The sequence below is a fragment of the Pseudomonas sp. JL23 genome, assembly GCF_056933585.1.
The window spans coordinates 450728-565552 of record NZ_CM167795.1 but is presented as its reverse complement, the minus strand read 5'-3'; the positions used below and the strand labels follow the sequence as shown (position 1 = coordinate 565552).

At 59.6% G+C, this 114825-nt stretch carries 101 protein-coding genes, 3 tRNA genes, 3 rRNA genes and 1 pseudogene (2 of these 108 only partly in view); 49 read left to right on the top strand and 59 right to left on the bottom strand.

From position 1 onward, the window contains the following. The 8 genes from AC1Z24_RS02685 to tyrS all read right to left on the bottom strand — a co-directional run. Positions 1 to 270: the beginning of a pantothenate kinase gene (locus tag AC1Z24_RS02685; RefSeq protein ID WP_483744454.1), read on the bottom strand. The gene continues 474 nt to the left of window position 1, outside the view; only the first 270 of its 744 coding nucleotides appear in the window; the start codon lies at positions 268 to 270; its stop codon lies off the left edge, out of view. Beyond that, positions 260 to 1219: a bifunctional biotin--[acetyl-CoA-carboxylase] ligase/biotin operon repressor BirA gene (gene birA / locus AC1Z24_RS02680; RefSeq protein WP_483744453.1), complete on the bottom strand. Its 960-nt coding sequence runs from the start codon at positions 1217 to 1219 to the stop codon at positions 260 to 262. The genes AC1Z24_RS02685 and birA overlap by 11 nt, the downstream gene beginning before the upstream one ends. 130 nt (positions 1220 to 1349) lie before the next feature. Then, positions 1350 to 1465, bottom strand: a 5S ribosomal RNA gene (gene rrf / locus AC1Z24_RS02675). 144 nt (positions 1466 to 1609) lie between these two features. After that, a 23S ribosomal RNA gene (locus AC1Z24_RS02670) occupies positions 1610 to 4503 on the bottom strand. A gap of 245 nt (positions 4504 to 4748) precedes the next feature. Continuing rightward, positions 4749 to 4824 (bottom strand) — tRNA-Ala (locus AC1Z24_RS02665). A gap of 122 nt (positions 4825 to 4946) precedes the next feature. Next, positions 4947 to 5023 (bottom strand) — tRNA-Ile (locus tag AC1Z24_RS02660). 96 nt (positions 5024 to 5119) lie between these two features. After that, positions 5120 to 6656, bottom strand: a 16S ribosomal RNA gene (locus AC1Z24_RS02655). Together the 16S, 23S and 5S rRNA genes with 2 tRNA genes alongside form the textbook arrangement of a ribosomal RNA operon. Positions 6657 to 7260: 604 nt before the next feature. Continuing rightward, the gene (tyrS, locus tag AC1Z24_RS02650; protein ID WP_483744452.1) at positions 7261 to 8460 is read right to left on the bottom strand and encodes a tyrosine--tRNA ligase; all 1200 of its coding nucleotides are present in this window, start codon (positions 8458 to 8460) and stop codon (positions 7261 to 7263) included. Positions 8461 to 8672: 212 nt separating this feature from the next. Here tyrS and AC1Z24_RS02645 point away from each other — a divergent pair, with 212 nt between their 5' ends. Continuing rightward, on the top strand, positions 8673 to 10127 hold the full coding sequence (locus AC1Z24_RS02645) for a peptidoglycan DD-metalloendopeptidase family protein (protein ID WP_483744451.1): 1455 nt from the start codon (positions 8673 to 8675) through the stop codon (positions 10125 to 10127). Between the two features lie 26 nt (positions 10128 to 10153). After that, on the top strand, positions 10154 to 11230 hold the full coding sequence (locus AC1Z24_RS02640) for an anhydro-N-acetylmuramic acid kinase (protein ID WP_483746507.1): 1077 nt from the start codon (positions 10154 to 10156) through the stop codon (positions 11228 to 11230). Positions 11231 to 11293: 63 nt separating this feature from the next. Here AC1Z24_RS02640 and erpA read toward each other — a convergent pair whose 3' ends face one another. Then, positions 11294 to 11644 (bottom strand): iron-sulfur cluster insertion protein ErpA, encoded by a 351-nt coding sequence (erpA, locus tag AC1Z24_RS02635; RefSeq protein ID WP_259108494.1) that lies wholly within the window; start codon positions 11642 to 11644, stop codon positions 11294 to 11296. Between the two features lie 198 nt (positions 11645 to 11842). Beyond that, on the bottom strand, positions 11843 to 12877 hold the full coding sequence (gene argC, locus AC1Z24_RS02630; RefSeq protein WP_259108492.1) for an N-acetyl-gamma-glutamyl-phosphate reductase: 1035 nt from the start codon (positions 12875 to 12877) through the stop codon (positions 11843 to 11845). Between the two features lie 133 nt (positions 12878 to 13010). On the opposite strand from argC, the gene hemJ reads away from it, so the two are divergent. From hemJ to coq7, 5 genes are all read left to right on the top strand, one after another. Further along, the gene (gene hemJ / locus AC1Z24_RS02625) at positions 13011 to 13436 is read left to right on the top strand and encodes a protoporphyrinogen oxidase HemJ (protein WP_483744450.1); all 426 of its coding nucleotides are present in this window, start codon (positions 13011 to 13013) and stop codon (positions 13434 to 13436) included. Between the two features lie 192 nt (positions 13437 to 13628). Further along, positions 13629 to 14561 (top strand): DUF805 domain-containing protein, encoded by a 933-nt coding sequence (locus AC1Z24_RS02620; protein ID WP_483744449.1) that lies wholly within the window; start codon positions 13629 to 13631, stop codon positions 14559 to 14561. Between the two features lie 53 nt (positions 14562 to 14614). Next, a complete protein-coding gene (locus AC1Z24_RS02615) occupies positions 14615 to 15403 on the top strand; it encodes an SDR family NAD(P)-dependent oxidoreductase (RefSeq protein ID WP_483744448.1) in 789 nt (262 codons plus the stop codon). Between the two features lie 63 nt (positions 15404 to 15466). Next, entirely contained in the window at positions 15467 to 15805 is a 339-nt protein-coding gene (locus AC1Z24_RS02610) for a histidine triad nucleotide-binding protein (protein ID WP_259108485.1), read from the top strand. A 116-nt stretch (positions 15806 to 15921) separates the two neighbouring features. Beyond that, the gene (gene coq7 / locus AC1Z24_RS02605; RefSeq protein ID WP_483744447.1) at positions 15922 to 16569 is read left to right on the top strand and encodes a 2-polyprenyl-3-methyl-6-methoxy-1,4-benzoquinone monooxygenase; all 648 of its coding nucleotides are present in this window, start codon (positions 15922 to 15924) and stop codon (positions 16567 to 16569) included. Between the two features lie 81 nt (positions 16570 to 16650). On the opposite strand, the gene speD is transcribed toward coq7, so the two are convergent. Together speD and AC1Z24_RS02595 are read right to left on the bottom strand one after the other, a co-directional pair. After that, the gene (speD, locus tag AC1Z24_RS02600) at positions 16651 to 17445 is read right to left on the bottom strand and encodes an adenosylmethionine decarboxylase (protein ID WP_413309226.1); all 795 of its coding nucleotides are present in this window, start codon (positions 17443 to 17445) and stop codon (positions 16651 to 16653) included. 251 nt (positions 17446 to 17696) lie between these two features. Beyond that, complete coding sequence (locus AC1Z24_RS02595; protein WP_483744446.1) at positions 17697 to 18119, bottom strand: OsmC family protein; 423 nt, start codon at positions 18117 to 18119, stop codon at positions 17697 to 17699. Between the two features lie 206 nt (positions 18120 to 18325). Here AC1Z24_RS02595 and crp point away from each other — a divergent pair, with 206 nt between their 5' ends. After that, positions 18326 to 18970 (top strand): cAMP-activated global transcriptional regulator CRP, encoded by a 645-nt coding sequence (crp, locus tag AC1Z24_RS02590; RefSeq protein WP_483744445.1) that lies wholly within the window; start codon positions 18326 to 18328, stop codon positions 18968 to 18970. 3 nt (positions 18971 to 18973) lie between these two features. On the opposite strand, the gene AC1Z24_RS02585 is transcribed toward crp, so the two are convergent. From AC1Z24_RS02585 to AC1Z24_RS02570, 4 genes are read right to left on the bottom strand one after another with little or no spacing between them, the layout of a single operon-like run. Then, a complete protein-coding gene (locus tag AC1Z24_RS02585; RefSeq protein WP_483744444.1) occupies positions 18974 to 19669 on the bottom strand; it encodes a lipoate--protein ligase family protein in 696 nt (231 codons plus the stop codon). Positions 19670 to 19685: 16 nt separating this feature from the next. Further along, positions 19686 to 20507 carry an indole-3-glycerol phosphate synthase TrpC gene (gene trpC, locus AC1Z24_RS02580; protein WP_483744443.1) on the bottom strand — a complete coding sequence of 274 codons (822 nt, stop codon included), beginning with the start codon at positions 20505 to 20507 and terminating at the stop codon, positions 19686 to 19688. Next, positions 20504 to 21553 (bottom strand): anthranilate phosphoribosyltransferase, encoded by a 1050-nt coding sequence (trpD, locus tag AC1Z24_RS02575; RefSeq protein WP_259108516.1) that lies wholly within the window; start codon positions 21551 to 21553, stop codon positions 20504 to 20506. The genes trpC and trpD overlap by 4 nt, the downstream gene beginning before the upstream one ends. Positions 21554 to 21571: 18 nt before the next feature. Next, positions 21572 to 22171, bottom strand: a complete 600-nt coding sequence (locus AC1Z24_RS02570) for an aminodeoxychorismate/anthranilate synthase component II (RefSeq protein ID WP_259108473.1) — start codon at positions 22169 to 22171, stop codon at positions 21572 to 21574. Between the two features lie 479 nt (positions 22172 to 22650). On the opposite strand from AC1Z24_RS02570, the gene estP reads away from it, so the two are divergent. Beyond that, entirely contained in the window at positions 22651 to 24585 is a 1935-nt protein-coding gene (gene estP / locus AC1Z24_RS02565) for an esterase EstP (RefSeq protein ID WP_483744442.1), read from the top strand. A gap of 139 nt (positions 24586 to 24724) precedes the next feature. Here estP and trpE read toward each other — a convergent pair whose 3' ends face one another. The 12 genes from trpE to AC1Z24_RS02505 all read right to left on the bottom strand — a co-directional run bounded on the left by trpE (position 24725) and on the right by AC1Z24_RS02505 (position 39573). After that, positions 24725 to 26206 (bottom strand): anthranilate synthase component I, encoded by a 1482-nt coding sequence (trpE, locus tag AC1Z24_RS02560; RefSeq protein WP_483744441.1) that lies wholly within the window; start codon positions 26204 to 26206, stop codon positions 24725 to 24727. Between the two features lie 70 nt (positions 26207 to 26276). After that, the gene (locus AC1Z24_RS02555; protein WP_483744440.1) at positions 26277 to 27107 is read right to left on the bottom strand and encodes a phosphoglycolate phosphatase; all 831 of its coding nucleotides are present in this window, start codon (positions 27105 to 27107) and stop codon (positions 26277 to 26279) included. After that, entirely contained in the window at positions 27104 to 27778 is a 675-nt protein-coding gene (gene rpe, locus AC1Z24_RS02550) for a ribulose-phosphate 3-epimerase (protein ID WP_483744439.1), read from the bottom strand. Before rpe ends, AC1Z24_RS02555 begins: the two co-directional genes overlap by 4 nt. Before the next feature lie 204 nt (positions 27779 to 27982). Next, a complete protein-coding gene (locus tag AC1Z24_RS02545; protein ID WP_483744438.1) occupies positions 27983 to 29410 on the bottom strand; it encodes a hypothetical protein in 1428 nt (475 codons plus the stop codon). Positions 29411 to 29489: 79 nt separating this feature from the next. Then, positions 29490 to 30638, bottom strand: coding sequence for an iron-containing alcohol dehydrogenase (locus AC1Z24_RS02540; RefSeq protein WP_483744437.1), 1149 nt, complete (start codon positions 30636 to 30638; stop codon positions 29490 to 29492). Between the two features lie 162 nt (positions 30639 to 30800). Continuing rightward, positions 30801 to 32174 (bottom strand): sigma-54 interaction domain-containing protein, encoded by a 1374-nt coding sequence (locus AC1Z24_RS02535; RefSeq protein WP_483744436.1) that lies wholly within the window; start codon positions 32172 to 32174, stop codon positions 30801 to 30803. Positions 32175 to 32313: 139 nt separating this feature from the next. Then, the gene (locus tag AC1Z24_RS02530; protein ID WP_259108459.1) at positions 32314 to 33138 is read right to left on the bottom strand and encodes an ABC transporter permease; all 825 of its coding nucleotides are present in this window, start codon (positions 33136 to 33138) and stop codon (positions 32314 to 32316) included. A gap of 11 nt (positions 33139 to 33149) precedes the next feature. Continuing rightward, the gene (locus AC1Z24_RS02525; RefSeq protein ID WP_483744435.1) at positions 33150 to 34397 is read right to left on the bottom strand and encodes an ABC transporter permease; all 1248 of its coding nucleotides are present in this window, start codon (positions 34395 to 34397) and stop codon (positions 33150 to 33152) included. A gap of 91 nt (positions 34398 to 34488) precedes the next feature. Continuing rightward, a complete protein-coding gene (locus AC1Z24_RS02520) occupies positions 34489 to 35523 on the bottom strand; it encodes an ABC transporter substrate-binding protein (protein WP_483744434.1) in 1035 nt (344 codons plus the stop codon). Positions 35524 to 35587: 64 nt separating this feature from the next. Next, positions 35588 to 36712: an ABC transporter ATP-binding protein gene (locus tag AC1Z24_RS02515; protein ID WP_259108453.1), complete on the bottom strand. Its 1125-nt coding sequence runs from the start codon at positions 36710 to 36712 to the stop codon at positions 35588 to 35590. Positions 36713 to 36973: 261 nt separating this feature from the next. Further along, positions 36974 to 37606, bottom strand: a complete 633-nt coding sequence (locus tag AC1Z24_RS02510; RefSeq protein WP_259108514.1) for a response regulator — start codon at positions 37604 to 37606, stop codon at positions 36974 to 36976. Further along, positions 37600 to 39573 (bottom strand): sensor histidine kinase, encoded by a 1974-nt coding sequence (locus AC1Z24_RS02505; RefSeq protein ID WP_483746506.1) that lies wholly within the window; start codon positions 39571 to 39573, stop codon positions 37600 to 37602. Before AC1Z24_RS02505 ends, AC1Z24_RS02510 begins: the two co-directional genes overlap by 7 nt. 161 nt (positions 39574 to 39734) lie before the next feature. On the opposite strand from AC1Z24_RS02505, the gene AC1Z24_RS02500 reads away from it, so the two are divergent. Continuing rightward, positions 39735 to 40757 carry an alpha/beta hydrolase family protein gene (locus tag AC1Z24_RS02500; protein ID WP_483744433.1) on the top strand — a complete coding sequence of 341 codons (1023 nt, stop codon included), beginning with the start codon at positions 39735 to 39737 and terminating at the stop codon, positions 40755 to 40757. Positions 40758 to 40896: 139 nt separating this feature from the next. On the opposite strand, the gene AC1Z24_RS02495 is transcribed toward AC1Z24_RS02500, so the two are convergent. The 3 genes from AC1Z24_RS02495 to AC1Z24_RS02485 all read right to left on the bottom strand — a co-directional run bounded on the left by AC1Z24_RS02495 (position 40897) and on the right by AC1Z24_RS02485 (position 43430). Next, a complete protein-coding gene (locus tag AC1Z24_RS02495; RefSeq protein ID WP_259108447.1) occupies positions 40897 to 41664 on the bottom strand; it encodes a DnaJ domain-containing protein in 768 nt (255 codons plus the stop codon). Further along, complete coding sequence (gene murU, locus AC1Z24_RS02490) at positions 41665 to 42336, bottom strand: N-acetylmuramate alpha-1-phosphate uridylyltransferase MurU (RefSeq protein WP_483744432.1); 672 nt, start codon at positions 42334 to 42336, stop codon at positions 41665 to 41667. An 83-nt stretch (positions 42337 to 42419) separates the two neighbouring features. Further along, entirely contained in the window at positions 42420 to 43430 is a 1011-nt protein-coding gene (locus tag AC1Z24_RS02485) for an aminoglycoside phosphotransferase family protein (protein WP_259108443.1), read from the bottom strand. A 128-nt stretch (positions 43431 to 43558) separates the two neighbouring features. On the opposite strand from AC1Z24_RS02485, the gene AC1Z24_RS02480 reads away from it, so the two are divergent. From AC1Z24_RS02480 to AC1Z24_RS02430, 11 genes are all read left to right on the top strand, one after another. Next, entirely contained in the window at positions 43559 to 46330 is a 2772-nt protein-coding gene (locus tag AC1Z24_RS02480) for an LPS-assembly protein LptD (protein ID WP_483744431.1), read from the top strand. Next, complete coding sequence (locus AC1Z24_RS02475; protein WP_483744430.1) at positions 46311 to 47633, top strand: peptidylprolyl isomerase; 1323 nt, start codon at positions 46311 to 46313, stop codon at positions 47631 to 47633. The genes AC1Z24_RS02480 and AC1Z24_RS02475 overlap by 20 nt, the downstream gene beginning before the upstream one ends. Further along, positions 47630 to 48619 (top strand): 4-hydroxythreonine-4-phosphate dehydrogenase PdxA, encoded by a 990-nt coding sequence (gene pdxA / locus AC1Z24_RS02470; protein WP_483744429.1) that lies wholly within the window; start codon positions 47630 to 47632, stop codon positions 48617 to 48619. Before AC1Z24_RS02475 ends, pdxA (AC1Z24_RS02470) begins: the two co-directional genes overlap by 4 nt. Beyond that, the gene (gene rsmA / locus AC1Z24_RS02465; RefSeq protein ID WP_259108435.1) at positions 48616 to 49422 is read left to right on the top strand and encodes a 16S rRNA (adenine(1518)-N(6)/adenine(1519)-N(6))-dimethyltransferase RsmA; all 807 of its coding nucleotides are present in this window, start codon (positions 48616 to 48618) and stop codon (positions 49420 to 49422) included. The genes pdxA (AC1Z24_RS02470) and rsmA overlap by 4 nt, the downstream gene beginning before the upstream one ends. A 108-nt stretch (positions 49423 to 49530) precedes the next feature. Then, the gene (gene apaG / locus AC1Z24_RS02460; protein ID WP_259108433.1) at positions 49531 to 49911 is read left to right on the top strand and encodes a Co2+/Mg2+ efflux protein ApaG; all 381 of its coding nucleotides are present in this window, start codon (positions 49531 to 49533) and stop codon (positions 49909 to 49911) included. Further along, positions 49911 to 50831, top strand: coding sequence for a symmetrical bis(5'-nucleosyl)-tetraphosphatase (locus AC1Z24_RS02455; protein ID WP_483744428.1), 921 nt, complete (start codon positions 49911 to 49913; stop codon positions 50829 to 50831). The genes apaG and AC1Z24_RS02455 overlap by 1 nt, the downstream gene beginning before the upstream one ends. Next, on the top strand, positions 50828 to 51148 hold the full coding sequence (gene glpE / locus AC1Z24_RS02450) for a thiosulfate sulfurtransferase GlpE (protein ID WP_259108430.1): 321 nt from the start codon (positions 50828 to 50830) through the stop codon (positions 51146 to 51148). The genes AC1Z24_RS02455 and glpE overlap by 4 nt, the downstream gene beginning before the upstream one ends. A gap of 288 nt (positions 51149 to 51436) precedes the next feature. After that, positions 51437 to 53359: a PrkA family serine protein kinase gene (locus AC1Z24_RS02445; protein ID WP_259108428.1), complete on the top strand. Its 1923-nt coding sequence runs from the start codon at positions 51437 to 51439 to the stop codon at positions 53357 to 53359. Between the two features lie 122 nt (positions 53360 to 53481). Then, a complete protein-coding gene (locus tag AC1Z24_RS02440) occupies positions 53482 to 54753 on the top strand; it encodes a YeaH/YhbH family protein (protein WP_483744427.1) in 1272 nt (423 codons plus the stop codon). Further along, a complete protein-coding gene (locus AC1Z24_RS02435) occupies positions 54750 to 56312 on the top strand; it encodes a SpoVR family protein (protein WP_483744426.1) in 1563 nt (520 codons plus the stop codon). Before AC1Z24_RS02440 ends, AC1Z24_RS02435 begins: the two co-directional genes overlap by 4 nt. Before the next feature lie 99 nt (positions 56313 to 56411). Further along, entirely contained in the window at positions 56412 to 57641 is a 1230-nt protein-coding gene (locus tag AC1Z24_RS02430; RefSeq protein WP_483744425.1) for a multifunctional CCA addition/repair protein, read from the top strand. Between the two features lie 71 nt (positions 57642 to 57712). On the opposite strand, the gene folK is transcribed toward AC1Z24_RS02430, so the two are convergent. Further along, a complete protein-coding gene (gene folK, locus AC1Z24_RS02425) occupies positions 57713 to 58237 on the bottom strand; it encodes a 2-amino-4-hydroxy-6-hydroxymethyldihydropteridine diphosphokinase (protein ID WP_483744424.1) in 525 nt (174 codons plus the stop codon). Further along, positions 58228 to 58581: a dihydroneopterin aldolase gene (folB, locus tag AC1Z24_RS02420; RefSeq protein WP_483744423.1), complete on the bottom strand. Its 354-nt coding sequence runs from the start codon at positions 58579 to 58581 to the stop codon at positions 58228 to 58230. The genes folK and folB overlap by 10 nt, the downstream gene beginning before the upstream one ends. 74 nt (positions 58582 to 58655) lie before the next feature. Between folB and plsY the strand changes: the two genes are divergently transcribed. Then, positions 58656 to 59225 (top strand): glycerol-3-phosphate 1-O-acyltransferase PlsY, encoded by a 570-nt coding sequence (gene plsY / locus AC1Z24_RS02415; RefSeq protein ID WP_483744422.1) that lies wholly within the window; start codon positions 58656 to 58658, stop codon positions 59223 to 59225. Positions 59226 to 59239: 14 nt separating this feature from the next. Here plsY and tsaD read toward each other — a convergent pair whose 3' ends face one another. Beyond that, the gene (gene tsaD, locus AC1Z24_RS02410) at positions 59240 to 60265 is read right to left on the bottom strand and encodes a tRNA (adenosine(37)-N6)-threonylcarbamoyltransferase complex transferase subunit TsaD (protein WP_259108412.1); all 1026 of its coding nucleotides are present in this window, start codon (positions 60263 to 60265) and stop codon (positions 59240 to 59242) included. A gap of 197 nt (positions 60266 to 60462) precedes the next feature. Here tsaD and rpsU point away from each other — a divergent pair, with 197 nt between their 5' ends. The 5 genes and pseudogenes from rpsU (at position 60463) to AC1Z24_RS02385 (ending at position 68047) form a co-directional block, all read left to right on the top strand. Continuing rightward, positions 60463 to 60678 carry a 30S ribosomal protein S21 gene (gene rpsU, locus AC1Z24_RS02405; RefSeq protein WP_002551877.1) on the top strand — a complete coding sequence of 72 codons (216 nt, stop codon included), beginning with the start codon at positions 60463 to 60465 and terminating at the stop codon, positions 60676 to 60678. Positions 60679 to 61131: 453 nt separating this feature from the next. Next, complete coding sequence (gene dnaG / locus AC1Z24_RS02400) at positions 61132 to 63096, top strand: DNA primase (protein WP_483744421.1); 1965 nt, start codon at positions 61132 to 61134, stop codon at positions 63094 to 63096. Between the two features lie 67 nt (positions 63097 to 63163). Then, a complete protein-coding gene (gene rpoD / locus AC1Z24_RS02395) occupies positions 63164 to 65011 on the top strand; it encodes an RNA polymerase sigma factor RpoD (RefSeq protein WP_483744420.1) in 1848 nt (615 codons plus the stop codon). Positions 65012 to 65462: 451 nt separating this feature from the next. Next, positions 65463 to 67955: pseudogene (locus AC1Z24_RS02390) on the top strand (sensor domain-containing protein); the annotation flags it as partial. Positions 67956 to 67970: 15 nt separating this feature from the next. Then, a tRNA-Ile gene (locus tag AC1Z24_RS02385) sits at positions 67971 to 68047 on the top strand. 385 nt (positions 68048 to 68432) lie between these two features. Here the strand turns inward: AC1Z24_RS02385 and AC1Z24_RS02380 are convergent. Beyond that, positions 68433 to 68633: a DUF2442 domain-containing protein gene (locus tag AC1Z24_RS02380; RefSeq protein ID WP_483746505.1), complete on the bottom strand. Its 201-nt coding sequence runs from the start codon at positions 68631 to 68633 to the stop codon at positions 68433 to 68435. A 221-nt stretch (positions 68634 to 68854) separates the two neighbouring features. Between AC1Z24_RS02380 and AC1Z24_RS02375 the strand changes: the two genes are divergently transcribed. Next, positions 68855 to 69484, top strand: a complete 630-nt coding sequence (locus AC1Z24_RS02375) for a nucleotidyltransferase domain-containing protein (protein WP_483744419.1) — start codon at positions 68855 to 68857, stop codon at positions 69482 to 69484. Beyond that, positions 69447 to 69875 carry a hypothetical protein gene (locus tag AC1Z24_RS02370; protein WP_483744418.1) on the top strand — a complete coding sequence of 143 codons (429 nt, stop codon included), beginning with the start codon at positions 69447 to 69449 and terminating at the stop codon, positions 69873 to 69875. Before AC1Z24_RS02375 ends, AC1Z24_RS02370 begins: the two co-directional genes overlap by 38 nt. Before the next feature lie 99 nt (positions 69876 to 69974). Here the strand turns inward: AC1Z24_RS02370 and AC1Z24_RS02365 are convergent, their stop codons facing one another. From AC1Z24_RS02365 to AC1Z24_RS02350, 4 genes are all read right to left on the bottom strand, one after another. Then, complete coding sequence (locus AC1Z24_RS02365) at positions 69975 to 70700, bottom strand: CatB-related O-acetyltransferase (RefSeq protein ID WP_483744417.1); 726 nt, start codon at positions 70698 to 70700, stop codon at positions 69975 to 69977. A gap of 118 nt (positions 70701 to 70818) precedes the next feature. Beyond that, positions 70819 to 71766, bottom strand: coding sequence for a DMT family transporter (locus AC1Z24_RS02360; RefSeq protein WP_483744416.1), 948 nt, complete (start codon positions 71764 to 71766; stop codon positions 70819 to 70821). 79 nt (positions 71767 to 71845) lie between these two features. Next, on the bottom strand, positions 71846 to 72574 hold the full coding sequence (locus AC1Z24_RS02355; RefSeq protein WP_483744415.1) for an AraC family transcriptional regulator: 729 nt from the start codon (positions 72572 to 72574) through the stop codon (positions 71846 to 71848). 10 nt (positions 72575 to 72584) lie between these two features. Beyond that, positions 72585 to 72791, bottom strand: a complete 207-nt coding sequence (locus AC1Z24_RS02350) for a DMT family transporter (RefSeq protein WP_483744414.1) — start codon at positions 72789 to 72791, stop codon at positions 72585 to 72587. 252 nt (positions 72792 to 73043) lie between these two features. On the opposite strand from AC1Z24_RS02350, the gene AC1Z24_RS02345 reads away from it, so the two are divergent. Further along, positions 73044 to 73814 (top strand): nuclease-related domain-containing protein, encoded by a 771-nt coding sequence (locus AC1Z24_RS02345; protein ID WP_483744413.1) that lies wholly within the window; start codon positions 73044 to 73046, stop codon positions 73812 to 73814. A 238-nt stretch (positions 73815 to 74052) separates the two neighbouring features. On the opposite strand, the gene AC1Z24_RS02340 is transcribed toward AC1Z24_RS02345, so the two are convergent. From AC1Z24_RS02340 to AC1Z24_RS02310, 7 genes are all read right to left on the bottom strand, one after another. Further along, positions 74053 to 75210 (bottom strand): glutathionylspermidine synthase family protein, encoded by a 1158-nt coding sequence (locus AC1Z24_RS02340; protein WP_483744412.1) that lies wholly within the window; start codon positions 75208 to 75210, stop codon positions 74053 to 74055. 14 nt (positions 75211 to 75224) lie between these two features. Beyond that, positions 75225 to 75947, bottom strand: a complete 723-nt coding sequence (locus AC1Z24_RS02335) for a DUF1190 domain-containing protein (RefSeq protein WP_259108340.1) — start codon at positions 75945 to 75947, stop codon at positions 75225 to 75227. Positions 75948 to 75973: 26 nt separating this feature from the next. After that, positions 75974 to 76399: a DUF350 domain-containing protein gene (locus tag AC1Z24_RS02330; RefSeq protein WP_483744411.1), complete on the bottom strand. Its 426-nt coding sequence runs from the start codon at positions 76397 to 76399 to the stop codon at positions 75974 to 75976. Between the two features lie 160 nt (positions 76400 to 76559). Then, positions 76560 to 77225 carry a YjfK family protein gene (locus AC1Z24_RS02325; protein WP_259108336.1) on the bottom strand — a complete coding sequence of 222 codons (666 nt, stop codon included), beginning with the start codon at positions 77223 to 77225 and terminating at the stop codon, positions 76560 to 76562. Between the two features lie 10 nt (positions 77226 to 77235). Beyond that, positions 77236 to 77796 carry a rhomboid family intramembrane serine protease gene (locus tag AC1Z24_RS02320; RefSeq protein WP_483744410.1) on the bottom strand — a complete coding sequence of 187 codons (561 nt, stop codon included), beginning with the start codon at positions 77794 to 77796 and terminating at the stop codon, positions 77236 to 77238. Between the two features lie 72 nt (positions 77797 to 77868). Continuing rightward, positions 77869 to 78573 carry a PspA/IM30 family protein gene (locus AC1Z24_RS02315; RefSeq protein ID WP_259108331.1) on the bottom strand — a complete coding sequence of 235 codons (705 nt, stop codon included), beginning with the start codon at positions 78571 to 78573 and terminating at the stop codon, positions 77869 to 77871. A gap of 13 nt (positions 78574 to 78586) precedes the next feature. Beyond that, on the bottom strand, positions 78587 to 79207 hold the full coding sequence (locus AC1Z24_RS02310; RefSeq protein ID WP_483744409.1) for a YjfI family protein: 621 nt from the start codon (positions 79205 to 79207) through the stop codon (positions 78587 to 78589). 179 nt (positions 79208 to 79386) lie between these two features. Here AC1Z24_RS02310 and AC1Z24_RS02305 point away from each other — a divergent pair, with 179 nt between their 5' ends. Then, positions 79387 to 80451, top strand: a complete 1065-nt coding sequence (locus AC1Z24_RS02305) for an FUSC family protein (RefSeq protein ID WP_483744408.1) — start codon at positions 79387 to 79389, stop codon at positions 80449 to 80451. A gap of 253 nt (positions 80452 to 80704) precedes the next feature. Then, positions 80705 to 81754, top strand: coding sequence for a methyl-accepting chemotaxis protein (locus AC1Z24_RS02300; RefSeq protein ID WP_483744407.1), 1050 nt, complete (start codon positions 80705 to 80707; stop codon positions 81752 to 81754). A gap of 122 nt (positions 81755 to 81876) precedes the next feature. On the opposite strand, the gene AC1Z24_RS02295 is transcribed toward AC1Z24_RS02300, so the two are convergent. The 5 genes from AC1Z24_RS02295 to AC1Z24_RS02275 all read right to left on the bottom strand — a co-directional run bounded on the left by AC1Z24_RS02295 (position 81877) and on the right by AC1Z24_RS02275 (position 86835). Further along, a complete protein-coding gene (locus tag AC1Z24_RS02295; RefSeq protein WP_483744406.1) occupies positions 81877 to 82656 on the bottom strand; it encodes a DeoR/GlpR family DNA-binding transcription regulator in 780 nt (259 codons plus the stop codon). Between the two features lie 40 nt (positions 82657 to 82696). Then, on the bottom strand, positions 82697 to 83698 hold the full coding sequence (gene pdxA / locus AC1Z24_RS02290; protein WP_483744405.1) for a 4-hydroxythreonine-4-phosphate dehydrogenase PdxA: 1002 nt from the start codon (positions 83696 to 83698) through the stop codon (positions 82697 to 82699). A 31-nt stretch (positions 83699 to 83729) separates the two neighbouring features. Next, the gene (locus tag AC1Z24_RS02285) at positions 83730 to 84974 is read right to left on the bottom strand and encodes a four-carbon acid sugar kinase family protein (RefSeq protein ID WP_483744404.1); all 1245 of its coding nucleotides are present in this window, start codon (positions 84972 to 84974) and stop codon (positions 83730 to 83732) included. Then, positions 84971 to 85978 (bottom strand): 2-keto-3-deoxygluconate permease, encoded by a 1008-nt coding sequence (locus tag AC1Z24_RS02280; protein ID WP_483744403.1) that lies wholly within the window; start codon positions 85976 to 85978, stop codon positions 84971 to 84973. Before AC1Z24_RS02280 ends, AC1Z24_RS02285 begins: the two co-directional genes overlap by 4 nt. Before the next feature lie 266 nt (positions 85979 to 86244). Next, on the bottom strand, positions 86245 to 86835 hold the full coding sequence (locus AC1Z24_RS02275; protein ID WP_259108508.1) for a helix-turn-helix domain-containing protein: 591 nt from the start codon (positions 86833 to 86835) through the stop codon (positions 86245 to 86247). A 402-nt stretch (positions 86836 to 87237) separates the two neighbouring features. On the opposite strand from AC1Z24_RS02275, the gene AC1Z24_RS02270 reads away from it, so the two are divergent. The 12 genes from AC1Z24_RS02270 (at position 87238) to AC1Z24_RS02215 (ending at position 100082) form a co-directional block, all read left to right on the top strand. Next, positions 87238 to 88281 (top strand): ABC transporter substrate-binding protein, encoded by a 1044-nt coding sequence (locus tag AC1Z24_RS02270; RefSeq protein WP_483744402.1) that lies wholly within the window; start codon positions 87238 to 87240, stop codon positions 88279 to 88281. A gap of 24 nt (positions 88282 to 88305) precedes the next feature. Beyond that, positions 88306 to 89073 carry a class II aldolase/adducin family protein gene (locus AC1Z24_RS02265; RefSeq protein WP_259108311.1) on the top strand — a complete coding sequence of 256 codons (768 nt, stop codon included), beginning with the start codon at positions 88306 to 88308 and terminating at the stop codon, positions 89071 to 89073. A gap of 144 nt (positions 89074 to 89217) precedes the next feature. Then, positions 89218 to 89676 (top strand): Lrp/AsnC family transcriptional regulator, encoded by a 459-nt coding sequence (locus AC1Z24_RS02260; RefSeq protein WP_259108294.1) that lies wholly within the window; start codon positions 89218 to 89220, stop codon positions 89674 to 89676. 264 nt (positions 89677 to 89940) lie between these two features. Beyond that, entirely contained in the window at positions 89941 to 91620 is a 1680-nt protein-coding gene (locus tag AC1Z24_RS02255; protein ID WP_483744401.1) for a flavin monoamine oxidase family protein, read from the top strand. 14 nt (positions 91621 to 91634) lie between these two features. Beyond that, entirely contained in the window at positions 91635 to 92432 is a 798-nt protein-coding gene (locus tag AC1Z24_RS02250) for a carbon-nitrogen hydrolase family protein (protein ID WP_483744400.1), read from the top strand. 52 nt (positions 92433 to 92484) lie between these two features. Beyond that, entirely contained in the window at positions 92485 to 94782 is a 2298-nt protein-coding gene (gene pqqF, locus AC1Z24_RS02245) for a pyrroloquinoline quinone biosynthesis protein PqqF (RefSeq protein WP_483746504.1), read from the top strand. A 42-nt stretch (positions 94783 to 94824) separates the two neighbouring features. After that, positions 94825 to 94896 (top strand): pyrroloquinoline quinone precursor peptide PqqA, encoded by a 72-nt coding sequence (pqqA, locus tag AC1Z24_RS02240; RefSeq protein WP_124086857.1) that lies wholly within the window; start codon positions 94825 to 94827, stop codon positions 94894 to 94896. Between the two features lie 149 nt (positions 94897 to 95045). Next, the gene (gene pqqB / locus AC1Z24_RS02235) at positions 95046 to 95957 is read left to right on the top strand and encodes a pyrroloquinoline quinone biosynthesis protein PqqB (RefSeq protein ID WP_483744399.1); all 912 of its coding nucleotides are present in this window, start codon (positions 95046 to 95048) and stop codon (positions 95955 to 95957) included. Between the two features lie 143 nt (positions 95958 to 96100). Then, positions 96101 to 96856 carry a pyrroloquinoline-quinone synthase PqqC gene (pqqC, locus tag AC1Z24_RS02230; protein ID WP_483744398.1) on the top strand — a complete coding sequence of 252 codons (756 nt, stop codon included), beginning with the start codon at positions 96101 to 96103 and terminating at the stop codon, positions 96854 to 96856. Further along, a complete protein-coding gene (pqqD, locus tag AC1Z24_RS02225; protein ID WP_483744397.1) occupies positions 96853 to 97128 on the top strand; it encodes a pyrroloquinoline quinone biosynthesis peptide chaperone PqqD in 276 nt (91 codons plus the stop codon). Before pqqC ends, pqqD begins: the two co-directional genes overlap by 4 nt. After that, the gene (gene pqqE, locus AC1Z24_RS02220) at positions 97100 to 98260 is read left to right on the top strand and encodes a pyrroloquinoline quinone biosynthesis protein PqqE (protein WP_483744396.1); all 1161 of its coding nucleotides are present in this window, start codon (positions 97100 to 97102) and stop codon (positions 98258 to 98260) included. Before pqqD ends, pqqE begins: the two co-directional genes overlap by 29 nt. Next, positions 98226 to 100082, top strand: a complete 1857-nt coding sequence (locus tag AC1Z24_RS02215) for a S9 family peptidase (protein WP_483744395.1) — start codon at positions 98226 to 98228, stop codon at positions 100080 to 100082. Before pqqE ends, AC1Z24_RS02215 begins: the two co-directional genes overlap by 35 nt. A 168-nt stretch (positions 100083 to 100250) precedes the next feature. Here AC1Z24_RS02215 and AC1Z24_RS02210 read toward each other — a convergent pair whose 3' ends face one another. The 3 genes from AC1Z24_RS02210 to AC1Z24_RS02200 form a co-directional block, all read right to left on the bottom strand. Beyond that, complete coding sequence (locus AC1Z24_RS02210; protein WP_081564967.1) at positions 100251 to 100412, bottom strand: YqaE/Pmp3 family membrane protein; 162 nt, start codon at positions 100410 to 100412, stop codon at positions 100251 to 100253. Between the two features lie 211 nt (positions 100413 to 100623). After that, complete coding sequence (locus tag AC1Z24_RS02205; protein ID WP_483744394.1) at positions 100624 to 101886, bottom strand: aspartate aminotransferase family protein; 1263 nt, start codon at positions 101884 to 101886, stop codon at positions 100624 to 100626. Continuing rightward, the gene (locus tag AC1Z24_RS02200) at positions 101883 to 102581 is read right to left on the bottom strand and encodes an MOSC domain-containing protein (RefSeq protein WP_483744393.1); all 699 of its coding nucleotides are present in this window, start codon (positions 102579 to 102581) and stop codon (positions 101883 to 101885) included. Before AC1Z24_RS02200 ends, AC1Z24_RS02205 begins: the two co-directional genes overlap by 4 nt. A gap of 101 nt (positions 102582 to 102682) precedes the next feature. Between AC1Z24_RS02200 and AC1Z24_RS02195 the strand changes: the two genes are divergently transcribed. Next, positions 102683 to 103591, top strand: a complete 909-nt coding sequence (locus tag AC1Z24_RS02195) for a LysR family transcriptional regulator (protein WP_483744392.1) — start codon at positions 102683 to 102685, stop codon at positions 103589 to 103591. A 395-nt stretch (positions 103592 to 103986) separates the two neighbouring features. On the opposite strand, the gene AC1Z24_RS02190 is transcribed toward AC1Z24_RS02195, so the two are convergent. The 5 genes from AC1Z24_RS02190 to epsC all read right to left on the bottom strand — a co-directional run bounded on the left by AC1Z24_RS02190 (position 103987) and on the right by epsC (position 111331). Continuing rightward, positions 103987 to 105765 carry an acyl-CoA dehydrogenase C-terminal domain-containing protein gene (locus tag AC1Z24_RS02190; protein ID WP_483744391.1) on the bottom strand — a complete coding sequence of 593 codons (1779 nt, stop codon included), beginning with the start codon at positions 105763 to 105765 and terminating at the stop codon, positions 103987 to 103989. A gap of 276 nt (positions 105766 to 106041) precedes the next feature. After that, complete coding sequence (locus tag AC1Z24_RS02185) at positions 106042 to 107340, bottom strand: GGDEF domain-containing protein (RefSeq protein WP_259108241.1); 1299 nt, start codon at positions 107338 to 107340, stop codon at positions 106042 to 106044. A 336-nt stretch (positions 107341 to 107676) separates the two neighbouring features. Then, the gene (locus tag AC1Z24_RS02180) at positions 107677 to 109482 is read right to left on the bottom strand and encodes a phenylacyl-CoA dehydrogenase (RefSeq protein WP_259108240.1); all 1806 of its coding nucleotides are present in this window, start codon (positions 109480 to 109482) and stop codon (positions 107677 to 107679) included. Positions 109483 to 109850: 368 nt separating this feature from the next. After that, positions 109851 to 110147: a pyrroloquinoline quinone biosynthesis protein PqqE gene (locus AC1Z24_RS02175; protein WP_413308814.1), complete on the bottom strand. Its 297-nt coding sequence runs from the start codon at positions 110145 to 110147 to the stop codon at positions 109851 to 109853. Positions 110148 to 110359: 212 nt separating this feature from the next. Beyond that, positions 110360 to 111331, bottom strand: a complete 972-nt coding sequence (gene epsC, locus AC1Z24_RS02170; protein ID WP_483744390.1) for a serine O-acetyltransferase EpsC — start codon at positions 111329 to 111331, stop codon at positions 110360 to 110362. A 196-nt stretch (positions 111332 to 111527) separates the two neighbouring features. On the opposite strand from epsC, the gene AC1Z24_RS02165 reads away from it, so the two are divergent. From AC1Z24_RS02165 to tcyN, 4 genes are all read left to right on the top strand, one after another. Then, the gene (locus AC1Z24_RS02165) at positions 111528 to 112526 is read left to right on the top strand and encodes a D-cysteine desulfhydrase (protein WP_483744389.1); all 999 of its coding nucleotides are present in this window, start codon (positions 111528 to 111530) and stop codon (positions 112524 to 112526) included. A gap of 168 nt (positions 112527 to 112694) precedes the next feature. After that, positions 112695 to 113492 carry a cystine ABC transporter substrate-binding protein gene (tcyJ, locus tag AC1Z24_RS02160; RefSeq protein ID WP_483744388.1) on the top strand — a complete coding sequence of 266 codons (798 nt, stop codon included), beginning with the start codon at positions 112695 to 112697 and terminating at the stop codon, positions 113490 to 113492. After that, positions 113489 to 114157 carry a cystine ABC transporter permease gene (gene tcyL, locus AC1Z24_RS02155; RefSeq protein WP_483744387.1) on the top strand — a complete coding sequence of 223 codons (669 nt, stop codon included), beginning with the start codon at positions 113489 to 113491 and terminating at the stop codon, positions 114155 to 114157. Before tcyJ ends, tcyL begins: the two co-directional genes overlap by 4 nt. 2 nt (positions 114158 to 114159) lie before the next feature. Then, a protein-coding gene (gene tcyN, locus AC1Z24_RS02150; RefSeq protein ID WP_483744386.1) for an L-cystine ABC transporter ATP-binding protein TcyN crosses the window boundary here: on the top strand, positions 114160 to 114825 show its 5' portion. It continues 78 nt past the right edge of the window; 666 of the gene's 744 nt are visible here — the first part of the coding sequence; it begins with the start codon at positions 114160 to 114162; its stop codon lies off the right edge, out of view.

The following is a 114825-nucleotide window of genomic DNA, read 5'->3' as shown; positions in this document are numbered from 1 at the left end:
GCCGTTCTCTACGCCTGCCAGGACCTGCATCGGCAGAGCGCAGACCACATCAATGGTAAACGCCTCCTTCAACACCTGGATCAGCCGCTCGGTTTCTTCGTGGGTGCGGACGCTGACCAGCCGGCATCGACTCAGATTGAGCCGAGACAACCCACCCAGGTGAGCAAGCAGTGCCGTATCAGACTCTGCAACCCCGCCTGCCAGCACCGCAGCACCCTCGATAACACGCCACTTGATGAAGCTATTGCCGCAATCGAGTTCAAGAATCATCACGCAGCCTCAGACCGAGCTCACCACCACTGAATCGCTCTTCCACGCCCGCCACCTCAAGGCGCAACGCACCCACTGCATCGATACCCAAGACTCTCCCCTCAATTACCCCGGATCCCGCATGCAGGCTCACGGCACGCCCCTGCCACAAGTGGTTCTGCTCCCACTCGGACTGAATGGCAGCGAACCCCTGCTCTCTATGCAGCGCAAGGTATCTCTCCAGCTTCTGGCTGAGGCTGACAACCAGGTCATTGCGCTCAATCAGACTACCCACCTCAAGGCTAGCGGAAGTCCAGGCCTGATCGACCTCTACAGTCGCCTGCATATTCACATTGATACCGACACCAATGACCAAATGGCAGACATCAGCGGGATCCCCCATCAACTCCAATAGGATGCCAGCAATCTTGCGTCCTTCTACCAACACATCATTGGGCCACTTCAGCCCGGCCCCGGAGACACCCGCATCGCGCAATGCGTGCATGACCGCGAGCCCTACAACCAGGCTCAGCCCCTCCAACTGCTGCATACCACCCTCGATACGCAACACAAGGCTGTAATACAGATTCTCTGCGAACGGACTGACCCAGGTGCGACCCCGCCGCCCGCGCCCTGCGGTCTGCCGCTCGGCGAGTACCAACGCAGGCATGGCATTACCCTGACCGATAAGGCGCGCAGCCTCGGCGTTGGTAGAGTCAACACTATCCAGAACGCGAACGGACCAACCCAGAACATCAAGGCGCTGCGCCAGACGCTCAGCATCAAGCAAAGAGACCGGGCGGGCGAGTTTGTAACCTCGGCCACGCACCTTGTGGATCTCGATGCCCAGTTCGCCCTCGAGTAGTTGCAGCTGCTTCCAGACGGCACTGCGACTGACACCCAGAACCCGTCCCAGGACCTCCCCGGAATGGAATCCGCCATCAGCGAGAAGCCTGAGCAATCTCAGCATTTAGTTATCGCCTGACAATGAGGCACGCATAATAGCCATGCCTACCAGCGGTGCATAGAAACGAAAATGTCTTTTTCCCGCGCAAAAACAAAACCCCATTTGCTTTCGCAAATGGGGTTTCGGAATTTAATCTTGACGATGACCTACTCTCACATGGGGAAACCCCACACTACCATCGGCGATGCATCGTTTCACTGCTGAGTTCGGGATGGGATCAGGTGGTTCCAACGCTCTATGGTCGTCAAGAAATTCGGGTACTGACTCGTGACCAGATGGCCTCGCTTCAGCAAATCGGGTATGTGATATCGGTGTTTTGTGAGTCGCAAACTTTCGGTTTGTGCGTCTTCATACACCGCAACTCGCTTCTTAAGCAAATTGCTTGGGTGTTATATGGTCAAGCCTCACGGGCAATTAGTATTGGTTAGCTCAACGCCTCACAGCGCTTACACACCCAACCTATCAACGTCGTAGTCTTCGACGGCCCTTCAGGGAACTCAAGGTTCCAGTGAGATCTCATCTTGAGGCAAGTTTCCCGCTTAGATGCTTTCAGCGGTTATCTTTTCCGAACATAGCTACCCGGCAATGCCACTGGCGTGACAACCGGAACACCAGAGGTTCGTCCACTCCGGTCCTCTCGTACTAGGAGCAGCCCCTCTCAAATCTCAAACGTCCACGGCAGATAGGGACCGAACTGTCTCACGACGTTCTAAACCCAGCTCGCGTACCACTTTAAATGGCGAACAGCCATACCCTTGGGACCGGCTTCAGCCCCAGGATGTGATGAGCCGACATCGAGGTGCCAAACACCGCCGTCGATATGAACTCTTGGGCGGTATCAGCCTGTTATCCCCGGAGTACCTTTTATCCGTTGAGCGATGGCCCTTCCATACAGAACCACCGGATCACTAAGACCTACTTTCGTACCTGCTCGACGTGTCTGTCTCGCAGTCAAGCGCGCTTTTGCCTTTATACTCTACGACCGATTTCCGACCGGTCTGAGCGCACCTTCGTACTCCTCCGTTACTCTTTAGGAGGAGACCGCCCCAGTCAAACTACCCACCATACACTGTCCTCGATCCGGATAACGGACCTGAGTTAGAACCTCAAAGTTGCCAGGGTGGTATTTCAAGGTTGGCTCCACGCGAACTGGCGTCCACGCTTCAAAGCCTCCCACCTATCCTACACAAGCAAATTCAAAGTCCAGTGCAAAGCTATAGTAAAGGTTCACGGGGTCTTTCCGTCTAGCCGCGGATACACTGCATCTTCACAGCGATTTCAATTTCACTGAGTCTCGGGTGGAGACAGCGCCGCCATCGTTACGCCATTCGTGCAGGTCGGAACTTACCCGACAAGGAATTTCGCTACCTTAGGACCGTTATAGTTACGGCCGCCGTTTACCGGGGCTTCGATCAAGAGCTTCGCGTTAGCTAACCCCATCAATTAACCTTCCGGCACCGGGCAGGCGTCACACCCTATACGTCCACTTTCGTGTTTGCAGAGTGCTGTGTTTTTAATAAACAGTCGCAGCGGCCTGGTATCTTCGACCGGCATGAGCTTACGGAGCAAGTCCTTCACCCTCACCGGCGCACCTTCTCCCGAAGTTACGGTGCCATTTTGCCTAGTTCCTTCACCCGAGTTCTCTCAAGCGCCTTGGTATTCTCTACCCAACCACCTGTGTCGGTTTGGGGTACGGTTCCTGGTTACCTGAAGCTTAGAAGCTTTTCTTGGAAGCATGGCATCAACCACTTCGTCATCTAAAAGATGACTCGTCATCAGCTCTCGGCCTTAGAATCCCGGATTTACCTAAGATTCCAGCCTACCACCTTAAACTTGGACAACCAACGCCAAGCTGGCCTAGCCTTCTCCGTCCCTCCATCGCAATAACCAGAAGTACAGGAATATTAACCTGTTTTCCATCGACTACGCTTTTCAGCCTCGCCTTAGGGACCGACTAACCCTGCGTCGATTAACGTTGCGCAGGAAACCTTGGTCTTTCGGCGTGGGTGTTTTTCACACCCATTGTCGTTACTCATGTCAGCATTCGCACTTCTGATACCTCCAGCAAGCTTCTCAACTCACCTTCACAGGCTTACAGAACGCTCCTCTACCGCATCATCAAAAGATGATACCCGTAGCTTCGGTGCATGGTTTGAGCCCCGTTACATCTTCCGCGCAGGCCGACTCGACTAGTGAGCTATTACGCTTTCTTTAAAGGGTGGCTGCTTCTAAGCCAACCTCCTAGCTGTCTAAGCCTTCCCACATCGTTTCCCACTTAACCATGACTTTGGGACCTTAGCTGACGGTCTGGGTTGTTTCCCTTTTCACGACGGACGTTAGCACCCGCCGTGTGTCTCCCATGCTCGGCACTTGTAGGTATTCGGAGTTTGCATCGGTTTGGTAAGTCGGGATGACCCCCTAGCCGAAACAGTGCTCTACCCCCTACAGTGATACATGAGGCGCTACCTAAATAGCTTTCGAGGAGAACCAGCTATCTCCGAGCTTGATTAGCCTTTCACTCCGATCCACAGGTCATCCGCTAACTTTTCAACGGTAGTCGGTTCGGTCCTCCAGTTAGTGTTACCCAACCTTCAACCTGCCCATGGATAGATCGCCCGGTTTCGGGTCTATTCCCAGCGACTAAACGCGCTATTAACACTCGCTTTCGCTACGCCTCCCCTATTCGGTTAAGCTCGCCACTGAAAATAAGTCGCTGACCCATTATACAAAAGGTACGCAGTCACCCAACAAAGTGGGCTCCCACTGCTTGTACGCATACGGTTTCAGGATCTATTTCACTCCCCTCTCCGGGGTTCTTTTCGCCTTTCCCTCACGGTACTAGTTCACTATCGGTCAGTCAGTAGTATTTAGCCTTGGAGGATGGTCCCCCCATATTCAGACAAAGTTTCTCGTGCTCCGTCCTACTCGATTTCATGACTAAGAGATTTTCGCGTACAGGGCTATCACCCACTATGGCCGCACTTTCCAGAGCGTTCCGCTAATCTCAAAGCCACTTAAGGGCTGGTCCCCGTTCGCTCGCCACTACTAAGGGAATCTCGGTTGATTTCTTTTCCTCAGGGTACTTAGATGTTTCAGTTCCCCTGGTTCGCTCCATACACCTATGTATTCAGTGTAAGGTAACCATCTTATGATGGCTGGGTTCCCCCATTCAGACATCTCCGGATCAAAGTCTGTTTGCCGACTCCCCGAAGCTTTTCGCAGGCTACCACGTCTTTCATCGCCTCTGACTGCCAAGGCATCCACCGTATGCGCTTCTTCACTTGACCATATAACCCCAAGCAATCTGGTTATACTATGAAGACGACATTCGCCGAAAATTTGCTTCTCTTTCGAGAACTCACAAATTTTACCTTAGCCTGAACAACACCAGTGAAAGTGTTCTCCAGTCTATCTTTCTATCACATACCCAAATTTTTAAAGAACGAACTGGTCAAAGACCAGAAATCAACATTCACCATCGAACCGATGGAATGCTCATTTCTAAGCTTTAGCGAGATGTAGAAGCAGTAAATGGTGGAGCCAAACGGGATCGAACCGTTGACCTCCTGCGTGCAAGGCAGGCGCTCTCCCAGCTGAGCTATGGCCCCGTATTGCTACAGGCTTTTCCACAAAATGGGTGGGTCTGGGCAGATTCGAACTGCAAAATCTGACCTCACCGCTCTTTACCTTGGAGGCGGGGTGCGCTCTTGCCAAGTACCTCACCAGTATTTGGTGGGTCTGGGCAGATTCGAACTGCCGACCTCACCCTTATCAGGGGTGCGCTCTAACCAACTGAGCTACAGACCCGAATTCGGGCGTGCAAAGCATTAAGCTGCTTCTATCGTCTTCTTCAATGAATCAAGCAATTCGTGTGGGAACTTGCGAAGAAGCTGAGTCTTCGATTAAGGAGGTGATCCAGCCGCAGGTTCCCCTACGGCTACCTTGTTACGACTTCACCCCAGTCATGAATCACACCGTGGTAACCGTCCTCCCGAAGGTTAGACTAGCTACTTCTGGTGCAACCCACTCCCATGGTGTGACGGGCGGTGTGTACAAGGCCCGGGAACGTATTCACCGCGACATTCTGATTCGCGATTACTAGCGATTCCGACTTCACGCAGTCGAGTTGCAGACTGCGATCCGGACTACGATCGGTTTTGTGGGATTAGCTCCACCTCGCGGCTTGGCAACCCTCTGTACCGACCATTGTAGCACGTGTGTAGCCCAGGCCGTAAGGGCCATGATGACTTGACGTCATCCCCACCTTCCTCCGGTTTGTCACCGGCAGTCTCCTTAGAGTGCCCACCTTAACGTGCTGGTAACTAAGGACAAGGGTTGCGCTCGTTACGGGACTTAACCCAACATCTCACGACACGAGCTGACGACAGCCATGCAGCACCTGTCTCAATGTTCCCGAAGGCACCAATCCATCTCTGGAAAGTTCATTGGATGTCAAGGCCTGGTAAGGTTCTTCGCGTTGCTTCGAATTAAACCACATGCTCCACCGCTTGTGCGGGCCCCCGTCAATTCATTTGAGTTTTAACCTTGCGGCCGTACTCCCCAGGCGGTCAACTTAATGCGTTAGCTGCGCCACTAAAATCTCAAGGATTCCAACGGCTAGTTGACATCGTTTACGGCGTGGACTACCAGGGTATCTAATCCTGTTTGCTCCCCACGCTTTCGCACCTCAGTGTCAGTATGAGCCCAGGTGGTCGCCTTCGCCACTGGTGTTCCTTCCTATATCTACGCATTTCACCGCTACACAGGAAATTCCACCACCCTCTGCCCTACTCTAGCTTGCCAGTTTTGGATGCAGTTCCCAGGTTGAGCCCGGGGATTTCACATTCAACTTAACAAACCACCTACGCGCGCTTTACGCCCAGTAATTCCGATTAACGCTTGCACCCTCTGTATTACCGCGGCTGCTGGCACAGAGTTAGCCGGTGCTTATTCTGTCGGTAACGTCAAAACACTAACGTATTAGGTTAATGCCCTTCCTCCCAACTTAAAGTGCTTTACAATCCGAAGACCTTCTTCACACACGCGGCATGGCTGGATCAGGCTTTCGCCCATTGTCCAATATTCCCCACTGCTGCCTCCCGTAGGAGTCTGGACCGTGTCTCAGTTCCAGTGTGACTGATCATCCTCTCAGACCAGTTACGGATCGTCGCCTTGGTGAGCCATTACCTCACCAACTAGCTAATCCGACCTAGGCTCATCTATTAGCGCAAGGCCCGAAGGTCCCCTGCTTTCTCCCGTAGGACGTATGCGGTATTAGCGTTCCTTTCGAAACGTTGTCCCCCACTAATAGGCAGATTCCTAGGCATTACTCACCCGTCCGCCGCTGAATCAGGGAGCAAGCTCCCTTCATCCGCTCGACTTGCATGTGTTAGGCCTGCCGCCAGCGTTCAATCTGAGCCATGATCAAACTCTTCAGTTCAATACTGCAATTAGGTTTTGAGAAAACCTTATAAACTTGGCTCAGCAATCGTTGGTTAAACCATGATATCTCGTGGAGTAACTGGCGATGCTGATAATCAGTTGACTTCAGTCTTACAGCGCAAGCACCCACACGAATTGCTTGATTCAGTTGTTAAAGAGCGGTTGGCTGATTCTTTCGTCTCAACCGAGGCGCGCATTCTACAGCGTCCTTTGCATCTGTCAAGCGGTTATTTTAAGAAGCTTTCAAAGTTTCCTTATCAACTTCAACCACTTGCGCTTCGTTTGACTTGGCGTCTCACGTTAGCGGGAGGCGAATTCTACAGCGTTACAATCTGCTGTCAACCACCTTCTTCACCGCTTCCGAATTCACCTTGAAAACCGAAACCCTTCCTCGCTGCTTACTCCGGTTAACTGCTTGATTATCAAGAAATTTTCCGTTTCGTCTGCGCCGGAAGTGGGGCGAATTATAGATAGATTCTGAGGGGCGTCAATACATATTTCAAAAAAGTTACGAGCTTCGAGCTGTGAGCCACGAGCTGAGCCGGGGACGACCACTATCTGCTTCTAGCTCGTAGCTCGCGGCTCGCAATCCCAAACCCGTACTATTCAGTCTTTAGAGTAATCCGCCCAAAAGCCTTCTTGCCCGCCTGACATACATGAGTCGCGCCGATCTTGAAGATAAAGCCACGATCAACCACTTCACCATCTATACGCACGCCACCAGAACCCAGCAGATCGCGAGCGACCGCAGAGTTCTTCACCAGGCCTGCCTTATTAAGGACAGCAGCGATCGGCATGTCTTCGGCGGCAGAGATACTGATCTCTGGCAGATCGTCCGGCAGCTCGCCCTCCTTCATACGGTTACCCGCAGAACGGTGAGCGTTCGCCGCAGCCTCTTCACCATGGAAGCGCGCCACAATCTCTTCAGCCAGCTTGATCTTGATATCACGCGGGTTGGCACCCGCTTCGCAGTCAGCCTTGAATGCATTGATCTCATCCATGCTGCGGAAACTCAGCAGCTCGAAGTAACGCCACATCAGCGCATCCGGGATGGAAACCAGCTTGCTATACATAATGCCCGGCGCCTCCTGGATACCGACGTAGTTACCCAGGGATTTGGACATCTTCTTCACCCCGTCCAGGCCTTCGAGCAACGGCATGGTGAGGATGCATTGTGCCTCCTGCCCATAAGAGCGCTGCAATTCACGCCCCATCAGCAGGTTGAATTTCTGATCGGTGCCGCCCAGTTCGACATCCGCACGTAGCGCGACAGAGTCATAACCCTGGACCAGCGGGTACATGAACTCATGGATGGCTATCGGCTGGTTGGCTTTGTAGCGCTTGTCGAAGTCATCGCGCTCGAGCATCCGCGCAACGGTGTACTGCGAGGACAGGCGAATGAAGTCAGCCGGAGCCATCAAATCCATCCAGGTGGAGTTGAAGGCGACTTCGGTCTTGGCCGGATCAAGAATCTTGAAGACCTGGGACTTGTACGTTTCAGCGTAATCCAGGACCTGCTCACGAGTGAGCGGCGGGCGCGTGGCGCTCTTGCCGCTCGGATCACCGATCATGCCGGTGAAGTCGCCGATCAGGAAAATGACGTGATGGCCCAGTTCCTGGAACTGACGCAGCTTATTAATAAGGACGGTATGACCCAGGTGCAGGTCGGGAGCCGTCGGGTCGAACCCGGCCTTGATGCGCAGTGGTTGGCCACGCTTGAGCTTCGTGACCAGCTCGGCCTCGACCAGGAGTTCATCCGCACCGCGCTTGATCAGCGCCAGCTGTTCTTCAACCGACTTCATATCAGCCCCGTAAATGGCTCGTTTCAAAGGGCTCCAACCATACAAGATCAGGGCCCGATTACAAAGTTCTGCCCAGCGCTCATCGGCGAATCCGGACGGGATACGCGCTTAGGGTTGCCTCAGGCAGGATTTGGTTATATTTTATACAGTTATTTCATCTTCATCATGTCATTCATCTTTTCCAATTCATCTTTTTCAAAGTCAAATCACCTATGACAGACACATCGACTAAAGCGCCCCCGCTTTATCCGAAGAGCCATCTGCTCGCTGCAAGCGGAATCGCCGCCTTGCTGAGCCTGGCGCTTCTGGTCTTCCCGTCCAGCGAAGTGGAAGCCAAGAAAACTCATTTGAGCCTTGATATGGAGGCGCCTAGCCCCTCCGAACAACTGACACAGGAACAAGACGCTCCTGACGCGGTAGAAGCCACACAAGAAGCAACACCTTCTCCCTTTGCGCAGATCGATAACAGCGCCGACGAGCCGGAAGACACCGCTACCGTCGAGCCGGAGAGCAAAGACGCCAAGGTCGCCAAGGCCGAGCCCGCCGCCGCGCCGGTCAAGGACGCCAACCACCGTGAAGTCGTCGTCAGCAAGGGCGATACCCTGTCCACCCTGTTCGCCAAAGTCGGCTTGCCTGCCGCGACCGTGCACGAGGTACTGGCCAGCGACAAACAGGCCAAACAGTTCTCCCAGCTCAAGAATGGCCAGATCCTGCAATTCGAACTATCCCCTGATGGTCAGCTAAAACAGCTGCACAGCAAGCTCAGCGAACTTGAAAGCATCAGCCTGACCAAGACCGCCAAGGGTTATGCCTTTAATCAGGAAATCAGCAAGCCCAACGTACGCACTGCCTATGTCCACGGTGTGATCAGCAACTCACTGTCATTCTCGGCGCAGAAGGCCGGCCTGTCCCATAGCATGACCATGGATATGGCGAAGATTTTCGGCTACGACATCGACTTCGCCCAGGACATCCACAAGGGTGACGAATTCGACGTGATCTACGAGCAGAAGGTCGTCAACGGCAAGACAGTCGGCACCGGCAACATTCTCTCCGCCCGCTTTACCAACCGCGGCAAGTCCTACACCGCAGTTCGCTATACCAACAAGCAGGGCACGACCAATTACTACACCGCCGATGGCAACAGCATGCGCAAGGCTTTCATCCGTACGCCGGTTGACTATGCCCGCATCAGTTCACTGTTTTCCATGGGCCGCAAGCACCCGATCCTGAACAAGATCCGCGCCCATAAAGGCGTCGACTACGCGGCACCTCGCGGCACGCCGATCAAGGCCACCGGTGATGGCAAAGTCTTGTTGGCTGGCCGCCGTGGCGGCTACGGCAATACCGTGATCATCCAGCACGGTGAGACCTATCGCACGCTATACGGTCATATGCAGGGCTTCGCCAAAGGTATTCAGACTGGCAGCAATGTCAGACAAGGCCAGGTCATCGGCTATATTGGAACAACCGGCCTGTCGACTGGCCCGCACTTACACTATGAATTCCAGGTCAATGGTGTGCACGTCGACCCTCTGGGTCAGAAATTGCCAATGGCGGATCCGATCGCCAAGTCCGAAAAACAGCGGTTCATGCAGCAAAGCCAACCCCTGATGGCGCGCATGGACCAGGAAAAGGCCACCATGCTGGCCTCGAGCAAACGATAAGAATGGCCAATCTCTATATCGGTGTGATGTCCGGAACCAGCCTCGACGGCTTCGATATCGTGTTACTGGAGCAGGATGAGCGGCCACGCTTGCTGGCCACCCACTACATCCCCATGCCCGACGACCTGCGCGCCGAGCTGCTGGGGCTGTGCTCCAGCGGTGTGGACGAAATTGCCCGGGCCGGTATCGCCGAGCAGAAGTGGGTGCACTTTGCCGCACAGGGCGTGAATGCCCTGCTGGAAAAGCAAGGCATTCTCGCCGCAGAGATCCGCGCCATCGGCAGCCATGGCCAGACCATCCGCCATGAGCCAGCCCGTGGCTTTACCGTACAGATCGGCAACCCGGCGCTGCTCGCCGAGCTGACCGGCATTACCGTGGTCAGCGATTTCCGTCGCCGCGACATCGCCGCCGGCGGCCAGGGCGCACCGTTGGTGCCGGCCTTCCACGAAGCGCTGTTCGATGACAACAAAGACCATCGTGCGGTACTCAACATCGGTGGCTTCAGTAACCTGAGCCTGATCGAGATCGATAAACCGGTCTCCGGCTTTGACTGCGGCCCCGGCAACGTTTTGCTGGATGCCTGGATTCAGGCGCAGCGCGGTGAAAGCTACGACCGTGACGGCGCCTGGGGCGCCAGCGGCAAGGCGGATCCGGCACTGCTCAAGGCATTGCTTAGCGATCAGTTCTTCCAGACCAAGGGGCCGAAGAGTACTGGCCGTGAGGTGTTCAACCTCGGCTGGCTGCATCATCACCTGTTCCAGCTGCCGACCCTGGCAGCGGAAGATGTTCAGGCAACCCTGCTGGAACTGAGCGCATTGAGCATCACCGAGTCCCTGCAATCGGCGCAGACGCATACCAAAGAGTTGCTGGTCTGCGGCGGTGGCGCCCATAACAAGGCGCTGATGGATCGTCTGGCAGCCTTGTTGCCACAGACGAAAGTCAGCAGCACGGCAGCCTTCGGTGTCGATCCGGACTGGGTCGAAGCCATGGCCTTTGCCTGGCTGGCCCATTGCTGCCTGGAAGGCGTGCCCGCCAACCGTCCTACAGTGACAGGCGCCAAAGGCCTGCGCGTTCTGGGCGGAATCTACCCCGCCGGGGCCTGATTCGCGCAGAAAGCAAAACGCCGCGTTCGATACGCGGCGTTTTTGTTTGCAGCAACAGCAGGATCAGATCGAGAACGACGAGCCGCAACCGCAGGTGGTGGTAGCGTTAGGGTTCTTGATCACAAAACGCGAACCTTCCAGACCTTCCTGATAATCCACCTCGGCGCCAGCCAGGTACTGGAAGCTCATCGGGTCGACTACCAGGCTCACGCCTTCGCGCTCGACGATGGTGTCGTCGTCAGCGATGTCTTCATCGAAAGTGAAGCCGTACTGAAAGCCCGAGCAGCCGCCACCGGTCACGAAGACGCGCAGCTTCAGACGATCATTGCCCTCTTCATCGACCAGGCTCTTCACCTTGTGCGCTGCACCCTCGGTGAATTGCAAAGCGATAGGAGTGAAGGATTCGACGCTCATGTTAACTGTCTCCCGGCACCAGGCCGTCATAATGCGTAATGACGGGCATTATCCGCTTCTCCTAGAAAATTGGTCAACTATTACAGAAGGCAGCTACGAGCTTTGAGCCATGAGCTTCGAGCAGAACTGCAAGTGACTCGCATTCCACCACTCGTAGCTCATAGCTCGTAGCTCATAGCTCGTAGCTCGTAGCTGCGCTTAGGGCAACATCCCCGCATGACCAAGGCCGAGCTTCTCGTCCAGGCCGAACAGGATATTCATGTTCTGCACTGCCTGACCCGACGCGCCCTTGACCAGGTTGTCGATCACCGACAGCACCACCACCAGATCGCCGCCCTGCGGACGATGCACGGCAATGCGGCAGACGTTGGCACCACGCACACTACGGGTTTCCGGATGGCTGCCGGCCGGCATCACATCGACGAACGGCTCGTTGGCATAACGTTTTTCGAACAACGCCTGCAGGTCTACCGAGGTGTCGACGACAGTGGCGTAAAGCGTGGCATGAATACCACGGATCATCGGCACCAGATGAGGCACGAAGGTCAGGCCGACATCACCACCGGCGGCGCGACGCAGGCCCTGGCTGATTTCTGGTAGATGACGATGGCCCTTTACGGCATAGGCCTTGAAGCTTTCGCTGGTCTCGGAATACAGCGAACCAACGCTGGCACCACGGCCAGCGCCGCTGATGCCGGACTTGCAGTCAGCGATCAGGCGCGAAGTATCGGCCAGGCCTGCTTCGATCAGGGGCAGGAAACCCAACTGAGTTGCCGTCGGATAGCAGCCCGGCACCGCGATCAGACGCGCTTGCTTGATCTGCTCACGATTGACTTCCGGCAGGCCATAGACCGCTTCTTTCAGCAACTCCGGCGCACCGTGGGGCTGGTTGTACCACTTGGCCCATTCAACCGGGTCCTGCAGGCGGAAGTCGGCGGACAAGTCGATGACCTTGGTGCCCGCCTCGATCAGCTCCCCTGCCAAGGCGTGCGCTACGCCGTGGGGCGTGGCGAAGAAGACAACATCACAGGCGCCCAGGGTCTTGACGTCCGGCACGCTGAACGCCAGGCCTTCGTAGTGGCCTCGCAGGTTCGGATACATGTCGGCCACGGCCAGACCGGCCTCAGAGCGCGAAGTGATGACCACCACCTCAGCTTGCGGATGCTGTGCCAACAGACGCAGCAGCTCAACCCCGGTGTAACCCGTGCCGCCGACGATACCGACCTTGACCATGACCTGCCCTCAACGAACCTACTGGAAAGGCGTCGATGATATGAGCCTGAGCCCTTTGCGACAACCTGCAACGTGCGTCCGGCCGCTCAAGCCTCTACTATTTGGCCTCCGTGAACCTGTGGGAAAACTAGAAATGCTCTATTTGTGGGTCAAAGCGCTGCACATCGTCTCGATGGTCTGTTGGTTTGCCGGTCTGTTCTACCTGCCGCGCCTTTTCGTTTACCACTCGATGAGCGAAGACGCCGTCAGCCGTGAGCGCTTCGTCGTAATGGAGCGCAAGCTGTACCGCGCCATCATGGGCCCGGCGATGATCGCCACGCTTATTTTTGGTATCTGGATGCTCACCCTCGCACCGGGCTTTCTGAAGCAGGGCTGGTTGCATGCCAAGCTTACCCTGGTGTTCCTGCTGATCGGCTATCACCACGTCTGCGGCGCCCAGGTCAAACGCTTCGCCCGCGGCGAAAACGGTCGCAGCCATGTGTTCTATCGCTGGTTCAATGAGATTCCTGTGGTGATTCTGCTGGCCGTGGTGATTTTGGTGGTCGTCAAACCGTTCTAACTGTTTGCGCAGGGGAACTCCTGGCATTCCCCATCCCCAAAGAGAGGCTGTCGGCCATGCTGCCCCGAATAACGTGCGCGCGCCCATGGTTTTGCGCGCGCCTGCTGGCCTGAAGGCATGCCGCGCGGTACAAAGAACGACTTGCTGCCAAAGCCTGTGCAGTCGACGTTATCACCAGACAAGGAAGCCTCTATGGCCGACACCCATTACAAGATCGTGTTCGAAGGACAGGTACGCCCCGGCGTCGGCCTGGAGACGGCCAAGCTGAATCTGGCGCAGTTGTTCAAGAGCGAGACCGCCGCCGTTGAAAAGCTGTTCAGTGGCAATCCCATGTCGCTCAAGCGCGGCTTGACCCAGGCTGACGCCCAGCACTATCTCAAAGCTCTGAATGACGCCGGTGTCGAAGCCCGCATCGAAGCGGACCCGGCCATCAGCCTGAGCCTTGAAGAAGTCGAGGCGCCGAACGCAAGTGCCCGCCCGATCGAGCCGACTGCGACGGCGTCGCCCTACGCGCCACCCCGCGCGCCAGTGGGCAGCGCCGTGCAGGAATACGCGGAACTCAAGGTCATGAGCGTCCACGGGCGTATCGGCCGGGTGCGTTATCTGGCCTGGACGCTGGTCCTGACCGTGGTTGCGATAGTGGCCGCCCTTTGCTGCGCTCTGCTGGCCAGCGTCAATCTTATTCTCGGTGGCTTGCTCGGTGCCGTGGTGGCTGCGGCCTTCATTTGCGTCAGCATTCAGATCGGCGTGCAACGGGCTCACGACCTTGGCTGGTCGGGCTGGTTGTTGCTGTTGAACCTGGTACCGTTCGTCGGCAGTGTTTTCCCGATTCTTCTGGTGGTGATGCCCGGCAATGCCGCAGCCAACCAATATGGCCCGCCGCCGCCAGCCAACAGCCAGGCGGTCAAGGTACTGGCCTGGATGTGGGTGGTGTTCCTGGTAGTGGTCATTGCCGCAGGCGTGGCCGGTGGCCTGACGGCGTTCCAGCAGGAACTCGACAGCAGCGCGACCGAGTATGAGCAAAACCTGCCCAGTGACGACGATGAGGACAGCAACGGTAACGTCAAGGACTCCGCCGCCCCGGCCACCTTCTTCAAGGGCAATGAAAACAGCGACAAAAAGTGACGTAAGCGCTCTGGCACAGGTCTCATCGCCGGACCTCATCAATGGAGAACTGCATGACCCGCTACGCCCTGATCACTGGCGCTTCCAGCGGCATCGGCCTGGCCATGGCCGAGGCCCTGGCACGACGCGGGCATAACCTGCTGCTGGTTGCCCGGCAACGCGATCTGCTGGAAACCATCGCCATTGAGATGACCCAGCGCTTCGGCGTCGAAGTGCTGTTCCGCGCCTGCGATTTGGGCGAGCCGTTGCGCCTGTCCGGCTTTCTGCTGGAACTGGAAGACGGCGAGCACCCCATCGACCTGCTGGTCAACTGCGCTGGCATCGGCAGCAGCGGACCGTTCCTGGCCCAGGACTGGGGGGTGGAGCAGGACCTGATCGACCTGAATATCCTCGCCCTGACCCGCCTGTGCCATACCGTTGGCAACCTGATGGCGGTGCAAGGCGGCGGACAGATCCTCAACGTGGCGTCCGTCGCTGGCTTTGCGCCGGGGCCATGGATGAGCGCTTATTACGCCAGCAAGGCTTATGTCCTGCACTTCTCTGAAGGCTTGCGCGAGGAAGTGCGCAAGACCGGCGTGAAAGTCTCGGTGCTCTGCCCCGGCCCGACCCGTACCGAGTTCTACCGGACCGCCGCCATGGACACCGACAAGCTGAACGCCAAGACGAAAATGATGAGCGCCGAAGAAGTCGCGCTCTATACCGTTCGCGCCCTGGCGAAGAATCGCGCAGTGATCATTCCCGGCTGGCGCAACCGCCTGATGACCCTGGCACCGCGATTCGCCCCACGCTGGCTGACCCGACGGATTACCGGCGCGATCAATAAGTCCTACCTCGCACGCTGACGCATGCCCGGTCGAGCGCTACACTCGGCACACCCGACATCCACCCACAAGGAGCCCACGGCTGTGGATACTTTGTTCACCAAGATCATCAACCGGGAGATTCCGGCGAAGATCATCTATGAAGATGATCAGGTGCTGGCCTTTCACGACATCGCCCCCCAGGCGCCCGTGCATTTTCTGGTCATCCCGAAAAAGCCGATCCGCACCCTCAACGACCTCACCGAAGAGGACAAGGGCCTGGCCGGTCATATCCTGTTCACCGCGCAACGTCTGGCCCTGGAGCTGGGTTGCGAGGAAGGCTTCCGCGTAGTCATGAACTGCAATGAGATGGGCGGGCAGACCGTTTATCACATTCATATGCATGTACTCGGAAAGCGCCAGATGACTTGGCCTCCGGGCTGATCAACACCCTCCTTTGGGAGCTGGCTTGCCGGCTCCCACACCCAAGCTGACCCAGCTCAAGCCCGCCCGGCCTGATTGAGGTAAACTGCCCACCGTGGATTTATCCGGAGGTGCCCATGGCTACCGAACGTCACTACTCCCCCCTTGACCGTATTCTGTTGCAAGCCGATGCCGCGATGCGCACGTTGCTGCCGCTGAGCGCACATCCTCATCGCCCTTCCCCGGCCATTGTCCAGCCTGAAGCCAAGATGGATGAGGTGGACACCAAGCATGTCGCCGGACTGATGCGCATCAACCATACCGGCGAAGTCTGTGCCCAGGCCCTGTATCAAGGCCAGGCCCTGACTGCCAAGCTGCCCAGGGTCCGCGCGGCCATGGAGCATGCGGCGGAAGAAGAAATCGATCACTTGGTCTGGTGTGAACAGCGCATTCACCAGTTGGGCAGTCACACCAGCGTGCTCAATCCGCTGTTCTACGGCTTGTCCTTCGGCATTGGCGCCGTTGCAGGATTGATCAGCGACAAGGTCAGCCTCGGCTTCGTTGCGGCGACCGAAGATCAGGTCTGCAAACACCTGAACGATCACTTGGAACAACTGCCGCCGGAAGACGAAAAGTCCCGGGCGATTCTCGAGCAGATGCGCGTCGACGAAGAACATCATTCTGAAAGCGCACTGGAAGCCGGCGGTTATCGCTTCCCGGCACCGGTGAAATTCGGCATGAGTCTGCTGGCCAAGGTCATGACCAAGAGCACGTATCGCATCTGATCCGTGATCCCGCATAACCTCCGGGATCAACACCAGCAAAAAAGGCGCCTCAACGGGCGCCTTTCTTGTTTGCGGAATCAATCAGACCGGCATGTTGCGGCCGTAGAAGATTTCCAGCATTTCGTGTTTCACACGCTCGGTGACCTGCTCGCGTTGTTCCGGCGAGAGGTTGCTGGTGGCGTCGCCGAACAGGTAGTTATCCAGTTCGAAGTTCTTCAGCAGCATCTTGGTGTGGAACAGGTTCTCCTGGTACACGTTCACGTCGGTCATCTGATAGCCGTCGCGGGTGTCGCTGGAGAGGTAGTTCTGGATCGAGTTGATCTCGTGGTCGATGAAGTGCTTCTTGCCTTCGACGTCACGGGTAAAACCGCGTACACGATAGTCGACGGTGACGATATCCGATTCGAACTTGTGGATCAGATAGTTCAGCGCCTTGAGCGGTGAAATCACGCCGCACGTCGACACATCGATGTCCACGCGAAACGTCGCGATGCCATCGACCGGATGGATTTCCGGATAGGTGTGGACCGTGATGTGGCTCTTGTCCAGGTGCGCAAGAATGGTTTCCGGCAACGGGCCTGGCGACTCTTCGATCTGGCTGTCGGTAGGCGTCACCGGCTGCTCGGAGATCAGGATCGTCACGCTGGCGCCCTGCGGGTCGTAATCCTGGCGAGCGATGTTGAGGATGTTGGCGCCAATGATATCGACCACATCAGTGAGAATCCGCGTCAGGCGTTCGGCGTCGTACACACTGTTGATGTACTCGACGTAGGCCTGCTGGTCCTGCGGGGTTTCCGCATAGCAGATGTCATAGATGTTGAAGCTCAAGGTCTTTGTCAGGTTATTGAACCCGTGGAGCTTGAGTTTGCTTTTCACCGTTAAAACTCTCTATAAATGTGCGGCCCGGCCGCGTGATCAAGCATGCCCGTCAGATGAGCCAGGCTCATTTGCGTAGGACGGTTAACACCTCTTCGCGTTGGCGATTTTGGTTGTCTGTCGGGCACAGCCGCTGAAGACCTGCGGCCTGTGCCCTGAAAAAGGGGCGCATTATGCAGACGTCAGCAGCGGTCTGCCAGAGTCTGCACCTCTTTTATGATAGTTGGGTGTCGCTGATCAGCGGATACCGCTCAACCCAGCTCGATGATTTCGTAGTCGTGGGTGATTTTGACCCCGGCATTGCCCAGCATGATCGACGCCGAGCAGTACTTTTCCGCCGACAGTTCGATGGCACGCTTGACCTGGGTCTCTTTCAGGCCACGGCCCTTGACCACGAAATGCAGGTGAATGGCGGTGAAGACCTTGGGATCTTCCGTAGCACGCTCGGCTTCCAGGAACGCTTCGCAGCTTTCGACCGGCTGACGGGCTTTCTTCAGGATGCTGACCACGTCGAAGTTGCTGCAGCCGCCCAGGCCGATCAGGACCATTTCCATCGGCCGTACGCCCAGGTTACGGCCACCGCTTTCCGGCGGACCATCCATGACCACTACATGACCACTGCCGGATTCGCCGAGGAACATGGCTTCACCAGCCCATTGAATGCGTGCCTTCATCGCCAGGACTCTACTGAAAAAAGGGTCGCCAGCTTAACACAAGCCCATGGGCGCACTGAAAATGTGGCCAAATGCCATACATAATGATATGTACGTAGGAAATTTCGGAAATGATACAAATGCGCCTCTGATAAGCTGCGGCAACGGTTTGTCCGGCCGATAACTAAAATAACGCCGTGAGGCGAAGCACTTTTCGGGATGCAGGCATGGTTGCGATTACCGCTACACACAAGATCAAGAACCTCGACAAACTTCTCTCCCACGCCCAACGTCGTCGCTGCGCCGCTAAAAGCAACATCATCTGCGCTGGGGAGCGCTCTGATTCGCTGTACTTCATCGTCAAGGGGTCGGTCACTATCCTGATCGAGGACGACGAAGGTCGGGAGATGATAGTTGCCTACCTTAATAGCGGGGATTTCTTCGGCGAGCTGGGGTTATTCGAACAACCCGGGCTGGAAACCCAGCGCAGTGCGTGGGTGCGGGCCAAGACCGAATGCGAAGTGGCGGAGATCAGCTACGTCAAATTCCGTGAGCTTTCGCAGCAGGAGCCGGACATTCTGTACGCTCTGGGCAGCCAGATGGCCGAACGTCTGCGCGCCACAACGCGCAAGGTCGGCGACCTCGCCTTCCTGGATGTCACCGGTCGTGTTGCTGCTACCTTGCTCGATCTGTGCAAACAGCCCGATGCCATGACCCACCCCGACGGTATGCAGATCAAGATCACCCGTCAGGAAATCGGGCGCATCGTGGGTTGTTCGCGGGAAATGGTCGGTCGCGTGCTCAAGGCGCTGGAAGAACAGAAACTGGTCCACGTCAAAGGCAAGACCATGGTGGTCTTCGGCACACGCTGAATCCTAAAGAGTGTCGAGCAACCGACGATACGCCTCGGCCAGCAGATCCAGCACCTGCGCGCCAGGGAAGGCTTCATGCAACGCGATATGGCTGTCTGCAAACACGCGCTGATTCTGTTCGCAGATTTCGTTGAAACGGTTGACTGACGCGACCATCTCCTGCCGCTCGTCGTCCAGCAGCAGCGCGCCGTGCACCAGCACTACAGGACGCAGCCCGCCCTGACTCTGACGCCAGCGTTGCGCCGTGCCGACCATCTTGCGGCCGTCGAGATTGACGTTGAAACGCCCATCACAGAACGCCCCTTCGACCTCCCCCAGCGACGCCGCGCCGCCCAATCCGGTCAACACATCGAGAATCGGCTGACACAAGCGACGATAGGCCAATTCGATACGATCGCGATCAGCATCGCTGCGCGGTTGCGCGTAGACCAGGGCGACATTGACCGTGGCCGAGGATTGCGGCACCGGTTCGCCGCCGCTTTCACGCAGCAGAATCGGCCAGCCGCTGTCGGCCAGGGTCTCGCTGGCCTCATCGAAACCCGGCAGCCGGCTCATGCGCCGGGGCATGACCAAGGCGCGATCATTGGGTCGCCACATTAGCAACCCGGAATCGACCTCGCCCGAACACACCGAGGCCAAAAGATCCTGCTCGGCCTTGAGGCCTTTCTCGACGCAAATATCGACAACCTGCAAAGCCATGCGGACCTCTCTGACATCAACCCCGGCTGACGACTTTCTCCGGGAAAAACAGCCTTTCCAACTCTACACCCGGATGCTCGGCACGCATGAACGCTTCGCCGACCAGGAAGGAATAGACGTCGTGGATTTCCATCAGCTCGACATCAGCACGGTTGAGAATGCCGCTTTCGGTGACTACCAGACGATCGCGCGGAATACGTGGCAGCAGGTCCAAGGTGGTTTCCAGGCTGACTTCAAAGGTGTGCAGGTTACGGTTATTGATGCCTACCAGCGGTGTATCCAGAGTTTTCAGCGCGCGCTCCAGCTCATCGCCATCATGCACTTCGACCAGTACATCCAGGTCGACGCTCTTGGCGGTCGCCGCCAGCTCGGCCATCTTGACGTCATCCAGGGCCGAGACGATCAGCAGGATACAGTCGGCACCCAGCGCGCGCGCTTCGACGATCTGGTACGGATCGATCATGAAGTCCTTGCGGATCACCGGCAGCGAACAGGCTGCGCGGGCTTCTTGCAGATAGGCGTCGGCACCCTGGAAGAAATCGATGTCGGTGAGTACCGACAGGCAAGTTGCGCCGCCTTTTTCGTAGCTCTTGGCGATCTCGCTCGGGAAGAACTTCTCGCGAATCACACCTTTGCTCGGTGAGGCTTTCTTGATCTCGGCGATCACCGCTGGCTGCTTGCGCTTGGACTGCTCGATCAGCGCCCTGGCAAAGCCACGCGGCTCATCGGCCTTGGCGACCAGGGCTTCGAGTTCGGACAGGCTGACACGAGCACGGCATGCCGCCACTTCTTCAGCCTTGCGGGAGAGAATCTTTTCCAGAACCGTTGGCACGCTCATCCTTCATTCTCCTGCTTGAATACCGCAGTAAAGGCACCCAGCTCTTCCAGTTTTTCCCGGGCAAGACCTGTGTGCAGTGCATCGTGGGCCAATTCAACGCCTTCTTTGAGCGTAGTGGCATGATCGGCGGCGTAAAGCGCAGCCCCCGCGTTCAAGACGATCATTTCAGCGGCCTTCTGGCCATTTTCGGTCTTTCGCCGGCCCAGAGCATCGCGAATCAGCTCAAGGGACTGTGCGGGGCTGTCGACCACCAGGCCGAACAGGCTCTGGCTCTTCATACCCAAATCTTCCGGCTGCACCCAGTACTCAGTTATTTCACCGTTTTTCAGCTCGGCGACAAACGTCGGCGCCGCCAGGCTGAATTCGTCGAGGCCATCCTGGGAGTGCACCACCAGTACATGCTTGCTGCCCAGGCGCATCAGCACCTCGGCCAGCGGGCGGCACAACGCCTGGCTAAACACGCCGACCACCTGATGGCGCACGCCAGCGGGGTTGGTCAGCGGACCGAGCATGTTGAACAGCGTACGCAGACCCAGGTCGCGACGCGGGCCGGCGGCATATTTCATCGCGCCATGATGGGACTGGGCGAACATAAAGCCGATGCCGACGTTGTCGATGCAACGGGCAACCTGTACCGGCGTCAGGTTCAGATAAACACCGGCCGCCTCCAGCAAATCAGCACTGCCGCTTTTGCCGGACACCGCACGGTTGCCATGCTTGGCCACGGTGCAACCGGCCGCAGCGATAACGAAGGCCGAGGCCGTGGAAACGTTGAAGATATTCGCGCCATCGCCACCGGTGCCGACGATATCCACTACACCATCAAGCGTCTTGAGCTCGACCTTGCTCGCCAGCTCGCGCATCACCGACACCGCGCCGACGATCTCGTCGATGCTTTCGCTCTTCATGCGCATGGCCATCATAAAAGCACCGATCTGCGCCTCCGTGCACTGGCCGGTCATGATCTCGCGCATGACATCGCGCATCTCGTCGGTGCTCAGATCCAGCTGAGTGACAACACGGGCCAGGGCCGCCTTGATATTCATAGTCATAAAAAGCAGTCCTTAACCCTGACGAGTGCCGCCGGTTTGCTTGAGGAAGTTGGCGAACAGCTCATGGCCCTGCTCGGTGAGGATCGACTCAGGGTGGAACTGGATTCCCTCGACGTTCAGGGTCTTGTGACGCAGCCCCATGATCTCGTCCTGGGCGCCATCTTCCAGAGCGGTCCAGGCAGTGACTTCCAGGCAGTCGGGCAAGGTATCGAGCTTGACCACCAGCGAGTGATAGCGGGTTACAGTCAGCGGGTGATTGAGCCCCTCGAACACGCCCTTGTCTTCGTGGATGACCGGGCTGGTCTTGCCATGCATGACTTTACGCGCCCGCACCACATCACCGCCAAAGGCCTGACCAATGGACTGATGGCCCAGGCACACGCCGAGAATCGGCAGTTTGCCAGCGAAGTGCTTGATCACCTCCAGCGAGACACCGGCTTCGTTCGGCGTGCACGGGCCGGGCGATACAACGATGCGCTCGGGGTTCAAGGCTTCGATTTGTGCGACCGTCAGCTCGTCGTTGCGGATCACTTTAACGTCGGCACCCAACTCGCCCAGATACTGGACGACGTTGTAAGTGAAGGAGTCGTAGTTATCTATCATCAGCAGCATGCTGTGCTTAACCTCTTGAATTTTCTGACTTAATAGCGCCACCCGAGGATTCGCCCGCAGCAACACGCACTGGGGCGGGCGATCCCGCGCAGGGATCAGGCAAATCGGTCGAAGGCATGTCGATACAGGTCCGGCGAAGCCGGCAGGGAAGATAGTCAGGCGCGCCAACGCCAACGGGCGTGAGCCTTGATAACGCGCATCAAGAGTTTGCTGACATTCAACACGGGAGAGGTCTCGTTCATACGTTCCGGCACAGTAGCGTACGCCGCCATATGGCGCAATATCGCCGTACCTGTTGGGCATGACGAGGGGCAATTGTGAGCAAGATTGTGCCTGTTGTAACGCATCAGATACGGAAAAAATCAGGGTATCGGCCAAAATCCGGACGTTGCTGACGCCATGTGCTGTATGAGCTGGACGCTGGGCCATTGTTGGCTACTTTTCGTAAGGCATAAAAACAACGAGACAGGATGTTCTCAATGACCAAATCCCTGATATCCCTGCCCCTGGTTGCCTGCGCACTGAGCCTGGCCTGTTCTTCGGCACTCGCCGCATCCTCGCCCTACTCGACCATGATCGTATTTGGCGACAGCCTGGCCGACGCCGGGCAGTTCCCTGATGTCGGTGGCCCGCAAGGCGCTACCCTGCGCTTCACCAACCGCACCGGCCCGACTTATCAAAACGGCAGTGGCGAGTTCTTCAGCCTTAACTCATCGACCCTGCTGGGCAGCCACCTGGGCGTTGCCGCTGGCGATCTGGGTGCGTCCACTTCGCCGGTCAATGCGGCGCTGGGCCGGGCGGACGGCAATAACTGGGCGGTGGGCGGCTATCGCACTGACCAGATCTACGATTCGATCACCTCGCAGTCCCGGGTCAGCGATAACAGCAGCGGCACCGATGTCGTGCTCAGAAACCGTACCGGCTATCTGCCGGCCAATAATTTCCACGCAGATCCCAATGCCCTGTATTACCTGACCGGTGGCGGCAACGACTTCCTGCAAGGCCGGGTGACCAGTCTCGGTCAGGCAGTGGGAGCAGCAGATCAACTAGCCGCCAGTGCCCAGGTTCTGCAACAGGCGGGGGCGCGTTACATCATGGTCTGGCTGCTGCCGGATATTGGCCAGACGCCAGCAGTCTCCGGAACACCACTGCAACTGCCTTCGACCCTGCTCAGCGGCGTGTTCAATCAGGAACTGGTCAGACAGCTAGGGCAGATCGACGCCAACATCATTCCTCTGAACGTGCCGCTGCTGCTCAAGGAAACCCTGGCCGACCCGGCGCGCTTCGGTCTGGCCGCCAATCAGAATCTGGTCGGTACTTGCTTCAGCGGCAACAGCTGCGTGCAAAACAGCCAGTACGGCATCAACAGCACTACGCCCGATCCGAGCAAGTTGCTGTTCAACGACGGCGTACACCCTACGGTCACCGGGCAAAAACTGATCGCTGACTACGCTTACTCCATCCTCGCCGCGCCATGGGAAACCACCCTGCTGCCGGAGATGGCCAATGCTTCCCTGCGCGCGCAGCAGGACGAACTGCGCACACAGTGGCTGGCCGACTGGGGCAACTGGCAGGCGGTGGGCCAGTGGCAGGCGATTGTCTCGGCCAGCGGCCAGAAGCTGGATATCGACGCCCAGAGCAATTCCGCCAGCGCCGACGGCCATGGCTACAACCTGACCGCAGGTGGCAGCTATCGCCTGGCTGAAGACTGGCGAGCAGGCATGGTCGCCGGTGCCTATCGGCAAAATCTGGAAGCCGGCGAGCGGGACTCGGACTACAAGCTCAATAGCTATATCGCCACGGCGTTCCTGCAATTCCAGGCCAATCATTGGTGGGCCGATCTATCGGCGTCCGGCGGGCGGCTTGATTACGCCAACGCCAAGCGCAAGTTCGCCCTGGGCATCAGCGAAGGTGCAGAAAAGGGTGACACCGATGGCAGCCTGTGGGCCTTGAGCAGCCGTCTCGGTTTCGATATCGCCGGGGCCAGCAGCCCGTGGCATCTGTCGCCGTTCATCAGCGCCGACTATGCCCATATCGATGTCGATGGTTATTCGGAGAAAGGTTCGCGCTCGACAGCCTTGAGCTTCGATGACCAGACCCGCAAGTCGCGACGCCTGGGCGCGGGGCTGCAAGGCAAGTTCCAACTGACGCCAGCGACCTCAGTGTTTGGCGAGATCGCCCATGAGCGTGAATTCGAGAATGATCAACAGGACGTGACCATCGCCCTCAAGAGCCTGCCGTTCAACGACTTCACCCTCACCGGCTACACCCCGCAACGTAGCCTGAACCGCGCCAGCCTGGGCGTGGCGCAGAAGCTCGGTCGGGATGTGACGGTGCGGGGTGGGTATAACTGGCGCAAGAACGATGACATCACCCAGCAAGGCGTGAACGTGGCGGTGAGTCTGGATTTCTGAGCCGACGATCAATGTGGGACCGGCTTCAGCCGGGAAGGCGTCATTTCTGATCAAGGAAATGTGTCGGCTGTAGCGGCCTCTTCCCGGCTGAAGCCGGTCCCACAGATATCATTCCACATCGTGAATCAAGACTGCCGGATCAATCCTCGGCAGTCTGCTCAGCCAACGCCACGGCCTTGAACATCGCTCGGCGTTTGTTCAGGGTTTCTTCCCATTCCAGTACCGGCACAGAGTCGGCGACGATGCCGCCACCGGCCTGCACATGCAACTCGCCGTTCTTGATCACCGCCGTGCGGATGGCGATGGCGGTGTCCATGTTGCCGTTCCACGCCAGGTAACCCACGGCGCCGCCATAGACGCCACGCTTGACCGGCTCCAGCTCGTCGATGATTTCCATCGCACGGATCTTCGGCGCACCGGACAAGGTGCCCGCCGGCAGGATCGCACGCAGTGCGTCCATCGCCGTCAGCCCGCTTTTCAGCTGGCCGGTGACGTTGGAGACGATATGCATGACGTTGGAATAACGCTCGATGACCATCTTCTCGGTCAACTTGACCGAACCGATTTCCGAGACGCGCCCGGTGTCGTTACGGCCCAGGTCGATAAGCATCAGGTGCTCGGCGATTTCTTTGTCATCGGACAGCAGATCGACTTCCAGCGCATGATCGGCTTCCTCGGTTGCGCCACGCGGGCGGGTACCGGCGATCGGACGCACGGTGATCAGATTGTCTTCAACCCGTACCAGCACTTCCGGCGAACTGCCGACGACATGGAAGTCGCCAAAGTTGAAGAAGTACATGTACGGCGTCGGATTGAAGCAGCGCAGCGCCCGGTACAGATCGATGGGCGCGGCCTTGAAGTCGATGGACATGCGTTGCGACGGCACCACCTGCATGACGTCACCGGCCAGGATGTACTCCTTGATGGTGTCGACCGCGCGCTCGTAGTCACCCTGAGTGAAGCTGGAACGGAACACCGGGTCGGCCGCCTGCGGGCGACTCAGGTCCAGGCCGCGACGCGGGGTGATCGGCTGGCGCAGCTTTTCCATCAGCTCTTCGAGACGGGCCAGGCCGCCTTCGTAGGCATCCGGCTGGGCAGGATCGACCAGTACGATGGCGTGCATCTTGCCCGCCAGGTTGTCAAATACGACGACAGCATCGGACACCATCAGCAGGATATCCGGCACGCCCAGCGGATCCGGATTGCGGTTCTTGCCCAGGCGCTTCTCGACGTAACGCACGCAGTCATAACCGAAATAACCCACAAGGCCACCGTTGAAGCGCGGCAGGCCAGCGATGGTCGGCACCTTATAGCGAGCCTTGAAGGTTTCGACGAAGGCCAGCGGGTCATCCGACTCCAGGCTTTCGATCTCGACGCCATCGTGGGTCACACTGATCTTGTCCTCGTGGGCACGCAAAACGGTGCGGCACGGCAGGCCGATCATCGAGTAACGGCCCCACTTCTCGCCGCCTTGCACCGACTCCAGCAGATAGGAGTTCGGCTCGTCGGCGAGCTTGAGATAGATGGACAGAGGGGTGTCGAAGTCGGCCAGGGTTTCCAGGGCCAACGGGATGCGGTTGTAGCCTTCAGCGGCCAGACGCAGGAATTCTTCGCGGTTCATGAACAGCCTCGTGGTGTGAGGTTAAACAGTCAGTCAGGCAAACGGAGCCGGTCATCCGGCCAGATACAAGTCAGGCGCGCCAACGCCAACGGGCCAGGGCCTTGATGACTTTCATCCAGAGTTTGTGAGTGACAACCACGATGGATTCTCTACAGGAGGGGGCTTGAACAGGAGGCAACGTTATCTCAGCGCCTTCTTCTAAGCAACCGGCAGAGCTACCGGGAATCAGCTTGCGCAGATCGTCGATGACTAGCGCCGGGGACTCCTCGGATATCGGACGACCATGGTTGTAGCCATAGCTCATGCCGACGCAGGCAACGCCCGCGGCCTTGGCCGCCAGCACGTCACTGCGCGAGTCGCCGACGAACAGCGATTGCGAAGCCGGGATATTGGCCATTTTCATGACGAAAAACAGTGCCGCCGGGTCGGGCTTCTTCTGCGGCATGGTGTCGCCGCCGATGATCCAGCGGAAGAAGCGCCCCAGTTTCATCTCATCCAGCAGCGGCGCGACGAAGCGCTCCGGCTTGTTGGTGATCAGGGCCATTTCCACGCCCATTTTCTGCAACCACTTGAGGGTCTCGCGCACGCCGGGATAGACCACAGTGAACTCATGCTTCTCGGCATAGGCCTCCATGAACAGCTCCAGGCCCTGCTCGGCCAGAGCGTCATCGACGCCGCTGTGCTCGATATCATTGGCCAGCGCCCGGCGTACCAGGATTGGCGCACCGTTACCGACCCAGTGCCGCACCGCCTCAAGCCCGACAACCGGACGGCCAAGCGCCAGGAGCATCTTGTCCACCGCCACGGCCAGGTCCGGCACCGAGTCGACCAGGGTGCCGTCCAGATCGAACATGATCAGCTTCGGCAGGCGGCCGGGGAACAGCGTTTCGAAGCCGCTCATGCGCGGGCTGACGCCAGTTCGCTACGCATTTTGTCGATGACTGCCTTGTAATCGGGGGCATTGAAGATGGCCGACCCGGCGACGAAGGTGTCGGCACCGGCAGCAGCGATCTCGCGGATATTGTTGACGTTGACGCCGCCGTCGATCTCCAGGCGGATTTCACGCCCCGAAGCATCGATCAAAGCACGAGCTTCGCGCAACTTGTTCAGAGTGCCGGGAATGAATTTCTGCCCGCCAAAGCCCGGGTTGACGCTCATGAGCAGGATCATGTCGACCTTGTCCATGACGTATTCCAGCAGGTTCAGGGGCGTAGCCGGGTTGAACACCAGGCCGGCCTTGCAGCCGCCTTCCTTGATCAACTGCAGCGAGCGGTCAATGTGCTGAGTGGCTTCAGGGTGGAAGGTAATGTAAGTCGCACCGGCTTCGATGAAGTCGCCGATGATGCGATCCACCGGGCTGACCATCAAATGCACATCGATGGGCGCCGTGATGCCGTATTTGCGCAATGCCGAGCAGACCATCGGACCGATGGTCAGGTTAGGCACGTAGTGATTGTCCATGACATCGAAGTGAACGACGTCGGCGCCCGCAGCGAGAACATTATCGACTTCCTGGCCCAGGCGGGCGAAGTCAGCGGAAAGAATCGACGGAGCAATGTGGAAGGGCTGCATGACGCACCTTTTAAGCTGGAATCACGGTGGCGCGCATTGTACCTCATGACAGCTCTCTCACAGCAAACCCCCATCCTCGGCAGCTCCGCCCTGTGGGACCGGCTTTAGCCGGGAAAGCGCAAGGACAGACGATAGATAGGTATCGGTTCAATGGCCTCTTCCCGGCTGAAGCCGGTCCCACCTGACCGCGCTTGAAACCCTCGCTTACTCGATGGCGGTCTCGGCGACTGCCCGCCCCCCAGGCTTGACCACCTCAGGCTCCGGCTGCGGCACCGGCAAATCCTTGGCAAAGGTGCCGTCATTCTCGCCCTTGAAGAAGTTCTTGCCGTAGATCAGCAGGCACAACACCACGCCAATGGCGAACGCCCAACTGGCGCCCTTGATTGCCAATACCGCGCCGATCACCCCGGCGATACCCAGGTCGCGCTGGCTGCGGGCTTCGAGGATGCCCAGACGCACGCTGACATAACCCTGAATCAACAGGGTCAAGGCCAGGGCTACACCCAGAATGGGTTGTACCAGGGTCACCACCGGCAACAGCAGCAGGCCGGTATTGGTGCCCCAACGGAACGAGCCGACGCCGCCGATAATCGACTTCATCGCCTGCGGCCCACCTTTGAAGCGTTCGATGACCACTACTAGCATGGCCGCCCATTTCGGTCCGCACATGGCCACATCCGGGCCGAAGATGCTCATGAAGGCGTTGCGCGCGCCGAAGATCAGGTGGGCGCGGTCCGGGTTATAGTCGACGTTCTCGTCGGTGCGGATGTGTTCGGCTTCATCGAGCAGCGACTTGGCGCTGAGCACGTCACCGAAAACGATGATGTACACCGCCAGCATGGTCGGCAGCGCCGAAATGAACATCGACAGCGGCGGCATGCCCAAACCGAACACCGTGTAGTTGCTCCACAGCCCGGCGAAGTCAGGCTTGCTGATGCCCCACTGGATGGTCGGCCATGACGCTTCACCGAACAGCGGCGCAACCACCACCGCCAGCAGAATGATAGGCAGGATGCCGAGCTTGGCGAAGTTCCACCAGAAGCGATTGCGCTGCTTGAGCGCGTTGAAGTGCTGGGAAAAGATCAGATAAAAGGCAATGCCCACGGTGATGGCGATGGTCCACGGCAGCACGTTGAACTTGCCGCCGACCTGGAACACTGCGCTCACCGCACTCAGTCCGGCGCCGACGATAATCCCTGACTTGATCGCCGAGGGCACGTACTCCACCACCTTTTTCGCCATCCCCGTGGCACCGAGGGCGATGGAAAACACCCCGAGCATCAGCTGGAAGGCAATCAAGGCATGCACGCGCTCCGGGCCGATGGGGAACTGGGCGCAGTAGGCCATCAGCAGCGGCACCGCCGGGGTGATCCAGCCTGGCACCGTAGGGTCGCCGAGCAAGTGGTGGGTCAGGTACAGCAAGCCATTGAGCATGACCACGGCCAGGGCCACTTCGAAGGGCATGCCGAGCAGCTCGGTCATCAGTGGGATGGCGGCCAGATCGACAGCGCACATCAGCAGGCCTTGCAGGTAGTCCGGCAATTCGAACGTGTAGTGGATCAACGGAAGGCGGACCTTGAACGGCCCCAACGGAATGTACGGGCTCTCGCGACCCACGGAATCTTTGGACATGAACAGTACCTGTTTATTGGTTTTATAAGGCAATGCGCCCGACACCAGAGTGTCGGGCGGCGATGTGACGTGGTGGGTCTCAGTAAGCGGCGCGGTAGATCTTCTCGATATCAGCCGCAGTCAGCTTGCGCGGGTTATTGCGCATCAGCCGGTCGATCTTGCTGGCCTCCTCTGCCATGGCCGGAATCGCGTCTTCCGGCACATTGAAGCTGCGCATGCCCCGTGGGATGTCCACAGCGACGCAGAGATCGGTCATGGCCTGGACCGCCAGTTCAGCAGCCTCCTGATCACTCAGGTGGGCAACCCGCACCCCCATGGCTTCGGCGATATCACGAAAGCGCTCGACGCAAGCCATCTTGTTCCACGCCATGACGTAAGGCAGCAGCAAGGCGTTGCTGACCCCGTGGGCAATGTTGAAGCGCCCGCCCAACGGGTAAGCCAGGGCATGCACGGCGCCGACCCCGGCATTGCCAAAGGCCATGCCGGCCATCAGGCTGGCGGTGGCCATGTCTTCGCGGGCCTGCAGGTTGGCCGGGTTGGCATAGGCCTTGGGCAGCGCCTTGGCGATCAGCTTGATCGCGCCCAGGGCCAGGGAGTCGGTGATGGGCGAAGCATTGACCGACAGGTAGGACTCGATGGCGTGTACCAAGGCATCGACACCACTGGCGGCCGTCACGCCGCGCGGACAGGTCAGGGTCATGGTCGGGCTGACCAGGGCGACGTCGGGCAGCAGGTAATCGCTGACGATGCCCTTTTTCAGCTGCGCCTGTTTGTCGGAGAAGATCGCCACGTTGGTCACTTCCGAGCCGGTACCGGCCGTGGTCGGAATGGCAATCAGCGGCGGCCCCTTGCGTTTGACCTGATCGACACCGAACAACTCGGCCAGCGGCCCTTCGTGCCCGGCAAACGCAGCGACGCCCTTGGCAATGTCGATGGCGCTGCCGCCACCGACGCCAATCAGGCCGTCATGCCCGCCTTCGCGGTAGGCGCGGGTGCAATCTTCGACAATGGAGATCTCAGGCTCGGGTTTGACCTGATCGAAAATCTTGTACGGGCGACCACCCAGTTGCGCAAGGGCAATGTCAACGGTGCCGGAAGTGACCAGAATGGCGTCGGTCACAATCAACGGATTGGAGATATTCAGGCGGGTCAGTTCGGCGGCCAGTTGCTCGATGGCGGCGGGGCCGGTCAGCAACTTGTTGGCAATCTTGAAGGCGCAAATGCTCATCGGCTCGTCCTTTATTAGTTGTTATGACGTCGAGCATGAATAGCCAAAGCCGTGCCAACACGCGCAAAGCCCCGTGGCACAAGGGCTGGCGTGATTCAGCAGGGTAATTGAAGGGTTGCAGCGAACAGTTTTCTAATCGCTGGAGCGGCTTTGATTGAAATCCTAATCAGAGCGTTCCCAGCGCTTCATCTTCTGCACCACCGTCGCCTGGCTCACACCCAGGGCCTTGGCCGCCTGGCGGGTGGTCTTGTGCAGTTGCAGGGCAGCGCGAATCGCCGTGCGCTCGGCGTTCTCCAGCACCTTGCGCAACGGCAGGCGGCTATCATCGGTGTGCTGCGGGTCGAGGTTGAGGATTTCTTCCGGCAGATCCAGAGCCTCAATGACCTCGGTACGACTGGTCACCACCAGGCGCTCGACGATATTGATCAGCTCGCGGATATTGCCCGGCCAAGAGTAATCGCAGAGCAGGTCCAAGGCTTCGAGACTCAATTGGACCTGGCGCTGATAGCGTTCATTGCAGCTGGCCAGGTAGTAATGCAGCAGCGGCGGGATTTCTTCGCTGCGCTCGCGCAGGGCGGCGATGCTGATCGGCACGACGTTGAGGCGGTAATACAGGTCGGCACGAAAACGCCCTTCGGCCACCAGTTGCTTGAGGTCGTGATGGGTAGCGCTGATGATGCGCACATCGACCTCCTTCAACTCCAGGCCACCCACCGGGATAAAGCGATTCTCTTCGATGACCTTGAGCAGCTTGACCTGCACTGGCAACGGCAAGTCGCCAATCTCATCGAGGAACAGAGTGCCGTGGTTGGCCAGTTCCAGCAGGCCGCGCTTGCCCTTGGGACCCGCCCCGGTAAAGGCGCCGGGGGCATAGCCGAATAGCTCGGCCTCGATCAGGTTCTCCGGCAACGCCCCGCAGTTCAGGGCCAGGAATGGCTCCTTGGCGCGGCCACTGGCATTGTGGATGAACTGCGCCACCAGGGTCTTGCCGACGCCGGTCTCGCCTTGCAGCAAGACTTTTACATCGGTGGCAGCCACTTGTCGGGCCAGGGCGAATACCCGTCCGGAGACTTCCTGATCGGCCATCAACGGGGAATGCAGAAGGTTGTCACGCTGCCCTGCATGCAGGCGCGCCGTGCTGCTGCGCAGTTGCTTGAGCTGTTGCAGCTCATCGCGTTCGTGCTTCATGCGCAGCAGTTCGGTCATGTCGCGTACGGTGCTGACCACATAGCGAATGCTGCGATCGGCGGCAAGAATTGGCGTGGCGCTGACCAACAGCTTCTTGCCCTGGCTGAGGCTTTGCATCACCGAAATCGGCTTGCCTTCCTGCAACACCCGCAGCGACGCTGACTGGGAAATCACCCCGTCCTTGACCAGCTCCTGCATGGGCCGGCCAATGAGGTCGGCACTGTCCAGACCGGTGAGCCGCTCGTAGGCACGGTTGACCTTCAGCGTCTTGCCATCGCCATCGGTGATGTAGACACCGTCATGCAAGGCATTGAGCAGTTCTTCGAAACTGGGGTCGTTGAGGTTCACCGAGGGCTCCGGGCGGGTGGGGAGCGGTGAATTCTATCTCGTAGGAGCGAGGCTTGCCCGCGAAGAGGCCGGTATGTCCGAAACATCTTCACGGTTCAAGCCTGCCAGTTCGCGGGCAAGCCTCGCTCCAACAGGCTATTTATTCGGCAGCAGTACGCATTTTCTCACTGCGCCCACGCAACCATTCCAGCACCAGCAACAGGACGATGGAGAAAGCAATCAACAGGGTCGCCGCAGCGGCGATGGTCGGGCTGAGGTTTTCGCGGATGCCGCTGAACATCTGCCGAGGCAAAGTGGCCTGCTCGGGCCCGGCGAGGAACAGGGTCACCACCACTTCATCGAATGAAGTCGCGAAGGCGAACAGCGCACCGGAAATCACCCCCGGAGCAATCAGCGGCAGGGTCACCCGACGGAACGCCGTCACCGGCGAAGCGCCCAGACTGGCCGCAGCCCGGACCAGGTTGTAGTTGAAGCCCTGCAAAGTGGCCGACACGGTGATGATCACGAACGGCACACCCAGCACCGCATGCACCAGAATCAGCGACGTGTAGCTGTTACCCAGGCCCAGCGGGGCGAAGAACAGGTAGCTGGCAACACCGATGATCACCACTGGCACGACCATTGGCGAAATCACAAGGGCCATCACCAGGGACTTGCCGCGAAAGTTGCCGCGGGTCAGGCCGATGGCCGCCAGGGTACCGAAGACCATGGCCAGGATGGTCGCGGCCGGGGCTACGATCATGCTGTTCTTCAGGGCGCGCATCCACTCGTTGGAGCCGAAGAAGTCCTGATACCAGTGCAGGGAAAACCCTTGCAGCGGGTAAACCAGGAAGCTGCCGGAGTTGAACGACAATGGCACGATAACCAGCACCGGCAGTACCAGGAACAACAGCACCAGGCCACACAGGATACGCAGGGCGTAATACCAGACGCGCTCTACGGGTGACGTGTAAGGACTCAGCATGGTGACTCTCCTCAGCTCAAACGCAGGCGGCTGGCGCCGACCAACCAGCTATAGATCAGATAAAGCACGATGGTTGCCAGCAACAGCAGGCCGCCCAGCGCAGTAGCCATACCCCAGTTGATACTGGTGTTGGTGTAGAACGCGACGAAGTAGCTGACCATCTGATCGTTCGGGCTGCCCAATAGCGCAGGGGTGATGTAGTAACCAATGGCCAGGATGAACACCAACAGGCAACCGGCACCGACACCGGCATAGGTCTGCGGGAAGTACACGCGCCAGAAGCTGCGAAACGGCGGGCAACCCAGCGAGATCGCAGCACGCATGTAAGTCGGGGAAATGCTCTTCATCACGCTGTAGATCGGCAGGATCATGAACGGCAGCATGATGTGGACCATGGAGATGTACACGCCGACCCGGTTGAACACCAGCTCCAGCGGCTTATCGATGATGCCCATGGCCATCAGCGCACTGTTGATCAGACCACTGGATTGCAGCAGCACGATCCACGCGGCGACGCGCACCAGAATCGAGGTCCAGAACGGTAACAACACCAGGATCATCAGCAGGTTGCTCTGCCGTGCCGGCAGGTTGGCCAGCAGGTAGGCCAGCGGATAGGCCAACAGCAGGCAGATCACGGTGATCACCAGGCCCATCCAGAAGGTACGGGCGAAGATGTCCAGATAGATCGACTGGTCAGGGGTCGCGGCGGCCACTTCGCCCAGATCATCGATCCGGTGGTCAACGGCAGCCAGCAGGTAATACGGGGTGAGGCTACTGGTGTTGCGGCGAATCGCCTGCCAGTACGCCGGGTCGCCCCAACGCTCGTCGAGGGCTTCCAGGGCTTCCTTGTAGGACGCTGGCTCTTCCTTGAACGGCAGTGCACGGGCAGTTTTGGTCAACAGACTGCGATAGCCTGCCAACTCGATATTCAGACGCTTGGACGTTTCGCCCAGGGTCGAGTTTTTGCGGGCTTCGCCCAGGTCCACGCTCAACGCTTTATAGACCGACTCGGACGGCAAGCCTTTGCCATCCCATTTTTTCACTTCGACAACGGTGTTCGGCAAGCCATTGACGACTTCCGGGTTGCCCACGCTCTTGAAGAGCAACGCTGCAATCGGTACCAGGAACACCAGCAGCAGGAAGATGACCAGGGGCGCAATCAGGGCCTGGGCCTTCCAGCGGTTGACCCGTTCGGCACGAGCCAGGCGTTGCTTCAAGGTGGGGCTGGCGCCTTCTGTCAGGGGCACGGCGGTGGCCATAGCGAACTCCGAAATCTTTGAACAAGGGATGTGCGCCCTCCTGCGCCAGACGGCTACAGGAGGGAGCGCACCCAGGATCTAACTCAACTGCTTACTTGGCAGCCCAGGCATTGAAGCGCTGCTCAAGGGACTCGCCGTTATCGGTCCAGAAGGCAACGTCAAGCTGCACCTGGTTGGCGATGTTTTCTGCCTTGGTCGGCATGTTCGCCTGGTTTTCTGCGGTCAACAGGCTGACAGCCTTGGTGTTGGCAGGGCCGTAGGCGATGTTTTCCGAGTAGGTCTTCTGCTGGTTGGCGCCGAGGGTGAATGCGAGGAATTTCTTCGCTTCAGCCGCGTTTTTCGAACCCTTTGGAATGGCCCAGGAATCGAAGTCGTAAACGCCACCGTTCCACACCACTTTCAGGTTGCTTTCCTTGGCCACGGCCGCGATACGACCGTTGTAGGCCGAGCTCATCACGACGTCACCGGATTGCAGGTACTGCGGCGGCTGAGCGCCAGCTTCCCACCACTGGATGTTCGGCTTGAGCTCATCCAGTTTCTTGAACGCGCGGTCCTGGCCGTCTTTGCTGGCCAGTACTTTGTAGACGTCTTTCGGCGCAACGCCGTCGGCCATCAGCGCGAATTCCAGGGTGTACTTGGCGCCTTTGCGCAGGCCACGCTTGCCCGGGAATTCCTTGACGTTCCAGAAGTCAGCCCAGCTGGTCGGCGCGGTTTTCAGTTTGTCTGCGTTGTAAGCCAAAACGGTCGACCAGACGAAGAAGCCAACGCCGCAGGTCTGGATGGCACCCGGTACGTAGTCTTCTTTCTTGCCGAGGATCGCCGGGTCGATCTCTTCGAACATGTCTTCGCTGCAACCGCGAGCCAGTTCAGGGGATTCGACTTCTACCAGGTCCCAGGAGACGCTTTTGGTGTCGACCATGGTTTTGACCTTGGCCATTTCACCGTTGTATTCGCCAGCGATGATCTTGCCGTTGCCAGCCTTTTCCCACGGGGCGTAGAACGCTTTTTCCTGAGCAGTCTTGTTCGCACCGCCGAAGGAAATAACCGTCAGATCGGCGGCTGCCATGGCTTGCGCCGCGCACATCATGCCCAGCGTCATTGCGGTGAGTTTCATGGTTCTTAGCATTTGTACTTCACTCCACGAGCAGTTGGTTTCGCGATGGGGAGAGGGCGATCTGTTCGCCTCTTGGTTATTGCACTTCTTGCAAGGGATCGAGCGCGCGAACGTGCTCGACCTGCCAGCCAATCGGTACGACATCGCCAACGCTCAGGGCCGAATCCAGCTCGGCGATGGGTTGCTTGACGAAGAAATCGGTTTTGCCCGCCACTTCCAGGCGCACACGGACGTGGTCGCCCAGGTAGATGAATTCAGCGACACGGCCGGAAAAGCGGTTCACGCAGCTTTCGCTCTTGCCATTGATGCAGATGCGCTCCGGACGAATCGACAGGGTCACCGGATCACCCGCGCGGCCCACGTTGACCGCCAGGGCCTCGACCTTCTCGCCACGGCCCAGTTCGATCACGCAGCGATCGCCGTTCTGGCTGACCAGACGGCCGTTGAGACGGTTGTTTTCGCCGATGAAGTTGGCCACGAAGGTGTTGCAGGGCTCTTCGTACAAGGTACGCGGCGGTGCAATCTGCTGGATTTCGCCCTGATGGAACACGGCTACGCGGTCGGACATGGTCAGGGCTTCGCCCTGGTCGTGAGTCACGTAGACCACAGTCACACCCAAGCGCTGGTGCAGGTGCTTGATTTCCATCTGCATGTGTTCGCGCAGTTGCTTGTCCAGTGCGCCGAGGGGTTCGTCCATCAGCACCAGTTGTGGCTCGAACACCAGGGCACGGGCCAGGGCCACACGCTGCTGCTGACCACCGGACAACTGGGCCGGGTAGCGATGGGCGAAGCTGCCCAGTTGCACCATGTCCAGGGCGCGCTTGACCTTCTCGCCGACGTCGGTCTTGTTCAGGCCGCGTACCGACAGCGGGAACGCCAGGTTCTCGGCCACGGTCATGTGCGGGAACAGTGCGTAGTTCTGGAACACCATGCCGATGTCGCGCTTGTGCGGCGGCACGTTGTTGATGGAGCGGCCTTCGAGCAGGATCTCACCGGCGGTCGGTGTCTCGAAGCCGGCCAGCATCATCAGGCTGGTGGTCTTGCCCGAGCCCGATGGCCCGAGCAGGGTGAGGAATTCGCCTTTGCGAATATCCACATTGAGGTCTTTGACGATGAGGGCTTCGCCGTCGTAGCTCTTCTGCACACCACGAAAGCTGACCAGAACATCTTTCGCCCCAGCGCTTGTATCGACGTCGCTCATTACCCACACCTTTGTTTTGTCTGCGTGGATCTAGCCTAGTTTAGGCTGCAGGCCACGCAAATCGGGGGGCAGGAGAGATTCGCCTAGGCACTCTGGAAGGTTGCTTGTAGGGATTGCCCTACACGGATGGCGGGGATAGGTATGTCGGTTTTTAGATTGTTTTTGTCTGTGCTGGCGTCTTCGCGGACAAGCCTCGCTCACACAGGGTTACAGGTCGGCTGTGGGAGCGAGGCTTGCCCGCGAAAGCATGTCGCGTTTGGATCACAACAGTTTGTGTTCAACCGCGTACTTGACCAGATCGGCCAGGGAATTGAGGTTCATCTTCTGCATCAACCGCGCCTTGTGGGTGCTGATGGTCTTGCTGCTCAGGGCTAGCTGCTGAGCAATATCGTTGACGTTGGCGCCCTGGGCCAGGCGCTCGAATACCGAAAACTCACGCTCGGACAACAGCGAATGCAGTGGGCGGTTATCGGTCAGGCCGACCTCGAAAACCATGCGATCGGCCAGGTCCGGGTCGATATAACGCCCACCGCCGGCCACCCGGCGAATAGCTGTAAGCAGCAAAGCCGGGTCGCTGTCCTTGGTGGCATAACCTGCCGCGCCGACCTTCAACGCCCGCGCGGCCATCTGCGCTTCGTCGTGCATGGACAACACCAGGATCGCCGGCGGATTGGTCATCGCGCGGATCCGCGGGATCGCTTCCAGGCCATTGACCCCCGGCATGGAAATGTCCAACAGCACCACCTCGCAAGCGATGTGGCGCAAGGTATCGAGCAGTTGTTCGCCATTGCTGGCCTCACCGACCACCAGCATGTCCTTGGCCAGGCCGATCAACTGCTTGATCCCCTCGCGCACGATGGTGTGGTCTTCGGCTACCAATACGCGAATCACGATTGCGACTCCTCAGTGACTGGGTCCAATGGAATAAAAGCGCGCAAGGTTGTGCCCTCACCCGACTCACTGTCCAGCTCCAATCGTCCGCCAAGCATCAAAACTCGCTCGCGCATGCCGACCAGGCCGAAGGAAACCGGGCGCCCCGGCTCAGGTACGAAGCCGCGGCCGTCGTCGGAAATGGTCATGCACATCAGCCCGCTTTCGCTGTCCAGGGTCAGGCTGACTTCCACGGTATGGGCCTGGGCATGGCGCATGACATTGGTCAGCGCCTCCTGAAGGATACGAAACATGCCAATGGCCCTGGCATCGCTGAGGGTCGGCAGGTTGTCCGGCACCTGTACCAGGCAAGGAATCTGCGTGCGCGACTCGAAGCGCCGGGCCTGCCATTCGATGGCCGAGGCGATGCCCGCGTCGAGGATCGGCGGACGCAGGGCCGTGGCAACGTCGCGTACCAACTGGAACAACTGGGCGATCAAGCGCTTCATGCTGTTGAGACGATCACGCAGGCCAGGATCGAGGTCGGCATAGGCCAGCTCGCACATCGAAGTTTCCAGCTTGAGTACGGTGAGCATCTGCCCCAACTCGTCGTGAACTTCCCGAGCGATGCGGGCCTTCTCTTCCTCGCGCACGCTTTCCAGATGCGCCGAGAGCTCACGCAACTGTTCATGGGCGCGGCGCCGGTCGCTGACGTCGCTGAGGAAAACCACCAGATACTCCGCATCGCGAAAGCGCAGGAAGCTCAATGACACGTCGGCGGGCAGGATGCTGCCATCGGCGCAGGTCAGGTTGGTCTCGAAACTCAAGGGTGCGTCTTCGCTGGAGCGGGCGCTGTTCCACAGGTTGAGCCAGCGATCCATATGCAGGCCCGGTTCGAAATCGATCAACGGCCGATCCACTGCGCCACCAGCGTCGTAGCGCAGCATCGATTCCGCCGCCCGGTTGGCATAGCGCACGTGACTGTCCCAGTTGACCCAGAGAATCCCCAAGGTGCTCTGATCGATGGAAAACTGCGCCAGGCGCAGGGCTTCCTCGCCACGTTGACGGCGGGCGATGTCATGGCGGGCGCTGAGCAAGGCCTGCTCCAGCTCCTGTTGCTGGCGACGCTGCCAGATGACGATGGTGAAGCAGGCCAGCAACAAGACCAGCAGCAGGAAGCTGATGTTCTGCCAAAACCCCGGCGACGTATTGGCCTGGGGATACTTGAGCGGGAACCAGCGGTTGTGCAACTGATCCAGGTCCCGGGCCGGAATGGCGCGCAGGGCGACGGCAACAATCTCGGCCAGTTGCGGCCAGTCCTTGCGCGTCGCAACGCGCAGCAGCTGCGGATAGCCGATGTCCCCCACCACCGCCAGGTCGCTGAACTCCGGCTCACGGGACAGCCGGCTGAGCTGCGCCTCATCGACCACGGCATAACGCGCTTGCTGGGTGAGTAACAACTGCAAGGCCTGACGCTCCTGGGGTACGCCCTGCAGATTCAGATGCGAGTAGGTAGTGCGCAAATAGTCGGCGGTCGCACTGGGCATGCGCACGGCTACGCGGGACTGATCACCGAGCTTTTCCAGGTCCACGGTGCCGGCACCGTCACGTTCGCCGACGACCAGTTGCGAAATCCGCAGATAAGGGTCAGAAAATATCCAACGGCGCAGCCCGGCCGGGGTCTGGGTCAGGCCGGGGGCAATATCGATGGCGCCTTCGGCCAGGGCTTTCTCCAGGGCAGCCTGATCCGGGAAGTTGCGCCAGAGCAGTTCCGTGCGCAGGCTTTTTTCCAGCCAGTTCATCACATCGACGTTAGCCCCAGACAACTGCTGCAAACGTCGGTCGAACTGTGCATAAGGCGCCTGCATCACCAGGCCGACGCGCAACTGACTGCGCTGATTGAGCCATTCGCGCTGCTCCTGGCTCAGTTGGATACCGACCTCGCTTTCGTCCGGCGCAGCCTGCGCGCGGCTCATCGACAGCACTGCCATCAAGAGCAGCGCCAGGCCGCCGATAAATCCATTGCGCAATGAACAACTGGTCAATGTGTCACTCCCTCGTGCCCCTCTGGCTGCGTCATGCATGTCTGCGCCTGACAAATGCCGATCAACCCATTAGGCTGCCGGGATCGTTTCTGGCTTTGGAATATCCGATGTCTTACACCTATCGCGCAATGTTTCCCGCGCTGTGCCTGGCACTGATACTACCTTGTGCCCTGCCCGCTCAGGCAGCGGACCCCGCTCCGGCCAAGCCTGCCGAGACCAAGGAGCCGCCACCGCCCGAGTACGCGCCACTGTTGCAGCGTACCCAGGAAGACGCCATTGCCCTTGAGCGCAGCCTGCCCCAGGCCGACCTGCAAAAGCTGCAGGCAGGCGACGATAATTTTCTCGCCTTGTGGAAGCCGGCCAATACGGACGATCCGAAAGGCACGGTGGTCATCGTCCCTGGTGCCGACGAATCCGCCGACTGGCCGGAAGCGGTCGGCCCGCTGCGGCGCAAGCTCCCTGATGCCGGCTGGGCCAGCCTGAGCATTACCCTGCCTGACGCCCTCAGCGACGGCAGCGACCCTCGTGAAGAGGACGCAGCCACTGGCGATGCAAGCGCAGGCGACAAGGACAAAAAAGAAGCGGCTAAAAAAGAGCCGGCCAAAGACGCACCCAAGGATGCCGCAGCCACCGAGGCCAACGCCGCAGCAGCAGCGGAAAAAGAAGCCGCTGCCACTGCCGCAAAAGCTGCTGCTGCACAAGAGCGCGAAAAGGCCGCGGCCGATCGCATCTTTGCCCGCATCGACAGCGCCATCGCCTTTGCTCAACAGAACAAGGCGCGCACTATCGTCCTGCTCGGCCACGGCAACGGCGCCTACTGGGCTGCCCGCTATACCAGCGAGAAGTCTTCGCCGCTGGTCCAGCACTTCGTCATGGTCTCGGCCAGAGAACCCGTCGACGCCAAGCCATTGCTCGCCGCCCTGGTACCGACCCTGAAAGTGAAAACCTCGGACTTCGTCTTCAAGGGTTGGCCGAATGAGCAACGCGCAGCCCAGGACCGCCTGCAAGCGAGCAAACGGGTCAAGGGCTCCGCGTTCACTCAGATCCAGCTGACCGCAATCCCCGGCAACAAGGCTGCCGAGCAGGAACAGATGTTCCGTCGGGTCAGGGGGTGGCTGGAGGCGAAGTAGCCAGTGTTGCTCTGCGGGACCCGCTTGTGGGACCGGCTTTAGCCGGGAAAGGGCCGTTAGATCCGCTGAATACCCTTAGGCGAATCAAACGCCTTCCCGGCTAAAGCCGGTCCCACGGTAGTGTCTACGCGACAGCCTCTCAACGAAATCCGCGCCGCTCTTTCACCAGCTTGTAGGCGTGATGCAGTTCACTGGTGATTTCCGTAGCGTCGCGCACCTGCAGTTCATTGGCACCGGCCCCGGCGACCTTGTCCGGGTGGTAACGGCTGAGCAGACGGCGATAGGCGTGCTTGATCTGCGCCGGCTCAGTCTCCGTCGTCACGCCGAGCAGAATCAGAGCGTGCTGATACTCCTCGGCCCGGGTCGGTAGCGCACGCTTCTGCGGGTCGGAATCGGAGGACAACGCTTCGACTTTCGCCGCCGTCCAGCCCAGCCATTTGCCCCACAGAATGATCAGGTCACGCTCGACACGCGTCGGTCGCCCCTCGGCCCAGGCCATGCGCCAACAGGCACGCAGCAGGCCCTCGGCAGCATGGGGCTGGGTATTGAGACGCCGCAGATAGCCACGCAGCTTGTCGCGCCCGTCCTTGCCGCGATTGAACGCGGCAATTGCCCGGCGCTGGGCAGGCTCGCTAAGGTCCAGGCGGCGCATTTCCACGCGCGCAAGCAGAATATGGCTGTCGCGCACCCGGCCATTACTCTTGGCCAGGCGCCCGAGCAGAATGAACACCAGCTCATCGTCCCGCGGCACCGGGCGGCCGCCCAGACGTGCGCGCAGATGCGCCCAGCTGTGCAGTTCAAGGCGACGATCCAGCGCCTGCCCCAACAAGGCACCGAGCAGGGCACCGGGGATACTGGCAATGACAAAGCCGGTTCCTGCGCCGATCAACGTGGTTGGCCACAGCATCTAGTGAGTCACCGCGAGCAGTTGCTCGACTTCAGCCAGACGCTCGTGGGTGCCGACATCGACCCAGCGGCCACGGAAGTGCTCGCCAGTGACCTGGCCCTCGGCCATGGCCGCACGCAACAGCGGCGCCAGCTTGAAGGCGCCGTCCTGGCACCCGGCGAACAGGCGCGGGTGCAGAATCGCGATACCGCTGTAGGTCAGCTTCGGTGCGTCGGGAAAATCGTCACGGACATGCCCGTCGACCAGAGTAAAGTCGCCGCCCGGATGGTGTGCAGGGTTATCGATCAACACCAGATGCGCCAAGCCTTCGAGAGGGCGACGCAGAGCGGTCATGGCGTAATCGGTCCAGATATCGCCATTGATCACGGCAAAAGGCTCATCGCCGAGCAATGGCAGGGCGCGGAAAATTCCGCCACCGGTTTCCAGCGGCTCGCCTTCGGGGGAATAACGAATATGCAGGCCGAAGCGCTGCCCATCGCCCAGGTGATCCTCGACCTGCTGCCCCAGCCAGGCGTGATTGATCACTACGTCGGCGAAGCCCGCCGCACGCAGAGCCAGCAGATGGTATTCGATCAGCGGTACACCGCCCGCACGCACCAACGGTTTGGGCGTGTGCAAGGTCAAGGGGCGCATGCGCTCACCCTTACCGGCAGCGAGAATCATCGCTTTCATGCATCCCTCTTCAAAACAATCGACCCTTTATTAGAATGATCACCTTCATACAGCCCTGTACGAGGCGTGACAACCCGCGCTTCTCAGGCTTGTGGCAGGCCGCTCAACAACTGCCGCAAATCGTCCAGCTCAGGCCGCCGCGCCAATACCGCGTCTATATAGGCAAAGAAACGCGGTACGTCGCTCAAGTAGCGCGGCTTGCCGTCACGATGGCAGATACGCGCAAAAATCCCGATCACTTTCAAATGGCGCTGCACACCCATCAGGTCGCTGTCGCGCATGAACGCTTCAATGCTGTCCTGAACCGGAATGCCCAACGCCCGGGCCTTGCCCCAATACTCTCCCAGCCAGCCCTGGACGCGCTCTTCGGGCCAGCTCAGGAAGGCATCCTTGAACAGGCACGTCACGTCATAGGTCACCGGGCCGTACACTGCATCCTGAAAATCCAGCACGCCGGGATTCGGCGCGCTGACCATCAGGTTGCGCGGCATATAGTCGCGGTGCACCAGCACCTTGGGTTGCGCCAGGGCACTGTCGATCAGCAAATCACTGGCCCGCTGCCAGAGCGCCAACTGCGCCGGATCCAGTTCGACACCCAGATGACGACGCACATACCACTCGGGAAACAGCTCCAGTTCGCGCCGCAGCAAGGCTACGTCGTAGCTGGGCAGCGGTGCATCCATCGGCAACTGCTGGAAAGCCAGCAACGCTTCAATGGCATCGGCAAACAGGCCATCAGCGCTGTCGGCATCGATCACATCCAGGTAGGTTTTTGCCCCCAGATCGCTGAGCAACAAAAACCCTCGCGTCAGGTCTTCGGCATAAATTTTCGGAACATTAATGCCCGAGCGACTTAATAAATGTGCGATATCGACGAAGGGTTTGCAGTTTTCCTGGGGGGGCGGGGCATCCATGACAATAAAAGTGCGGCCTTCGCCCTGCCAGCGGAAATACCGACGGAAACTCGCGTCACTACTGGCGGCAGTCAACGTGGCCGGGGGTATCGCGCCCCAACCCTCGGCTAAAAAAAGTGCTTGCAATTGCTCATCGAGCCAAACTTTGAGGTGTTGCAGGCGTACATCTTGATCAGGCATTACAAGGGTCTCCGACGGCGCTAGCCGTCAAGCGGGTCATGCTTTATTATCGGGGCCTTTTTCAGCCCATCGAAAGGCGTGCGGCCCCCCCGCGGGCAGATGGCACGCAGGAAGCCCGGACTAATAAGATGGCATTGAAATCCCCCGCGTTTCGTAAAAAATTTCCGTTGCTAGTGACCGGCAGTCTGCTGGTAATGCAACCCCTGGCTGCACCATTCGTGGTTGCCGCCGAACAGTATGACTGTTCGGTCTCTGCTTCGGGAGCGTGGAATTGCGCCCCGAAAAGCCCCACGGCTGTGCTGCCCCCACGTCCCGTGCACAGCGCGACCGCCGTCAGTTCCAATGGAACCGTGACGGAGACCGGCGTTGGCGGTGAGACGGTGGCCACGACCAAACTGGTCACCGAAGCCAAGGGCAAGGGCCTGCGTTCGCGCAGCGCCGACTACAGCCACCTGGACTGGGTCCCACGCGAGAAGCTCACCGCTGCGCAATTGGCCGAGACCGCGCCTTATTGCTCCGGTGCCTACATCGAGCCGATCCGTCCGGGCATGAACGACTCGACGCCCAAAGGCGAGTCGCCGACCTTCCTCGGCGCCAAGGCTTCGCGTTACGAGCAGGAATCCCAGACTGCGACCCTGGCCGGTGACGTCGTCATGCGCCAGGGCAGCATGCAGATCCAGGCTGAAGAAGCCAGCCTGCACCAGGCCGAAAACCGTGGCGAGCTCAATGGCGATGTCCGTCTGCGCGACAACGGTGCTCTGATCGTCGGCGACCACGCCGAGATCCAGCTCGACACCGGTGAAGCCAAGGTCGATAACGCCGAATACGTGCTGCACAAGTCCAACGTGCGCGGTAACGCCCTGTACGCCAAGCGTGCGGAGAACGCGATCATCCGGCTCAAGGACGGCACGTACACCACGTGCGAACCGAACAGCAACGCCTGGACGCTCAAGGGTAATAACATCACCCTGAACCCGGCCACCGGCTTCGGTACCGCGACCAACGTGACCCTGCGCGTCAAGGACATCCCGGTTCTGTACACGCCGTACTTCTACTTCCCGATCGACGACCGTCGTCAATCTGGCTTCCTGCCGCCGACCATCGGCACCGGCAGCAAGACCGGCCTGATGCTGGTCACCCCGTACTACTTCAACCTGGCACCGAACTACGATGCCACGTTGTATCCACGCTTCATGGCCAAGCGCGGCGAATTGCTCGAAGGCGAATTCCGCTACCTGACCAAGACCAGCGAAGGCCAGTTCGGCGGCGCGTACCTGAACGACAAGGACGACGACCGCAAGCTGCAGACGGACTACGACAAGACCCGCTGGATGATCAACTGGCAGCACAAGGGCGGTCTCGACTCGCGCTGGCTGACCCAGGTCAACTACACCGACATCAGCGATCCGTACTACTTCCAGGACCTGCAGACCGACCAGATCGGCGTGTCGAAAACCGACTACGTCAATCAGCAGGGCTCGCTGACTTATCGTGGCGACAATATCTGGGGCCAGATCAACGCCCAGGCTTACAAGCTGGCTACCGTGGCCAACATCACGCCCTACAACCGTCTGCCGCAACTGAGCCTCAACGGCACGCTGCCCTACTCGCCGGAAGGCCTGAAGTTTGCCTGGCAGGCAGAGTTGGTACGCTTCGAGCGCGACCTCAAGACCGGCAACTACGTCAACGAAGATGGCTTTGCCGCCCCTCGCCTGGACAACAACGTCGTGGGCCTGGCCCGCGCCAACGGTAACCGCCTGAACCTGCAGCCATCGGTGAGCCTGCCGCTGGACTGGACCTTCGGTTACCTGAAACCCACGCTCAAGTACGCCTACACTCAGTACGACTTGGACCTCGACGGCCGTGGCAAGACCACCTTGCAGACCGACGAAAAATACAACAGCACCCAGAGCCGCAGCGTACCTATCGCCAGCGTCGACAGCGGCCTGTACTTCGACCGCAACACCAACTGGTTCGGGACCAACTATCGCCAGACCCTGGAACCCCGCGCTTACTACCTCTATGTACCTGAGGTCGATCAGACGGACATTCCGGTCTTCGATACCGCCGAAACCACGTTCAACTATGCCTCGCTGTTCCGTGACAACCGCTTCGTCGGCTCCGACCGTATTGGCGACGAGAACAAGCTGTCCCTGGGCGTGACCAACCGCTGGATAGAAGACAACGGCTTCGAGCGTCAGCGTTTCAGCATCGGTCAGGCGTTGTACTTCAAGGATCGCAAGGTGCAATTGCCGGGCGTAGAGTTCAAGGACCGCAAAGACGCACAATCCGACGTTTCGCCTTACGCTCTGGAATACGAATATCGCTTCGACCGCGACTGGCGTGTCAGCTCGGACTTCAACTGGGATCCGGACAGCCGCAGCACCCGCTCCGGCAGCGCAATGTTCCATTACCAGCCTGAAAGCAATCCGGGCAAGATCGTCAACTTCGGCTACCGCTACCGCAATGACCTGGTCCGTTACGACCAGACCACCGGCAAGTGGACTGTGGGCGGTGGTGACTATGGCACCCCAGGTACTCCGGGCTACGTGAAGGACTACTACAAGATCCAGCAGCACGACTTCTCGGTCATCTGGCCAATCGTGCCGCAATGGAGCGCTATCAGCCGCTGGGAATACGACTACAACCGCAACCGTACTCTGGAAGCCTTTGGTGGCTTCGAATACGACAACTGCTGCTGGAAAATGCGTCTGATCAGCCGTTACTGGGTCGACTATGACGAATTCAGCCAGGAAGCCCCCCAGAACGAAAAAGGCGACCGCGGCATATTCCTCCAAATTGTGTTGAAGGGACTTGGTGGCGTTACCGGCGCCAAAGTAGAGAGCTTCCTCGACAAAGGCATCCAAGGTTATCGTGAACGTGAAGACCAAGCTTTCTGATTCTCTGCGCCCGCTGTTGCTGGGCGCGCTACTCCTGGGTTCCGCAGTTCACGCTGCGGTACAGCCGCTCGACAGCGTCGTGGCCATCGTCGATAACGACGTGATCATGAAAAGCCAGCTCGACCAGCGTACCCGCGAAGTCAAACAGAACCTCGCCAAACGAGGCGGCGCCATGCCACCTCCGGGCGTTCTGGAACCCCAGGTGCTCGATCGCCTGATTCTGGAAAACCTGCAGTTGCAGGTCGGTGAACGTTCAGGCATTCGCATCAGCGACGAAGAACTGAACGCGGCCATCGCCACCATTGCTCAGCGCAACAACATGACAGTGGAGCAGTTCCGCAAGGCCATCGCTCAGGACGGCGGTTCGTTCAACGACGCCCGCGATCAGGTCCGCCGGGAAATGATCATCAGCCGCGTACGTCAGCGCCGGGTAGCCGACCGTATCCAGGTCTCGGATCAGGAAGTGAAGAACTTCCTCGCCTCCGACCAGGGCAAGGCTCAGCTGTCGCAGGAATTCCACCTGGCCACGATCATGATCGGCACCCCGGAAAGCGCCAATGCGGCGACAATCCAGGCTGCCGCCGCCAAGGCCAAGGGCATCTACGACAAGCTCAAGGCCGGCGCTGACTTCGGTCAGATGGCCGTTGCCAACTCGTCCAGCGAAAACGCTCTGGATGGCGGTGATATCGGCTGGCGCAAATCCGCCCAGTTGCCACCTCCGTTCGGCGACATGCTCGGTTCCATGCCGATTGGTGACGTGACCCCGCCAGCGCGTACGCCGGCCGGTTTCATCATCATCAAACTGCTGGAAAAACGCGGCGGCGCAGGCCAGGCCCAAATGCGCGATGAAGTCCATGTGCGCCACATCCTGATCAAGCCAAGCGAAATCCGCAGCGAAGAAGAAACCAAGCGCCTGGCGCAGAAGATCTACGACCGCATTGAAGGCGGCGAAGACTTCGGCGAACTGGCGAAGAGCTTCTCGGAAGATCCGGGTTCGGCGCTTAACGGCGGCGACATGAACTGGGTCGATCCGACCAACCTGGTTCCCGAGTTCCGCGAAGTCATGAACGCGACGCCACAAGGTCAGCTGTCCAAGCCGTTCCAGACCCAATATGGCTGGCACGTTCTGGAAGTCCTGGGCCGTCGCTCCACCGACGCCACCAACCAGGCTCGCGACCAACAAGCGATGAACGTGCTACGCACCCGCAAATATGACGAAGAGCTGGAAAGCTGGCTGCGTCAGATTCGCGACGAAGCCTATGTGGAAATCAAACTGCCTGGCGCTGACAAGGCCCCACAGTGAAACAAAAACGCTTCGCCCTGACACCCGGTGAGCCCGCAGGCATAGGTCCCGACCTGTGCCTGCTGATCGCCGCCGAGCCGCAACCGTATCCCCTGATTGCCATTACCAGTCGTGACCTGCTCGCCGAGCGGGCCACGCAACTGGGTGTGGTCGTCAATCTGCTGAGCGTCAGCCCTGACGCCTGGCCCGAGCAGCCAGCCCCGGCTGGCAGCCTGTATGTCTGGGATACACCGCTGCGCGCCCCGGTGGTAGCCGGGCAACTGGACAAGGCCAATGGCGCATTCGTCCTGGAGACCCTGACCCGCGCGGGCCAAGGCTGCATGGACGGCGCATTCACCGGGATGATCACCGCTCCGGTGCACAAGGGCGTGATCAACGATGGCGGCATTGCGTTCTCCGGCCATACCGAATTTCTCGCCGAACTGACCCAGACCGAACAAGTGGTGATGATGCTCGCCACCGGCGACCTGCGCGTCGCTCTGGTGACTACTCACCTGCCCCTGCGCGACGTCGCCGATGCCATCACCCCACAGGTGCTGGAGCGGGTCACGCGCATCCTTCATGCAGATCTGGTCAACAAGTTCGGCATCTCCCGGCCGCGCATCCTGGTCTGTGGGCTCAACCCCCATGCAGGTGAAGGCGGACACCTGGGCCGCGAAGAAATCGACATTATCGAACCTGCCCTGGAGCGCCTGCGCAGCGAGGGCATGAACCTGCGTGGCCCGCTGCCTGCAGACACTCTCTTTACCCCCAAATATCTGGAGCACTGCGACGCAGTGCTGGCGATGTACCACGACCAGGGCCTGCCCGTACTCAAGTACAAAGGCTTTGGCGCCGCAGTCAACGTGACCCTGGGCCTGCCGATCATCCGAACCTCCGTCGACCATGGCACCGCCCTGGACCTGGCGGGCAGTGGCAAGATCGACACCGGCAGCCTGCACGTCGCCTTGCAAACCGCCTACCAGATGGCCGAGACCCATTCATGAACGAGCAATACCAACACAAGGCGCGCAAGCGTTTTGGCCAGAACTTCCTGCATGACGCCGGCGTGATCGACAAGATCCTGCGCTCCATCCGCGCCAAGCCTGACGACCGCCTGCTGGAAATCGGCCCCGGCCAAGGCGCACTGACTGCGGGCCTGCTCAACAGCGGCGCGCGTCTGGACGTGATCGAGCTGGACAAAGACCTGGTGCCGATCCTCAACCACCAGTTCGGCGGCAAGCCCAATTTTTCCCTGCATCAGGGTGACGCGCTCAAGTTCGATTTCAACAGCCTCGACGCCGCTCCCGGCAGCCTGCGCGTGGTCGGCAACCTGCCGTACAACATCTCGACGCCGCTGATTTTCCACCTGCTGGCCAACGCCGCGCTGATCCACGACATGCACTTCATGCTGCAGAAAGAAGTGGTCGAGCGTCTCGCCGCAGGTCCCGGTGGTGGTGACTGGGGTCGTCTGTCAATCATGGTGCAGTACCATTGCCGCGTGGAACATCTGTTCAACGTCGGTCCGGGGGCGTTCAACCCGCCGCCGAAAGTCGATTCGGCCATCGTGCGCCTGGTGCCCCATGCCACACTACCGCATCCGGCCAAGGACCATCGCGTCCTTGAACGCGTCGTACGTGAGGCGTTCAACCAGCGCCGCAAAACCCTGCGCAATACCCTGAAACTGTTGCTCAGCGCCGATGAAATCACCGCCGCTGGTGTCGACGGTGGCCTGCGCCCTGAACAGCTGGACCTCGCTGCCTTTGTCCGCCTGGCAGACAAACTGAGCGAAAAACCGATCCCGGCTTAAGCTGTAGAGGGACATGTAGCGGGTAAATGTTTTTCTCCGATACATGTCCTAGACTGATTGCACCGGGATCTCCGGCTTTATTTCGCATTAGTTTCCAAGGCCCTCTGCATGTCCGATTCCCGTTACCAGGTCGACGTCAGCGTCGTCACCCGCTTCCTCGCCGAACAGTCGCAGCCCGAGCAGAACCGCTTCGCCTTCGCCTACACCGTCACTGTGCACAACAGTGGCGAGGTGCCCGCCAAGCTACTGTCGCGGCACTGGGTCATCACCAACGGTGACGGCCAGGTCGAAGAAGTCCGCGGTGAAGGCGTCGTTGGCCAGCAGCCGCTCATCGGCGTTGGCAAGAGCCATACCTATAGCAGCGGCACGGTAATGACCACCAAGGTCGGCAATATGCAGGGCAGTTACCAGATGCTCGCCGACGATGGCAAACGCTTCGATGCCGTGATTGCTCCCTTCCGCCTCGCCGTACCGGGATCGCTGCACTGATGGCAGTGTATGCAGTCGGCGACCTGCAGGGCTGCCTGGAACCGTTGCAATGCCTGCTTGAGCATGTCCATTTCGAGCCCGGCAAAGACCAGCTCTGGCTGGTCGGCGATCTGGTCAACCGGGGGCCGCAGTCTCTGGAAACCCTGCGCTTTCTCTACAACATGCGCCAATCCCTGGTCTGTGTGCTGGGCAATCATGACCTGCACCTGCTCGCCTCGGCGCGCAAGATCGAGCGCCTGAAACGTAACGACACCCTGCGCGAGATTCTTGAAGCACCGGATGCCGGCCAGTTGCTGGTCTGGCTGCGCCAACAGAAACTCATGCATTACGATGCAGAGCGCAATATCGCCATGGTCCATGCCGGGATCCCGCCGCAATGGACACTGAAAAAAGCGCTTAAGCTGGCAGGGGAAGTCGAGACGGCGCTACATGACGATCTGCTGTACGAACCCTTCCTTGAAGGCATGTACGGCAACGAACCGGCCAAGTGGGACAACGACCTGCATGGTGTAACCCGTTTGCGGGTCATCACCAACTACTTCACCCGAATGCGTTTCTGCACCCCGGAAGGCAAGCTCGACCTCAAAGGCAAGGAAGGCGCAGACACCGCCATGCCGGGCTACGCCCCGTGGTTCAGCCACAAGGAACGCAAGACTCGCGACCAGAAGATAATCTTCGGCCATTGGGCAGCGCTTGAAGGTCGTTGTGATGAGCCCGGCGTGTTCGCTCTGGATACCGGCTGCGTCTGGGGCGGGGCCATGACCCTGCTCAATGTCGATACCCTGGAACGCTATCACTGCGACTGCGACGCCAAAGGCCTGGCCAACGCCACGCCGATGAAAGAGCCCACTTCCCCCATCCCTGCGGCCAGGCCCTGGCGCCAGGCCTCACCCTCACACCCAAGGAGCCAGTGTCCATGACCGACTTCAAACGTATCCCCCCGGAAAAAGCCCACGAGCTGCGCGCAAGCGGCGCGGTCTTCGTCGATGTGCGCGACGCGCAGACTTTTGCCGGCAATCACATTCCTGACTCACACCATCTGGATAATCATTCGATCGCCGACTTCATCCGCGAAGCCGATCTGGACAAACCCTTGGTCGTCGTCTGCTATCACGGCAACTCCAGCCAGCAAGCGGCGGCCTACCTGGTGGGCCAGGGCTTCTCCGAGGTCTACAGCGTCGACGGCGGATTCGAGCTATGGAAGGCCACCTTCCCGGCTGAAACGGCACAAGGCTAATCTGAAAAAAAATTTATGCCTCTCGAACCCGTGTTCTACGCGGGTTCGCGCCCGAACTGACCAGCGGTCGGCCTGACTTATCGCTCATCCCTTCTTTATCTTCGCGATTCCGAACTATCCTTAGCCTCAGGCCATCCGTAATCAGGGGAGAGCCGGTACACCGGCGCGTGGGTCATCGGTAGTTACTTTTATGGTGTTCTGGGGGGTAAACGGCATCTGGATACTCAGCTGCTGCCAGCATCGACTGACGATCCGCCGCCGGCTCCACGTATCGAGCGAGGTGACGTCATGAGTATTTTTAGCCACTTCCAACAACGCTTTGAATCGACACGCCAGGAAGAGCTCTCGCTACAGGAGTACTTAGAGCTCTGCAAACAGGATCGCAGCGCATACGCCTCTGCGGCAGAACGTCTTCTGCTGGCCATTGGCGAGCCTGAGTTGCTCGACACGTCGACCAACTCGCGTCTTTCTCGAATCTTCTCCAACAAGGTCATCCGGCGCTATCCGGCCTTTGCCGACTTCCATGGCATGGAAGAATGCATCGACCAGATCGTCTCGTATTTCCGCCATGCCGCCCAAGGCCTGGAAGAAAAGAAACAGATCCTTTACCTGCTTGGCCCGGTCGGCGGTGGTAAGTCGTCTCTGGCTGAAAAACTCAAACAACTGATTGAAAAAGTGCCCTTCTACGCCATCAAGGGCTCGCCGGTATTCGAATCGCCACTGGGGCTGTTCAATGCCACCGAAGACGGCGCGATCCTCGAAGAAGACTTCGGCATTCCGCGCCGCTACCTGAGCACTATCATGTCGCCCTGGGCGACCAAACGCCTGGCTGAGTTCGGGGGCGACATCAGCCAGTTCAAGGTAGTCAAACTCTATCCATCGATCCTCAACCAGATCGCTGTGGCCAAGACTGAACCGGGCGATGAGAACAACCAGGACATTTCAGCTCTCGTCGGTAAGGTCGATATCCGCAAACTTGAAGAATTCCCACAGAACGATGCCGACGCCTACAGCTATTCAGGCGCATTGTGCCGGGCCAACCAGGGCCTGATGGAATTCGTCGAGATGTTCAAGGCACCAATCAAGGTGCTGCACCCACTGCTTACCGCCACCCAGGAAGGTAACTACAACAGTACCGAAGGCCTGGGCGCGATCCCGTTCACCGGCATCCTGCTGGCCCACTCCAACGAATCGGAATGGCACAGTTTCCGTAACAACAAGAACAACGAGGCTTTCATCGACCGGATCTACATCGTCAAGGTGCCGTACTGCCTGCGCGTTAGCGACGAGATCAAGATCTACGACAAGCTTCTGTTCAACAGCTCCCTGTCCAAAGCGCATTGCGCGCCGGACACCCTGAAAATGCTGGCGCAGTTCACCACGCTGTCGCGCCTCAAGGAGCCGGATAACTCCAACATCTACTCGAAGATGCGCGTGTACGACGGCGAAAACCTCAAGGACACCGATCCAAAGGCCAAGTCGATTCAGGAATACCGTGACAGCGCCGGCGTCGATGAAGGCATGAACGGTCTTTCCACTCGCTTCGCGTTCAAGATCCTGTCCAAGGTCTTCAACTTCGACCCCCATGAAATCGCCGCCAACCCGGTGCACCTGCTGTACGTGCTGGAGCAGCAGATCGAGCAGGAGCAATTCCAGGCCGAAACCCGCGAGCGCTATCTGCGCTTCATCAAGGAATACCTGGCACCGCGCTATATCGAGTTCATCGGCAAGGAAATCCAGACCGCATACCTGGAGTCCTACAGCGAATACGGCCAGAACATCTTCGATCGCTACGTGCTGTACGCAGACTTCTGGATTCAGGATCAGGAATACCGCGATCCGGAAACCGGCGAGATCCTCAATCGTGTCGCGCTGAACGAAGAACTGGAGAAAATCGAAAAACCGGCCGGCATCAGCAATCCGAAGGATTTCCGCAACGAAATCGTCAACTTCGTACTGCGCGCCCGCGCCAACAACAACGGCAAGAACCCAACCTGGCTCAGTTACGAGAAGCTGCGGGTGGTGATCGAGAAGAAAATGTTCTCCAACACCGAGGACTTGTTGCCGGTCATCAGCTTCAACGCCAAGGCCAGCAAAGAGGACCAACAGAAACACAACGACTTTGTTACCAGGATGGTCGAACGAGGCTATACCGACAAACAGGTACGGCTTCTGTCCGAATGGTACCTACGGGTCCGTAAGTCGCAGTGAAGCAGTTGCAAGCTTCTGGCTACAAGCTGCAAGGGAAAAGCGATTGAGTCCCCTACCGAGGAGTTGGTCGTGCTCTCTCTTGCAGCTTGAAGCTTACGACTTGAAGCTCCCCGGAGGGGCCTATGAGCTATGTGATCGACCGACGCCTCAATGGCAAGAACAAGAGCACGGTAAACCGTCAGCGCTTCCTGCGACGTTATCGTGACCACATCAAGAAAGCAGTCGAAGAAGCCGTCAGCCGCCGCTCCATCACCGATATGGAGCATGGCGAGCAGATCAGCATTCCCGGTCGCGATATCGACGAACCGGTGCTTCACCATGGCCGTGGCGGCAAGCAGACTGTCGTCCACCCTGGTAACAAGGAATTCACCACTGGCGAACACATCGCCCGTCCGCAAGGGGGCGGTGGCGGCAAGGGCGCGGGCAAGGCGAGCAACTCCGGCGAAGGCATGGATGAGTTCGTTTTCCAGATCACCCAGGAAGAATTCCTCGAATTCATGTTCGAGGACCTGGAACTGCCCAACCTGGTTAAACGCAACCTGGTCGGCACCGAGACCTTCAAGACCGTCCGTGCCGGTATCAGCAACGAAGGCAATCCGGCGCGGATCAATATCATCCGCACCCTGCGCTCGGCCCATGCCCGACGCATCGCCCTGTCCGGCAGCAGCCGCGGCAAGCTAAAGGAAGCGGTGAGCGAACTGGATCGCCTGAAACGTGAAGAACCGGACAACTTCGGCGATATTCAGGAGCTTGAGAGCGAAATCGAACGTTTGAAGGCGCGTATACGTCGCGTCCCGTACCTCGATACTTTCGACCTCAAGTACAACCTGTTGGTCAAGCAACCCAACCCCAGCTCCAAGGCGGTAATGTTCTGCCTGATGGACGTCTCCGGCTCCATGACCCAAGCGACCAAGGACATCGCCAAGCGTTTCTTCATCTTGCTGTACCTGTTTCTCAAACGAAACTACGACAAGATCGAAGTGGTGTTCATCCGCCATCACACCAGCGCCCGGGAAGTCGACGAAGAAGAATTCTTCTATTCACGGGAAACCGGCGGCACTATCGTTTCCAGCGCATTGAAGCTGATGCAGGAAATCATGGCTGAACGCTATCCGGCCAGCGACTGGAACATCTACGCCGCCCAGGCCTCCGACGGCGACAACTGGAACGATGATTCACCGATCTGTCGCGACATCCTGACCAAACAGATCATGCCCTTCGTGCAGTACTACACCTACGTGGAAATCACGCCGCGCGAACATCAGGCGTTGTGGTTCGAATACGAGCGTATCGGCGAAGCCTTTGCCGACACCTTCGCCCAGCAACAGCTGGTCTCTGCCGGTGATATCTATCCGGTATTCCGTGAACTCTTCCAGCGCAGGTTAGTGACATGACCGCTAGAGAGCAGAAGCGCCAACCCCTCTCCACGGGTTCCGAGTGGACATTCGAACTGATCCAGGCTTACGACCGCGAAATCAGCCGTATCGCCGAGCGTTATGCCCTGGATACCTATCCCAACCAGATTGAAGTCATTACAGCCGAGCAGATGATGGATGCGTACGCCTCGGTGGGCATGCCTCTTGGCTATCACCACTGGTCCTACGGCAAACACTTTCTCAGCACGGAAAAATCCTACTCACGAGGCCAGATGGGGCTGGCCTACGAGATCGTTATCAACTCCGATCCCTGCATCGCCTATCTGATGGAAGAAAACACCATCTGCATGCAGGCCCTGGTGGTGGCCCATGCCTGCTACGGGCATAACAGCTTCTTCAAGGGCAACTACCTGTTCCGCACCTGGACCGACGCCAGCTCGATCATCGATTACCTGGTATTCGCCAAGCAGTACATCATGCAGTGCGAGGAACGCCATGGCATCGACGCGGTGGAAGACCTGCTCGACTCCTGCCACGCGCTGATGAACTACGGCGTCGACCGCTACAAACGGCCTTATCCGATTTCCGCCGAAGAAGAACGGCGCCGACAGAAGGACCGTGAAGAGCACCTGCAGAAACAGATCAACGACCTGTGGCGCACCATCCCGAAAAGCGCCGACAAGAACAACAAAGAGGACAACGCCCGATTCCCGGCCGAACCCCAGGAGAACATTCTCTACTTCATCGAGAAACACGCGCCGTTGCTGGAGCCCTGGCAGCGCGAAGTGGTACGCATCGTGCGCAAGATCGCGCAGTACTTCTACCCGCAGCGCCAGACCCAGGTGATGAACGAAGGCTGGGCGACATTCTGGCACTACACCCTGATGAACGACCTGTACGACGAAGGCCTGGTCACCGACGGCTTCATGATGGAGTTCCTCACCTCTCACACCAGCGTGATCTACCAGCCAGGCTTCGACAGCCCCTACTACAGCGGCATCAACCCTTACACCCTCGGGTTTGCCATGTATCAGGACATCCGTCGCATCTGTGAAAAACCCACCGAAGAAGACTACCGCTGGTTCCCGGACATCGCCGGTGGCGACTGGCTGGCCACCATCAAATTCGCCATGAGCAGCTTCAAGGACGAAAGCTTCATCCTGCAGTACCTGTCGCCCAAGGTCATTCGTGACCTCAAGCTGTTCAGTATCATGGACGACGACCAGAAGGACGACCTGATCGTGCCGGCCATTCATGACGAGCCGGGTTATCGCACCATTCGCGAAACCCTTGCCGCGCAATACAACCTGGGCAACCGCGAACCCAACGTGCAGATCTACAGCATCGACCGCCGCGGCGACCGCTCGCTGACCCTGCGCCACCAACAACACGACCGCAAACCCCTGGGCGACTCCACGGACGAAGTGCTCAAACACCTGCACCGTCTATGGGGTTTCGACATTCATCTGGAGACCTTGCAAGGCGATCAGGTGATGAAAACCCACCATGTCCCACCGAGAAGCGAGCACCCTGATAGTGAATATCCCCGGCTTGATTTGGCGGTCGTTCACCTCTAGCGTCCGGTCTCAATGACCCGATCGATATCGGGTCATCAACCGCTTTTAACCTCCCTGAAGGCGACAAGGTTTATCCTGTCGTCCTCACGGAGGTTTTTTATGCAGATTTATAAAGTTGGCGGTGCCGTACGCGATCGCCTGCTGGGTAAACCCGTCACCGATATCGACTGGGTTGTTGTGGGCGCTACCACCGATGAAATGCTGGTCAAGGGCTACCGCCCGGTGGGCACGGATTTTCCGGTTTTCCTCCACCCGCTGACGGGTGAGGAGCACGCCCTGGCTCGTACCGAACGCAAGAGCGGCAAGGGTTACGGCGGCTTCGTTTTCCACGCCAGCCCCGAAGTCACTCTTGAGCAGGACCTGATCCGCCGCGATCTGACTATCAATGCCATGGCCGAAGATAAAGACGGCAATTTGACCGACCCCTATCATGGCCAACTGGATCTCGAAGCACGAATTTTACGCCACGTTTCCCCGGCGTTCGCCGAAGATCCCCTGCGAGTACTGCGTGTCGCCCGCTTCGCCGCGCGCTATGCCGCCGACGGTTTTCGCATCGCCCCTGAGACCCTTGAACTGATGCGTCAGCTCAGTGAATCAGGCGAACTTCACGCCCTGACACCCGAACGCTGCTGGAAGGAAATTTCCCGGGCGCTGATGGAAGACCATCCACAGGTGTTCATCGAGGTGCTGCGCGATTGCGGCGCCCTCAAGGAATTGCTCCCTGAAGTCGACGCCCTGTTCGGTGTGCCGCAACCCGCCGCTCACCACCCGGAAATCGATACCGGCATCCATGTGCTCAGCGTGCTGGCGCAATCGGCGCGCTTCAAACAACCCTTGAGCGTGCGCTGGGCCTGCCTGGTGCACGACCTGGGCAAGGGCCTGACGCCGGAAGCCGAATGGCCGCGCCACATCGCCCATGAGCACACGGGCCTGCGCCTGGTAAAAGCTGTCAATGAGCGTTTCAAGGTGCCACGGGACTGCCAGGAACTGGCGCTATTGGTCTGCCAGTACCACACCCACGGCCATCGCGCCCTGGAGCTCAAACCCTCAACCCTGCTGGAGCTGCTGCAAAGTTTCGACGTCTACCGCCGACCGCAGCGCTTCGAAGAGTTCATCATCGCCTGCGAGATGGATGCCCGTGGTCGCGACGGTTTCGAAGAGCGCAGTTATCCACAGGCCGAATACCTGCGCAGTGCCGCACTGGCGGCACGGGCGGTCTCGGTGCAACCACTACTGGAGAAGGGCTTGAAAGGGCAGGAACTGGGCGAGGCGCTTAAAGTAGAGCGGCTGGATGCACTGAAGGTTTACAAGGCCGAGCACAACACCTGAAACCTGTGGGACCGGCTTTAGCCGGGAAGACTTCACCTCCCGGCTAAAGCCGGTCCCACATTGGATCTGTATCAGTCCTGCAACATTGCCTTCGGCGTCAGGGCAGCACCACGCCACTCAAACGCAACCGGCCACAACTGCTGGTCGATCTGCGCCTCACTCCACAGGGTGGAAAACGCGATATTCACCCCCGGATGCAATCTGTCCGGGGCAATCAGCGCCAGGGGCTGCAAGACAAAGGCGTTCTTGAGAATTTCCGCGCGAGGCAAGATCAGGCCGTCGAAGTTACCCACCTGCTCGCCATACAGCAGCACGTCGATATCCAGGGGCAGGCCCTTGCGATCCGGCGCGTAGCGGCCGTTATCGGCTTCGATGAACTTGAGCCGACGATCCAGTTCCATCAACGGCAGGTCGGTCAGGCCGGTAACCACCAGATTGAAGAACGGGCCGCTCTTGATCCCCACCGGGTGACTTTCAAAGACCGGCGAACAGGCCATCAGGCTGACAAAACCATCCAGCGCCTCAAGCCCTGCAATCAGGTGCTTTTCGCGATCGATGTTACTGCCCAGTCCAAGGTAAATCCGGGTTAGCGACATCCGCGCTCGATCTCCACGCCCACGCCCCTGGCCGCTGGTACAGCGCCGGGCTTGGTCAGTTTGAGGTGCACCCAGGGAATCTGGAATTCGCTCATCAGCACTTCGACAAGTCGCTCGGCGAAGGTTTCGACCAACTCAAAGGTCGCGGCCTCGGCAAATGCCTGGATACGCGCAGACACACTGGCGTAGTCCAGAGCCTTGCTCAGGTCATCGCCGGCTGCCGCCGGGCGGTTGTCCCAGGCAAAGCTCAGGTCCAGGCGCAGGCACTGGCGAATGCTGCGCTCCCAGTCATAGGCGCCGATCACTGTATCGACTTCCAGACCGTCGATGAAAACTCTGTCCAAGCCCAACTCTCCGCTGCACGACAAGGGCGCGATGCGCCGTTAGAATCAGGGCACCTTCGCCCGGAATGGTTAGCATGTTTTGGTCACTGGCGATCTTCGCCTACCTGCTTGGCTCACTGTCCTTCGCCATTGTGCTCAGTCGCCTCAATGGTCGCCCAGACCCGCGTGCCAGTGGCTCCGGCAATGCCGGCGCGACCAATATGTTGCGTCTGGCCGGCAAGAAACTCGCCGTCCTGACCCTGCTCGGCGACCTGGGCAAAGGCCTGCTGCCGGTCCTGATCGCCCGTTTCGCAGGGCTGGATGCCGAACACCAGGCCTGGATCGGCCTGTGCGCCGTACTGGGCCATCTGTTTCCGTTGTACTTTCGCTTCCGCGGCGGCAAAGGTGTCGCCACCGCCGCCGGAGTGCTGCTGGCGCTGTATCTGCCCGCCGCACTACTGGCTATCTGCGCCTGGCTGCTGGTCTTCTACCTGACCCGCACCAGCTCACTCGCCTCCCTGATCGCCACTCCTCTGACCTTGCCACTGCTGGCCTGGAAAGCGCCACTGACCCTGCTGCCGGTCAGCTTTCTGGTGCTGTTGATCGTCTGGCGTCATCGCAGCAATCTACGTGACCTGCTCGCGGGGCGCGAACGCCACTTCTGAATCTGATGCGGTGACTATAGGCCCTGCAACTGTTCCATAGGCCAGCGCGCCTGCACGGTAATGCTCAGATCCTGCTTCTGCCCGGCCAGCAAACGCTGGCAACCGGCGAAGGCGATCATCGCACCGTTATCGGTACAGAACTCGGGACGGGCGTAGTACACATTGCCCTTGAGCTCGCCGAGCATGGTTTCCAGCGACTGGCGCAACGACTTGTTGGCACTCACGCCACCGGCAATGACCAGGCGTTTGAGGCCGGTCTGCTTCAGGGCGCGCTTGCACTTGATGGTCAGAGTCTCCACCACCGCCTGCTGGAAGGCCAGCGAGATGTCGCAACGGGTTTGCTCGCTGTCGTCCCCGGCGCTCTGACACTGCTGCCAGGTGTTCAGGGCCGAGGTCTTCAGGCCGCTGAAGCTGAAGGCCAGACCGGGCCGATCAGTCATCGGTCGCGGAAAGGTAAAGCGCCCGGCAACGCCGAGGGCAGCCTTGGCGGCGATCTCCGGGCCGCCCGGGTATTGCATGCCCATCATCTTGGCCGTCTTGTCGAACGCTTCGCCTGCGGCATCGTCCAGGGTCTCGCCCAACAACTCATAAAGACCGATGCCATCGACCCGAACCAGCTGCGTATGGCCACCAGAAACCAACAAAGCGACGAACGGGAACTCTGGCGGCTGTTCTTCCAGCATCGGTGCCAGTAAATGTCCTTCCATATGGTGCACGCCGAGGGCCGGTACATCCCAGGCAAAGGCCAGCGCCTGGGCGCAGGAAGCCCCGACCAGCAAGGCCCCAACCAGGCCGGGACCGGCCGTATAGGCAATGGCGTCAATGTCTGCGCTGACACAGCCGGACTCGTCGAGCACCTGGCGAATCAATGGCAGCATGCGCTTGACGTGATCGCGCGATGCCAGCTCAGGCACCACGCCACCGAATACCCGGTGCAGGTCGATCTGACTGAACAATGCGTCCGCCAACAGCCCGCGCTCACTGTCGTAGAGCGCGACGCCGGTTTCGTCGCAAGAGGTTTCCAATCCCAGTACTAGCATGGGTCTACGCCTTTTAGAGGCCCAATTCGAAGGCGCGCATGATAGTCGCCGCCCAAGGCCCCGACCAGCGGTTTTCGATCAGAGGCTTTGCATTCCTCGCAGCAAGGGGTTAACATCCGCAACCCTTAAAAACCGACGTACTTAGTGCAGTCTTTGCACGAGGCGTTGACCCCGGTAATGAATGAAGGTAGCTCTGGATGCCAGCCGTCAAAGTAAAAGAGAACGAACCCTTCGACGTAGCTCTGCGTCGTTTCAAGCGCTCCTGCGAAAAAGCCGGTGTTCTGGCTGAAGTTCGTAGCCGCGAATTCTACGAGAAGCCGACTTCCGAGCGTAAGCGTAAAGCAGCAGCCGCTGTTAAGCGTCACGCCAAGAAAGTTCAGCGCGAACAGCGCCGCGCCGTTCGTCTGTATTAATTTACAGCGCTCGCCGCAAGCTTCTGCCTCGCCCGGCCCTTAAAAAGCCGGGCTAGCTGTAGTTGCAGTACCGCATTACGCTTCATTGACAACATTTGCCAGAACCGCTTCTGCGATCAAGGCAAGTCACGTCCAGCCTGAACCCAGGCCACGTTGATCGCGTCTACACTGACGAACGTATCAAGGTGCATGGCGAGTATGCCTTGATGATCTTCGCAAGAAGCTCAGCCAAGGCGACGCCCCCTCATGACAGCTCAGTGAATACCGAAGCCAACGGCCGACGTCGCATTCGCGATATATAGCTGCGCCCGAATACCAAGCTCTGACTATCGAACACTCTTCGATATCCGTAGATTGTCGGCAGCACAGCTTGCGCACATTGATGTACAGGCACGCCTGAGACTTTCCGGCGCATGCCGCAAAAGCCGCACACCGCTTGATGATGAGAACGCAATGGCCGGGCTGATTCCCCAGAGCTTTATTGACGACCTGCTGAACCGCACCGACATCGTCGATGTTGTCAGCTCACGCGTGCAATTAAAGAAGACCGGGAAAAACTTCAGCGCCTGCTGCCCGTTCCACAAAGAAAAGACCCCGTCTTTCAGCGTCAGCCCGGACAAACAGTTCTATTACTGCTTTGGTTGCGGCGCAGGGGGCAACGCCCTTGGCTTCATCATGGACCACGACAACCTGGATTTCCCTCAGGCCGTCGAGGAACTGGCCAAGGCCGCTGGCATGGAAGTGCCGCGCGAACAGAGTGTCAAAGGGCAAAAGCCGCGCCAGCCGACCGATTCACCGCTCTACCCGCTACTGAACGCCGCTGCCGAGTATTACCGCCAAGCCTTGAAGAGCCATCCTACGCGCAAATCAGCCGTGGACTACCTCAAAGGGCGCGGCCTGTCCGGGGAAATCGCCCGTGACTTCGGCCTGGGGTTCGCCCCGCCCGGCTGGGACAATCTGTACAAGCACTTGAGCAGCGACACGCTTCAGCAAAAGGCCATGATCGACGCCGGCCTGCTGATCGAGAACGCCGAGACCGGCAAGCGCTACGACCGCTTCCGCGACCGCGTGATGTTTCCGATCCGCGACAGCCGCGGCCGTGTGATCGCCTTTGGCGGCAGGGTTCTGGGCGACGACAAACCCAAGTACCTGAACTCCCCGGAAACCCCGGTGTTTCACAAGGGCCAGGAGCTGTACGGGCTGTTCGAGGCACGCAAATACAATCGTAACCTCGATGAGATCATCGTCGTCGAAGGTTACATGGACGTCATCGCTCTGGCCCAGCAAGGCCTGCGCAACGCCGTCGCGACCCTGGGTACTGCGACCAGCGAAGAGCACCTCAAGCGCCTGTTTCGCGTGGTGCCCAACGTGCTGTTCTGCTTCGATGGCGACCAGGCAGGCCGCAAGGCCGCGTGGCGCGCACTCGAAGCGAGCCTGTCGAATATGCAGGACGGTCGGCGTGCGCGCTTTCTGTTCCTGCCCGAAGGCGAGGACCCGGACACCCTGGTCCGCAGCGAAGGCACCGACGCCTTTCGCGCCCGGATCAACCAGCACGCACAACCGCTGGCCGATTACTTTTTCGAACAGCTGACCAAGGAAGCCGACCCGCGCTCTCTGGAAGGCAAGGCCCATATGGCCACCCTGGCAGCGCCGCTGATCGACAAGGTCCCCGGCGCCAACCTGCGTATCCTGATGCGTCAGCGCCTGAGCGAAATCACCGGCCTGACCGGCGAAGCGATGAGCCAGCTGGTGCAAAGCGCACCGGCGCCCGCCGCGCCGAGCTACGACCCCGGCTTCGATTACGGATCGATGCCCGACTACGGCGGCTATCAACCTGACGACAGGTACGAAGCGCCCGCACAGACAGAATGGACCCCGCCAAAAAGCGGTGGCCAGAAGAAATGGGATAATAAAAAACCCTGGGACGGCAAGAAGGGCGGCAAGCGGCCCGACTTCGAATCTCGCGCACCACGCCCACCGGCGACGGTCGAACCGACCATCCTCGGCGCGCTGCGCACGTTACTGCACCACCCGGAGCTTTCGGGGAAGGTGGCCAATGCCAGTCAGTTTGCCGATGACGACAACCTGTACTCGCAATTACTGGTCGCCCTGCTCGAAGCCCTGCAAAAAAATCCAAGGCTACGCTCGCTGCAACTGATTGCCCGCTGGCACGGAACCGACCAGGGGCGATTATTGCGACAACTGGCAGAGAAGGAATGGCTGATCGAGGCCGACAACCTTGAACAACAGTTTTTCGACACTATAACTAGCTTGTCCGCTCGCCAACGCGAGCGAAGCCTGGATCAACTGATCCGCAAGGAACGACAGTCAGGTTTGACCGCTGAAGAGAAAATTCAGCTGCTTAACCTGTTAAATCGCAATGTTCCTGCACAAACCCCGACCTCAACTGGCGCGTGAGGTCCTAGCTCGGGTATAATCCTCGGCTTGTTTTTTGCCCGCCAAGACCTTCAGTGGATAGGGTGTTATGTCCGGAAAAGCGCAACAGCAGTCTCGCCTCAAAGAGTTGATCAGCCGTGGTCGTGAGCAGGGTTACCTGACTTACGCGGAGGTCAACGACCACCTGCCGGAGGATATTTCAGATCCGGAACAGGTGGAAGACATCATCCGCATGATCAATGACATGGGGATCAACGTATTCGAGAGTGCCCCGGATGCGGATGCCCTTTTGTTGGCCGAAGCCGATACCGATGAAGCAGCCGCGGAAGAAGCGGCAGCAGCATTGGCGGCAGTGGAAACCGACATCGGTCGTACTACCGACCCGGTGCGCATGTATATGCGCGAAATGGGTACGGTCGAACTTCTGACCCGCGAAGGCGAAATCGAAATCGCCAAGCGTATCGAGGAAGGTATCCGTGAAGTGATGAGCGCTATTGCGCACTTCCCTGGCACGGTCGACCACATCCTCTCCGAATACACTCGCGTCACCACCGAAGGTGGCCGCCTGTCCGACGTCCTGAGCGGTTATATCGACCCGGACGACGGCATTGCGCCACCGGCTGAAGTGCCGCCGCCCATCGACCAGAAAGCCGTCAAGGCTGAAGGTGCCGAGGACGACGACGAAGAAGCCGAAAGCACTGACGACGAGGAAGAGGCCGAAAGCGGTCCCGATCCGGTCATTGCAGCCCAGCGTTTCGGCGCGGTTTCCGATCAAATGGAAATCACCCGCAAGGCGCTGAAAAAGCACGGTCGTGACGACAAGACTGCCATTGCCGAGATGCTGGCACTGGCCGAACTGTTCATGCCGATCAAACTGGTTCCTAAACAGTTTGAAGGTCTGGTCGAGCGTGTTCGCAGCGCCCTGGAACGCTTGCGGGCCCAGGAACGCGCCATTATGCAACTGTGTGTCCGTGACGCACGGATGCCGCGTGCCGACTTCCTGCGCCAGTTCCCCGGCCACGAAGTGGACGAGAGCTGGACCGACGCACTGGCCAAGGGCAAGGCGAAATACGCCGAAGCCATCGGCCGCCTGCAGGGCGACATTCAACGTTGCCAGCAGAAGCTGACCGCACTTGAAAGCGAAACCGGCCTGACCATTGCCGAGATCAAGGACATCAACCGTCGCATGTCGATCGGTGAGGCCAAGGCCCGCCGCGCGAAGAAAGAGATGGTTGAAGCGAACTTGCGTCTGGTGATCTCCATCGCCAAGAAGTACACCAACCGTGGGCTGCAATTCCTCGATCTGATCCAGGAAGGCAACATCGGCTTGATGAAGGCTGTGGACAAGTTCGAATATCGTCGTGGCTACAAGTTCTCGACCTATGCAACCTGGTGGATCCGTCAGGCGATCACTCGCTCGATCGCCGACCAGGCCCGCACCATCCGTATTCCGGTGCACATGATCGAGACGATCAACAAGCTCAACCGCATTTCCCGGCAGATGTTGCAGGAAATGGGTCGCGAACCGACTCCGGAAGAGCTGGGCGAACGCATGGAAATGCCTGAGGACAAAATCCGCAAGGTACTGAAGATCGCCAAAGAGCCGATCTCCATGGAAACCCCGATCGGTGACGACGAAGATTCGCACCTGGGTGACTTCATCGAAGACTCGACCATGCAGTCGCCAATCGATGTGGCTACCGTGGAAAGCTTGAAAGAAGCGACTCGCGAAGTGCTGTCGGGCCTTACCGCCCGCGAAGCCAAAGTCCTGCGCATGCGTTTCGGTATCGATATGAATACCGACCACACGCTGGAAGAAGTCGGCAAGCAGTTCGACGTGACCCGCGAGCGGATTCGTCAGATCGAAGCCAAAGCGTTGCGCAAGCTGCGCCACCCGACGCGAAGCGAGCACCTGCGCTCGTTCCTCGACGAGTAAGCAGCAACACGCAACATCAAGACCCCCGGCCCTTGCCGGGGGTTTTGCATTCTGGCGCAGAAGTTTTTCTCAACGGGACTCGCACTTCGCCATCACAGCTACACTCGTTTCATTCTTAGGCCAACAAAAAGAGGCTGACATGTTGCGACTGCTGGCCCTATCCATGGCTTGCCTGCTGAGCATTACTGCACACGCTGCGACACCCGACGATCAAGGCAAAGAAGCGACTGGATTCGACTCGGCAAAAGAGCAACCACTCGACCGCTCGTCCATGTCCGATTCAGGCCAGTCCTCACGCTGGCAGGGCCTATTGCCCTACAGCCTGTCGACATTTGTCGTACTGATGGCGACAGCCCTGATGATCCGTTCCAACAGGCGACTCAACGCGGAAATTGCCGAGCGCCAGGCATTGGAGCAGAAGTTGCGCAGCAGCGAGCATGAGCGCCATGACCTGATAACCGATATCAACAGAACCCTTAAGGCCGACCAGGCCAGGCGTCTGTCCGAAGCCAAGTTCGCTTCGGTGTTTACCGAGTGCCCGGACATCATGGTCATTGCCGACCGCACCACTGGGCGCCTGCTGGAGGTCAACACGGCCTTTGTCGAGCAGACAGGCTTCAGTGCCGAAGAAGCCATTGGCAAGACACCCACCGAGCTGAATCTGTGGGGCATCCCTGACCTGGGCCCTGGCATGCTGGAACGCTTGCAGCAAAACAGCCTGCATAATCTGGAGCTGCCATTTCGGCGCAAGGATGGCAGCACCTATTCCGGCCTGCTCTCGGCCGAAATCTTTGAGCTGGAATCGAACCCGGCGATTCTCGTCGCGGTGCGCGATATCACCTACCTCAAGGAAGCCCGACAGCAACTGCAAGTATCGGAAGAAAAATTCGCCAAAGCCTTCCACGCCTCCCCTGATGGCATGCTAATCAGCCGCCAGAGCGACGGCCTGCTGATCGAAATCAATGAAGGTTTCAGCCACCTCACCGGCTACAGCAGCGTCAACTCACTCAACCATTCAACACTGGACCTGGGCATTTGGGCCAACCTCAGCGAGCGCGAACATCTGATCGACCAGTTGCAGCACGATGGTTTCGTACGCGATTTTCGTAGCCACATCCGCCACAAGGACGGTCAGATCCGCCTATGCGAGCTGTCCAGCCGGCCGATTCTGATCGCCGGCGAAGACTGCATGCTGACCATCGCCCGGGACATCACCGAGCGCCAGCAAATGCAGGAAAAGATCCAACTGGCCGCCACCGTGTTCGAAAGCACCGCCGAAGGTGTACTGATCACCGACACCAGCCAACGCATCAACGCCGTGAACCGTGCCTTCAGCGAGATCACCGGTTACAGCGAGCAGGAGGCCCTTGGCCAGACCCCGCGCCTGCTGGCATCAGGCCAACACGACAGCGCCTTCTACGCGTCCCTGTGGTATCAGCTGACCGCCGAAGGGCACTGGCAGGGCGAGATCAGCAATCGACGCAAGAACGGCGAGGTTTATCCGTGCTGGCTGACCATCAGCGCCGTACGCAACAAGGAGCGTTTCATCACCCACTTCGTCGCGGTGTTCGCAGACATCTCCAGCCTCAAGCATGCCCAGGCCCGCCTCGACTATCAGGCCCACCACGACCCTCTGACCGGCTTGCCCAACCGCACGCTGTTCGAGAACCGCCTGCAGGCCACACTTATCCACAGCCAGGAGTCTGGCGGCCTGGGCGCGGTGCTGTTTCTAGACCTCGATCGCTTCAAGCACATCAACGACAGCCTCGGCCACCCGGTAGGCGACTTGCTGCTCAAAGGCATCGCCGTACGCCTCAAGGAAAACCTGCGTGACATCGACACCGTCGCCCGTTTGGGCGGTGACGAATTCATCATCCTGCTGCCCGGTTTGCAGCATCCAGGTGATGTCGAAGTAATTGCCAACAAGATCCTGGCCTCCTTCTCGGCCCCCTTCCAGGCCGGCGAGCACGAATTTTTCATCAGCTCCAGCATCGGCAGTGCCCTGTTCCCCACCGATGGCGAAGACGTCGCCACCGTGATCAAGAACGCCGACGCCGCCATGTACCGCTCAAAAGCCAAGGGCCGCAATCGCGTCGAAGGCTACACCCGCGACCTGACCGCTCAGGCCAGCGAACGCGTCGCCCTGGAACACGAACTGCGCCGGGCCATCGAACGCGATGAACTGAGCCTCTACTACCAGCCCAAAATCAGCCTGCACACCCAACAACTGGTGGGCGCCGAGGCCCTGATCCGCTGGAATCACCCGACTTTCGGCGAAGTACCACCAGAGCACTTCATCGCCCTGGCCGAAGAAAACGGCATGATCCTGCAAATCGGCGACTGGGTTCTCGAGCAGGCCTGTCAGCAGATGCGCCAGTGGAACACCCTATACCAAGCGTTCGGCCCCCTGTCCGTCAACCTGGCCGGCGCCCAGATGCGCCAACCCAACCTGCTCACTCGCATCAAGCAACTGCTCAACGACAACGACCTGCGACCGGACTGCCTGCAACTGGAAATTACCGAAAACTTCATCATGAGCCAGACCGAAGAAGCACTCAGCGTGCTGCACAAACTGAAAAGCCTCGGCGTACAACTGGCCATCGACGACTTCGGCACCGGCTACTCATCCCTGAGCTACCTCAAGCGCCTGCCGCTGGACATCCTCAAGATCGACCAGTCCTTCGTCCGCGGCCTGCCCGACGACGGCCACGACGCCGCCATCGTGCGCGCGATCATTGCACTGGGCCGCAGCATGCAACTGACCGTCATCGCCGAAGGCGTGGAAAACCTCGAACAGCAACAATTCCTCGCCGACGAAGGCTGCGAACAGATCCAGGGCTTCATCGTCAGCCTGCCCCTACCCGCCGAAGAGTTTTGCACAACGTTTCTTCGTATGAGTCTTTCGGACTTTTCGGATAGCACAGCCGAGAAACCGCCGTTATAATCCGCGACCTACTGAGGGCCTATAGCTCAGTCGGTTAGAGCAGAGGACTCATAATCCTTTGGTCCACGGTTCGAGTCCGTGTGGGCCCACCAACTTGAAAGCCGCGCATTGCGCGGCTTTCGTCGTTTTGGGGATTCTGAAAAGCTCGTTTCAAAAATGGCGAAAAGGGCAAAACGTCCACAAAACGTCCACATCCACGCGGAACCAGCCCATGCCCCCAGTGGGAAAGCATCACCTTTACATCTTTTAACAAAAATCCGGGACAGGACCGGGTCAGAGGGATGTAATGGGTAGCGCGCAGGAAGTCTTAGCTGACGAGGTTCTCGATCTTCACCAAGATGGATCAACGGCGAGGATCAAATGCATACCGCACACGAAACGGCTACGGCATGTTGTACGCGCAGCTCAAGGAGGTGCCCGTGACGCGAACCTTTGGTGTCGCCGCTATGCGGCAAACACAGCTTTCTGAAATCCTCCCTAAGAACTCCAAGCCAAAGCATCAAAATAAAGCGTATCGGCGCCGATTTGGATATCCAAATCCGGCCATTCGACAGTCCACCCCTCGTGCCCCAGCGTCACTTCAGAAAACGCATCGGCATCTTTCAGTGGCGCAAGACCGGATAGAATCTGCACATCCCCACTCATATCCACAATAAGATGTCGTCCATCTATAAACATGAGACTCAAGGTTAGTCGGGTCCTGCCTGCACAGCTTGCAAGCGCGGGCGTTTTGTTGATTTCATCGCACTCCTCGCATCGTCCAACCAAGGCTTTCTATCCTGAGCTCGGCTTATCACTCAATACATTGATGCCTTTTGCGTGAAACAGATCAATCATAAACCTTGAAGGTTCCCAGAAAGGGACCTATCGTTCCTTTTTTAGGACCTTTCGATTTCCCTATGCCCACCATTTCAATCAGCAACGCCCTGTTTTCGGCGACCCAACAGAGAGTCTTTGGCTTGCTGTACGGTAAACCGGATCAGAGTTTTTACGCCAATGAGATCGCCCGCTGGGCCCAGGTAGGCAAGGGCAGCCTGATGCGTGAGCTGGAACGTCTCCATAACGCAGGCATTCTGACGATGCGTCGGCAGGGCAATCAAACGCACTATCAGGCCAATCCGGAATGTCCGATCTATGCAGAGCTGCTGGGCATAGTGCGCAAGACCTTCGGTATTGCCGAGCAGATCCGCGCCGCTATAGCCCCACAAGCTGAGCATATTGCCTGGGCCTTCATCTACGGCTCCATCGCCAAGGGCAACGAGCATGCGGGGAGCGATATTGACCTGATGCTGATCGGCGAAAACCTGAGCTATGGCGACCTGATGGAATGCCTGCTACCAGTGGAAGAGCAGCTTGGTCGTACCATCAATCCCACGCTTTATACCCCGGCAGACTGGCATGCAAAAAAAGCAGCGGGTAATAGCTTTGTAGTGCGGGTGTCACAGCAAGACAAAATAAAATTGCTGGGTCAAAACCCGGAACAAACTTCTGATGAACATCAACGAAAACCTGGAAAATCTGGTACGTAGTGGCGCCCTCAAAGCCGAACCCTTGGATCACAAAGAGTGCGTTGGGCTGCTTAATTCGGCGATTGACCGCTTGAACGATGCTAGGATTTCCGCCCTGTCGTTCTCCAGTCGTTTCGATCTGGCTTATAACGCGGCACATGCCTTGGCTTTGGCTGCCTTGCGCACGAAAGGCTATCGCTCTGATCGCCGATACCTCGTGTTTCAGTGCCTGACGCATACCGTTGGGCTCAACAAAGTCCAGATGCGTCTTTTTGCCCACTGCCATGAGCGGCGCAACCTTGCAGAGTACGAAGGCTATCTAGATGTGGATGAAGCTTTACTAGCGGAGCTCGTATCTGCAGCCGACGCCCTACTGCCTCTGGTCCAACAAGCAATCAGCGCGTTTGAATAAGTTAGATGTCGGACCTTCACGCCCAAGGTTGTCCAGGTAGCCGAATCACAAGCGCCTACTGCAAGCCAATAGGCCGATTATGGAAGCGTGGTGATCTCCCTAGACATGACGCTCATTCTCATGATGGTCGTCGGCATTCCACACAGTGCCATTCTGTCGGGTCAGCCGGATCATCGGGTAGTTTGCAGACGATGGGCAAACAGCCTCTATGACGTCGAGAGATGCCAAAGGATCGTTCAGAGGCAGCCTGTGCAAATCCTCAATCGAGCGCTCCCACCATTTCGAAGCCAACAACCGTATGCAAATCTCCTGCGAAAAACGATATTTCACAACCTTGGCCGGTACGCCGCAAACCACAGCGTAAGGTGGCACATCTTTGGTCACCATGGCCCCAGTGCCAATAATCGCGCCAGTGCCGACCGTGACGCCCTCCATGATTGTCGCGCTATGCCCAATCCATACATCATGTCCGATGACCGTATGGGTCGTCGGGGCGTGATACGCCAGCGGGGAGTGGGTGTATTGAAACGGGTGGGTACTCAACCATGTGCTGGGGTGGGTGTGTTTCTCCTGGCCGATGAATACGTTGCTGCCAATGCAGCAGAAACGGCCGATCGAGGATACCAGTGAAAGATAACTGCCGCTGCGGATGTAACTGTGGGCGCCGATATAGATGCGCTTGGCTGAGATCCCAACATCGCCGAGCCTGACACCTTCTTCGATCAGCAGCTCAGTGCCGTCGTGAATGGATCGCAAACCATTGGCCACCTTGCAGCCATGGCGCTTGATCCAGCGTTTCCAGTAGAGATTTTTGAGGTAGAACACCCGACTGGTTCCTTGTTTTGAGACTTGGGGAGGCGTTCCGTTTTAGCAGGATGGGTGCATCTGAATCTGTCAGGCAATTCTTAAAATTGATGGGCAAAGGTCCTGACTAGCCCCCCCATCAAACCACCACCCGCCCCGCCCTCCCCCGATAACACCCCAGACACCACACCACCCCGCTCACCAACAACCCCATCGCAACCACTTCCAGCAGGCTGGGCAAGCGCTGTTCCCAGAGAAACCCGAACAGCAATCCGGCCAATGTTTCGATTACCAACACCTGGCTGCCGAGGGCCAAGGGCAGCAGGCGGCTGGCCTGGTTCCAGCAGGCGCCGCCGACTAAGGATGAGAGCAGCGCGACGCCGCCCGCCACCATCAGGAAGTTGATCCACTCGGCAGTGCCGTAGGTCGAGCCTTCCAGCGCAAAAACCGGGATCGCCAAAAGCAGCGCCAGCGCGCCGGTCGTGATGCCGGTTAGCAGGGACCATTCGTGGGCCGAGACCTTGGCGATCGCTTTAAGGCGGCGGGCGTTGCTGACGGCGTACCAGCTCCAGCTGATCATCGCGCCGGTTGCGCAGAGGAGACCCAGAACATTGCCTACGCGCATCTCGGTATTTTCACCGCGCTGAAGTGCACTCAGGCTGATCAGTACTACGCCGGTGATCGCACAGCACAGGGAGGGTATGAGGCGCGTCAGGGCTACCGCGTTGGCGTCGTTGCGGCCAGCCAGGGTAATGACCACGGGGATCAGGCCGACGATCAGGGAGGTGGTGGCGATGCCGACGCGTTGTACCGCGCTGCCGACAAGGGAGTAATAGAGCAGGTTGCCGATCAGGCTGAGCCAGAACAGTGATTTCCAGTCCGCGCGGGTGAGCCGGGAACAGACATCGCGCCAGCGCGGCATCAGCAGCGCTACAGAAAACACGCCATAACAAAGAAAGCGCAGCACCGCGAATTGCAGGCCACTCAAGCCTGGAGTGAGCGCCGGGCCGAGGAAAATCACGCCCCAGCACAACCCTGCGCCGATGCCGTAGCTCAGGCCTTTGGCCAATGATCGATCGATAAACATGGTGTCCGCACCCAAGACTGCAAAGTGCGAAGTCTGCTCAAGGATTGCGGTGAGGTATTGTCGATAACTCTGGGATTTTTTACCGAGGCTGTTGGCCCAGGCGGCGATAGACCGCCGGGGTGGTGCCGCACAGGCGTTGCATGGCCCGGGTCAGGGCAGCCTGATCGGAGAAACCGCAGCGCAGGGCGATATCGGCGATTGGTAGTGCGCTGTCACATAGCCAGCGTTGCGCTTCCTGCATACGCAGCTCGGCCAGCCAGGCCTGGGGCGTCTGCTCGAATAACTGGCGAAAGCGTTGGTGCAGTTGGCTCATGCTCATAGCGGCGACCTTCGCCATGGCTTCGTTGCTCCAACTGGCGCCGGGATAGGCGCGCATGCGCGTGAGCAGACGATCCATTGCGCCCGAGTAGACCAACGGTCGTGTACTCAGGGAAGCAAGCAGCAACGGCGCCAGTTGCGCGGCGTTGACGGCAAGTTGGTCGTTGCCAGTCAGTTCGGCAAACTCGATCAGGCGACGGGTCGCGGGTGGAATCGGCACGTAGATGCGCCGGGACAGCTGCGCCAGCTGCATATTTTCCAGGGCTGTTACCGGGCAGTCGAGGATCAGGAAACGGCTGTCACGCTGAGTCATCTGCGAATGGGTGGAACCGGGCGAAACCAGCGCGGCAAGGGAGTGATCAACATAGCCGCTGCGGCCATCCACGTCGATTTCCATACGGCCATGGATAGGCAACACCAACTGCGCGAAGTCATGTTGGTGGTCAGGGTTTTCCGTCTGGTAGGTACGAATTTCCAGAGCGAAGTCCACGCCCTGCCTCCTAAGCCTTTTCCACAGAAATCAGTTTAAGCCCGACGATCCCGGCCAGGATCAGCATAAAGCACAATACCCGCATCACGCTGCGGTCTTCACCAAGAAAAGCCATACCGTAGATCGCGGTGCCCAATGCACCGATACCGACCCAGACCGCGTAGGCCGTGCCGACCGGAATGCTCCTGGCCGCCAGGGACAGCAGGTACATGCTCATGCAGATGAACAGCCCGCAAAACAGACTGGGCCAGAGCCGCGTAATCTGCTGTTTGATGAGGGGATTATGCCTTGTTGCCGAGCCGGACGACCTTATACGGAGGGATTGCGTGCAATGAGCCGAATAATTTGCCTATTCGGCTCACGAAATGAGCCGAATAAACTCCTGATTCACCTCAAAGATCGAGAAAGATCCTACGCGCGGGCGCTTTCGGTAATATCCACTTATCCAAGAATGCCCAATGGTTGAGAAATGGACTTCATCCCCTTCATCCCCCACTTCCTGCCAACCCTGACCTGGCTCATTCCCCTGATAGTGCTGCTCGTCCTGCTCAACTCTCCCTGGGCCAAGGGACATATCGGTGAGTGGCAGGTGCGTTTGTTCGCGGGCTGGCGGCTGGATAAAAGCACTTATCGCAGCGTGCACAATGTCACCTTGGACACGCCAGATGGCACCACGCAGATCGACCATGTATTTGTCTCGACCTTCGGCATCTTCGTACTTGAAACCAAGAATATGCGCGGCTGGATTTTCGGCACGCCGGATCAGGCCCAGTGGACGCAGAAGCTTTATCGCCGCACGTTCAAATTTCAGAATCCATTGCGACAGAACTACAAACATCTCAAGGCGCTTGAGGCAACGCTGGGTGTTGCGTCCGAGCGGCTGCATTCGGTTATCAGCTTTGTCGGTGGCAGCCGCTTCAAGACTCAAATGCCGGTTAACGTCACCGAGGGCATGGGTTTTATCCGTTATATCCGCTCATTCCGGCAGCCGGTGTTCAGTGAGACAGAGGTCGAGGCTTTGCTGAAAATCCTGCATGACGGGCGGCGTGCGCCGAGCCGGGCGACTCATCGCGAGCATCTGCACAACCTCAAACAGCGCCATGACCCGAACGCCCGGCGGCAATGTCCGAAATGCGGCAGTGCATTGATTATTCGCACTCGTAAGACGGGTGAGAAAGTTGGGCAGCCGTTCTGGGGATGTTCGGCTTATCCCAAGTGCAGGATTACCCAGTCGCTTTGAATCGTGGAGTCAAAGTGAAGCACTGCAGAACTCTTCGACACCCCGCTGCCGCTCAGCAAAAACAGACCAAATGTAGGGCAGGCAAAATCAATAAATATCTATCATCTGCAATACCGACTTCCCGGCTGAATCCGGTGCCACCACAAATCACCTCGATGCCGCTGGTCAGGCGGTTTTTTTACTCCGTGCACGCTCCGGCCTCTTCGCGAGCATGCTCGACGCCTACAGGTATAAGCAATCAATCCAGCACAACGTGAGGCAGAAACCGACTGCTGTCCTTGGTGATCAGGCTGTCGTCCTCACGAATGCCGATCCCTGAAGCGGTGTCGCCGATCACCCACGAACCGATCAGCGTATAGCTGTCGCCAAAGCGCGGCAGTGGCGCGAATTGTTGAAGGATGTAGGGCGCATCGTTGTAGGGGCCGTCTTCAAAGATGACTTGATCGCCAGGGGTGCGGATTTCGATATTGGCGCCTTCGCGGGAGAAGTACGGCTTGCGTACCCAGCCCTTTGCCACTGGCGCGCGCGGGTCTTTATCGACGAAGGACGGCAGCAGATTGGGGTGGCCTTCGTTGAGCTCCCAGAGCAAGGGCAGGATGCCTTTGTTGGATATGATCGACTTCCATGCCGGCTCAATGAATTGCGTGTCGCAGCCGGGGATAGCCTGGCCGTTGGGTTCATGGAACACATGCTCCCAAGCGTGCAGTTTGAAGATGCGCTCGATCCATTGCCCATCCAGATCGACGAAGCGCCCTTCGGGGGTCAGGCCGATATCCTCGATATCGATATGCCGCGTTTCGATGCCGATATGTTCGGCCATCTTGCGCATGAAGTCGGTGGTGCCGCGATCCTCGATGGAGCCGGACATCGCCGAAAAATAAAATCGCCCGCCCGGTGGAATGGCGGCAAAGGCGCGCACCAGGTCCTCGGCCAGAGAGTTGAATTGCGAGGCCTGGGCAGGCAACACGCCCCGGGCGATCTGCTCCTCCAGCCAGATCAACTGAAAGGCCGCCGCCTCGTACAGGGAGGTCGGCGTGTCCATATTGGCTTCGAGCAGCTTGGCGGGATTGACGCCGTCGTAGCTGAAATCGAAGCGCCCATAGAGATGAGGATGCCCCTCCTTCCATGAGGTGCGCACCAGGTCGAAGAACGCTGGCGGGATGGCCAGGCGGGTCAGCAGTTCTTCACTGTCCACTACCCGCTCGACAACGTCCAGGCACATGGCATGCAGTTCCTGAGTCGGCGCTTCGATATCCTTGGTGATCTGTTCTTCCGTGAACTGGTAATAGGCGCGCTCATCCCAATAGCGCTCGCCGCCGATGGTGTGAAAGTCGAAGCCCTCACGCTCGGCGGTCTGCTGCCAGTCGGAGCGCTCCGCGATCTCGATACGTTTCATCCATGTCGCTCCTGTCAGCCGCCCGAGCTGAAACCACCACTGCTCTTGCCACCCCAACCACTGCGTGCAGTGGCCTGGCTGCCGAAGCCGCCGCGGGAAACCGAGGACGAGACCGAGCCGCTGCCCAGATTGCGCGCCAGGGTGTCGGAGCTGTAGCTGCCGGTGGAACTGGAGCGAGCCTGAGTGGAGCGGCCGAAACTCTTGCCGTCCTCGATCTGCTTCGACAGAGTCGAGCTTTGATAGGCGCCACGGGAGTCGCGGGTCTGGTAGATCGGCTGCGAGTAGTAATTGTTGCTGCCATTGTTGCTGCTGAGCAGATTGCCGATCAGCAGGCCGGTGAGGAAACCGTTGCCCCCGCCGGAGCCGCCATTATTGTTGGCCTGGGTCTGAGCTGCGGCGACCTGGTCTTTCGGCAGCCGACCGGAAACCCCCAGCTCGAAACCGGCGAGCTTGGGCGTGAACTTACCGTCTGAATTAGGCTGGCAATAATCAGGGACGAAATCCGCTTCACAAGAAGCCTGATCATCATAAGTCGGGGCGATCCGCCGATGATCCGCCAGAGCGTTCATATAGGCGTCGGAGCAAACATCCACGGGAAACTTCTGATCCACACAGGCCTGCACCGTCGTGAAGGTGGTGCGGGTGTTGACCTCTACCGTGTCATCCGGCTTGCTGCACGCGCTGATCGCCAGCGGCAGGGTGCTGGCCAGGACCAGCTTCAAGGAACTGCGTCTCATCGAATACTCCTTTCGATAGCGGGCGATCAGGTCGCAGGCGTCATGCAGGCCGAATTGAGCAGGCCGACACTGATCGACACGCTGGCGGCATAGATGGCTGCAGCGATTTCGCCCTTGGCAATCCGTGCGGACAAGCCCTTGAGCACCACGCTGGTAACACTGAACGCAAGCAGTTGCACGACGCCCGCGATCAACGCCCAGACCACGGCATCCAGCACACTGACGCTGTAGGAAATAATATTGCTCGCAGGCAAAGCGAAGCCGATCAACGCACCGCCCAGGGCCACGGCTGCAGCCACGTTGCCTTCACGGATCAGGGTGAATTCCTTATGCGGGGTCATGCGCGTATAGGCGAACTGGAACAGCGCGAACAACAGCGCTGCGACGACGATATACACAACAAAACTGGTGACCGCCTGGGCGTTGAGCGACATACGCAACATATCAAGCATGGTTACTTCCTTTTAAATGAGACAAACAACATAGCTGGTGAACGATAGGAACGAGCCAGGTGGGACCGGCTTTAGCCGGGAAGACGATATGATCGACGATAGAAATCTGTCAGCCATACCTACGCCTTCCCGGCTGAAGCCGGTCCCACATTAGAAATGCTTACAGAACGGTAAAATCCGTCGACTGCAACGTGACACCCACCGAGGTCGTCAGGGACACATTGCCCTCTTCATCTTCCTCGACCGACAGCAGCAGAAACTCGCGACGATCAATCAGCCCGGTATCCCGCGCATACAGCATGCTCAGGTGCTGGATGCGGTAAGACGTTTCCGGGTTGGTGACCTGCTCGGTCATCGGCGTCAGTTCGGTCTGACCCTGTTCAGTGCCCCACTGACGGCCGTATTCGTAGCCTTCGTGCTCGTAGACCGGCAGGCCGATCTGCGATTGCGGGCCGACCAGGCGTTTCAGCTCGGCCTCGCTATTGATGGTGACCACGCTGCTGTAGCCGAACAGGATGATGTCCTGCACGTCCTCGGTGGCCGAGCCGTTCATGATCACCTGCAGCCAGTAGTCTTCGTCCTCGAAGTAGAACCGCACAAGGCGCATGGACTGCCCCAGGTCGACATGACCGACCGCCCAGACCACTTCCTCGTTGGGCACCACCAGTTCCGAATGGCCATCGAGCAGCAGCTTGAGGGAGTCATCCAGATCCAGCATGCGCCCGGACGCCAGCCCGAACGGATTGCCGGCCGGGACCGGATTCAACGGGGCATCCCCCGGCCGATTCGGCGCTTGCAGGCCGAGAACACGTTTTATCCAGCTCATAATGCTTTCCTTAAGTCGCTGCTTGCTCGCCCAGGCTTTTGCCATGCATCAGCCAGGCGACGAAGATACCGGCTATGGCGCCGCAAAGGTGTGACTCAATCGAAACTCCCGGCACCGGCACGAAACCCAGCAGCAAGCCGCTGTAGCCAATCAACGCAACGCTAGCGACGGCAAGACTGAGCAGACTGCGCTGATACCAGGCCCTGGCCAGCAGGTAAGTCCAGAGCCCGAAAATCACGCCGCTGGCGCCCACATGCATGAGCGGCCGACCGACGACCCAGACCATCAGACCGCCAAGAATCGCAATCAGCACTGTCACTCGCACATAACGCGATACGCCCTCACTCAGTACCAGCGAACTGAGCACGACGAAGGGCAGCAAGTTACCCAGCAAGTGGCGCACCGAGCCGTGCAGAAACGGCGCGAACAGGATGCCTTGCAGCCCTGTGAGCGTGCGCGGCAACAGGCCATGATGGAGCAGGCTATTGCCGGTCACGGAATTGATTATCTGAACCACGATCATCAGGGCAGCAAGACCGAGGACAAGCCTCAGGCCGTTTCCAACCTTCATGTTCACACCCCTGAAAAGCGCACAGAAAAAAGGGCCGGCGAACAGTACGCCTGCCCCTTGTAGTCGTGCCGGTTACGCGTCTTTGCCGGCCTGACTCTGTGCTTTCAGACGGGCCAGTACGTCGGCGGCACCGCCGGTTTTCGCGCCGATACCCGCGTCTTGCAGGCGACGCTCCAGGTCACCGCCATTGGCCGCATCGGCCAGCTCTTCAGCGGCTTCGAGCTTGGCGTCCTGTTCATCCTGACGCTGCTTGATGCGCGCCAGGGAACCCACGGCGGTTTCCAGACGGCCATTGGCGCCACCGGTAGCAGCTGCAGCATTGATCTGCGCACGCTGCACACTGTCACGCGCCTTGGCCATGTCTGCCTGCTGGCGCAGCCCCTTGATCTGGGTTTCAGCTTTGGTGACCTGGGCAGTCAGCTTGGCGACCTGAGCACCGAACTGGTCGGCAGCGGTTTTCTCCTGATCGCGCAGGCCGGTCAGCTCGGCGACCTTTTCAGCGCACTCGGTGGCCAGGCCTTCTTCGCCCTGGTTCAGCGCGGCCATGGCCTTCTGTTCCCAGTTGGCGATGTTTTTGTCGTGTTCTTCAACACGCTGTACCGACAGCTTGTGCTTGGCCTTGATCTGAATCAGCTGGTTGCGCGCGGCGAGCATCGAGGCGTCGGCGTCGCGGATTTCCTGATCAAGAATGCGCAGAGCTTGCGAATCGACGATGGCTTCGCCAACTTCCGAAGCACCACCGCGCAGGGCCGTTACCATTTTTTTCCAAAGGCTCATGAATACGTCTCCCTTACTTCGAATCGGCAGTTAAAAAGTGTTCGTAGGCTTCGGCGGCACGGATAACGTTGTCCGCCAGGGTGAGGACTTCATGGACGATCACACTCAGGGACGAAGCCGCGCTGAGGGCGCCGAACATGTTGTAGACAGCCTCGCCATTGGGCATGGTCTCGATGCCGATGGACGACAGCGGGAAAATGTCCCGGCTGCGCAGTACGGCGTCGTTGAACTCGGCAGCGTCCTTGACCTGGGAGGTGTAGACCAGCACCGAGTCCACCAGAATCTGGTTGCCGGCAATGGCGATGATGATCGGCAGGCCGCCAAACTGATGCATGGTCAACTGCAGGCTCGGCTCGGCGCCCTGCAGCAGGGTCAGTTCAATTTCGTTGTTCCTGACCGCGTCTTGCTCGACCAGGGCCGCATGCAGCGTGTCGATGGTCCAGTTGGTATTTTCCGTCATGAATTGCTCCAGTTTGACTCGGTTGCCCCGGTAGGGCTGGCGTAGGGCTTTCTCGATCGTTCGCAGGACATCTGCGTTTTCCGGAAGAACATACAGCTCTCGTTTCACGAGCCCGGCAGCTGTCAGCCGTGCGCGCATTTCACGCATGTAATCGGTTGAAGTTTTCCGAGCCATTTCGGCGCCTCTGTGAATCTCACATGTGATGAGGGCATACACTAGGCCTGAAATCGAAGACGCGCAAGTCCTCACATGTGAGAAAAATCTCATTTTGAATAGAGAGAGATCGCCGATTGCTTTCAGAAAAATCTGTGGCCTACTGGAGGGCGTCGTAAGCCTTTGGATTTTTTTGCTGTATGAAGAAGCCTTTCACCGCCCATCTGCCCGCCTGGCTGCGCCGGGTACTGCGCCCGCTGCTGGATCCTTATCGCCGTTACCGCCACGCCCGCCTGATCCACGCTGCACGGATCGTCGTCGGCCTGCTGGTGACCATCATGCTCACCACCGGCATCAACCTGCCCCATGGCGAATGGGCCTCGGTAACCATGCTCATCGTGATCGGCGGCCTGCAGCACCACGGCAATATCGGCAAGAAGTCGGTGGAACGCGCCTATGGCACGCTGATCGGCGCAGGCCTCGGGTTGGCGGTAGTGGCGCAACAGAATTATCTGGGCCAGCCGCTGCTGACCTACATGATCATGTCCCTGGCTTGCGGCTTCTTTGCCTATCACGCCATCGGCAAGGGTGGTTACACCGCACTGCTGTCGGCCATCACCCTGTTTATCGTCGCCGGGCATGGAGACAACCCCATAAGCGATGGACTGTGGCGTACCGTCGATATCCTCATCGGTATTGCCTTGGCGCTGGCTTTTTCCTTCGCCCTGCCGCTCTACGCGGTTTACTCATGGCGCTACAACCTGGCCAGGGGCCTGCGTGATTGCGCCAAAGTCTACGGGCGCATCAGCCACGGCCAGGCGATTACTGCCGACGAGCATCTGAAGTTGATGGGCGGGCTCAACGCCATCATGTTGCAGCTACGCTCACTGATGCCTTCGGTGTCCAAGGAAGTGCGCATTTCCATTGTCGAGTTGGAAGCCATTCAGGGCCATTTCCGCATGTGCCTGAGCACTCTGGAAATACTCGCCAATATCCGCCCGGAAGATATCGACAACGCCCCGACCGAACTCAAGGCCTGCCTGGAAGCCGAGCACCGGTTGATTCGCCGTCAGTTGATCGGCATGGCCCGTGCCCTGCAAACCGGCGCGACCGAACGCCTCAAGCGCACAGCCGAGCCGACTCCGGCCCCGATGCAAGTACCGCCGGAGTTGGTCGGCTATCACCTGTTGACCCAACAAATGGCGCGCAATCTCGACGGCATGCAGCAGCGCCTGGCCAAGACGGCGCGACGCTGGAAGATCTGATCAATAAAAGCGACATCGCCTTCTTGTTTTGCGACATCCGCTGGTGAAATCTTTTCCGGTCGCAGTGCTGTGCATGACAAATGATATCTATATCGGCTAGCGTTTAATGGCGAAAAGCCAGCCCAACTAATAAATAGGCTGCTAACTATATAAAGCGGGCGTGACCCGCAACTAACGAGGCAGCTACTGGCCTCGTTCAAGTATTCCTTTGCTTTCTTCTGCTGCCGCCAATTATTACTCTAAGCAGAACACCATGATCGAACCCGAACGGATTGTGACGTTATCGAAAGAAGTCGAAGCCCTGGCTACTCGAGGCGTCAGCGATATTCAAATGATCACCCGCCAGACACGCCTGCTGGCGGTCAATGCGCTGATCGAAGCGGCCCATGCGGGCAGCGCCGGGCGCGGCTTTTCGGTAGTGGCCGAAGAGGTCAAGAATATCTCCGAGCGCATCTCGAAAATCGCCAGCGGCCTGACCCAGGACCTGCAGGCGGCGGTCAATGAGCTGACCGAACTGGGCCAGAGCATGTGCTTCGACATGCGCGGGCAGCGCCTGGCCGACTTGTCGCTGAATCTGATCGAAATCATCGACCGCAACCTCTATGAGCGCACCTGCGACGTGCGCTGGTGGGCGACCGATGCCTCGCTGCTGGATGTGCTTTCGCGCCCCAATGCCGAGACCTGCGCCCATGCCAGCGAGCGTCTGGGCATCATCCTCGACAGCTACACCGTGTATCTGGATATCTGGGTTGCCGACAGCCGCGGCAAAGTCATCGCTTCCGGCCGACCGAAAGCCCATGGCAAGGTGATCGGCGCTGACGTCTCGCAGGCACCCTGGTTCACCCAGGCCATGCGCCACAGTTCAGGCGACCAGTATTATGCCGGGGAAGTGGCCGTCGAACCGCTCCTGAACAACGCCCAGACCTGCGCCTTCAGCGCCGGCGTGCGCAGCAGCGAAAACCGCCTGAGCCCGGTCATCGGCGTGATCGGTATCTTCTTCGACTGGCAAGCCCAGGCCGCGTCCGTCATCGACGGCGTACGCCTGACCGACGAAGAACGCTCGCGCAGCCGGGTGATGATGGTCGATGCCAACCACAGGATCATCGCCAGCTCCGACACCGACAGCCACCTGGGCGAAAGCATCCAGCTGCAGGTCAAGAACGGCCAGCAGAGCGGCTACAGCACCCTGCAGGACAACGTTATCCAGGGTTATTCCCTGACGCCAGGGTTCGAGACGTACAAAGGTATGGGCTGGCTGGGGGTGATCGAACAGCGGTTGCCGGATCCTGAAACAACCGCTTAGCCAGCCTGGAATCACTTGTGGGAGCAGGCTTGCCTGCGAAGGGGCCGGTTCAGCTTGTACATTTTTCGGCGGTTGGCACGCTGCTTTCGCAAGCACGCTTGCTCCCACTGGCAAATCCAAGATTATTCAGTGATGGAACACTCAACCACCTGCACCGTCACATCCTTCACCGCCCGAAACGCCGCCAGTTCAGTCTCGTCCGCCGTCGAGGTGATCAGCAGCCACTCGCGCTCGATGGGCGTCCAGTGTTGTTGCCGGGCGCGGCCAAGTTTTTGCGAGTCGGCCAGGACTATGACCTGAGCTGCGCGCTTGATGATGCATTCCTTGAGATAGGCCTGCTGCGCGCTGGCTTCGCACAGGCCGAAATCGGCCACCACGCCATCGGCGCCGAGGAAAGCCTTGTCGACACTCAGGCGGCTCAGGGACAGCTCGGCCAGCGGGCCCAGGGTGCTCATGCTTGAGCCGCGCAGGTCGCCGCCGATCAGGGTCAATTGCACCCCCGGCGCGTTGGCCAGGGTCATCACGGCGAGCAGATTGTTGGTCACCACATGGATGTTCTGCCGCGAATACAGGTGTACCGCCAGGGCCGCGCAGGTCGTGCCGCCATCGAGCAGCACCGTGTCGCCGTCCTGCACATGGGCCGCGGCGGCACGGGCGATGGCTTCTTTCTGATCGCGCTGGCTGGCCTTGCGTTCTTCCAACGAGGCTTCCGGCTCATGCACGCCGACCAGCGCCGTGGCGCCACCGTGGGTGCGCACTAGATGACGCTGCTTGGCGAGCATGGTCAGGTCGCGTCGCACCGTGGCTTCGGACACACCGAGCGCGGCACTCAATTGCTCGACATTGGTATCGCGGGCGCGAACAAGGTCGAGAATGGCGCGGTGGCGGTCGCTCGCTTTCATGAAAAATCTCGCATCAGGACGGCCGCCGATAGTACGCGACTCAGCCCCGGCGTGTCGCCAGCTCGGCACCCTGGCGCAAGGCTTCGAGCAGGCTGCGCTCGTCGGCGATGCCCTTGCCGGCGATGTCGAACGCAGTGCCATGGTCCACTGAGGTACGAATCACTTCCAGGCCCACGGTCACATTGACCCCGGCCTCCAGGCCCAGGACCTTGACCGGACCGTGGCCCTGGTCGTGATACATCGCCACCACCAGATCGAAGTCGCCGCGTCCGGCGCGGAAGAACAGCGTGTCGGCAGGCAGCGGCCCGGTAACATCCAGCCCCTTCTCCTGCAGCAGCTTGACCGCTGGAATGATCTTCTCTTCTTCCTCGCCATAACCGAACAGGCCGTTCTCCCCGGCATGGGGATTGATGCCGCAGACACCAATGCGCGGGCGAGCAATACCGGCCTTGATCAGGGTCGCATTGCCGCGTTCGATGGTGCGCCGGACCAGGCCCGGCTCGATCTTGCGGATGGCGTCGATGATGCCGATATGGGTGGTGACGTGGATCACCCGCAGTTGCGGCGCGACCAGCATCATCGACACTTCGTCGACATGGGTCAGATGCGCGAGCATCTCGGTATGGCCGGGATACTTGTGGCCACCGGCGTGCAGCGCTTCCTTGTTCAGCGGCGCGGTGCAGATGGCGTCGATCTGCCCCGCTTCGGCCAGGATCACAGCTCGGGCGATGTACTGGTAGGCGGCGTCCCCGGCAATCGGCGAAAGCTGGCCGAACGGCAGGTCGTCGGGGATCAGGTCCAGGTCCACGCAATCGATGGTGCCAGGCTCGTATAGCGCTTCGGAGGCGTCCTTGATTCGCCGTACCTTGGCGCTGCCATTGACGATGCGGTTGGCCTGCTCCAGGCGTCGCGCATCGCCGATCACCAGCGGACGGCATTGTTGGTAGACGATGTCGTGGGTCAGGCTCTTGACGATGATTTCCGGTCCGACGCCGCTGGCGTCGCCCATGGTGATGCCGATGACGGGGAGATAGTCGCTCATGTGCTTACCTGAATCCTTTAAGAAATACGGTTTAAATGTTCGCCACGGCCAGCGGTTCGCTCAGGCCGTGTAAATGCAGCCACGCGGCATACAGCGCATGGTCGGTACCGAATGCGCCAGCCTTGGTGACGATGCCGGGGCAATGCCCATTAGTAACGGGACGCCCGAAGGCCACTCCGGCCTCGACTTCGGCAAGCAGTTGCAGGCTGCCAATGCCCACCGCGCCGAGCATCGCCCGCGCAGTTTCACCGCCCGTGGCGACCAGGCCGCCTAGCTTGCTGAAGTGCGGCGCGACCATGGCGGCCAGTTGTTCGGAAAGCTGCACGCCCTCGGCCGGATCGAAAGCATCATCACGACCGATGCGCAGCAGCAGATCGCGGCCTTGCTCCAGTGCCTGGCCGATGTCGGTCTGCCAGTTACCCCATTGAGTGTGCTGCGCACCCTGGCGCAGAATCTCGGGCGGCACGATCAACTCGTCGATATCGGCACGCTCCTTGAGCAGCGCGCATTGCCGCTGGCAGACCTCGGACAGGCTGCCGACCAAGGCCAGGATCGGTGCTTGTGCAGCAGCAGGCAGCCCCTCGCTCAGCGCATCCGGCAACCCGGCCAGTTGCGCGATCTCCCGCGCCAGGCCACCGGAGCCGACCCAGTACAACGGCTGATCCAGCTCCAGGGTGACCCGGGCAAGGATGCGCAGGTCCTGGGCGGTCTGCGCATCCACGATCAACGCCTGCACGCCGCTGCGAGCCGCCGCATGAATATGTTCGGCCAACGCTTGAACATCGCCGCGCAGGACCTCCAGTTTCAACGGCGCCGTACACAGCCCCGCTTCGGCCAGCAAACCGTCGATGTCCGCGCAACGACCGGCGTGTTCCAGCTGCCAGGTATCGGTGCTTTCCAGGGGCTGGCCGTTGACCCATACGCGGCCATCGAGAGTCGTGCGCCCGGTCGCCGGAAACGCCGGGGCGACGATGGCCAACCCGGCCAGCGCCTGTAGCGCCGCCACTTCAGCGGCCCAGTTGCCGCGCAAGGTCGAGTCGATCTTTTTGTACAGGCGCTGGCCCGGTTTGAGCAACGCCTTGAAGGTGGACAATGCTCGCTGCGCCGCCGCTTCGGGCGCCAGGCGGCGGCTGTCGGTATCGGCGGCAATCACCTGGGCCGCGCCGGTATCCCGGGACGGATCGAGGGTCACCACCGTGGGCAGGCCGACACTGGCAAAGCCAATCGCACAGTCGGCAGCGCCGGACAGGTCATCGGCAATGATCAGCAGGTTCATCGGCGTACCTCTTGCTCGCCACCGACGTAGTGCGGTGCCCGTGCAGCCTGACGCTCCTTGTAGCGCTTGGCGACAGTTGCCGTAAGAATCGGCGACAGAATGGCCGTGACTACGACGCAGGCTGCGACCAGCAGCGTGGCGCTATTGGCCGCCTCGGTATACACCGGATTCGCCGCAGCAATCAGCGCGGGCACGGCCGCAGCATTGCCAGCGGTGTTGGCTGCAGCGACTCCCGCCACCCCCGTACCGCCCGACAGGCGATCAGCGAAATACAGCGGAATGCCTGTCACTACGACCACCGCAACACCCAAAGCAATGCCGAGCAAACCCGCCTGCCAGACCTTGTGCAGATCGAGGCTGGCGCCCAGGGCCAGGGCGAAGAACGGGATCATTACCGGCACGGCCTTGGCCAGGAAGTCGCGCATCTCGCGGTCCAGATTGCCCAGCAGCATGCCCAGCAACAACGGCAAAATCGCCCCCACCAGCGTCGGCCAGGGAAACGCCGCCAGCCCCGCAACGCCTAAGGTGACCATGGTCAGAAACGGCCCGGACTCCAGGGACATCACCGAATAGGCGCCGACGTCTTCCGAGCGACCGTATTGCCCCATCAGGGCCATGTACAGGCCCCCGTTGGTGTCATTCATCGCCGCCACCACGGCCAGAGTCGAGATCCCGGCAAAGATGCCCGAGGTGATCGGCTGCTCCCCGAGGAAGTGCCCCATGACCACACCCACCAGAATCGCCGTGCCGACCTTGGCGCCGAACAGCACACCGCCTTTCTTCAGCAGATAAGGCGTGGCCTTGACGTCGATGCTGGCGCCCATGCACACGTAGAACACGGCAAGGATCGGCAGCGAGCCGGTAAACAGGGCATTGGTGAAGGAGCCAAAGAACTTCGGCATATCGGGCAGGAAGGTAGCGACAAGCGAACCAAGCAGCAGCGGGACGATCATCATGCCGCCGGGTACACGTTCTATCGAACGCTTGATAGGAATCTGGGCCACGGGCTGTCTCCTTATTCTTATGATTTGATCAAAACGATCATTAAAATGATCATTTCGCTCAAAAAGATTAGAACATTTGCATAAAATGAGCAAATCAATCATTTTTATGATCATTCAGTCATTTCATGTGCAAGGCATTAGGAGATATGAGGAGCTAATTGTGGGACCGGCTTAAGCCGGGAAGACTATTAGGCAGGCGATAGAATGCAGTGATCCTGACTCCGCTTTCCCGGCTAAAGCCGGTCCCACAACTTACACAAGCAAGATCAATAAGTCGGCGGCGTAATCACCCAGATCACCACCGCATCGACCTCGCCCGGATTGCCGTAGCGATGCGGCTCCTGGCTGGCAAAGCGGAAGCTGTCGCCCGCTTGCAGGCGAAAATGCCGCTCGCCCACCCACAGCTCGAAACTGCCGGTGAGCACAAAGCCCACCTCTTCACCTTCATGGGTGTAGCTGGTGCGGTTGTAGGCGCCGGGCGGGAAGCGCGAGTGGACCATTTCGATCTGCCCGCTGGGGCTTGGGGTCAGCAGTTGATCGTGAATGCCGTCGTCATAGTGGATGTTCTGACGGCTGTCCTTGCGCACCACATAGCCCGCATCGGCGCTGGCCACTTCCATGCGCGTCGAGAAGAACCACTGGATATTCACGCCCAGGCAGCGGCCGATCTTCAGCAAGGTGTCTACCGAGGGCCGCGACAGGTCGCGTTCGAGCTGGCTGATGTAGCCCACCGAGAGGTGGCTTTGCCGGGCCAGTTCGGCCAGGGTCAGGCCCTGGCGCTTGCGCAGGCCGCGAATGCGCTCACCGAGGAAGCTCTCGCTGGCGGGCGCGTCGTCCTGTCCGGGTTGCGCGTCCATGGCGCTGTCGCGGGTCTTGCCTGATGTCATGTTTCCCTCGGTGCCCTGATGTCGATGAAGCAAGCCGCATTGTAGAGGGCATGGCCTGACAATAGTCCAATGCCTCGAGAGGATTTTAGTGATAGTGAAATTATTCGACTTTTTTTCACAAAACAGTCTTTTCTGTCTGTTTTTTTCACTGTGTCTGGATTAGTCTCTGGATCACGCCCACACCGAATGGGTGTCATAAAAAATCAAGCTGCACCGGTCTGCGCAGAGTCCTTCTGCCTCATGGCCAGATCGCCCCGTTTATTCGCTACGTGCCTGTTTAAATCCGTTTACCCCTGCGCAGCCTGGGAGCTTCAGCGTGTCTGATCGCCGCCCCTCCCTGTTTGCCGAGCAAGGCCTCTGGCCGTTAGGAAAATGTCGATGAACAGTAAAAAACTAAAAATTGCCTGTGCGCTGTTAATGCTCTCGCCTTTGCCCGCCCTTGCGGCAGAAAGCATGGTCATCGTCGGTTTCGGCGGTGCCGCGCAGAAAGTCCAGAACACCGCGATCTTCGAGCCCTTCGCGAAGAAGGCCGGGGTCGACGTGGTGCAGACCGAATACAACGGGGAAATGGCCAAGATCAAAGTCATGGCCGAAACCGGCCACGCCGACTGGGACGTGGTTCAGGTAGAAGCACCGGATCTGGAGCGCGGCTGCGCCGAAGGCCTGTTCCAGAAACTTGACTGGAACAAACTCGGCGGCAGCGACCAACTGATCGCTGGCGCGAAACAGGACTGCGGTTCCGCTGCGCTGGTCTGGGGCATGCCGCTGGTGTACGCCACCGACAAGGTCAAGACAGCGCCGACATCCTGGGCGGATTTCTGGGACACCACCAAATACCCCGGCAAACGCGGCCTGCGCAAAGGCGCCATGTACACCCTCGAATACGCCCTGCTGGCCGACGGCGTCGCGGCGGCCGACGTCTATAAAGTGCTAGGCACTCCGGCTGGCGTTGATCGCGCTTTCGCCAAGCTGGACAAGCTCAAGTCGTCGATCCAGTGGTGGGAAGCCGGCTCCCAGCCAATGCAGTGGCTGGCCTCGGGCGATGTGGTCATGAGCACTGCTTTCAGCGGTCGCGGCGCCGTAGCCGCCAGCGAAGGCCTGAAAGTTGCACCGCTGTGGCAAGGTTCGCTGTACAGCATGGACTACTGGGCGATCACCAAGCACTCGGCCCATAGCGACTCTGCCAACACGTTCATCGCCTACGCCAACCAGGCCGAGCCGCAGCAGAAGTTTGCCCATATGATCGCGTATGGCGTGACCAACAAATCCTTGGCCGACAAACTCGACGCCGACAAGGCCCCGTGGATTGCCACTTCGCCGCAAAACATGGCCGTGGCCGTACCGTTGAATATCGAGTTCTGGGTCGACCACGGCGAAGAACTGGAAGAGCGCCTCAACGCCTGGCTCGCCCACTGACAGATTCCCCTGACCGGAGCCCTTATGGAACACCTTTATAGCCAGGAAGAATGGCAACTCAGGCAAGAGCTGGCCGCCTGCTATCGTCTGATCGCGCACTACCGCATGACCGACCTGATCTCGACGCATATCTCCGTACGCCTGCCCGGGCCTGAGCACCACTTCCTGATCAATCCCTACGGGCTGTTCTTCGAGGAAATCACCGCCTCGAACCTGGTCAAGATCGATCTGGACGGCAACAAGGTCCAGGACAGCGCCTACCCGGTCAACCCGGCCGGGTTCGTCATTCATAGCGCGATCCACCGTGCCCGCGAAGACGCCCAGTGCGTGCTGCACACCCACACCAGAGCCGGTTGCGCGGTGGCGGCCCAGGAAGGCGGCCTGCTGCCGGTCAACCAGATCTCCCTGGAGTTCTATGGTCGGGTGGCGTACCACGACTACGAAGGCATCGCCTTGAACTTCAGCGAACAGCAGCGTCTGGTAGAGGACCTTGGCAACAAGTCGGTGATGATTCTGCGCAACCACGGCCTGCTGACCGTGGGCGACAGCGTCAAGCAGGCGTTCCTGCGCATGTATTACCTGGAAAAGGCCTGCGAAATCCAGTTGGCCGCCCAAGCCGGTGGCACCCTGCGTTTGCCGCCGGACGAAGTCTGCCGTCGTACCGAGCAGCAATTCAACGAACCGGGCAAGGATGTCCCCGAAGGCGAACTGAGCGACCCGGATGCCGTGCAGTTTGCCTGGGCGGCGTTGTTGCGGCTGTTGGATCGGATAGCGCCCGAATACAAGTTGTAATAAGGATCGTTGGAGCGAGGCTTGCCCGCGAAGGCCGCGACGCAGTTTGCCTGAAACACTGAGGTGACCTGTTCGCGGGCAAGCCTCGCTCCAACGCAACTCCATTCAAGCAGGTAAGATGTCCCCGCCCACAGGAGACCTGCCTTGTCCGCCACCCGCCCGCCCGTTCTCGACGAAATCGACCGCCAACTGATCGCCGCCCTGCAACTCAATGCCAGGGAAAGCGTGGCCATGCTCGCCCGGCAACTGGGCATCGCCCGCACCACCGTGACCTCGCGCCTGGCCCGGCTGGAAAGCAGCAAGGTCATTACCGGTTACGGCGTGCGTCTGAGCCAGCGCGTGGTCGATGGCGGTTTGCAAGCGTATGTCGGTATCACCGTACAGCCGCGCTCAGGCAAGGAAGTCCTGCGCCGCCTCAGCACCCTGGCCCAGGTGCAGCAGCTATGCGCGGTGAGTGGCGAATTCGACTACGTCGCCTGGCTGCGCACTGACTCGCCCGAACAGCTCGACGAATTGCTGGACCTGATCGGCAGCGTCGATGGCGTCGAGAAGACCACTACCTCGATTATTCTCAGCAGCAAGATTGATCGCGGGCAGGTGTGACACACCTCAAGGCTTTGTGGGCGGGGCTTTGTGGGACCGGCTTTAGCCGGGAAGAGGCCGGCCCAGACAACGCATCCCTAGTATCTGAACGATTGCCTTCCCGGCTAAAGCCAGTCCCACAATTAAGTATTCAACTGCAAAGTGACCATTGTTTTCGTCATAACGATCAAAAACCCTGCATAACGACGACACATTGCGTCTTATTAACGTGCCAACCCTTGTCTAGACTGTGCCCTTTCGCGTCCCAGCCGAACAAGGTCAGCCATGAACAACAATCGCCACCCCGCCGACGGCAAGAAACCCATCACCATCTTTGGCCCGGACTTTCCGTTCGCCTTCGATGACTGGATCGAACACCCGGCGGGTCTGGGCTGCATTCCCGCCGAGCAGCATGGCGCCGAGGTGGCGATTGTCGGGGCCGGGATCGCCGGGCTGGTGGCGGCCTACGAGCTGATGAAGCTGGGCCTCAAGCCGGTGGTGTACGAGGCCTCGAAACTGGGCGGGCGCTTGCGCTCCCAGGCGTTCGAGGGTGCCGAAGGGGTGATTGCCGAGCTGGGTGGCATGCGCTTTCCGGTGTCGTCCACGGCCTTCTATCACTACGTCGACAAACTGGGCCTGGAGTCCAAGCCCTTCCCCAACCCGCTGACGCCAGCGTCCGGCAGCACAGTCATCGATCTGGAGGGCTCGACCTACTACGCCCAGTCCATCGCCGACCTGCCCGCGCTGTTTCAGGAAGTGGCCGACGCTTGGGCCGATGCCCTGGAAGCCGGTTCACAATTCGCCGATATCCAGCAAGCCATCCGCGACCGCGATGTACCGCGTCTGAAACAGCTGTGGAACACCCTCGTGCCGCTGTGGGACGACCGCACTTTCTACGACTTCGTCGCCACCTCGAAAGCCTTCGCCAAGCTGTCTTTCGCCCACCGCGAAGTGTTCGGCCAGGTTGGTTTCGGCACCGGCGGCTGGGATTCGGACTTCCCCAACTCGATGCTGGAAATCTTCCGCGTGGTCATGACCAATTGCGACGATCACCAGCACCTGATCGTGGGCGGCGTCGAGCAGGTGCCCCAGGGCATCTGGCGCCATGTGCCGGAGCGTTGTGCACACTGGCCCGAAGGCACCAGCCTGTCGTCGCTGCATCGCGGCGCGCCACGCGCCGGGGCCAAGCGCATTGCCCGCGCCGCCGACGGACGCTTTGCCGTGACCGATGACTGGGGCAATGTCGGTCACTACGCCGCTGTGCTGACCACCTGCCAGAGCTGGCTGCTGACCACCCAGATCGACTGCGAGGAATCGCTGTTCTCGCAGAAGATGTGGATGGCCCTGGACCGTACCCGCTACATGCAGTCGTCGAAAACCTTCGTCATGGTCGACCGCCCGTTCTGGAAGGACAAAGACCCGGAAACCGGTCGCGATTTGATGAGCATGACCCTCACCGATCGCCTGACCCGCGGTACCTACCTGTTCGATAACGGCGACGATAAGCCGGGGGTGATTTGCCTGTCCTATTCATGGATGAGCGATGCCCTGAAAATGCTGCCGCAGCCTACCGACAAGCGGGTCAAGCTGGCCCTGGATGCGCTGAAAAAGATCTACCCGAAAGTCGATATCGCCGCCCATATCATCGGCGACCCAATCACCGTGTCCTGGGAGGCCGACCCGTACTTCCTCGGCGCTTTCAAGGGTGCATTGCCGGGCCATTACCGTTATAACCAACGTATGTACGCGCACTTCATGCAGCAGGACATGCCTGCCGAACAGCGCGGCATCTTTATCGCGGGCGACGATGTATCGTGGACTCCGGCCTGGGTCGAAGGCGCGGTGCAGACCTCGCTCAATGCGGTGTGGGGGATCATGACCCACTTCGGTGGCAAGACCCACGCCGAAAACCCGGGCCCCGGTGATGTCTTCGCCGAGATCGGCCCGATTGCCTTGCCCGACTGATTGGAGGCACGCCCATGCGTATCGCGCTGTATCAATGTCCGCCCCTGCCGCTGGATATCGACGGCAACCTGCAGCGCCTGGCGCGGCAGGCGCGTATCGCCGCGCAACAGGGCGCGGACCTGCTGGTCTGCCCGGAGATGTACCTCAGCGGCTACAACATCGGTGCCGCCGCCGTGCAGGAGCTGGCGCAACTGAGCTACGGCCCGGCCGCCAGTCGCATTGCCGCCATGGCCCAGGCCAACGGCATCGCGATTCTGTACGGCTACCCCGAGCGCCATGACGGCCGGGTGTATAACGCCGTGCAGTTGATCGATGCCAAAGGCAACACCCTGGCCAACTACCGCAAGACCCATCTGTACGGCGATCTGGACCGGGCGATGTTCAGCCCCGGCGAAACCGCCCTGCCGATATTCGAATTGAACGGTTGGCGCCTGGGCCTGCTGATCTGCTACGACGTCGAGTTCCCGGAAAACACCCGTGATCTGGCCCTGGCCGGTGCCGATGTGATCCTGGTGCCGACCGCCAATATGGAACCCTACGATTTCGTCGCCGATGTCACGGTGCGTGCACGGGCCTATGAAAACCAGTGCTACGTGGCCTACGCCAACTATTGCGGCAGCGAAGGGCAGATCCACTACTGCGGCCTGAGCAGCCTGTGTGCGCCGGATGGCAGCCGGATTGCCCTGGCCGGGCGCGACGAATTGCTGATCCTCGGTACTCTGGATCGACAGTTGCTCGACGATTCGCGCACGCTCAATCCTTACTTCAAGGATCGTCGGGCCGAGTTGTATACGCGCCTGAGCAACGACTGATTCGCGACAACGCGTTAGCATGAGGGCTCCCTTGTCGAGCCCTTTGCCAGCCATGCCCGCTCAGCAGACCCGCGAAGACCTGATCCTGCCCAACGGCCTGCACGTAGTGCTGTGCCACGCGCCGCGCCTGAAACGCAGTGCGGCATCCTTGCGCGTAGCGGTAGGCAGTCATGATGCGCCGCAACCATGGCCGGGGCTGGCGCACTTTCTTGAACACCTGTTTTTTCTCGGCACCGAGCGCTTTGCCGCAGCCGACAACCTGATGACCTTTGTCCAGCGCCACGGCGGCCAGGTCAACGCCAGCACCCGGGAGCGCTGCACCGATTTCTTTTTCGAGCTGCCAGCCGACGCATTCGCCCAGGGTCTGGAGCGCCTGTGCGACATGCTCGCCCATCCGCGCATGGCAATGGACGAGCAACTGCGTGAGCGGGAAGTGCTGCACGCCGAGTTCATCGCCTGGTCCCGTGATACCAAGGCCCGTGCGCAGCAACAGACCTTGTCCGCCTTGTCGCCGCGCCACCCGCTGCGCGGCTTTCATGCCGGTAATCGCTACAGTCTGCCGGTGCAGGACACGGCGTTTCAGCAAGGACTGAAGGATTTCTATCAGCGCTTTTATCAGGCCGGGCAGATGCGCCTGTGCCTGACCGGGCCGCAGCCACTGGATGAGTTGCGGGCAATGGCGTTGAGTGCTGGCGGGTTGTTTGCTCCGGGGGTTCGCGTTGCCCAGACGCCCCCGCCGCCGTTGTTCGACGGGCCTTCGATGGCACCGCTGTTGTTTGCCTGCGAAAAATTGCCGGACGGGGCGGATGAAGCGCTGGGGTTTTTCTGTAGCTGGTTGGGTGAAGCGCAGGTGATTTATCAGTTTGCCGGGCAGGCGTTGCTCAGAATCGAAGGCAACAGCCTCGCCGCAAAATTCAAGCCCGAGCCAACCCCCGTGGGAGCCGGGCTTGCCCGCGAAGGCGGTAGTTCGGGCGGTAGAGATGCGTCAATCATACCGGCCTCTTCGCGGCGGTGCGGCGGTCCGACAAGCCTCGCTCCCACAGAGAAGGGTGTAAACCGGGAGATTTTCTTCAACTGGCTAAGTTTTTTCAAAACCCACTGGCCCGCCCTGCGCCACGAATACAACCTGCGCCAACAACTGCGCCTGCACACCTGCAGCGCCCTGGACCTGGCTCATCACCACGCCCGCGAATTGCCCGGCGAGCTGTCCGAACAAGGCGCTCTGGCCCTTGCCACGCTGCTCGATCAACTCCAGGGCCCAACTCCGGATACAGCCTTCGAATGGCAACTACCCGCGCCCAATCCCTTCCTCACCTCGGCCGCCACGGCCGCTGACGAAGCCGCGCTATTTGTGCGCTGGCAGCTACCCGCCGCCAACCCGCTGCTCTGGCGCAGGATCAATTTCAGCCTCGGCGCACTGACCGAACAGGCCAACGAAGCCGGTGTCAGACTGAGCTTTATGGCCTATGACGTTTACTGGCAACTGACCCTGACCGGCCTAACCGCCCCCATGGCTGCGATTGTCGATAGCGCCCTGCGCTGCCTGACGGCGCCGAACCCGGACGAGCCCGCCGACGAAGCGCCACCGATCCCCATTCGTCAGTTGCTCAAGCACCTGCCGGATTACAACTTGCCAGAACAATCCAGCGAAACCGCAGACTTGTCACTGCTCTGGCAAGGCAGCCACTGGATCGCCTTTGCCCACGGCGCAGTGCTGACGCAATTGCTGCCGCCGACACCGCTGCCCGGCACTGAATCTCTGTCAACCCATACGCCTCTGGCCGTTCAGCCCGGCCGACACTGGTCCGTTCATCCCTGCGACTCAACCGAGCACGCCCTGCTGTTGTTCTGCCCGGCGCCCGGCACTGACCTGGCCTTTGAAGCTGCCTGGCGTCTGCTCGCCCATCTGGCCCAGGCGCCCTTCTATCAGCGTTTGCGGGTCGAGCTGCAACTGGGCTACGCGGTATTCAGCGGTATTCGTCAGCTTAACGGGCAGGTCGGCTGGTTATTCGGCGTGCAATCGCCAGGGGCGCCGGTCGGCCAATTGGCGGAACATATCGAGGCGTTTATCGACGGCCTGCCCCAACTCATTGCCAGCGCCGATCTGCCAAATCAGGCCAAGGCCCTGGCCGGGCAATTCGAACCGCAGGCTCTGGAATACGCCCAGGCCGCGCAGTTGCTGTGGCAAGCCCACCTGGCCGGACACGGCGATGACTACTTCGAAGCATTGCGTACAGCCATCGCCCTACTGGACGTTTCGACCCTGCAACAAGCCGTAATACGTCTTAAACAAACCTTCATATACATCGCTACGCACACGCCTGAACGTTTGCCGCCACAGCTGGACTAACCTTGTAACGCCCATTGCGGCACTTACCCGGAGGAAACGCTTATGTGGACCAAACCGACCTACACAGACCTGCGCATCGGCTTCGAAGTCACCATGTACTTCGCCAACCGTTGAGCGCAGCGCGGCACGAAGCCCCGGTTCGCCGGGGCTTTTTCGTAGTGAACCCGGCACAACAAACAATGTGGGACCGGCTTTAGCCGGGAATGCGCCTTCCCGGCTGAAGCCGGTCCCACAGCCAATCGCGAAAGGGATGTTCGACCCCCATGCATATCCAGATTCTCGGCTCAGCCGCCGGCGGTGGTTTCCCGCAATGGAACTGCAACTGCGCCAATTGCGCGGGCCTGCGCGACGGCAGCCTCAATGCAAAAGCGCGCACCCAGTCCTCCATCGCCCTGTCCGATGACGGCGTGAACTGGGTGCTGTGCAACGCCTCCCCGGATATCCGCGCGCAACTGCACAACTTCGCACCCATGCAGCCGGGCCGGGCACTGCGCGATACCGGGATTGCCGCGATCATCCTGATGGACAGCCAGATCGACCACACCACCGGCCTGCTCAGCCTGCGCGAAGGTTGCCCGCATCAGGTCTGGTGTACCGAGATGGTCCATGAAGACTTGAGCACCGGCTTCCCGCTGTTCGACATGCTCAAGCACTGGAACGGCGGCCTGGTGTGGAACCGCATCGAGCTGCAGGGCAGCTTCACCATTGCCGCCTGCCCGAATTTACGCTTTACCCCGCTGCCTCTGCGCAGTGCCGCACCGCCTTATTCGCCCCACCGTTTCGACCCGCATCCCGGCGACAACATTGGCCTGATCGTCGAGGACCTGAAGACCGGCGGCCGGCTGTTCTACGCCCCAGGCCTCGGTCAGGTCGATGACGCCCTGCTGGGCCAGATGCAGCAGGCCGATTGTCTGCTGGTGGACGGCACCTTGTGGGACGACGACGAAATGCAAAAGCGCGGTGTCGGCACCCGCACCGGACGGGAAATGGGCCACCTGGCGCAGAACGGTGTGGGCGGCATGCTCGACGTAATGGAGCGCCTGCCACGCCAGCGCAAAGTGCTTATCCATATCAACAACACCAACCCGATCCTCGACGAAGACTCGCCGCAACGGGCCGAACTGGCGCGGCGCGAGATCGAAGTGGCGTTTGATGGGATGAGTATTGAGTTGTAGCAAATCTAGAGCCCCACACAAATCCTGTGGGAGCGAGGCTTGCCCGCGAAGAGGACAGGACAACCGACACATATCCTGGGCCAGATAGATCGCATTCGCGGGCAAGCCTCGCTCCCACAAAATCCAGACAGGGAACACGGATTATGAGCGAACACCCAGCACTATCCCCCGCCGAATTCGAGCGGGCCTTGCGCGCCAAGGGCGCTTATTACCATATCCATCACCCCTTCCATGTCGCCATGTACGAAGGCCGGGCCAGCCGTGAGCAGATTCAGGGCTGGGTCGCCAATCGTTTCTACTATCAGGTCAATATCCCGCTGAAAGATGCAGCGATCATGGCCAACTGCCCGGACCGCAATGTCCGTCGCGAATGGATTCAGCGCATGATCGACCACGACGGCGCGCCCGGCGAAGACGGCGGCATCGAAGCCTGGCTGCGCCTGGGCGAGGCTGTGGGTCTCGATCCGGAGCAACTGCGCTCCCAGGAACTGGTGCTGCCCGGCGTACGCTTTGCCGTCGATGCCTACGTCAACTTCGCCCGCCGCGCCAGTTGGCAGGAAGCCGCCAGCAGCTCGCTGACTGAAATGTTCGCACCGCTCATCCATCAGTCGCGCCTGGACAGCTGGCCGCAGCACTACCCGTGGATCGACCCCAGCGGCTACGAATACTTCCGCAGCCGCCTGAGCCAGGCCCGGCGCGATGTCGAGCACGGGCTGGCCATCACCCTGGAGCACTACACCACCTTTGACGGCCAGCAGCGCATGCTGGAAATCCTCCAGTTCAAACTGGACATTTTGTGGAGCATGCTGGACGCCATGAGCATGGCCTACGAGCTGCACAGGCCGCCCTATCACAGCGTCACCGACCAACGGGTCTGGCACCGGGGGATCGAGTTATGAGTTTTGATCGCAATCGCATTCCAAACTGGCGGCGTGGCTATCGCTACCAGTTCGAACCGGCGCAGAACGGCCATGTGCTGCTCTACCCGGAAGGCATGATCAAGCTCAACGAAAGCGCCGCCGCCATCGGTGGCCTGATCGACGGGCAGCGCTCAGTGGCGGCGATCATCGCCCTGCTCGACGAGCAATTTCCCGGCGTGCCGGAGCTTGGTGAAGACGTCGAGCAATTCATGGAGGTCGCCCGTGCTGAACACTGGATCGAACTTGCCTGAGCTGCCCCCCAAGCCCGAAACCGGCCTGCCGCTGTGGCTGCTCGCCGAGCTGACCTACCGTTGCCCGCTGCAATGCCCGTATTGCTCCAACCCCCTGGATTTTGCCCAACAGGGCCAGGAGCTGAGCACCGAGCAATGGTTCAAGGTCATGGCCGAAGCGCGGCAGATGGGCGCGGCGCAGATCGGTTTTTCCGGCGGCGAACCGTTGGTCCGTCAGGACCTCGCCGAACTGATCCGCGAAGCCCGGCGCCTGGGCTACTACACCAACCTGATCACCTCCGGTATCGGCCTGACCGAGCAGAAGATCATCGACTTCAAGGAAGCCGGGCTGGACCATATTCAGATCAGCTTCCAGGCCAGTGACGAGCAGGTCAATAACATGCTCGCAGGCTCGAAAAAAGCCTTCGCCCACAAGCTGGAAATGGCCAAAGCGGTGAAGAAGCATGGCTACCCCATGGTCCTCAACTTCGTCACCCACCGGCACAACATTGACCGCATCGACCGCATCATCGAGCTGTGCCTGGCCCTGGAAGCGGACTTCGTCGAGCTGGCCACCTGTCAGTTCTACGGCTGGGCCTACCTTAACCGCGCAGGGCTGCTGCCGAGCAAAGAACAATTGGTCCGGGCCGAGCGCATCACCAACGAATACCGCGACAAGCTGGCGGCCGAGAATCATCCGTGCAAGCTGATCTTCGTCACCCCCGACTATTACGAAGAGCGGCCCAAAGCCTGCATGAACGGCTGGGGCAGCCTGTTCCTCACCGTCACCCCGGACGGCACCGCCCTGCCCTGTCACGGCGCGCGGCAGATGCCGATCCAGTTCCCCAACGTGCGCGACCATAGCCTGCAACACATCTGGTACGACTCGTTCGGCTTCAACCGTTTCCGTGGCTATGACTGGATGCCCGAGCCCTGCCGCTCGTGCGACGAGAAGGAAAAGGACTTCGGCGGCTGCCGTTGTCAGGCCTTCATGCTGACCGGGAATGCGGCAAATGCTGACCCCGTATGCGGAAAATCCTTAGATCATAAATTGATCATTCAAGCGCGCGAAGAAGCCGGGTATGCTAGCCAAAAAATAGACGAGATGGCATTTCGCAATGACAGAAATTCGCGCCTCATCGCTAGATCCTGAAACCCTCACAGCAGCCCAGGCCGTCGCGGCAGGCGTCGACTTTGCGGAACTGCAAATCAGCCCGGCCGGCCTGTTCTGGAATGAATATCGCCCCGCCGAGGGCAGCAGCCGAATATGGCGCAGGTTCGAGGAAACCATCACCTGCCTGACGCCTGCCGAGTTCAGCGTACGCAGCCGGGTCTATGAGTACGGCGGTGGCGCGTTCTGCCTGACGGAAGACTCGGTCATCTTCGTCAACGAAAGCGATCAACAGATTTATGTGCAGCCCTTCGAAGAAGGCGAACCCAAGGCCCTCACCCGCGGGCGCAAGCGCTATGGCGACCTGCACTTCTCCAACGGCCTGGTCCTGGCCGTGGAAGAAGACAAGGACATCCATCAACTGGTGTCCCTCGACATCCGCGACGGCAAGCGCCTGGTCCTGGCCCGTGGCGCCGATTTCTATGCCTCGCCGACCATGAGCCCGGACGGCCAGCGCCTGGCCTGGGTCGAATGGTTCAAACCCCATCAACCCTGGACCAGCACATTGCTGATGATGTGCAAGCGTCTGGAGACCGGCGGCTGGTCCGAGCCTCGCTGCCTGGCTGGGGATCGTGATGAAGAATCGATCCAGCAGCCCTGCTTCGATGCCCATAACCGCCTGTACTGCCTGAGCGATCAGGAAGGGTACTGGCAGCCGTGCGTCGAAGGCTCGTTCGGCCTGACCCACCTCAAGGCTGCCGATGCCGACCACGCCCCGGCGCCCTGGCAACTGGGGGCACGTAGCTGGCTGGCCATCGACATGGGCGCCTACCTCGCCAGTTGGTCGGAAAACGGCGTTGCGGTGCTGGGCCTGCGTGACAACCATGGCGTAGTCACCGACTACAGCGGCGAATACAGCCGCTTCCGCAGCCTGACCATCGACGACGAAAACATTTACTGCGTCGCCGCCTCGGCCACCTGCCTGCCCACCGTCATTGCCATCAACCGCAAGACGCGCAAATCAAAGATGATTGCCGGTGGCGGCTCACCGCTGCCCGCCGCCCGTATCAGCCGTGCTCAACCGCTGCGCTATGCCAGCGGCCCGAACGGCAAGGTCCAGGCCCACGGCTACTTCTACCCGCCGATCAACGGCGCAGCCAAACCGCCACTGGTGGTGTTTATCCATGGCGGCCCGACCTCGGCCTGCTATCCGGTGCTCGACCTGCGCATCCAGTATTGGAGCCAGCGCGGCTTTGCCGTGGCCGACCTCAACTATCGCGGCAGCACCGGCTACGGCCGCATCTACCGCAACGCCCTGCACCTGAACTGGGGCGTGGCCGACGTCGATGATGCCTGCGCCGTGGTCACCCACTTGGCCGAGCGCGGTCTGATCAACGAACAACAGGCGTTCATCCGTGGTGGCAGTGCCGGCGGCTATACCGCCCTGTGCGCTTTGGCGTTCCGCCACGTCTTCCGCGGCGGCGCCAGCCTGTATGGCGTCAGCGACCCGCTTGCACTGAGCAAGGTCACCCACAAGTTTGAGGCGCAATACCTGGACTGGCTGATCGGCGATCCGGACAAGGACGCGGAGCGCTACCAGACCCGCACCCCGCTGCTCCACGCCGCGCGCATCCACGTACCGGTGATCTTCTTCCAGGGCGAACTCGACGTCGTAGTCGTCCCGGAACAGACCCGCACCATGGTCAAGGCCCTGCAAAGCAACGGCACCCGCGTCGAAGCCCACTACTATCCCGACGAACAGCACGGCTTTCGCAAGGCCAAAAACCAGGCCGATGCGTTGGAGAAGGAATGCGCGTTCTATCAGGCTGTACTTGAGGGGGAGCGGCGGCAGAGTAGCCATTGATCGTCAGGGTCAGGCACCTGGCACTATAAACGTGGGAGCCGGCTTGCTGGCGATGCGATAGAACAGCCGACACATTCATCGACTGGTCAAAAGCAATCGCCAGCAAGCCGGCTCCTGCAGGACATGCTTTCACTTCAGGTCCCGCGGATTGCTTAGATCTGATCGGGCTTATTTACGACTGGCGATGATGTAAACCGCATGGATGATGCCGGGGAAGTAGCCCAGCAGCGTCAGCAGGATATTGAGCCAGAACGCCCCGGCAAAACCGACCTGAAGGAACACACCCAGCGGCGGCAGCAGAATGGCGATGATGATACGGATGATATCCATGGGTCAGGCTCCTGATGGTGGGCGTTCAATTACGCCCTATAGCTAATCGACCTTGGGGCTGCATCAGGGTTCCACGGGGAAATGGCATCGAGCCAGTATCATGAGATCATCTCCTACAGGTATCGCCGCTTTCTCAATAAAAAGCCCCGCACCAAGACCTCCGGTGCGGGGCAACGCGTTACTAACGCGACGGTTCGGTTTACACAGTGAGTCAGATCGACTGCTTGCCGCCTTGATTCAGGCGGGCTGTCCTGGCCCGGGCGAAGGCACGACCCAGGCGCTGAAGCATCTCGTCAATATTGGCGCGGCTGACGGTCAGGGCTGGGGAGAAGCGCAAGCAGCCAGCTTGCGGGGCATTGAGCAGCAGGCCCTCGAGTTGTGCGGCGGCAACCACGGCGGCGGCCGAGTCGCTGTCCAGTTGCATGCCCCAAAGCAGGCCTTGGCCGCGCACTTCGCCGTGTTGATAGCGCAGGCTCAGACGCGTCAGACCCTGTTGCAGGCACTCGCCGGTCTCGCGTACCCGTTGCAAAAAACCTTCCTCCAGCACGCTGTGCAGCACGGCCAGCCCGGCGGCCGTCATCAGCGCATTGCCATGGTGGCTGCCCTCCAACTCACCCCGTTCGGCGCAGCAGGCTTTGCCTCGCGCCAACAAGGCCGCCAGAGGCACACCGCCGCCCAGGCCTTTGCCAAGGACGACGATATCGGCGCGAATGTCGTAGGTTTCTTCGCAAAGTAAAGTGCCGCAGCGGCCGATGCCTGTCTGCACTTCATCGAGGATCAGCAGGATGCCCAGTTCACGGCACAGCTTGGCCACGCCTTGCAGATAGTCATGGGTGGCGGGGATGACCCCCGCTTCGCTCTGGATCGGCTCGAGGATAATCGCCACGGTCTGGGCATCGACAGCGCTGTGCAGCGCAGCCAGATCGTTGAATGGCACCTGGCTGAAGCCGGGCAGGCCATTCTCGTAGCCCGAAGCCGATAGCGCGGTGATGCTGCGGCCGTGGCAGCCTTGCCGCGCAGTGATGATGCCAATGGCGCCGCCACGGTGGTTCCGGCCCCATTTGCGCGCCAGCTTGATCGCGGCTTCGCAGGCCTCGCTGCCGCTGTTGAGCAGGTAGGCCTGATCGCTACCGGTGCTTTCGCACAGACGTTGCGCCAGGTCGACTACGCCGCGATGGTGCAGGCCGGCGCCGGGGTTGATCAGTGCCATGGCCTGATTATTCAAGGCCCGAATCAGCACGGCCGGGCTGTGACCGAGGCTGTTCACCGCGCCGCCCTGATTGAAGTCCAGATACGGGCGGCCTTCGCAGTCCCACAGCCACGAGCCCTGACCACGGACGAATACCGGATCACTGCGCTCGGCACCCGGCATCAGATGGCGGCTGGAAATATCCCGGCGTTGCGCGGGCAAGGCCTGGCTTTGGGTGGCGTCGTCAATATCAATGACCGGGCGTCGCAACTTGAACAGATTCATGCGCGCAACCCTTCCAGTGGCAGGCCGAGCAAACGGTCGGTCCAATCCTCGACCCGACCGCTGCGCAGGCGCTTGAGGGCAATGTCGCGCCAGCGTGAAGACAGCGCCGGGCAATCCACCAGCTTCTTCAGGTTGCTGTGCTCCAGCGGCTCCAGAAAAAAGCTGCGTAAGGCCCAGGCCACGGTCAGGCCGGGATAGCTGCGCTGGATCAGTTCGAGGGAGTCCTCGGCGCTGACAAAACCGGGCTTGAGCACACGATAGAACCAGCCGCAACGCCCCGTGTCCTGTGCCTCTTGTGGCAAATCCTGCAGACCCCAGCGCTGGCTGAGACGATAGCAGGGCGAGCGCGGCTGGCTGACTTGCAACAAGGCGCCGCCCCAGCGAAACATATCGCCCAGGCACACCTGTTCTTCGGTGACGCCATGGGTCGCGAGGTTTTCGCCGAAGGCTGGCGCGCTCCAGTCGATATGCGGATAAAGCTTGCGCCAGTAGGCGTAGTGCTCGGCCGGGTAGTGATGCACCGCCCGCTCGGGGCCGGTATGGAAGCGCGGGTCGCCATGCTCATCAGTGCCGAGGCCCTGTGGCCACAACCAGATGCGGCGGTCAAGGCGCTGCTTATCAACATCAATGATCAATCCGTGACCTAGGTTTTTCGCTTTCCCTATGTAAACACCATCAACAGTCACGTTGCCCATCACGATTTTTAGCCCTTACGCCCTTGGAATAGGGGCTAGACTATGCCCACGAGCGACGTACGGCCATTTCGATTTTCGAGCTTTTTCGATAAGAGTTACTTATGGATATGCGGCAACTGCGATATTTCGTCGCGGTGTTTGAAGAAGGCCATGTGGGCCGGGCTGCGGAGCGTCTTTCGCTATCGCAACCAGCGTTGTCGCAGCAGATCCGCCATCTGGAAACCAGCCTGGATGTCAGTCTGTTCGAACGCAGCAGCAAACGCCTGTTGCCGACCCTGGCGGCCCATACGTTGTACAACCATGCGGTGCCGTTGCTCGAAGGCATGGAGCGCGCCCGCGAGGCTTTGCGTCACTTCAAGGGCCAGGCCCTGCGCACGTTGGCCATCGGCGTACTGCAGACCGTGCACCCCAGCCTGGTGCCGCAGATGCTCGAACGCATCCGCAAGGCCCAACCGCACCTGGTAGTGCAGATCTACGAGCTGACCGGCATGGAAGTGGAGCGACGCCTGCTCAATGGCTCGCTGGATATCGGCATCAGCTACCTGCCGCCGCGCCAACCGGGCCTGCACAGCCTGTTGCTGTACGAAGACGAGTTGCAACTGGTCATGCCCGCCAGCCACCCGTTGCGCGAGTTCAAAAAGGTGTCGCTAAATCAGGCGGCGGACTTGCCAATGCTATTGCTGGGCGAGGAGTTTCAGGTTCGCCAGTTGTGGCAGATGCAGTTGGCCAATCTGGGGCGCCGGCCTCACGTGCAGGCCGAGCTCAACAGCATGGCGGTGATTCTCGACAGCCTGGAACACACCCATCTGGTCACCGTGCTACCCGGCCGCGCCCGACAAGCGCAACAGAACCCTGAGTTGCTATGGAAGCCTCTCAGCGAGCCAAGAGTGCCGTTGCAGATTGGTCTGGTTTATCGCGATGCGCAGCGCCAGCAGGCAACCATCGAGTTGCTGCGTTCGTTGCTGGAAGATGTGCGCACGGCACCACTGGAAGGCTTGACGCCGACCTGAATCGCGCACACAAAGAAAACCCCGCCGAAGCGGGGTTTTGCATATTGTTTCCCGTGATATCCCTTTCGTCCCACCATCCTGGCAGGCTTTCCCTACGTGTCCCTGTTATCTATTTAAGCGCATCCTGCGCGACGTCCATGTGAAGTAGATTAGCTTTGGATCCATCTTGCCGATATGGCCAAACAGCACCACGGCGTGTAAGCAAATGCTTACAAATGCATTTCAGCTGATGATTTTGTGCGACATACCCAGGACCCATGTGGGACCGGCTTCAGCCGGGAAGGCGTAGGCAGGATCAATACTTCTTTATCGCTTGCCGTTGCGTCTTCCCGGCTAAAGCCGGTCCCACAAAACCACAGTGATTCAGTTGGTATCTGGCGTTTGCGTTCAGATCATCAGAACTGCGACGCATCCAGCAGGAACAGCGATTCACTGCCTGCCCGCACCGACGCATTGAGCGAGTGAATGCGCGGCAGCAGGCGAGCGAAGAAGAAGCGCGCAGTGCCCAGCTTGCTGGCGTAGAAGTCTTCCTGTTGTTCCTTGCCCAGTGCGGCCTTGGCCATCATCGCCCACAGATAGGCGTAGGCGGTGTAGCCGAAGACATGCAGATACTCGACTGACGCGGCGCCGATTTCGTTGGGGTTGTTACGCGAGCGATCCAGTACCCAGCCGGTCAGTTCGTCCAGCGTGGTCAAGGCGGCGCTCAGGGGCTTGGTGAACTCACTGACCGAGTTGTCGCATGAGGCGATGAACTGACGGATCTCGTCAGCAAACAGGTTGTAGTACGCCCCGCCGCTGCCAACGATCTTGCGCCCGACCAGATCCAGCGCCTGGATGCCGTTGGTGCCTTCGTAGATCTGGGTGATGCGCACGTCGCGCACCAACTGCTCCTGACCCCACTCGCGAATGTAGCCGTGGCCGCCGAACACTTGCTGGCCATGTACGGTGGTTTCCAGGCCCAGGTCGGTGAGGAAAGCCTTGGCGACGGGAGTCAGCAGGGCGACTAATGCGTCGGCACGCTCACGCTCGGCGTCGTCTTCGCTGTATTTCGCGGTGTCCAGTTGCATGGCCACGTAGGTGGAGAACGCACGACCGCCTTCGTTGTTGGCCTTCATGGTCAGCAACATGCGGCGCACATCCGGGTGGACGATGATCGGGTCGGCCACTTTGTCTTTCTGCTGCGCACCCGTCGGCGCGCGGCTTTGCAGGCGGTCGCGGGCGTAGTCCACGGCGTTCTGGTAGGAGCGCTCACCCGAGGCCAGGCCCTGAATGCCGACGCCCAGACGCTCGTAGTTCATCATGGTGAACATCGCCGCCAGGCCTTTGTTCGGCTCGCCGACCAGATAACCGGTGGCGCCGTCGAAGTTGATCACGCAGGTGGCCGAGGCCTGAATGCCCATCTTGTGCTCGATGGAACCACAGCTGACGGTATTGCGCTCGCCCAGGCTGCCATCGGCATTGACCATGAATTTGGGCACCAGGAACAGCGAGATGCCTTTTGGACCGGCTGGCGCATCGGGCAGCTTGGCCAGGACCAGATGGATGATGTTCTCGGTCAGGTCGTGTTCGCCGCCGGTGATGAAAATCTTCGTGCCGCTGATCTTGTAGGCACCATCGGCCTGAGGCTCGGCCTTGGTGCGGATGATGCCCAGGTCGGTACCGGCGTGGGCTTCGGTCAGGCACATGGACCCAGCCCAGGTACCGGCGTACATGTTCGGCAGGTAGATCGCCTTCAGTTCTTCGGTAGCGTGGGTATTGATCGATACGCAGGCACCGGACGTCAGCATCGGATACAGACCGAAGGCCAGGCTCGCCGAGTTGAGCATTTCCTCGACCTGGGCCGAGACCACCTTGGGCATGCCCATGCCGCCGAACTCAGGGTTGCCGCCGACACCCACCCAGCCGCCTTCGGCGTAGGTCTGGTAGGCCTGGGGGAAGCCGGCGGGTGTGGTGACTGCGGTGTCTTTCCAGTGACAGCCTTCTTCGTCGGCCGCGCGACTCAGGGGCGCGATGGTTTTGCTGGTGACCTTGCCTGCTTCTTCAAGAATGGCTTCGACGGTTTCGGCATCGACCACGTCTGTCAGTTGCGGCAGCCGGGCCCAGCGCTTGGACACTTCGAAGACTTCATTGAGGACAAAGCGCATATCGCGCAGGGGGGCTTTGTAGTCAGCCATGGCATACCTCGCAAAACAGGAGCTGGATCCTGGGGGAATGACCCGGCTCACAAGTTTCAGAGCCGCAGTGTCGATTGCGGCCGAGTGTATCCCAAGATCATTTTCGACACATAGGGTCAAGTAGTGACTATTTTCACTTACAAGGTCACAAAATTTCTTTAATTGGAATGATTGGTGGGAGCAAGCTTGCTTGCGAAAGCGCGAGTACATCCGGCACATTTTCTGCGACCAAGACATTGCCTTGGCAAGCAAGCTTGTCCCACAAAAGCCTGTGATCTATCCCGCCATCTCCGGCGCCCGCACTGCGCCCCGCTTGCTCTGCTGGCCGAACACCATGACGCAGTTACGCCCTGCGCCCTTGGCGCTGTAAAGCGCCTGGTCGGCAGACTTGAGTACTTCGTCCGGCGTGCGGTGTTCCGGCAGGCGCTCGGCGACGCCGATGCTGACAGTCACCGAAACCGCTGAAGCCCCTGCACCGCCACGCTTCTGCCGCCCCTGTAGGTCGTCCTGGGGGCGACTGTCAGGGTTGCGCAGCTGGATGCTGTAGTTGGCGATAGACTCGCGGATAACCTCGAGGTGCGGCAGGCATTCCTCCACCGTCTTGCCCGCGAAGACAATGGCAAATTCTTCACCGCCATAGCGATAGGCACGCCCGCCGCCGTTGGTGATCTTCGCCAGTTTGCTCGCCACCAGACGCAACACCTGGTCGCCGACATCATGGCCATGGGTGTCGTTGAATTTCTTGAAGTGATCAACGTCGCCCATGGCCAACACATAGTTGCGGCCCAGGCGCTGCATCCGTTCGTTGAGCGCGCGACGCCCCGGCAGACCGGTGAGCTCGTCGCGGAAGGCCATCTGATAGGCCTCATGGGCTACCGCAGCGGCGATCATCAGCATCACCTGGCTGCACAGGATATTCAGGGTGAACGGCAGAATAAAGGTTTTCGGCAAGGCCCAAAACAGCCCGAGCAGGCCCACCAGTTGCGCCGCATGCAAGGGCCGCGGCTTTTGCACGTACTGGGTGATCAACAGGCCGAAGGCCAGCAGGAACATCGCGTAGGAAAGCTGGATCAGGCTCATCCACGAGCCGTGCAGCGCCGGCCAGCGAATATCCGCCAGCCAGGCCAGCAGCGCCTCCGGGTAACTCTGCTCAAGGCCCAAGGCGACGCCGCCCACCGCCAGCAGCACAGCGGCGCGGGCCACCATGTCCTGCAGCAAGTGCGTGCGCTCCTCCCAGGCAGCAAATACGCCATACAAGACCGGCAGCAACAGGCAGATCAGGTGGAACACCACCGCCGCGTCTTCGCGGACCTTGCCGTTGTCCCGGTAGTAATCGGTCTGGGTATCAAGCAGGAAATAGGCGACGTACACCGTGAGCATCAGGAACAGCTCACGCTGGCGCCGATACACCGTGCAGTAGGCCCCGCCCAGCAGCAGCACCAGGGTCGGCAGGACGTTGAACAGTGAAGTGAAGAAGACGTTCAGGTCCTTGACGTACGCGGCTGCGAGCCCGGCAAGAAGAAGCACCAATGAGGGTACGAAATGGCTGAAGCGTGTAGCTGAAGAACGCAGCAAGGGGGTGTCTCCTACCCGGCACCAGGGTAAAGAACTCGTATGATGGCATTGTGCCCTCAACGGATGATTAATGCATTCAGTAGTACTAAATAGCAGGCTTCTTTCTTTAACGGCAGGAAAGGGAAAAGGTTTATCGGCCTGAGATGAAGCTTTTGGTGCCTGCGTTGGAGCGAGGCTTGCCCGCGAAGAACGATGACGCGACACGCCTTGAAAAACGCGGTGTCGCTTTCGCGGGCAAGCTTCGCTCCATCGGATACGTGTTGGCCGGGACAAATCCAAAAAAAAAGCCGCCTCCCCATACAGGGAGGCGGCCTTTGAGAAAAACGCGACGGGGACTTAGTAGCCCAGTGCGAAATCTTCTTCTTTCATGTCCATCAGGTTATGGGCACCCGACAGGATCGCGGCCACGTGGGTACGGGTACGCGGCAGGATGCGCTGGAAGTAGAAGCGAGCAGTCTGCAACTTGGCGTTATAGAAGGCTTCTTCAGTGGTGCCAGCGGCCAGTTTTTCCGCTGCCAGACGCGCCATGTCAGCCCAGAAGTAAGCCAGGCAGGCGTAACCCGAATACATCACGTAGTCCACCGAGGCCGCGCCCACTTCTTCGCGGTCTTTCATGGCGGCCATGCCGATCTTCATGGTCAGCTCGCCCCACTCTTTGTTCAGTGCCGCCAACGGGGTGACGAACTCCTGAACAGCAGCGTTGCCTTCGTTGCCCTGGCAGAACTTATGGACGATCTTGGTGAAGCTTTTCAGTGCTTCGCCTTGGCTCATCAGCACTTTACGGCCCAGCAGGTCGAGCGCCTGGATGCCGGTGGTGCCTTCGTACAGCATGGAAATACGGCTGTCGCGAACGTTCTGCTCCATGCCCCACTCGGCGATGAAGCCGTGGCCGCCGTAGATCTGTACGCCATGGTTGGCGGACTCGAAGCCCACTTCAGTCATGAAGGCTTTGGCGATAGGCGTCATGAAGGCCAGCAGTGCATCAGCGGCTTTCTTGGCGTCGGCGTCTTCGCTGTACTTGACGATATCGACCTGTTTGGCAGTGAAGTACACCATGGCCCGCGTACCTTCGGCGAAAGCCTTCATGGTCAGCAGCATGCGGCGTACGTCCGGGTGCACGATGATCGCGTCAGCGGCTTTTTCCGGAGATTTAGGACCGGTCAGGGAACGCATCTGCAGACGTTCACGAGCGTATTTCAGGCCGCCCTGGAAACCGATTTCGGCGTGGGCCAGGCCTTGCAGCGCAGTACCCAGGCGCGCGGTGTTCATGAACGTGAACATACAGTTCAGGCCCTTGTTCGCCGGGCCGATCAGGTAACCGGTCGCGCCGTCGAAGTTCATCACGCAGGTGGCGTTGCCGTGGATGCCCATCTTGTGTTCGATGGAACCGCAAGTGACGGCGTTGCGCTCACCGATGCTGCCTTCGATCGAAGGAATGAACTTGGGCACGATAAACAGCGAGATACCTTTGGTGCCGGCCGGTGCATCGGGCAGGCGGGCCAGGACGATATGGACGATGTTATCGGCCATGTCGTGCTCACCGGCGGAGATGAAAATCTTGGTGCCCGACACCTTGTAGCTACCGTCGGCCTGAGGCTCGGCCTTGGTGCGCAGCATGCCAAGGTCAGTGCCACAGTGCGGTTCGGTCAGGCACATGGTACCGGTCCATTCGCCGGAAACCAGTTTGGTCAGATAAGCGTCTTGTTGCTCTGGCGTGCCGTGCTCGGAAATGGTGTTCATCGCACCATGGGACAGGCCTGGGTACATGCCCCACGACCAGTTGGCTTCACCGACCATCTCGCTGACCGCAAGGCCCAGCGACTCAGGCAGGCCCTGGCCACCATGAGCGACGTCATGGGCCAGGCTTGGCCAGCCGCCTTCGACGAATTGTTTGTATGCCTGTTTGAAGCCGGTCGGCGTCTTCACGCCGGTTTCACTCCAGGTGCAGCCCTCGGTATCGCCTACACGGTTCAGCGGAGCCAGTACCTGCTCGCAGAACTTGGCGCCCTCTTCGAGAATGGCGTCCACCATGTCAGGCGTAGCGTCCTGGCAAGCCGGCAGGCTTTCGTAGTGAGCTGCGTAACCGAGCAGTTCGTCACGTACGAAGCGAATATCACGCAAGGGGGCCTTGTATTCAGGCATAGCGATAAACCTCTGCTGATGAATCCTGGAATGAGTGACCGATCGGTGCGATGAAGAGCACCGGACAACTCTCTGATGCCTGTCGATCAAACGGGTGTTTGAAACATACGTTTACGCCCAAATCTTGTCAAGCGGGCTGCGTCGATTTAGGTGGGAGCGTGGCTTGCCCGCGAAAGCGATTTTTGGCTTGGAAAGAATAGGTGGGATGCACTGACTTCTTCGCGGGCAAGCCACGCTCCCACAACGATTTGTGCGATAGCAGGAAGTCTAGTTGAGCAGGAAGGTGTTGCGAGGGCGATACAGGGACGTGATAGCGAAAGATTCATACGGCTGCCGTGCGCAGATTCGCACGGCAAGAAGGGGGTTAATCAGGCAGTTACGTTAATCAATGTACCGAGCATTTCATCGCTGGCCTTTTGCACAGCGGCACCGGCCTGAACCTGGTTCTTGCCCGATTCCAGCTCAACGACGTTGGTCGCCATGTCCGAACGCTGGGAACGGTCAACCGCGCGCAAACGCTCCAACTGGAAATCCGAAGACTGGCTGCGGCCAGAGATTTCGATGTTGTTATTGGCGAGCTGACTGGCTGCCTGATCGACACGAGTCTCGCCAACCTGCATGGCGCTGAGGCCCGGGTAAACGGAGTTGTTCAATGTCACTTGCATGGAATGATCCTCTGTTCAGAAAGCGAACATGGCTATTGAAACAGCAATAGAGGCGGAATACCCGACAAAAAGACTAATGGCAGTTAGCCGCCTCATAGATGGCAACCATAGCCCGCATCCTGTAAGGCCTCAGCATGAGGCTGGGGTGCCGCCTGTTCAATCCAACCCGACAGGCAGCACGTCCAATTGCGACGTGGGTCACACCGCCAGGATCATTCCCGGCCCTTCTGCTGGCAGCCATGGTCGGTCTGCGCCTGCAGCAGATTGGCTTGGGTCAGGTTGCAGCCCGCCGGTACGCTGCGGGTCAGCCAGACGTTGCCGCCCACCGTCGAGCCCTGGCCGATGGTGATGCGCCCAAGAATGGTCGCACCGGCATAGATCACTACGTCGTCCTCGACTATCGGGTGACGCGCATGGCCTTTCTGCAACTGGCCGTCTTCATCGGCCGGGAAGCGTTTGGCGCCCAGGGTCACCGCCTGATAGATACGCACACGCTCGCCAATGATCGCGGTTTCGCCGATCACCACACCCGTCCCGTGGTCAATAAAGAAGCTGGCGCCGATCTGCGCGCCGGGGTGGATGTCGATGCCGGTGGCCGAGTGGGCGAGTTCCGAGCTGATCCGCGCCAACAACGGCAGCCCGGCGCGATACAGGTAGTGGGCCAGACGATGATGGATCACCGCGAGAATCCCCGGATAGCACAGCAGCACCTCGTCGACGCTACGGGCGGCCGGGTCGCCGTGATAGGCGGCCAGCACGTCGGTATCGAGCAACAGGCGAATCCCCGGCAGGGCCGTGGCAAAACCTTGAATCAACTCCAGGGCTTTCTGGTCCAGGCCGGACACGTCCTCGCCGCGCTGATGGGCGACATAGCGCAGCTCCAGTCGGGCCTGGGCCAGCAGCGCGTTGAGGGCCACGTCGAGAGTGTGGCCGACGTAGAAGTCCTCGCTCTCTTCGCGCAGATCCACCGGCCCCAGGCGCATGGGAAAAAGGGCACCGCTGAGGGCCTCGAGGATCTCCGCCATGGCCGCACGCGAAGGCAGTTCGCGCCCGCCATGCTCGCCGCTGACCCGGCCATTGCGGGTGCGCCAGTCGGCCCGAGCTTCACGCAGCTGGCTGACGATGCCCTGCAATTGCCAATGACTGGAGCGACCGTTGACGGCGGCTTTGGTTAGTTCGCTCACGCTGACATCTCCTGACAGGACGCGGTCTTTTTTGGTGGCGACCGCTGATGCGGCCACTCTACGGCAAACTTTTATGGGGAAAAAATAACAATTTGTGCGGCGACCAAGCGCTCATCGCATAAGTACGTGACGGTTGCTGTGGGGGAAACCTCTGCCCTATAGTCCTGCGACTTATCTGTACGGCTCATCGACCCTCATGATCAAACAACAGCTCGCCCGCTTTAACCGCCTGGACCTGCTAGGTGCGCCGACGCCGCTGGTGAAACTTGCACGCCTGTCTGAGTGGGCGGGACGCGATATCTACGTCAAGCGCGATGACACCACGCCAATGGCGCTGGGCGGCAACAAGCTGCGCAAGCTCGAATACCTGGCCGCCGATGCCCTGGCCCAGGGTGCCGACACACTGGTCACCGCCGGTGCCATCCAGTCCAACCACGTCCGCCAGACCGCTGCGCTGGCCGCGCAACTGGGCCTGGGTTGCGTAGCCCTGCTGGAAAACCCCATCGCCAGTGAAGACAGCAACTATCTGCACAACGGCAACCGCCTGCTGCTGGACCTGTTCGACGCGCGGGTCGAACTGGTGGAAAACCTCGATAACGCCGATGAACAGTTGCAGGCCGTCGCTGCGCGCCTGAGCTCCAGTGGCAAGAAGCCATATCTGGTGCCCATCGGCGGCTCCAATGCCCTCGGTGCCCTGGGTTACGTGCGGGCCGGGCTGGAACTGGCCGAGCAGATCAAACTGACCGGCCTGGATTTCGCCGCCGTGGTCTTGGCCTCGGGCAGCGCCGGCACCCATAGCGGCCTGGCACTGGCCCTGGCCGAAGAGCTGCCGGGCCTGCCCGTTGTCGGTATCACCGTGTCGCGCCCGGAAGAAACTCAGTTCCCGAAAGTACAGGGCCTGGCCGAGCGCACCGCCGAGCTGTTGGGCGTGCCGCTGCCGGACGCCTTTAAAGTGCATCTGTGGGACGAGTATTACGGCCCGCGTTACGGCGAGCCCAATGCGGGCACCCTGGCCGCCGTGAAACTGGTCGCCAGCCACGAAGGTCTGTTGCTCGATCCGGTCTATACCGGCAAGGCCATGGCCGGCTTGCTCGACGGCATCGGTCGCCAGCGTTTCGACGACGGCCCGCTGATATTCCTGCATACCGGCGGCGCTCCGGCGCTGTTTGCCTATCCTGGGCTATTCGGTGACTGACCGACCTAGACGCTTATACTCAAAGCGAACAAACAAATAGATTTTAATTATTTTATTTCATATGGGCCGCCTCTCTATAGTCGCGGCCCAAGGCACGGGGGCTGTTCAAGTGCCGCAAAAGCTGGTTAAAGGCTTCAAGCCAAAACATTCCTAAAACAAGGGGCTCGTATGAATCTGTCTGCCATCCGCCGCACACTGCTCGTTTCCGCCATGGGTCTGGTCATGGGCGCCAGCCTGATGACCCAAGCCACTGCCGGTGAGCAGCTCGCTACCATCCAGAAGAACGGCACCCTCAACGTCGGCCTGGAAGGCACCTACCCGCCGTTCAGCTTCGTCGGCGAAGACGGCAAACTGGCCGGTTTCGAAGTCGAGCTGTCCGAAGCCCTGGCCAAGGAGCTGGGCGTCAAGGTCAAGCTGCAACCGACCAAGTGGGACGGCATCCTCGCGGCCCTGGAATCCAAGCGTCTGGACGTCGTGGTCAATCAGGTGACCATCTCCGACGAGCGCAAAAAGAAATATGACTTCTCCGAGCCCTACACCATTTCCGGCATCCAGGCGCTGGTACAGAAGAAAGACGCTGGCAAGTTCGACAAGCCTGAAGACCTCAAGGGTCACAAGGTCGGTGTCGGCCTGGGCACCAACTACGAGCAATGGCTCAAGACCAATGTGCCGGACGCCATCGTCAAGACCTATGACGATGATCCGACCAAGCTTCAGGATCTGAGCGTCGGTCGTGTCGATGCAATCCTCGTTGACCGTCTCGCAGCGCTTGAGATCGCCAACAAGAGCAAGGTGCCATTAGCCGTCTCAGGCGAACCGTTCTCCCGTCAGGAAGCCGGTATCGCCTTGCGTAAAGGTGAGCCAGAACTGCTCGCCGCGCTCAACAAAGCCCTGGATAAACTGCGCGCCGACGGAACCCTGGCCAAGCTGTCGCAGAAGTACTTCAAGGCTGACGTGACCAAATGATTGAAGAGAGCCTACAGCTCGCGCTGGACTCCGCGCCCTTCTTGCTCAAGGGCGCGTACTACACAGTAATCCTCAGCCTGGGCGGGATGTTCTTCGGATTGGTGCTGGGCTTCGGCCTGGCACTGATGCGTCTGTCACGCTTGCGGCTGCTCAGCGGTATCGCCAGGGTCTACGTGTCGTTCTTTCGCGGCACGCCCCTGCTGGTACAGCTGTTCGTGATCTATTACGGCCTGCCGCAAGTTGGGATCGAGCTCGATCCCCTGCCGGCAGCGCTGATCGGGTTCTCCCTGAACATGGGCGCCTATGCCTGCGAAATCCTGCGTGCCGCCATCGGTGCCGTGGACCGCGGACAATGGGAAGCCGCCGCCAGTATCGGCATGACCCGCGCGCAGACCATGCGCCGAGCCATCCTGCCACAGGCTGCGCGCACGGCCCTGCCGCCGCTGGGCAACAGTTTTATCTCACTGGTCAAGGACACCGCCCTGGCAGCCACCATTCAGGTGCCGGAGCTGTTCCGTCAGGCGCAGTTGATCACCGCCCGGACCTTCGAAATCTTCACCATGTACCTTGCCGCCGCCCTGATCTACTGGATCCTCGCCAGCCTGCTCGCGCATTTGCAGAACCGTCTGGAAGCGCGGGTCAATCGGCATGATCTGGAGTCATGAGCATGATAGTGGTCGAAAAGCTGACCAAGGAATTCAAGGGCCAGCAGGTGCTCAAGGGCATTGATCTCAAGGTCGAGGCTGGCGAAGTGGTGGCCATTATTGGCCCCAGCGGCTCGGGCAAGACTACCCTGCTGCGCTGCCTGAACTTCCTCGAAGAACCGAGCAGCGGCAAGATCGTTGTCGGCGACATTGCCGTCGATGGCAGCCGCCCGCTCAGCCAGCAGCAAGGGCTGATTCGCCAGTTGCGCCAGCACGTCGGCTTCGTGTTCCAGAACTTCAACCTGTTCCCCCACCGCACCGCGCTGGAAAACGTCATCGAAGGGCCCATCGTGGTCAAGAAGATGGCCCGGGAACAGGCGCTCGCACTGGGTCGCAAGCTGCTGGCCAGGGTTGGCCTGGCTGGCAAGGAAGAGTCTTATCCGCGGCGTCTGTCCGGTGGGCAGCAGCAGCGGGTAGCGATTGCCCGGGCCCTGGCCATGGAGCCGGAAGTCATTCTGTTCGATGAGCCGACTTCGGCACTGGACCCGGAGCTGGTGGGCGAAGTGCTGGCGACCATCCGCAGCCTGGCCGAAGAAAAGCGCACCATGGTCATCGTGACCCACGAAATGAGCTTCGCCAGAGACGTGGCCAACCGGGTGATCTTCATCGACAAGGGCGTCATCGTCGAA

Bases quoted from the DNA above. Each gene is read 5' to 3' on its own strand.
- birA (WP_483744453.1), bottom strand. From the start codon at position 1,219: ATGCTGAGATTGCTCAGGCTTCTCGCTGATGGCGGATTCCATTCCGGG.
- tyrS (WP_483744452.1), bottom strand. From the start codon at position 8,460: ATGAAGTCGGTTGAAGAACAGCTGGCGCTGATCAAGCGCGGTGCGGAT.
- AC1Z24_RS02645 (WP_483744451.1), top strand. From the start codon at position 8,673: ATGACAGACACATCGACTAAAGCGCCCCCGCTTTATCCGAAGAGCCAT.
- AC1Z24_RS02640 (WP_483746507.1), top strand. From the start codon at position 10,154: ATGTCCGGAACCAGCCTCGACGGCTTCGATATCGTGTTACTGGAGCAG.
- erpA (WP_259108494.1), bottom strand. From the start codon at position 11,644: ATGAGCGTCGAATCCTTCACTCCTATCGCTTTGCAATTCACCGAGGGT.
- argC (WP_259108492.1), bottom strand. From the start codon at position 12,877: ATGGTCAAGGTCGGTATCGTCGGCGGCACGGGTTACACCGGGGTTGAG.
- hemJ (WP_483744450.1), top strand. From the start codon at position 13,011: ATGCTCTATTTGTGGGTCAAAGCGCTGCACATCGTCTCGATGGTCTGT.
- AC1Z24_RS02620 (WP_483744449.1), top strand. From the start codon at position 13,629: ATGGCCGACACCCATTACAAGATCGTGTTCGAAGGACAGGTACGCCCC.
- AC1Z24_RS02615 (WP_483744448.1), top strand. From the start codon at position 14,615: ATGACCCGCTACGCCCTGATCACTGGCGCTTCCAGCGGCATCGGCCTG.
- coq7 (WP_483744447.1), top strand. From the start codon at position 15,922: ATGGCTACCGAACGTCACTACTCCCCCCTTGACCGTATTCTGTTGCAA.
- AC1Z24_RS02595 (WP_483744446.1), bottom strand. From the start codon at position 18,119: ATGAAGGCACGCATTCAATGGGCTGGTGAAGCCATGTTCCTCGGCGAA.
- crp (WP_483744445.1), top strand. From the start codon at position 18,326: ATGGTTGCGATTACCGCTACACACAAGATCAAGAACCTCGACAAACTT.
- AC1Z24_RS02585 (WP_483744444.1), bottom strand. From the start codon at position 19,669: ATGGCTTTGCAGGTTGTCGATATTTGCGTCGAGAAAGGCCTCAAGGCC.
- trpC (WP_483744443.1), bottom strand. From the start codon at position 20,507: ATGAGCGTGCCAACGGTTCTGGAAAAGATTCTCTCCCGCAAGGCTGAA.
- trpD (WP_259108516.1), bottom strand. From the start codon at position 21,553: ATGAATATCAAGGCGGCCCTGGCCCGTGTTGTCACTCAGCTGGATCTG.
- AC1Z24_RS02570 (WP_259108473.1), bottom strand. From the start codon at position 22,171: ATGCTGCTGATGATAGATAACTACGACTCCTTCACTTACAACGTCGTC.
- estP (WP_483744442.1), top strand. From the start codon at position 22,651: ATGACCAAATCCCTGATATCCCTGCCCCTGGTTGCCTGCGCACTGAGC.
- trpE (WP_483744441.1), bottom strand. From the start codon at position 26,206: ATGAACCGCGAAGAATTCCTGCGTCTGGCCGCTGAAGGCTACAACCGC.
- AC1Z24_RS02555 (WP_483744440.1), bottom strand. From the start codon at position 27,107: ATGAGCGGCTTCGAAACGCTGTTCCCCGGCCGCCTGCCGAAGCTGATC.
- rpe (WP_483744439.1), bottom strand. From the start codon at position 27,778: ATGCAGCCCTTCCACATTGCTCCGTCGATTCTTTCCGCTGACTTCGCC.
- AC1Z24_RS02545 (WP_483744438.1), bottom strand. From the start codon at position 29,410: ATGTCCAAAGATTCCGTGGGTCGCGAGAGCCCGTACATTCCGTTGGGG.
- AC1Z24_RS02540 (WP_483744437.1), bottom strand. From the start codon at position 30,638: ATGAGCATTTGCGCCTTCAAGATTGCCAACAAGTTGCTGACCGGCCCC.
- AC1Z24_RS02530 (WP_259108459.1), bottom strand. From the start codon at position 33,138: ATGCTGAGTCCTTACACGTCACCCGTAGAGCGCGTCTGGTATTACGCC.
- AC1Z24_RS02525 (WP_483744435.1), bottom strand. From the start codon at position 34,397: ATGGCCACCGCCGTGCCCCTGACAGAAGGCGCCAGCCCCACCTTGAAG.
- AC1Z24_RS02520 (WP_483744434.1), bottom strand. From the start codon at position 35,523: ATGCTAAGAACCATGAAACTCACCGCAATGACGCTGGGCATGATGTGC.
- AC1Z24_RS02515 (WP_259108453.1), bottom strand. From the start codon at position 36,712: ATGAGCGACGTCGATACAAGCGCTGGGGCGAAAGATGTTCTGGTCAGC.
- AC1Z24_RS02505 (WP_483746506.1), bottom strand. From the start codon at position 39,573: ATGGCAGTGCTGTCGATGAGCCGCGCGCAGGCTGCGCCGGACGAAAGC.
- AC1Z24_RS02500 (WP_483744433.1), top strand. From the start codon at position 39,735: ATGTCTTACACCTATCGCGCAATGTTTCCCGCGCTGTGCCTGGCACTG.
- AC1Z24_RS02495 (WP_259108447.1), bottom strand. From the start codon at position 41,664: ATGCTGTGGCCAACCACGTTGATCGGCGCAGGAACCGGCTTTGTCATT.
- murU (WP_483744432.1), bottom strand. From the start codon at position 42,336: ATGAAAGCGATGATTCTCGCTGCCGGTAAGGGTGAGCGCATGCGCCCC.
- AC1Z24_RS02485 (WP_259108443.1), bottom strand. From the start codon at position 43,430: ATGCCTGATCAAGATGTACGCCTGCAACACCTCAAAGTTTGGCTCGAT.
- AC1Z24_RS02480 (WP_483744431.1), top strand. From the start codon at position 43,559: ATGGCATTGAAATCCCCCGCGTTTCGTAAAAAATTTCCGTTGCTAGTG.
- rsmA (WP_259108435.1), top strand. From the start codon at position 48,616: ATGAACGAGCAATACCAACACAAGGCGCGCAAGCGTTTTGGCCAGAAC.
- apaG (WP_259108433.1), top strand. From the start codon at position 49,531: ATGTCCGATTCCCGTTACCAGGTCGACGTCAGCGTCGTCACCCGCTTC.
- AC1Z24_RS02455 (WP_483744428.1), top strand. From the start codon at position 49,911: ATGGCAGTGTATGCAGTCGGCGACCTGCAGGGCTGCCTGGAACCGTTG.
- glpE (WP_259108430.1), top strand. From the start codon at position 50,828: ATGACCGACTTCAAACGTATCCCCCCGGAAAAAGCCCACGAGCTGCGC.
- AC1Z24_RS02445 (WP_259108428.1), top strand. From the start codon at position 51,437: ATGAGTATTTTTAGCCACTTCCAACAACGCTTTGAATCGACACGCCAG.
- AC1Z24_RS02440 (WP_483744427.1), top strand. From the start codon at position 53,482: ATGAGCTATGTGATCGACCGACGCCTCAATGGCAAGAACAAGAGCACG.
- AC1Z24_RS02435 (WP_483744426.1), top strand. From the start codon at position 54,750: ATGACCGCTAGAGAGCAGAAGCGCCAACCCCTCTCCACGGGTTCCGAG.
- AC1Z24_RS02430 (WP_483744425.1), top strand. From the start codon at position 56,412: ATGCAGATTTATAAAGTTGGCGGTGCCGTACGCGATCGCCTGCTGGGT.
- folK (WP_483744424.1), bottom strand. From the start codon at position 58,237: ATGTCGCTAACCCGGATTTACCTTGGACTGGGCAGTAACATCGATCGC.
- plsY (WP_483744422.1), top strand. From the start codon at position 58,656: ATGTTTTGGTCACTGGCGATCTTCGCCTACCTGCTTGGCTCACTGTCC.
- tsaD (WP_259108412.1), bottom strand. From the start codon at position 60,265: ATGCTAGTACTGGGATTGGAAACCTCTTGCGACGAAACCGGCGTCGCG.
- rpsU (WP_002551877.1), top strand. From the start codon at position 60,463: ATGCCAGCCGTCAAAGTAAAAGAGAACGAACCCTTCGACGTAGCTCTG.
- dnaG (WP_483744421.1), top strand. From the start codon at position 61,132: ATGGCCGGGCTGATTCCCCAGAGCTTTATTGACGACCTGCTGAACCGC.
- rpoD (WP_483744420.1), top strand. From the start codon at position 63,164: ATGTCCGGAAAAGCGCAACAGCAGTCTCGCCTCAAAGAGTTGATCAGC.
- AC1Z24_RS02380 (WP_483746505.1), bottom strand. From the start codon at position 68,633: ATGTTTATAGATGGACGACATCTTATTGTGGATATGAGTGGGGATGTG.
- AC1Z24_RS02375 (WP_483744419.1), top strand. From the start codon at position 68,855: ATGCCCACCATTTCAATCAGCAACGCCCTGTTTTCGGCGACCCAACAG.
- AC1Z24_RS02370 (WP_483744418.1), top strand. From the start codon at position 69,447: ATGAACATCAACGAAAACCTGGAAAATCTGGTACGTAGTGGCGCCCTC.
- AC1Z24_RS02360 (WP_483744416.1), bottom strand. From the start codon at position 71,766: ATGTTTATCGATCGATCATTGGCCAAAGGCCTGAGCTACGGCATCGGC.
- AC1Z24_RS02350 (WP_483744414.1), bottom strand. From the start codon at position 72,791: ATGAGCATGTACCTGCTGTCCCTGGCGGCCAGGAGCATTCCGGTCGGC.
- AC1Z24_RS02345 (WP_483744413.1), top strand. From the start codon at position 73,044: ATGGACTTCATCCCCTTCATCCCCCACTTCCTGCCAACCCTGACCTGG.
- AC1Z24_RS02340 (WP_483744412.1), bottom strand. From the start codon at position 75,210: ATGAAACGTATCGAGATCGCGGAGCGCTCCGACTGGCAGCAGACCGCC.
- AC1Z24_RS02335 (WP_259108340.1), bottom strand. From the start codon at position 75,947: ATGAGACGCAGTTCCTTGAAGCTGGTCCTGGCCAGCACCCTGCCGCTG.
- AC1Z24_RS02330 (WP_483744411.1), bottom strand. From the start codon at position 76,399: ATGCTTGATATGTTGCGTATGTCGCTCAACGCCCAGGCGGTCACCAGT.
- AC1Z24_RS02325 (WP_259108336.1), bottom strand. From the start codon at position 77,225: ATGAGCTGGATAAAACGTGTTCTCGGCCTGCAAGCGCCGAATCGGCCG.
- AC1Z24_RS02320 (WP_483744410.1), bottom strand. From the start codon at position 77,796: ATGAAGGTTGGAAACGGCCTGAGGCTTGTCCTCGGTCTTGCTGCCCTG.
- AC1Z24_RS02315 (WP_259108331.1), bottom strand. From the start codon at position 78,573: ATGAGCCTTTGGAAAAAAATGGTAACGGCCCTGCGCGGTGGTGCTTCG.
- AC1Z24_RS02310 (WP_483744409.1), bottom strand. From the start codon at position 79,207: ATGGCTCGGAAAACTTCAACCGATTACATGCGTGAAATGCGCGCACGG.
- AC1Z24_RS02305 (WP_483744408.1), top strand. From the start codon at position 79,387: ATGAAGAAGCCTTTCACCGCCCATCTGCCCGCCTGGCTGCGCCGGGTA.
- AC1Z24_RS02300 (WP_483744407.1), top strand. From the start codon at position 80,705: ATGATCGAACCCGAACGGATTGTGACGTTATCGAAAGAAGTCGAAGCC.
- AC1Z24_RS02295 (WP_483744406.1), bottom strand. From the start codon at position 82,656: ATGAAAGCGAGCGACCGCCACCGCGCCATTCTCGACCTTGTTCGCGCC.
- pdxA (WP_483744405.1), bottom strand. From the start codon at position 83,698: ATGAGCGACTATCTCCCCGTCATCGGCATCACCATGGGCGACGCCAGC.
- AC1Z24_RS02285 (WP_483744404.1), bottom strand. From the start codon at position 84,974: ATGAACCTGCTGATCATTGCCGATGACCTGTCCGGCGCTGCCGACTGT.
- AC1Z24_RS02275 (WP_259108508.1), bottom strand. From the start codon at position 86,835: ATGGACGCGCAACCCGGACAGGACGACGCGCCCGCCAGCGAGAGCTTC.
- AC1Z24_RS02270 (WP_483744402.1), top strand. From the start codon at position 87,238: ATGTCGATGAACAGTAAAAAACTAAAAATTGCCTGTGCGCTGTTAATG.
- AC1Z24_RS02265 (WP_259108311.1), top strand. From the start codon at position 88,306: ATGGAACACCTTTATAGCCAGGAAGAATGGCAACTCAGGCAAGAGCTG.
- AC1Z24_RS02255 (WP_483744401.1), top strand. From the start codon at position 89,941: ATGAACAACAATCGCCACCCCGCCGACGGCAAGAAACCCATCACCATC.
- AC1Z24_RS02250 (WP_483744400.1), top strand. From the start codon at position 91,635: ATGCGTATCGCGCTGTATCAATGTCCGCCCCTGCCGCTGGATATCGAC.
- pqqF (WP_483746504.1), top strand. From the start codon at position 92,485: ATGCCCGCTCAGCAGACCCGCGAAGACCTGATCCTGCCCAACGGCCTG.
- pqqB (WP_483744399.1), top strand. From the start codon at position 95,046: ATGCATATCCAGATTCTCGGCTCAGCCGCCGGCGGTGGTTTCCCGCAA.
- pqqC (WP_483744398.1), top strand. From the start codon at position 96,101: ATGAGCGAACACCCAGCACTATCCCCCGCCGAATTCGAGCGGGCCTTG.
- pqqD (WP_483744397.1), top strand. From the start codon at position 96,853: ATGAGTTTTGATCGCAATCGCATTCCAAACTGGCGGCGTGGCTATCGC.
- AC1Z24_RS02215 (WP_483744395.1), top strand. From the start codon at position 98,226: ATGACAGAAATTCGCGCCTCATCGCTAGATCCTGAAACCCTCACAGCA.
- AC1Z24_RS02210 (WP_081564967.1), bottom strand. From the start codon at position 100,412: ATGGATATCATCCGTATCATCATCGCCATTCTGCTGCCGCCGCTGGGT.
- AC1Z24_RS02205 (WP_483744394.1), bottom strand. From the start codon at position 101,886: ATGAATCTGTTCAAGTTGCGACGCCCGGTCATTGATATTGACGACGCC.
- AC1Z24_RS02200 (WP_483744393.1), bottom strand. From the start codon at position 102,581: ATGGGCAACGTGACTGTTGATGGTGTTTACATAGGGAAAGCGAAAAAC.
- AC1Z24_RS02195 (WP_483744392.1), top strand. From the start codon at position 102,683: ATGGATATGCGGCAACTGCGATATTTCGTCGCGGTGTTTGAAGAAGGC.
- AC1Z24_RS02190 (WP_483744391.1), bottom strand. From the start codon at position 105,765: ATGGCTGACTACAAAGCCCCCCTGCGCGATATGCGCTTTGTCCTCAAT.
- AC1Z24_RS02180 (WP_259108240.1), bottom strand. From the start codon at position 109,482: ATGCCTGAATACAAGGCCCCCTTGCGTGATATTCGCTTCGTACGTGAC.
- AC1Z24_RS02175 (WP_413308814.1), bottom strand. From the start codon at position 110,147: ATGCAAGTGACATTGAACAACTCCGTTTACCCGGGCCTCAGCGCCATG.
- AC1Z24_RS02165 (WP_483744389.1), top strand. From the start codon at position 111,528: ATGATCAAACAACAGCTCGCCCGCTTTAACCGCCTGGACCTGCTAGGT.
- tcyJ (WP_483744388.1), top strand. From the start codon at position 112,695: ATGAATCTGTCTGCCATCCGCCGCACACTGCTCGTTTCCGCCATGGGT.
- tcyL (WP_483744387.1), top strand. From the start codon at position 113,489: ATGATTGAAGAGAGCCTACAGCTCGCGCTGGACTCCGCGCCCTTCTTG.